The sequence below is a fragment of the Streptomyces sp. NPDC050164 genome, assembly GCF_044459945.1.
Classification (GTDB): domain Bacteria; phylum Actinomycetota; class Actinomycetes; order Streptomycetales; family Streptomycetaceae; genus Streptomyces; species Streptomyces coeruleorubidus_A.
This window is the reverse complement of the sequence record NZ_JBITJK010000035.1, coordinates 1-111860: the sequence shown is the minus strand read 5'-3', so window position 1 is coordinate 111860 and position 111860 is coordinate 1. Positions and strand designations below refer to the sequence as shown.

Annotated in this window: 100 protein-coding genes, 1 tRNA gene and 4 pseudogenes; 67 read left to right on the top strand and 38 right to left on the bottom strand. The window is 69.9% G+C overall.

The genetic code is table 11. The features are described from left to right. Positions 1-246, top strand: a 246-nt coding sequence (locus tag ACIBNA_RS34490; RefSeq protein ID WP_399169110.1) for a DedA family protein, incomplete at its 5' end; no start/stop codon positions are given. Between the two features lie 1296 nt (positions 247-1542). Here the strand turns inward: ACIBNA_RS34490 and ACIBNA_RS34485 are convergent. Next, the gene (locus tag ACIBNA_RS34485) at positions 1543-2922 is read right to left on the bottom strand and encodes a hypothetical protein (protein ID WP_399169109.1); all 1380 of its coding nucleotides are present in this window, start codon (positions 2920-2922) and stop codon (positions 1543-1545) included. Positions 2923-3203: 281 nt separating this feature from the next. Here ACIBNA_RS34485 and ACIBNA_RS34480 point away from each other — a divergent pair, with 281 nt between their 5' ends. Both ACIBNA_RS34480 and ACIBNA_RS34475 read left to right on the top strand, forming a co-directional pair. Beyond that, positions 3204-3848, top strand: a complete 645-nt coding sequence (locus ACIBNA_RS34480; RefSeq protein ID WP_399169108.1) for a hypothetical protein — start codon at positions 3204-3206, stop codon at positions 3846-3848. A gap of 12 nt (positions 3849-3860) precedes the next feature. Further along, entirely contained in the window at positions 3861-5015 is a 1155-nt protein-coding gene (locus tag ACIBNA_RS34475) for an SseB family protein (protein WP_399169107.1), read from the top strand. A 200-nt stretch (positions 5016-5215) separates the two neighbouring features. Here the strand turns inward: ACIBNA_RS34475 and ACIBNA_RS34470 are convergent. The 4 genes and pseudogenes from ACIBNA_RS34470 to ACIBNA_RS34455 all read right to left on the bottom strand — a co-directional run. Continuing rightward, positions 5216-5350, bottom strand: a pseudogene (locus ACIBNA_RS34470) (phosphopyruvate hydratase); the annotation flags it as partial. 104 nt (positions 5351-5454) lie between these two features. Next, a pseudogene (locus tag ACIBNA_RS34465) lies at positions 5455-8415 on the bottom strand (glycosyl hydrolase 115 family protein); the annotation flags it as partial. Positions 8416-8775: 360 nt separating this feature from the next. Next, positions 8776-8978: pseudogene (locus ACIBNA_RS34460) on the bottom strand (hypothetical protein). Between the two features lie 202 nt (positions 8979-9180). After that, a complete protein-coding gene (locus tag ACIBNA_RS34455) occupies positions 9181-10257 on the bottom strand; it encodes a cytochrome P450 (protein WP_399169106.1) in 1077 nt (358 codons plus the stop codon). A 78-nt stretch (positions 10258-10335) separates the two neighbouring features. On the opposite strand from ACIBNA_RS34455, the pseudogene ACIBNA_RS34450 reads away from it, so the two are divergent. Next, a pseudogene (locus tag ACIBNA_RS34450) lies at positions 10336-10738 on the top strand (four-helix bundle copper-binding protein). Positions 10739-11062: 324 nt separating this feature from the next. On the opposite strand, the gene ACIBNA_RS34445 reads toward ACIBNA_RS34450, so the two are convergent. Beyond that, on the bottom strand, positions 11063-12217 hold the full coding sequence (locus ACIBNA_RS34445; protein WP_399169105.1) for a N(5)-(carboxyethyl)ornithine synthase: 1155 nt from the start codon (positions 12215-12217) through the stop codon (positions 11063-11065). Positions 12218-12730: 513 nt separating this feature from the next. On the opposite strand from ACIBNA_RS34445, the gene ACIBNA_RS34440 reads away from it, so the two are divergent. Next, a complete protein-coding gene (locus ACIBNA_RS34440) occupies positions 12731-12934 on the top strand; it encodes a cold-shock protein (protein ID WP_010040284.1) in 204 nt (67 codons plus the stop codon). Positions 12935-13591: 657 nt separating this feature from the next. Here ACIBNA_RS34440 and ACIBNA_RS34435 read toward each other — a convergent pair. Then, positions 13592-13663 (bottom strand) — tRNA-Arg (locus ACIBNA_RS34435). Between the two features lie 163 nt (positions 13664-13826). On the opposite strand from ACIBNA_RS34435, the gene ACIBNA_RS34430 reads away from it, so the two are divergent. The 26 genes from ACIBNA_RS34430 (at position 13827) to ACIBNA_RS34305 (ending at position 41841) form a co-directional block, all read left to right on the top strand. Then, a complete protein-coding gene (locus ACIBNA_RS34430; RefSeq protein WP_399169104.1) occupies positions 13827-14315 on the top strand; it encodes a response regulator in 489 nt (162 codons plus the stop codon). A gap of 139 nt (positions 14316-14454) precedes the next feature. After that, on the top strand, positions 14455-15597 hold the full coding sequence (nrtL, locus tag ACIBNA_RS34425; protein ID WP_399169103.1) for an ArgS-related anticodon-binding protein NrtL: 1143 nt from the start codon (positions 14455-14457) through the stop codon (positions 15595-15597). A 13-nt stretch (positions 15598-15610) separates the two neighbouring features. Continuing rightward, positions 15611-17002, top strand: a complete 1392-nt coding sequence (gene lysA, locus ACIBNA_RS34420; protein ID WP_399169102.1) for a diaminopimelate decarboxylase — start codon at positions 15611-15613, stop codon at positions 17000-17002. A gap of 182 nt (positions 17003-17184) precedes the next feature. After that, positions 17185-18477, top strand: a complete 1293-nt coding sequence (locus tag ACIBNA_RS34415; protein WP_399169101.1) for a homoserine dehydrogenase — start codon at positions 17185-17187, stop codon at positions 18475-18477. A 6-nt stretch (positions 18478-18483) separates the two neighbouring features. Beyond that, on the top strand, positions 18484-19542 hold the full coding sequence (gene thrC / locus ACIBNA_RS34410) for a threonine synthase (protein WP_399169100.1): 1059 nt from the start codon (positions 18484-18486) through the stop codon (positions 19540-19542). Between the two features lie 294 nt (positions 19543-19836). Next, entirely contained in the window at positions 19837-20766 is a 930-nt protein-coding gene (thrB, locus tag ACIBNA_RS34405; RefSeq protein WP_399169099.1) for a homoserine kinase, read from the top strand. A 403-nt stretch (positions 20767-21169) separates the two neighbouring features. Continuing rightward, complete coding sequence (gene rho / locus ACIBNA_RS34400; RefSeq protein WP_399169098.1) at positions 21170-23191, top strand: transcription termination factor Rho; 2022 nt, start codon at positions 21170-21172, stop codon at positions 23189-23191. A gap of 131 nt (positions 23192-23322) precedes the next feature. Beyond that, entirely contained in the window at positions 23323-25116 is a 1794-nt protein-coding gene (locus ACIBNA_RS34395; protein WP_399169111.1) for a trypsin-like serine protease, read from the top strand. A gap of 209 nt (positions 25117-25325) precedes the next feature. Further along, entirely contained in the window at positions 25326-26462 is a 1137-nt protein-coding gene (locus tag ACIBNA_RS34390) for an LCP family protein (RefSeq protein ID WP_399169097.1), read from the top strand. A gap of 211 nt (positions 26463-26673) precedes the next feature. Further along, complete coding sequence (gene rpmE / locus ACIBNA_RS34385; protein ID WP_333933958.1) at positions 26674-26895, top strand: 50S ribosomal protein L31; 222 nt, start codon at positions 26674-26676, stop codon at positions 26893-26895. A 106-nt stretch (positions 26896-27001) separates the two neighbouring features. Further along, complete coding sequence (gene prfA / locus ACIBNA_RS34380) at positions 27002-28078, top strand: peptide chain release factor 1 (protein ID WP_399169096.1); 1077 nt, start codon at positions 27002-27004, stop codon at positions 28076-28078. An 88-nt stretch (positions 28079-28166) separates the two neighbouring features. Further along, a complete protein-coding gene (prmC, locus tag ACIBNA_RS34375) occupies positions 28167-29006 on the top strand; it encodes a peptide chain release factor N(5)-glutamine methyltransferase (protein ID WP_338783158.1) in 840 nt (279 codons plus the stop codon). 61 nt (positions 29007-29067) lie between these two features. Next, positions 29068-29715 carry an L-threonylcarbamoyladenylate synthase gene (locus tag ACIBNA_RS34370; protein WP_020272587.1) on the top strand — a complete coding sequence of 216 codons (648 nt, stop codon included), beginning with the start codon at positions 29068-29070 and terminating at the stop codon, positions 29713-29715. Next, on the top strand, positions 29712-30392 hold the full coding sequence (locus ACIBNA_RS34365; RefSeq protein ID WP_274819608.1) for a protein-tyrosine-phosphatase: 681 nt from the start codon (positions 29712-29714) through the stop codon (positions 30390-30392). Before ACIBNA_RS34370 ends, ACIBNA_RS34365 begins: the two co-directional genes overlap by 4 nt. 71 nt (positions 30393-30463) lie before the next feature. Beyond that, the gene (glyA, locus tag ACIBNA_RS34360; RefSeq protein ID WP_399169095.1) at positions 30464-31702 is read left to right on the top strand and encodes a serine hydroxymethyltransferase; all 1239 of its coding nucleotides are present in this window, start codon (positions 30464-30466) and stop codon (positions 31700-31702) included. A gap of 129 nt (positions 31703-31831) precedes the next feature. Further along, positions 31832-33175 (top strand): undecaprenyl/decaprenyl-phosphate alpha-N-acetylglucosaminyl 1-phosphate transferase, encoded by a 1344-nt coding sequence (locus ACIBNA_RS34355; RefSeq protein WP_399169094.1) that lies wholly within the window; start codon positions 31832-31834, stop codon positions 33173-33175. Positions 33176-33472: 297 nt separating this feature from the next. Then, a complete protein-coding gene (locus tag ACIBNA_RS34350; RefSeq protein ID WP_399169093.1) occupies positions 33473-33910 on the top strand; it encodes a hypothetical protein in 438 nt (145 codons plus the stop codon). 273 nt (positions 33911-34183) lie between these two features. Then, the gene (gene atpB, locus ACIBNA_RS34345; protein ID WP_274822174.1) at positions 34184-34954 is read left to right on the top strand and encodes a F0F1 ATP synthase subunit A; all 771 of its coding nucleotides are present in this window, start codon (positions 34184-34186) and stop codon (positions 34952-34954) included. 77 nt (positions 34955-35031) lie between these two features. Then, complete coding sequence (gene atpE / locus ACIBNA_RS34340) at positions 35032-35265, top strand: ATP synthase F0 subunit C (RefSeq protein WP_143636214.1); 234 nt, start codon at positions 35032-35034, stop codon at positions 35263-35265. A gap of 41 nt (positions 35266-35306) precedes the next feature. Further along, complete coding sequence (locus ACIBNA_RS34335; RefSeq protein WP_274819616.1) at positions 35307-35855, top strand: F0F1 ATP synthase subunit B; 549 nt, start codon at positions 35307-35309, stop codon at positions 35853-35855. Then, a complete protein-coding gene (locus ACIBNA_RS34330) occupies positions 35852-36667 on the top strand; it encodes a F0F1 ATP synthase subunit delta (protein ID WP_399169091.1) in 816 nt (271 codons plus the stop codon). Before ACIBNA_RS34335 ends, ACIBNA_RS34330 begins: the two co-directional genes overlap by 4 nt. Positions 36668-36791: 124 nt before the next feature. Then, the gene (gene atpA, locus ACIBNA_RS34325) at positions 36792-38381 is read left to right on the top strand and encodes a F0F1 ATP synthase subunit alpha (protein ID WP_399169090.1); all 1590 of its coding nucleotides are present in this window, start codon (positions 36792-36794) and stop codon (positions 38379-38381) included. 21 nt (positions 38382-38402) lie between these two features. After that, positions 38403-39320 carry a F0F1 ATP synthase subunit gamma gene (locus ACIBNA_RS34320; RefSeq protein WP_399169089.1) on the top strand — a complete coding sequence of 306 codons (918 nt, stop codon included), beginning with the start codon at positions 38403-38405 and terminating at the stop codon, positions 39318-39320. Further along, positions 39321-40757: a F0F1 ATP synthase subunit beta gene (gene atpD / locus ACIBNA_RS34315; protein ID WP_399169087.1), complete on the top strand. Its 1437-nt coding sequence runs from the start codon at positions 39321-39323 to the stop codon at positions 40755-40757. Between the two features lie 129 nt (positions 40758-40886). Further along, positions 40887-41264, top strand: a complete 378-nt coding sequence (locus ACIBNA_RS34310; protein WP_031117493.1) for a F0F1 ATP synthase subunit epsilon — start codon at positions 40887-40889, stop codon at positions 41262-41264. Positions 41265-41394: 130 nt separating this feature from the next. Further along, the gene (locus ACIBNA_RS34305; protein ID WP_399169086.1) at positions 41395-41841 is read left to right on the top strand and encodes a DUF2550 domain-containing protein; all 447 of its coding nucleotides are present in this window, start codon (positions 41395-41397) and stop codon (positions 41839-41841) included. Positions 41842-41913: 72 nt separating this feature from the next. Here ACIBNA_RS34305 and ACIBNA_RS34300 read toward each other — a convergent pair whose 3' ends face one another. The 3 genes from ACIBNA_RS34300 to ACIBNA_RS34290 form a co-directional block, all read right to left on the bottom strand. Continuing rightward, positions 41914-43737: a glycosyl hydrolase family 18 protein gene (locus ACIBNA_RS34300; RefSeq protein WP_399169085.1), complete on the bottom strand. Its 1824-nt coding sequence runs from the start codon at positions 43735-43737 to the stop codon at positions 41914-41916. Between the two features lie 133 nt (positions 43738-43870). Then, positions 43871-44512 (bottom strand): response regulator, encoded by a 642-nt coding sequence (locus tag ACIBNA_RS34295; RefSeq protein WP_399169084.1) that lies wholly within the window; start codon positions 44510-44512, stop codon positions 43871-43873. After that, entirely contained in the window at positions 44509-45702 is a 1194-nt protein-coding gene (locus ACIBNA_RS34290) for a sensor histidine kinase (protein WP_399169083.1), read from the bottom strand. Before ACIBNA_RS34290 ends, ACIBNA_RS34295 begins: the two co-directional genes overlap by 4 nt. A 152-nt stretch (positions 45703-45854) precedes the next feature. On the opposite strand from ACIBNA_RS34290, the gene ACIBNA_RS34285 reads away from it, so the two are divergent. Next, entirely contained in the window at positions 45855-46433 is a 579-nt protein-coding gene (locus ACIBNA_RS34285) for a hypothetical protein (RefSeq protein WP_399169082.1), read from the top strand. After that, positions 46430-46618, top strand: a complete 189-nt coding sequence (locus tag ACIBNA_RS34280) for a DUF5708 family protein (protein ID WP_399169081.1) — start codon at positions 46430-46432, stop codon at positions 46616-46618. Before ACIBNA_RS34285 ends, ACIBNA_RS34280 begins: the two co-directional genes overlap by 4 nt. 68 nt (positions 46619-46686) lie before the next feature. Here ACIBNA_RS34280 and ACIBNA_RS34275 read toward each other — a convergent pair whose 3' ends face one another. Genes ACIBNA_RS34275 through ACIBNA_RS34265 form a run of 3 tightly spaced genes read right to left on the bottom strand, consistent with a single transcriptional unit; the run spans position 46687 to position 48831 of the window. After that, positions 46687-47259, bottom strand: a complete 573-nt coding sequence (locus ACIBNA_RS34275; protein ID WP_399169080.1) for a cob(I)yrinic acid a,c-diamide adenosyltransferase — start codon at positions 47257-47259, stop codon at positions 46687-46689. A gap of 13 nt (positions 47260-47272) precedes the next feature. Further along, on the bottom strand, positions 47273-48022 hold the full coding sequence (locus tag ACIBNA_RS34270) for an ABC transporter permease (RefSeq protein WP_399169079.1): 750 nt from the start codon (positions 48020-48022) through the stop codon (positions 47273-47275). A 26-nt stretch (positions 48023-48048) separates the two neighbouring features. Continuing rightward, positions 48049-48831 (bottom strand): ABC transporter ATP-binding protein, encoded by a 783-nt coding sequence (locus ACIBNA_RS34265; RefSeq protein WP_399169078.1) that lies wholly within the window; start codon positions 48829-48831, stop codon positions 48049-48051. A gap of 80 nt (positions 48832-48911) precedes the next feature. Here ACIBNA_RS34265 and ACIBNA_RS34260 point away from each other — a divergent pair, with 80 nt between their 5' ends. The 4 genes from ACIBNA_RS34260 (at position 48912) to ACIBNA_RS34245 (ending at position 53745) form a co-directional block, all read left to right on the top strand. After that, on the top strand, positions 48912-49553 hold the full coding sequence (locus ACIBNA_RS34260; RefSeq protein ID WP_399169077.1) for a TetR/AcrR family transcriptional regulator: 642 nt from the start codon (positions 48912-48914) through the stop codon (positions 49551-49553). A gap of 126 nt (positions 49554-49679) precedes the next feature. Further along, entirely contained in the window at positions 49680-50528 is an 849-nt protein-coding gene (locus tag ACIBNA_RS34255) for a 3-hydroxyacyl-CoA dehydrogenase family protein (protein WP_399169076.1), read from the top strand. A 150-nt stretch (positions 50529-50678) separates the two neighbouring features. Beyond that, complete coding sequence (locus ACIBNA_RS34250; RefSeq protein WP_003993003.1) at positions 50679-51002, top strand: STAS domain-containing protein; 324 nt, start codon at positions 50679-50681, stop codon at positions 51000-51002. A gap of 268 nt (positions 51003-51270) precedes the next feature. Continuing rightward, positions 51271-53745 (top strand): ATP-binding protein, encoded by a 2475-nt coding sequence (locus tag ACIBNA_RS34245; RefSeq protein ID WP_399169075.1) that lies wholly within the window; start codon positions 51271-51273, stop codon positions 53743-53745. A gap of 69 nt (positions 53746-53814) precedes the next feature. Here ACIBNA_RS34245 and nucS read toward each other — a convergent pair whose 3' ends face one another. Further along, positions 53815-54486 carry an endonuclease NucS gene (gene nucS / locus ACIBNA_RS34240; protein WP_399169074.1) on the bottom strand — a complete coding sequence of 224 codons (672 nt, stop codon included), beginning with the start codon at positions 54484-54486 and terminating at the stop codon, positions 53815-53817. 256 nt (positions 54487-54742) lie between these two features. On the opposite strand from nucS, the gene ACIBNA_RS34235 reads away from it, so the two are divergent. Continuing rightward, positions 54743-55135: an SCO5389 family protein gene (locus tag ACIBNA_RS34235; protein WP_142159417.1), complete on the top strand. Its 393-nt coding sequence runs from the start codon at positions 54743-54745 to the stop codon at positions 55133-55135. A gap of 84 nt (positions 55136-55219) precedes the next feature. Here ACIBNA_RS34235 and ACIBNA_RS34230 read toward each other — a convergent pair whose 3' ends face one another. After that, a complete protein-coding gene (locus ACIBNA_RS34230; RefSeq protein ID WP_399169073.1) occupies positions 55220-56248 on the bottom strand; it encodes an LLM class flavin-dependent oxidoreductase in 1029 nt (342 codons plus the stop codon). 275 nt (positions 56249-56523) lie between these two features. Between ACIBNA_RS34230 and ACIBNA_RS34225 the strand changes: the two genes are divergently transcribed. Then, complete coding sequence (locus tag ACIBNA_RS34225; protein ID WP_274819651.1) at positions 56524-56856, top strand: ATP/GTP-binding protein; 333 nt, start codon at positions 56524-56526, stop codon at positions 56854-56856. A gap of 6 nt (positions 56857-56862) precedes the next feature. On the opposite strand, the gene ACIBNA_RS34220 is transcribed toward ACIBNA_RS34225, so the two are convergent. From ACIBNA_RS34220 to mce, 7 genes are all read right to left on the bottom strand, one after another. Further along, positions 56863-57732: an ABC transporter permease subunit gene (locus ACIBNA_RS34220; RefSeq protein WP_399169072.1), complete on the bottom strand. Its 870-nt coding sequence runs from the start codon at positions 57730-57732 to the stop codon at positions 56863-56865. Beyond that, the gene (locus ACIBNA_RS34215; protein ID WP_399169071.1) at positions 57729-59138 is read right to left on the bottom strand and encodes an ABC transporter ATP-binding protein; all 1410 of its coding nucleotides are present in this window, start codon (positions 59136-59138) and stop codon (positions 57729-57731) included. The genes ACIBNA_RS34220 and ACIBNA_RS34215 overlap by 4 nt, the downstream gene beginning before the upstream one ends. A gap of 133 nt (positions 59139-59271) precedes the next feature. Further along, a complete protein-coding gene (locus ACIBNA_RS34210; protein ID WP_399169070.1) occupies positions 59272-60042 on the bottom strand; it encodes an ABC transporter permease in 771 nt (256 codons plus the stop codon). A gap of 2 nt (positions 60043-60044) precedes the next feature. After that, positions 60045-61004 (bottom strand): ABC transporter ATP-binding protein, encoded by a 960-nt coding sequence (locus ACIBNA_RS34205; RefSeq protein WP_399169069.1) that lies wholly within the window; start codon positions 61002-61004, stop codon positions 60045-60047. Between the two features lie 85 nt (positions 61005-61089). Beyond that, positions 61090-62025, bottom strand: a complete 936-nt coding sequence (locus ACIBNA_RS34200; protein ID WP_399169068.1) for a cellulose-binding protein — start codon at positions 62023-62025, stop codon at positions 61090-61092. Between the two features lie 182 nt (positions 62026-62207). Further along, positions 62208-66155 (bottom strand): polarized growth protein Scy, encoded by a 3948-nt coding sequence (gene scy, locus ACIBNA_RS34195; RefSeq protein ID WP_399169066.1) that lies wholly within the window; start codon positions 66153-66155, stop codon positions 62208-62210. Positions 66156-66388: 233 nt separating this feature from the next. Further along, positions 66389-66829: a methylmalonyl-CoA epimerase gene (gene mce / locus ACIBNA_RS34190; protein WP_399169065.1), complete on the bottom strand. Its 441-nt coding sequence runs from the start codon at positions 66827-66829 to the stop codon at positions 66389-66391. A 148-nt stretch (positions 66830-66977) separates the two neighbouring features. On the opposite strand from mce, the gene ACIBNA_RS34185 reads away from it, so the two are divergent. After that, the gene (locus ACIBNA_RS34185) at positions 66978-68201 is read left to right on the top strand and encodes an acetyl-CoA C-acetyltransferase (RefSeq protein WP_399169064.1); all 1224 of its coding nucleotides are present in this window, start codon (positions 66978-66980) and stop codon (positions 68199-68201) included. Between the two features lie 41 nt (positions 68202-68242). Beyond that, the gene (meaB, locus tag ACIBNA_RS34180; RefSeq protein ID WP_399169063.1) at positions 68243-69199 is read left to right on the top strand and encodes a methylmalonyl Co-A mutase-associated GTPase MeaB; all 957 of its coding nucleotides are present in this window, start codon (positions 68243-68245) and stop codon (positions 69197-69199) included. A 410-nt stretch (positions 69200-69609) separates the two neighbouring features. Here the strand turns inward: meaB and ACIBNA_RS34175 are convergent, their stop codons facing one another. Further along, complete coding sequence (locus ACIBNA_RS34175; protein ID WP_399169062.1) at positions 69610-70266, bottom strand: PepSY domain-containing protein; 657 nt, start codon at positions 70264-70266, stop codon at positions 69610-69612. Positions 70267-70382: 116 nt separating this feature from the next. Here ACIBNA_RS34175 and ACIBNA_RS34170 point away from each other — a divergent pair, with 116 nt between their 5' ends. Next, positions 70383-71051 (top strand): response regulator transcription factor, encoded by a 669-nt coding sequence (locus ACIBNA_RS34170; protein ID WP_399169061.1) that lies wholly within the window; start codon positions 70383-70385, stop codon positions 71049-71051. Next, positions 71048-72460: an ATP-binding protein gene (locus ACIBNA_RS34165; RefSeq protein WP_399169060.1), complete on the top strand. Its 1413-nt coding sequence runs from the start codon at positions 71048-71050 to the stop codon at positions 72458-72460. The genes ACIBNA_RS34170 and ACIBNA_RS34165 overlap by 4 nt, the downstream gene beginning before the upstream one ends. A 46-nt stretch (positions 72461-72506) precedes the next feature. Here ACIBNA_RS34165 and ACIBNA_RS34160 read toward each other — a convergent pair whose 3' ends face one another. The 4 genes from ACIBNA_RS34160 to ACIBNA_RS34145 all read right to left on the bottom strand — a co-directional run bounded on the left by ACIBNA_RS34160 (position 72507) and on the right by ACIBNA_RS34145 (position 75181). After that, positions 72507-72983: a MarR family winged helix-turn-helix transcriptional regulator gene (locus ACIBNA_RS34160; protein ID WP_274819672.1), complete on the bottom strand. Its 477-nt coding sequence runs from the start codon at positions 72981-72983 to the stop codon at positions 72507-72509. 116 nt (positions 72984-73099) lie between these two features. Beyond that, positions 73100-73900 (bottom strand): AIM24 family protein, encoded by an 801-nt coding sequence (locus ACIBNA_RS34155; protein ID WP_399169059.1) that lies wholly within the window; start codon positions 73898-73900, stop codon positions 73100-73102. Beyond that, positions 73897-74547 (bottom strand): AIM24 family protein, encoded by a 651-nt coding sequence (locus ACIBNA_RS34150; protein WP_399169058.1) that lies wholly within the window; start codon positions 74545-74547, stop codon positions 73897-73899. Before ACIBNA_RS34150 ends, ACIBNA_RS34155 begins: the two co-directional genes overlap by 4 nt. Before the next feature lies 1 nt (position 74548). Then, a complete protein-coding gene (locus ACIBNA_RS34145; RefSeq protein WP_010048561.1) occupies positions 74549-75181 on the bottom strand; it encodes an AIM24 family protein in 633 nt (210 codons plus the stop codon). A 185-nt stretch (positions 75182-75366) separates the two neighbouring features. On the opposite strand from ACIBNA_RS34145, the gene ACIBNA_RS34140 reads away from it, so the two are divergent. The 9 genes from ACIBNA_RS34140 (at position 75367) to ACIBNA_RS34100 (ending at position 81544) form a co-directional block, all read left to right on the top strand. Continuing rightward, positions 75367-75711, top strand: coding sequence for a DUF3817 domain-containing protein (locus ACIBNA_RS34140; RefSeq protein WP_399169057.1), 345 nt, complete (start codon positions 75367-75369; stop codon positions 75709-75711). Next, a complete protein-coding gene (locus ACIBNA_RS34135; RefSeq protein WP_399169056.1) occupies positions 75708-76001 on the top strand; it encodes an MTH1187 family thiamine-binding protein in 294 nt (97 codons plus the stop codon). The genes ACIBNA_RS34140 and ACIBNA_RS34135 overlap by 4 nt, the downstream gene beginning before the upstream one ends. A gap of 230 nt (positions 76002-76231) precedes the next feature. Next, positions 76232-77350: a SchA/CurD-like domain-containing protein gene (locus ACIBNA_RS34130; RefSeq protein WP_399169055.1), complete on the top strand. Its 1119-nt coding sequence runs from the start codon at positions 76232-76234 to the stop codon at positions 77348-77350. Positions 77351-77426: 76 nt separating this feature from the next. Further along, complete coding sequence (locus ACIBNA_RS34125; RefSeq protein ID WP_399169054.1) at positions 77427-77891, top strand: cupin domain-containing protein; 465 nt, start codon at positions 77427-77429, stop codon at positions 77889-77891. After that, positions 77888-79156, top strand: a complete 1269-nt coding sequence (locus ACIBNA_RS34120) for a beta-ketoacyl-[acyl-carrier-protein] synthase family protein (RefSeq protein WP_399169053.1) — start codon at positions 77888-77890, stop codon at positions 79154-79156. Before ACIBNA_RS34125 ends, ACIBNA_RS34120 begins: the two co-directional genes overlap by 4 nt. Further along, positions 79153-80403, top strand: a complete 1251-nt coding sequence (locus tag ACIBNA_RS34115; RefSeq protein ID WP_399169052.1) for a ketosynthase chain-length factor — start codon at positions 79153-79155, stop codon at positions 80401-80403. Before ACIBNA_RS34120 ends, ACIBNA_RS34115 begins: the two co-directional genes overlap by 4 nt. A gap of 34 nt (positions 80404-80437) precedes the next feature. Next, a complete protein-coding gene (locus ACIBNA_RS34110) occupies positions 80438-80695 on the top strand; it encodes an acyl carrier protein (RefSeq protein WP_274819686.1) in 258 nt (85 codons plus the stop codon). A 1-nt stretch (position 80696) separates the two neighbouring features. After that, positions 80697-81176, top strand: a complete 480-nt coding sequence (locus ACIBNA_RS34105) for an SRPBCC family protein (protein ID WP_399169051.1) — start codon at positions 80697-80699, stop codon at positions 81174-81176. A gap of 26 nt (positions 81177-81202) precedes the next feature. Continuing rightward, the gene (locus ACIBNA_RS34100) at positions 81203-81544 is read left to right on the top strand and encodes a TcmI family type II polyketide cyclase (protein WP_059418079.1); all 342 of its coding nucleotides are present in this window, start codon (positions 81203-81205) and stop codon (positions 81542-81544) included. A gap of 64 nt (positions 81545-81608) precedes the next feature. On the opposite strand, the gene ACIBNA_RS34095 is transcribed toward ACIBNA_RS34100, so the two are convergent. After that, entirely contained in the window at positions 81609-82592 is a 984-nt protein-coding gene (locus tag ACIBNA_RS34095; protein WP_399169050.1) for an amidohydrolase family protein, read from the bottom strand. 38 nt (positions 82593-82630) lie between these two features. Beyond that, positions 82631-84274, bottom strand: coding sequence for an FAD-dependent oxidoreductase (locus ACIBNA_RS34090; protein WP_399169049.1), 1644 nt, complete (start codon positions 84272-84274; stop codon positions 82631-82633). Positions 84275-84506: 232 nt separating this feature from the next. On the opposite strand from ACIBNA_RS34090, the gene ACIBNA_RS34085 reads away from it, so the two are divergent. From ACIBNA_RS34085 to ACIBNA_RS34065, 5 genes are all read left to right on the top strand, one after another. Continuing rightward, the gene (locus ACIBNA_RS34085) at positions 84507-85766 is read left to right on the top strand and encodes a cytochrome P450 (RefSeq protein WP_399169048.1); all 1260 of its coding nucleotides are present in this window, start codon (positions 84507-84509) and stop codon (positions 85764-85766) included. Continuing rightward, positions 85763-86104 (top strand): antibiotic biosynthesis monooxygenase family protein, encoded by a 342-nt coding sequence (locus tag ACIBNA_RS34080; protein WP_399169047.1) that lies wholly within the window; start codon positions 85763-85765, stop codon positions 86102-86104. Before ACIBNA_RS34085 ends, ACIBNA_RS34080 begins: the two co-directional genes overlap by 4 nt. 32 nt (positions 86105-86136) lie before the next feature. Continuing rightward, a complete protein-coding gene (locus tag ACIBNA_RS34075; RefSeq protein WP_392037038.1) occupies positions 86137-86646 on the top strand; it encodes a MarR family winged helix-turn-helix transcriptional regulator in 510 nt (169 codons plus the stop codon). 43 nt (positions 86647-86689) lie between these two features. Next, positions 86690-87028 carry a DUF3817 domain-containing protein gene (locus ACIBNA_RS34070; RefSeq protein WP_399169046.1) on the top strand — a complete coding sequence of 113 codons (339 nt, stop codon included), beginning with the start codon at positions 86690-86692 and terminating at the stop codon, positions 87026-87028. A gap of 76 nt (positions 87029-87104) precedes the next feature. Then, positions 87105-88805: a methylmalonyl-CoA mutase gene (locus ACIBNA_RS34065; RefSeq protein WP_399169045.1), complete on the top strand. Its 1701-nt coding sequence runs from the start codon at positions 87105-87107 to the stop codon at positions 88803-88805. A gap of 53 nt (positions 88806-88858) precedes the next feature. Here the strand turns inward: ACIBNA_RS34065 and ACIBNA_RS34060 are convergent, their stop codons facing one another. Beyond that, positions 88859-89494 (bottom strand): TetR/AcrR family transcriptional regulator, encoded by a 636-nt coding sequence (locus ACIBNA_RS34060; RefSeq protein WP_399169044.1) that lies wholly within the window; start codon positions 89492-89494, stop codon positions 88859-88861. A 255-nt stretch (positions 89495-89749) separates the two neighbouring features. On the opposite strand from ACIBNA_RS34060, the gene ACIBNA_RS34055 reads away from it, so the two are divergent. The 4 genes from ACIBNA_RS34055 (at position 89750) to ACIBNA_RS34040 (ending at position 94057) form a co-directional block, all read left to right on the top strand. Next, entirely contained in the window at positions 89750-90724 is a 975-nt protein-coding gene (locus ACIBNA_RS34055; RefSeq protein ID WP_399169043.1) for a tetratricopeptide repeat protein, read from the top strand. 622 nt (positions 90725-91346) lie between these two features. After that, complete coding sequence (locus ACIBNA_RS34050) at positions 91347-91982, top strand: DUF6230 family protein (protein WP_399169042.1); 636 nt, start codon at positions 91347-91349, stop codon at positions 91980-91982. 190 nt (positions 91983-92172) lie between these two features. Continuing rightward, entirely contained in the window at positions 92173-92757 is a 585-nt protein-coding gene (locus tag ACIBNA_RS34045; RefSeq protein ID WP_399169041.1) for a DUF6114 domain-containing protein, read from the top strand. A 91-nt stretch (positions 92758-92848) separates the two neighbouring features. After that, entirely contained in the window at positions 92849-94057 is a 1209-nt protein-coding gene (locus ACIBNA_RS34040; protein WP_399169040.1) for a hypothetical protein, read from the top strand. 275 nt (positions 94058-94332) lie between these two features. Here ACIBNA_RS34040 and ACIBNA_RS34035 read toward each other — a convergent pair whose 3' ends face one another. The 5 genes from ACIBNA_RS34035 to pta form a co-directional block, all read right to left on the bottom strand. Beyond that, positions 94333-94659, bottom strand: coding sequence for a hypothetical protein (locus tag ACIBNA_RS34035; RefSeq protein ID WP_399169039.1), 327 nt, complete (start codon positions 94657-94659; stop codon positions 94333-94335). A gap of 13 nt (positions 94660-94672) precedes the next feature. Continuing rightward, positions 94673-98494, bottom strand: a complete 3822-nt coding sequence (locus tag ACIBNA_RS34030) for a hypothetical protein (RefSeq protein WP_399169038.1) — start codon at positions 98492-98494, stop codon at positions 94673-94675. A gap of 274 nt (positions 98495-98768) precedes the next feature. Next, on the bottom strand, positions 98769-100196 hold the full coding sequence (gene pyk, locus ACIBNA_RS34025) for a pyruvate kinase (protein WP_399169037.1): 1428 nt from the start codon (positions 100194-100196) through the stop codon (positions 98769-98771). A gap of 74 nt (positions 100197-100270) precedes the next feature. After that, positions 100271-101485 (bottom strand): acetate kinase, encoded by a 1215-nt coding sequence (locus ACIBNA_RS34020; RefSeq protein WP_399169036.1) that lies wholly within the window; start codon positions 101483-101485, stop codon positions 100271-100273. Beyond that, positions 101482-103584, bottom strand: a complete 2103-nt coding sequence (gene pta, locus ACIBNA_RS34015) for a phosphate acetyltransferase (protein WP_399169035.1) — start codon at positions 103582-103584, stop codon at positions 101482-101484. The genes ACIBNA_RS34020 and pta overlap by 4 nt, the downstream gene beginning before the upstream one ends. Positions 103585-103804: 220 nt before the next feature. Between pta and ACIBNA_RS34010 the strand changes: the two genes are divergently transcribed. Continuing rightward, the gene (locus ACIBNA_RS34010; RefSeq protein WP_399169034.1) at positions 103805-104830 is read left to right on the top strand and encodes an ATP-dependent 6-phosphofructokinase; all 1026 of its coding nucleotides are present in this window, start codon (positions 103805-103807) and stop codon (positions 104828-104830) included. Here the strand turns inward: ACIBNA_RS34010 and ACIBNA_RS34005 are convergent. Further along, positions 104827-105573 carry a helix-turn-helix domain-containing protein gene (locus ACIBNA_RS34005; protein ID WP_399169033.1) on the bottom strand — a complete coding sequence of 249 codons (747 nt, stop codon included), beginning with the start codon at positions 105571-105573 and terminating at the stop codon, positions 104827-104829. The genes ACIBNA_RS34010 and ACIBNA_RS34005 overlap by 4 nt on opposite strands. A gap of 177 nt (positions 105574-105750) precedes the next feature. Here ACIBNA_RS34005 and ACIBNA_RS34000 point away from each other — a divergent pair, with 177 nt between their 5' ends. The 5 genes from ACIBNA_RS34000 (at position 105751) to ACIBNA_RS33980 (ending at position 109547) form a co-directional block, all read left to right on the top strand. Further along, complete coding sequence (locus ACIBNA_RS34000; RefSeq protein WP_399169032.1) at positions 105751-106200, top strand: PPOX class F420-dependent oxidoreductase; 450 nt, start codon at positions 105751-105753, stop codon at positions 106198-106200. 292 nt (positions 106201-106492) lie between these two features. Continuing rightward, entirely contained in the window at positions 106493-106969 is a 477-nt protein-coding gene (locus tag ACIBNA_RS33995) for a hypothetical protein (protein ID WP_399169031.1), read from the top strand. A gap of 142 nt (positions 106970-107111) precedes the next feature. Next, positions 107112-107618: a metal transporter gene (locus ACIBNA_RS33990; RefSeq protein WP_399169030.1), complete on the top strand. Its 507-nt coding sequence runs from the start codon at positions 107112-107114 to the stop codon at positions 107616-107618. Positions 107619-107751: 133 nt separating this feature from the next. Then, complete coding sequence (locus tag ACIBNA_RS33985; protein WP_399169029.1) at positions 107752-108882, top strand: histidine kinase; 1131 nt, start codon at positions 107752-107754, stop codon at positions 108880-108882. Then, positions 108879-109547 carry a response regulator gene (locus ACIBNA_RS33980; protein ID WP_399169028.1) on the top strand — a complete coding sequence of 223 codons (669 nt, stop codon included), beginning with the start codon at positions 108879-108881 and terminating at the stop codon, positions 109545-109547. Before ACIBNA_RS33985 ends, ACIBNA_RS33980 begins: the two co-directional genes overlap by 4 nt. 124 nt (positions 109548-109671) lie before the next feature. Here the strand turns inward: ACIBNA_RS33980 and ACIBNA_RS33975 are convergent, their stop codons facing one another. Both ACIBNA_RS33975 and ACIBNA_RS33970 read right to left on the bottom strand, forming a co-directional pair. Then, a complete protein-coding gene (locus ACIBNA_RS33975; protein ID WP_399169027.1) occupies positions 109672-110697 on the bottom strand; it encodes an ABC transporter permease subunit in 1026 nt (341 codons plus the stop codon). Further along, positions 110694-111647 (bottom strand): ABC transporter ATP-binding protein, encoded by a 954-nt coding sequence (locus ACIBNA_RS33970; RefSeq protein WP_399169026.1) that lies wholly within the window; start codon positions 111645-111647, stop codon positions 110694-110696. Before ACIBNA_RS33970 ends, ACIBNA_RS33975 begins: the two co-directional genes overlap by 4 nt. Between the last annotated feature and the right edge of the window lie 213 nt (positions 111648-111860).

Sequence of the window (111860 nt, the reverse complement as noted above, 5' to 3'; positions counted from 1 at the left end):
CGCCAAGCCAACGGCATCATCGCCGGGCTGGCCGAGATGCCATGGCGCCGCTTCCTCGCCTTCAACGCCCTCGGCGCCGCGCTGTGGGTCGGCGCGTGGGTCAGCCTCGGCGACCTCGCCGGACAGCACCTGAACACCCTCTACCCCGCCATCCAGCGCTACGAGTTGTACCTGCTCGCCGCCGCAGTCGTGCTCGTCGGTGCATTCCTCGCCCGCCGCCTTCCTCGCAACAAGGGCAGCCGTTGACGAATGGCCGCCTTGCTGCCCCTCCGTAGCCCACAGAAGCGGTACCGAAACGGTGACGACTCACCAGACCGCTTATGTTTCCGTGTGGCGTCAGCAACATTCAAGCAGGTCAGAGGCGGTTCTCGGTAGGAAGGCCACGTTTCTCTCCAGATCCGTGCCAGGGTCGGAAGTTTGTCGTCAGTATGGCTACCGAGTGCCTCGCGAAATGGCTTTGACCTGCGGAAATCCGTCAACCGAGGGGGCTGGCCAGGTTGTTCGCGGCGCTACGGGGCCGAAAACAGCAACGGTCAATGGACCGTGTGCGTTTTGGCATGCACGCAAAAACTCCCGACCTGTATTTCTGCAGGTCAGGAGATTTTTCCGGAGTGCCCCCGGCAGGATTCGAACCTGCGCACACGGCTCCGGAGGTCAGATTTTCAGACGTTTTACCAGGTCAGTGGCCTGTCTGACGCCCTGTCAGGGCCGCCGTCCCGCGTATATCCCGCGAAAATGAAATTTCCTGTTTGACCTTCTCGCTCCGATTGATTCGCCGTGGTGGTCGGCTTGCGTCGGGTGATGGAGATCACGAATCCCTTGTCAGGGTAGAAGGTGTACTCTGCCCGCTTCAATCGAACAGGGAGGCGGCCGGAGGCGCGCGGTCGGCCGAGTGCGCCGGGTGTGCGCGTGGCTCAGGGAAGAGCTCTTCCGCATGACACCCGCTCTGATCCAGGGTGGCTGGCGGGCATGCGTCACGGCCTCCCCATAGATAGCCGGGGAGGTGTCCGCGAACCGGTGGCGGTCCCCGGCTTGTGATCGAGACGGACAGAAGCAACGGGCGAGCCGCCGTCCATCCTGAGTCGCGAGGTCCGCGCCGCAGGCCCTCTCCTTGATGACGGGAGTAGCGCACGGCCGGAGGGCAGGTCCTGAGGCCCCGTGGGTGAACGCTGGAGTCCCGCGCCGGACTGTCCTGCCTGCAATCGCGCAAAACCGGAAGGTGAGAACCGGCTCGGGCGGGCCGGCGCGTATCGAGGCAGACGTGCAGACCGCGCGTGAGGATGCTGGCCCGGAACGTCGGCAGGAAGACGCCGCCGCACCTCGTCGTGAAGGCAGACGGCTGCCGTATGAAGTTGTGAGCTGGTTTTGGGATGCAGCCTTTCGTCGGGGCGGACAGGGCGTGGCGGTGGTTCTCCAATGATGCGGACGATCGCCGGTTTGGCTAACCGGCGATCCCGCGCTATGTTGCGCTGCTCAAAGCGGTCCACGCGACCGAGAACGATCTCTGAATCCCTGTGCTGGGCCGGGTGGCGACGGGAAGTGTCAGAGCGGGCGCCTTCTGCGGATGGGCAGAATGCTCAAGGCCATGACGGTGCCGTCGGCGTGGAACGAGATCGGGCCGTTCCAATTCCCGACTTCACGGGTGTTGTGCAAGGTGGAGCGAAGCTCGTAGGCGGCTTGTCGGTACTCCTCCACGCGGCCGTCTTTGATCAGCTTGTACAGGTCCGAAGCCACGCCGGAGAATGCCTCGATACGTACGGTCTCCATGCGGAAGACGTGGTCCGTGCCGACGAATTTCGTGTCGCCGACTTCGATGTCTGCGTCGTGGAAGCTGGATGTGGCGGCGAACGTGGGCACGTCGTAATGTTCTTGTCCTTGGCGTGCGGTGAGGTACCGGGCCGTGGTTTTCCCTCCGCCGGCGAATGCGGTCAGGCCGGCGGCCCCGGTACGGGCCAGGAGTTGGCCGAACCAGGTGAGGTCGTCCTCTCCCACCTGGAAGCCGTCGACAGTGCGAGCCCGTTTCCCTTCGCGGGCCGGTATGCGAATGGCGTTGGGGTAGGGGATACCGGGGTTGTCCTTGATCTCCTCGTCGGCGTTTCCCGGGCCGTCCGGTGTACGGAGAGGCAGGAGAGCTTCGCCGGGGGACTGCAGGGCGTTGACCACGATCCCGCTCTGGCCCATGAGTTCGGTGGACAGCATCAGGCACGGGGTTGTGTTCCACGGGCCGATCTGCATGCCCTCGGTCAGTTCGGCGCCCTTGACCAGTTGCCGGATGGTGGTGCTGCGGGTTCGGCCAGTCCGTTTGCTCGGCTTCTGGTGGTTTCCGCGGCAGGCCACGAACGTGACTTTCGACGGCTCGCCGGGCTTCCATGCCTCGATGAGGTAGTCGGGGCGGGGCCGTGAGGTCTTGTTCCGCTGTGAGACGCTCAGGGGCCACCCGGCTCGCAGGATCGTGCTCGTGTCCACGACGGAGACGATGTGGTCCGGGTAGCACTGTTGCACGATGTGTTCTGCTGCGGCGAGTCCGAAGCCGACGGCCAGCTCCCGAGCCTGCATGGCCTTGTACCAGTACTCGGGTGTGCGGCCCTTGTCGGTGAGATCCATGGAACCGGCGCGATTGCCGTACAGCGCCTCGCAGAACTTCAGGCTCAGCCAGTGTTCCGCGAGCCCGCGGCCCATTCCCTGGCCGGCCAGCACAAAGCCTCGCGCCAAGGCGTGCAGCACCTGCCACGGCGTCAGCTCGATGGACCGGCCGCACTCAGCCCGCGTAACGGGGCGCAGTTCGGGTTTCCTGCGCACCGGTTCCTGGCCCTTTTCCTGGCGTTTCTTGTTGAGGGCCGCTGCCGCGGAGTCGACGTGGGCGGCCAGTTCTGTCGTCGAGTGGACGTGAACGCTCATTGAGCGGCCGAGTGCGTTCAGCATCTGTCGCGCGGTTCTCGCCATACATTCCCCCACAGTGTCCGCGTGCCCTGGCCGGCCGAGAACGGTAGTTCGGCGCATTGGGGTGCATACAAGTGCGCAGGGTGAGCCATGGCGCAGAACCGGCCACACCGGGACCAGGTGATGAGCGGCGCCGGAAGCCGTGCCGAAGGTCCGACAGTCCGCACTCGTCAACCGGGCGCCTCCCGAATGCCCTCGTGTTGGGGGATGTTCGAATGGATCAGCCGGGCAGCCATGCCCCCGCCGATCAAAAGGAGGCGGGCATGGACTCAAACGAACATCACGACGGTGCCGCACCGCACCCGGAACGGCCGACGGATCAATCCCCGACGCAACCACATGATGACGGACGGCAGGGCCGCGACAGCGCGGTGGCGGATCCGGCGGGCGAGTTCGGTGCAGAGCTGGTCCGGGCCATCCGCGCGGGCCCGGCCCAGGGGAACAGCTCTTCCCATGAGCCCCGGGGTCCGTCTCAGCTGAGCTGGTACGAGTTCGCGACCGAGTACGCGCAAGCGCACTGGCCCGGCAGGGCGGCCAAGACCCGGGACGAGGTCAGCGAGGCGCTGACCGCTGTCACTGTGGCGATGCTCTGGGACGTGCCGGGCCGTCCGAAGGGGGAGGTCCTGCGCCGTGCCCTGCGGCACTGGGCTTTTGTCCTGCCCGGGGCGGGGCAGGAGGCGATGGGGGCGGCGGATCGGCTGGTTTTGCAGTGGGTGGCGAAGGCGTCCCGGCCGCTGGTCGACCTGCACGATCCGGTCCTGGCGCGGGACGTGCTGGAGTCGCTGCGCCGCAAGCTCGACGGTAGTGAGGCGGCGGTGGAGACGATGCGCCGTAAGCGCAAGGTGCTGGTGCACGCGCTCCACTACGCCGTGGAGCGCGGTGAGTTGGGCAGTCATCCGCTGGAGTAGGTCCGGTGGCGGGTGCCCGAGCCGGCCGTCGCGGTGGATCCGCGGGTGGTGGCCAACCCGTACCAGGCGCGGGATCTGCTCAGCGCCGTCTCCTATGTGGGTGGCTACCGGCGGGCCCGCGGCCGGCGGCTGGTCGGGTTCTTTGCCGGTATGTACTACGCGGGTCTGCGTCCGGAGGAGGCGGTCGCGGCGGCGCTGCCGGACTGCCGCCTGCCCCGAACCGGCTGGGGGCGGTTGATCGTGCACCGCACCCGTCCGCAGGCGGGCAGACGGTGGACCGACACCGGCGAGTACCACGACGACCGCGGGCTGAAGAACCGCCCCCCGGGCGACATCAGGGTGGTGCCGCTCCCTCCCTACTTGGTGGCCCTGTGGCGCGAGCACGTCGCCACTTTCGGGACCGCCGACGACGGTCGGCTTTTCTTCAGCGAGAGCGGCCGCGTCGTCGCCTACACCACCTACGACCGCGTCTGGCACGAAGCCCGCGACCTGGCCCTGCCGCCCGCCCTCACGAGCACTCCGCTTGCGAAGCGGCCGTACGATCTGCGGCACTCGGCGCTGTCCACGTGGCTGTGCGCTAGTGCGGACCCCGCTGAGGTCGCCCAGCGGGCTGGGAACAGCGTCGAGGTCCTGCTGGGCCGGTACGCGAAGTGTCTGTATGACCGGCAGTCGATCAACAACCAGCGCATCGAAGGGCTGGCATGCCTTCACGGGCCGTGGGCACGCGAGAGCCGCTCAATGGCCGAGACGGGCCCGTCCCGCGTGGCAGGTCCCCTGACACAATGGGGGCGCACCATGCCCGACATCCCTGATCGCCCGACTCTCGGGCAGGTGCAGGAGGCGCTGAGGGTGCTGACGGACGACTCCGCGGGTGCGGAGCCGTTGCAGTCGGCCGTGGACGTGCTGGCCGAGGCGCCGGTCCTCGTACCGGTGGTCGATCCCGAGGACCACGCGCAGCCGGACCGGGACCCGTGGTCGCTGGTCCTGCCGGTGCTCGAACAGGCCGACGGCGCTCAGGTGGTACCGGTGTTCGCCTCGGAGGAGCGGTTGGGTGCGGCGCTGCCGAACTCCTGTCCTAGCGGCTGGCGCCGTTGGGTCGGCTCGCCGCCGACTGGCCCGACAGCGAGCTGCAGCTGGCCATCGACGCCGGCCACCCCGACGCGCTGACCCTGACCGCCGAGGGAGTCCGCATCCGGCTCGCCCGTCCCTGACGCTCACCCAACGCGGCCGCAGTCCAGCGGTGGCAGCACGACCAAGGGGGGTGCGCCGCCCGTCCATGGAACCAGCATGCGCGGGAGCCAGCCAGTACCCCAGCTCGATGGGTGGGCGCGGCGCTCATCATGGTGGTCTGTGCCCGGATGTCCTGCCTATGCGCTGGAGGAGAGGCCGGAGACGAGCGTGGGGTCCGACTCGGCGATCTCGATCAGCCGGTTGTACTCGGCGACGCGTTCGCCGCGGGCCGGTGCGCCGGACGTGAGCTGGCCGCCGCCGGTGCCGACGGCAGTGCGCGATGGCGGTACTTCAAGACCTCGTCCGGAAGCGGCGCCACCGCGGCCTTCTGCACAGCTTCACCCCGTGCGATGTTGTTGGGGCTCTCCGCCGGGCCGACGAGGCCGTCGCCGACGGCACCGCTGTCGGTTTCGATGACGATCCGGTCGAAGAGGATGGCCGCGTCCGACCGGTAGACCACGAGGTCGTGCCAGCCCGGCGCCGGGACGTCGATCGTGAACGTCAGGGGCTCGATCCCCCGCATGACGTTGTCGCCCCAGGCATTGCCGCAGCTCGTCTGTGCGCAGCCCCGGAGGTTGGCCGAGGCCGGGACCTGGTCGTCGACCCCGATCGCGGTCCGTGAGCTCCGGATCGTGCCGTCGTCCTCTCTTCCCTCGTTCAGGGTCGGCACTCGGTAGAAGGTTCCGGTGAACCGACCGCTCGACGTGAAGTGCACCCGGTACTTCAGGTGCGCGGTGGTCGTGAAGTCCGCGTCGACCCTCGGCGCGGTCTCCGGGAACGCCTTCATGGCGTCACCGCGCTGAGCCATGCCCTCGACCGGGCGCCACCTCGCCCCGTCGGCGCCGGCCACGTTCTCGGCGAAGTGCTCGGCCTCGACAGCGACGTAGCCGTTCGCCTCGATGTGCCCGGGCGTACAGCGCTTGGACGGGGACGGCCGACACCCTTCAGGCCGGCCGCGGAAGCCCACGGTGGCCCTTTCCGCGTCCACCGTGAACGTCGCGACCGGATCGCCGGTCTTCTCGCCGTCGCCGGCGTTGTAGACCCGGATCGTCCCCGTCGCGCTCGCATCGAGCCGCGCGAAATCGACCGTCACGGTGATACGTTGCTCGGAAGCGGTCCTGCCCGAAACCTTCGAGAGGGTGATCCACGGAGCGTCCGCCTCGGCGACCCACTCCTCGGCGACGTCGTTCTTGGAGAACACGTCGAAGAAACGCTCGTCCTCCGGTGACGCCGAGTTGAACCGCAGCGTGCCGCTGCCCGGCACCTTCTGGCCCTCCGCGTTGGCGCCCACCCCGTCGGACGGTGACGCGACGGTGGCGTACCGGTCGTCGGTGAGCATCACCACGCCCTCGTTGACGCCGCCGTAGTAGGTGATCGGATGGCTGTGACCGATCGCCTCCTTCCACTTGCCGCCGCTGAGCGTGTCCCAGTGGGCTTCGTCGGACCGGATGCGGTCGCGCGCGTTCTTCGACAGCAGCGCGTAGATCCTCGCGCTGCCGTAGCGGCCCTGCTCGGCGTACAGCTGGTTCTTCCAGTAGTAACCGATCTGCTCGGCCATGTTCCGGTACGAGCGAACCCGGTGGACGACCTGCTGGTAGAACGCGGATCGGTGGCGTTTGTGCAGTTTGTCCGAGACGCCTTCGACCCGGTCCACCAGTTCGTTCGCCTCGTTGATGTAGCGCTGGAGCTCGTCCCCGTCCGACGTCGCGCTGAAGGGGAACGAGCGACTGCCGGGGAAGCCCGCCGAGTGGACGCCGGAGGGGTTCTGCGTGCCCCAGAACTCGGCACGTTTGGTGCTTTCGAGCGTCGAGAACCTGTCGAGCGCGTCGGCGACCACGGCCGCCCTGCGCCCGGTGAGCCCGAAGTCCCGCTTCACCTGTTCGACGAGGAACTTGCTCTCGATGTTCGTGTCGTCATACCCGTCGACGTCCCAGGCGAGCTTCGCGAACAGCTCGGTCTTCATCTCGCCGGGCTTGATATCGCCGACATTGAGGATCCAGTACCGTCCCGCGTCGGTGTTCCACGCTCGGTGGAGCTGCTCGACCATGAGCGACATCGGCATCGAGTTGAGCCAGAGGTAGCTCTTCGGGCTGCCCCAGTAAGAGCTGTGGTAGTAGATCCCGTTACCGCCCGATCTGGCCGCTTCGGACTGCGTCGGCACCTGGCGCAGGTAGCCCTGGTTGTCCTCCGCCCACATCAGCGTCACGTCTTCGGGGATGTAGGCCTTCAACCCGTTGTTGTAGAGATCGGCCATCTCCTTGTACGGGATGAACACCTGCGGCACTGCGTCAACGCTGCCGTAGACCTCCTCGATCAGTTTGCGCTGTTCGGTGATGGCGTCGCCGACCATCTCCACCCTGTCGGCGAATCCGTACGGATTGCCGGGGGTGAACGCGGGCGCGCCGTCGTGCACGCCGCGCATGCCCAGCGCGAGGATGCTCTCGAAGTCGGCGTTGGCGACCAGGCGCTCGCGCCAGTACGCGATGATCGCGGGCTTGTTGATCGAGTAGTCGAAGGCCGACCGGTAATCCGAGCCCTTGATGTCGAGCGCCTCCTTGTTGCGCTCGTAGAACGGTCGCCACTCCTCGACGTTGCTGCGCAGCATCAGCTCGGCGTGCGAGGACGACATGACCACGCCGTACGCGGCCGCCTCGCGCGCGTTGACCGGCGTGCCGGCGTCGAACATCCCCGTGTCGGTGGCCGCGTTGAACGACGTCGTGCCCTCGTGCATCGCGGGCCACAGCGTGTTCAGCCTGAGGCGGAGCATCATCTCGTAGACGTGTCTGTAGTAGTTGACCTCGGGCGTCCCCCTGTCGGTGGGGAACTTTTCCTTCGCCCAGTCGATGGTGCGTTCCTCGTCGTTGATGAAGATTCCCCGGTACTTCACGTCGGGGCCGTCGTCGACCTGCGGGGAGCCGTCGACGACGATGCGGTCCCGCTGCCTGACCGGGACGTCGCTGTACCAGTACCACGGGGACACGCCGATGTCCTCGGAGACCGAGTAGATACCGTAGATCGTCCCGCGGGCGTCGCTTCCCGCGATCACGAGAGCGCGGTCGACCCCGGCGACGGGGTCGTCCACCTTCTTGATCGCGTACCCCTCCCACTCCCCGGTGATCCGGGCGGCCTCGTCGAACTTGCCGGCGCCGATGATCCCGTCGATCAGTTCGCTCTGACCGATCACGCCGACGATGATCGCGGTCTTCACGCCGTCCGCCTCGGTCAGCAGAGCGGGGACCTTGCTCTGGTCGGCGTTCGCCAGGCGTGCCTTCTTGGCCGCCTCGTCGTCGACGAAGCGCCGCTGCACCTCGCCGGCGTCGATCGCGCCGGTCACCATCGCGACGTCCTGGCGCAGATCCTGAACCGCGCGGTGCACCTGTCTGTAGTCGCGATCGTCGTGATCCCCGCCGTAGGACGGGTCGATCAGGACGGGAGTGGTGGCGGCACCGTCGTAGATGGTGAAGTCGGTCTCGGCTGCTTGCGCCGGGATCGGCCCTACGGCCGCCAGCAGGGCGGCGAGCAAAGCGCCGGCCGTCAGAGCCGCGAGGAAACTCTTCCTCGCAAGTCCAGCCATGTTTGGCATGTGCCTGACACCTCTCGCGTAAGTGATGCCCAGAGTCTGAAGCTTGGTGCCCTGTCCGCCCGTTCATGCCAACCGCGTGACCGCGATCATGTCTACGCAGCCCCAGTGCTCACGTCAAGAGATGGCGCAGCCTTCCTCTCCTCCCGGGGCGGGGATGAAGGTGTCCTCGGTCTCGCCGGAGCGGTGGGAGACCATCTGGGTGTAGCCGGCCTCGCGGCAGATGCGCATGCGTCCAGGGTCTCGGTGACGGTGCCGATCTGGTTGACCTTGATCAGGGCAACATTTGTCGGCGGTTTCCGGCAGCACTTAGCGATCACTCGGGTCGGAAATGTCGATGAGAAGTGACAACACCGGAGGCCGCAACTGATCCATGCCGTGTGCCTGAGTGAGTTGATCTAGACCCGGACTTGAAGGGCCGGATGGCGGTGGGGAGCTGGCAGTGAAGGGGCGTTGCTCAAACTCACAGACGTCACGCTGCAAGGCGCCGAGCACACGTCGTTCTTCTCGACCTTGATCTGCCTACCAGGTGACCGGGAGTTCATGGACGCCGTAGACCGGCATGGCCGGCCGCAGTGGCACTTCCTCGGGCGCGACAGTGAGACGTAGTGCCGGGAAGCGGCGAAGCAGTGCGGGGAGGGCGATGCGCATTTCGGCGCGGGCCAGTCGCTGCCCGAGGCACTGGTGGAGGCCGTGACCGAACGCGAGGTGTCCGGCAGCGGGGCGGGTGAGGTCAAGCGCGTCCGGGTCGGCGAAATGGTCAGCGTCCCGGTTCGCCGCGGAAAGTGCGACGGTGACGGACTCGCCGGCCTTGATCAGGCAGCCGTGGAGCTCGATGTCCTCGAGCGCGACGTGGCCCACGTGGTGGATGATCGTGAGGTAACGCAGCAGCTCCTCGACCACCGCAGGGGCGTCTTCCTCCTTGTCGCGGACCTCGGCTAACTGTGCGGGGTTGGCCAGCAGAGCGAAAGTGGCCAGTGCAAGCATGTTCGTCGTTGTCTCATGCCCGGCGATCAGGAGCAGGAGCGCCAGTCCGGCTCTCTCGTCCGCAGTAAGTCCCTCGTGCGCAGCGAGCCCGCTGAGCACATCTTCCTCTGGCCAGGAACGCTTGTGGCGCAGCAGGTCCCGTAGATATGCCATGAGCTCCCTGGCCGCCTCTTGCCGGTGTCCCGCTGTGAGGTCGATGTTCAAGAGCGTGGCGGCGTTCCGCTGGAAGCCCTCCCTGTCGGAGTAGGGCACCCCGAGCAGTTCGCCGATCACTTGTGACGGGATCGGCAGCGCGAATGCCTTGAACAAGTCGGCCGGGCCCCCGGCGAGCTCCATCGCGTTCAACTGGTCATTGACGATCGCTTCGATCTCCGGTTCGAGGAGCTTCATCCGGCGCACCGTGAAGTCACCGGTGAGCAACCGCCGATAGTGGTCGTGCTCGGGCGGGTCCATGCGGAGGAAGAATCCCGGCGGCACGGGCGTCCTTGCCGGCTGGGCAACCGCTGAGCGCATGTGGTCCGGGCGGACGCTGAATCGGGGATCTGCCAAGATCGCCCGCGCTGCGGCGAAGCCGGTCACCAACCACCCCTGACCACCGTCGACGTAGGTCATCCGATGGATTGGGCCGAGCCCCTGTCGGCCGCGCAGTTCCTCGGGCGGGTCGCGAAGGGGTTCTGGCGGGCCGTGGGCATGACCATTGCCGGGGACGTGCTGTCCATCGGCCGCTCCTCGGTCGGTACGGACCTCCCGATAAACAGAAAGTGCATCGAGGAATGCATCGCCTGCGCCCAGGCGTGTACGGCATGCGCCGACGCCTGCCTGTCCGAGGGCATGGTCGGAGATCTCACCAAATGCATCCGCACCGACATGGACTGCGCCGACATCTGCAACGCCACGGCGTCCGTCCTGTCCGGCCACACCGGCTACGACGCCAACATCACCCGCGCGATCCTCACGGCGTGCGCCACCGCATGCACAGCCTGCGCCGACGAATGCTCCGCACACGCCGACATGCACGAGCACTGCCGCCTGTGCCGAAGCCCGCCGCTCGTGCGAGCAGGCGTGCAACGACCTCCTCCAGGCGCTCGGCTGACCTCATCAGACGGGCTCACGCCCCTGTACCGATGCCCGACGCTCGTCCCAGGAAATCGGCCGCCGTGGAGGTGAGGCCCTGCAGAGTAGTTCTTGGTGCTCAGTCGGGTTCCGGTTCTGCCAGCAGTGAGCCGAAGACGGATCCGCGTGCCCAGCGCTTCGGCGCGGGCTGGACCGATGTCGGCGCCGGTGTAGTCGGCATTCGGTTCGGCCCACCTGCCCGCGTTGTGGCGGCTGGTGAAAAAATCGCCCGCCGTGCGGGGCGGCGCCGCACGGTGGCTCGGGACGGCGGTCGGAGGACGACTGAACGCCGGGTGCCCCGCCGTTACGGCCGCGACGCCGTCCGGGTCTCCTCGTGGGCGTGCGGGTACTTTGCGGTGCGGTGCTGGAAGGCGAGCACCTTGGGGTTTTGGACGACGCCACGGCGGATCTCGATGGCGCGCCGGATCGTGTCGTCGGTGTCCCAGCCGTCGGGGCCTTGAAGCACGACCTCCAGATACGGCAGGAGGGCCTCGCTGTTCTCCCAGGTCGCGGAGTTCCACAGGTAGGAGGGGCTGTGGTCCACCGCGTAGTACCTGACGTGGTCGCCGACGGTGAACATCGGGTCGGTGAAGGTGGTGGGCCGGGCCCAGTCGAAGCCCATGCCCTCGTCGCAGGAGACGTCGATGACCAGGGTGCCGGGGGCCAGCTTGGGCAGGTCCTCGTCTATCAGGAACATCAGCGGCGCGTCGGTGTCCTGCAGCACGCAGTTGACGATGATGTCGTGCCCGGCGAGGAACTCGGCCAGCGGCAGCGGGCCGTTTTCGGTGAGGGCGACACTGCGTCGCGGGTCGAGGGTGTCGTCGGCTTCGTCGTGGTCGAAGTGGACGATCCGCGCGGAGTGGATGGGGGAGCTGACGGCGGTGACGCCACGCGCGGTGAGCACGTCGACGTCGTGCACGCCCAGGGCGCTGAGCGCGGTCACCGCGCCGCGGGCGGTCGCGCCGAAGCCGATGACGACGGCGCGCTGCCGCCGCCCGTAGTCGCCTGTCACGCCGGTCAGTTGCATGGCGTGCAGGACCGAGGAGTACCCGGCCAGCTCGTTGTTCTTGTGGAAGACGTGCAAGTTGAAGGCGCCGCTGCGGGTCCAGTGGTTCATCGCTTCGAAGGCGATCAAAGTCAGCCGCCGGTCGATGGCGGTCTGGGTGAGCCTCTCGTCCTGGACACAGTGCGGCCAGCCCCACAAGACCTGACCCTCGCGCAGTTCCGCCAGGTCTTCGTGGAGCGGTTTGGCCAGCAGGATGACATCGCAGTCGGCGATGAGTTCCTCGCGCGTGCGAAAGCCCGCGACGAGCGGGGCGAGCCGGCTGTCCGGGACGCCGAAATGCTCTCCGTAGTTTTCCTGGAGATAGATGCGCTTGCGGAGTGCGGCGTCGATGCGGTCGAAATGAGCGGGGTGAACGGGCAGACGATGCTCGTTTTCCTTGCGGGTCTGCGACATGATTCCGAGCGTGAGCTGCTGCAAAATGCCCCTTTGGTTACTCCCTGTTTAGCACACCGGGGCAATCCGGCAGCCGGTCGCGACGGGCGGGGCCAGGGGCGGGTTGCTCTGGGCTGCCACGGCGCAGGCGCCTGTCGGGGTCGATTCCGCAAGCTGGCCCGGCTTCCCGTACGGCAGGTTCGGTGCCCGGCATCGCGTGTGCCGGGCACGCTGTCACCTGTGCGGATGCCGTTGGGGCCCTGCTGGTACCCCTCACAGCGCGGACTCCCACGTCGTCGTGGATCCGGCCGCATCCTTCGCGAGGCGACATGCGGGACGCCGGCCCTGGCGCGTTTTCGCTAGCGGCCGCCGTCAGGCCGATATAGCGTTGTGATCAGCAGTCGTGGTTCCGAAGTCCCGTTCGCCCGTGATCGCCATCACGGGCGTTCTTGCGTTTCAGCGCCTCTCCGGACCAGGGCGATCACCTCCCGGGCGCGCAGGGTGCGGGCCCGGTTTCCCTCGAAGGAGACGGTCATGGCCAAGGGCACTGTCAAGTGGTTCAACAGCGAGAAGGGCTTCGGCTTCATCGAGCAGGAGGGCGGCGGCCCCGACGTCTTCGCCCACTACTCCAACATCGCCGCCCAGGGTTACCGCGAGCTGCAGGAGGGCCAGAAGGTCGAGTTCGACGTCACCCAGGGCCAGAAGGGCCCGCAGGCGGAGAACATTCGCCCAGCCTGATCGCGCCGTCCTGATGATGCCCGGCGTCCCGACTGCGGAACGCCGGGCATCAGCCGAGGCTCACCCACAGGCTGTGAATGATGCGCGGATTGCGCGCAAGTAGCGTGGTGTGCCCCGTCGCCGAGACCACGCGCCCCCCCGGCCGCGGCCGACGAAGCCGCCCGCCTCACCCAGCGTCCCTGCGCACCGCCGAACTGGCCGTCGGGCGCCCCCGCTCTCAGGCTGAGCGCGCCGAGCGAAAACGAATACCGCTTCTCGGGCATACGGATATTTGAGGCCACCATGGTCCTGAGTGTCATGCGGTCGCGGAGTCGGCAGATTCATGCCTCCGGGCGTAAAGAGCAACGACCCACCAGACCGCTTACGTTTCTGTGTGGCGTCAGCCACATTCAGGCAGGTCAGAAGCGGTTTCTCGGCGCGGAGACCACGTTTCTCTCCAGATCCGTGCCGGGGTCGGAAGTTTGTCCTCAGTATGGCGGCCGAGCGCCTCGCGAAGTGGCCTTGACCTGCGGAAATCCGTCAACCGAGAGGGCTGGCCGGGTTATTCGCGGCGCTATGGGGCCGAAAAGGAGCAACGGTCAAAAGACCGTGTACGTTTTGGCGTGTACGCAAAAACTCCCGACCTGTATTTCTGCAGGTCAGGAGCCTTTTCCGGAGTGCCCCCGGCAGGATTCGAACCTGCGCACACGGCTCCGGAGGCCGTTGCTCTATCCCCTGAGCTACGGGGGCGTGTCGGTCGCGTTGCTCGCGGCGACGGGTAGAACACTACCAGCTCCCACGGGGTGGTCATGAACGGGTTTCCGCTGTCAGGGACGGGGTTGCGGGTCGCCCGGTCGGGGTGGAAGTGGGGAAAACCCGGACGCGGTGGCCGGGGTCGACCTACTCTCGAGTTGTGCCAGGCGCGTCGGGCCGGGTGCTTGTTGTGGACGACAACAAGGTCATCCGGCAGTTGATCAGGGTCAACCTCGAGCTGGAGGGGCTGGAGGTCGTGACCGCGGCCGATGGTGCCGAGTGTCTTGATGTCGTTCATCAGGTGCGGCCCGATGTCGTGACCCTCGACGTCGTCATGCCCCGGCTGGACGGGGTCCGGACCGCCGCTCGCCTGCGAGCCGATCCGCGTACCCGTGACGTGCCCCTCGCCATCATCAGTGCCTGTACCCAGTACGAGGTCGAGGCCGGGCTCGAAGTGGGCGTCGACGCCTTCCTCGCCAAACCGTTCCAGCCCGCTGAACTCGTCGGGATGGTGCGGCAGTTGATCGAGCGGGAGCGGAGTGGGGGGAGGCCCGGGAGCGGTGGTGGTGCCGGTGGCGGTGGTGCGCCCGCTTACGGGTCCGTCCTCGGCGCGGGGGAGGCCGAGCGGGCCGGGAGTGCCGGCGGTTGATCCATCAGCCGCGTGTGGATTGCCGGTCCATGGCTGCGTACGGCAGCTGCGTACGGCTCAGCCCCCCCGCGTCCACATCCCGGACCCTCCTCGAAACCGGCTCGCATACCCACCCCCCTCCTCCCATACGCTTGTCCCCGTGACCCCCGTCGAGCTCTCCCGCACCGTGCTGCACGCCGTGCGTCGCGCTGTCGACGAGGGTGAGCTCAGCGTGACCGTGCCGAAGCGGGCCGTGGTCACTGCGCCGGGGCCCGGCGGCTGTGGCGACTACGCCACCAACATCGCCCTCCAGCTGGCCGGCGCGGCAGGGCAGCCGCCGCGGCGCGTGGCCGAGATCCTGAGGTCGCGTCTCGCCGGTGAGACCTCCATCGCCGATGTCGTCGTCACCGGACCCGGATTTCTCAACTTCAGCCTGGCACGCAATGCCTCCGCACTCCTCGTCGAGGAGGTCCTGCGACGTGGGCGGCGGTACGGCCACGCCGAGGGGTTCAGCGGGACCGTCGTGCAGCTCCGGTGCCCCGCGGAGGTCCGTGCCGTCGTCGTCACGGACGCCCTGGCCCGCGTGCTGCGCAGCCAGGGCGACTTCGTCCGCGTCACGTGCGACGGCCGGCCCGCGCCGGAGTGGGAGACCGTCCTCGGTGCGGACGGCTGCCATGCCGGTAGTCACTCCGGCAGCCGTTCCGGTAGTCATTCCGGCAGCCGTTCCGGGAGTCATTCCGGCGGCCGCTCCGGCAGCCATCCCGGTAGCCACTCCGCAGGCCCCCGCACCCTCCCCGACCTCGACGTCACCGTCCGCCCCGTCCCCGCCCCCGCCGACCCCCTGCCCCTCGGCCGCGACGCCGCCCGCTGGGCCCTGCTGTACCCGGCCGCCCACGACCGGCCCCGGATCCCCGGTGATCATCTGGTCCAGCGGGAGGCCAACCCTCTCTTCCGCGTCCGGTACGCCCACGCCCGCACCCGGGCACTCCTGCGCAACGCCGCCGACCTGGGCTTCCACCCCGAGCCCGGCCCCGTGAGCGACGCCGAGGCGCTGCTCGCCGCACTCGGCGACCACCCCCGCGTCCTCACCACTGCCGCCGCCCACCGCAGTCCCGACCGCCTGGCCCGGCACCTCGTCGCCGTCGCCGACGCCGCGCTGCCCCTGCTCCCCGCCGTGCTGCCCCTCGGCGACGAGAAACCCTCGGCCGCCCACCGTGCCCGGCTCGCCCTCGCCGAAGCCGCCGGGGCGGTGCTGGCCGGCGGCCTGTCCCTGCTCGGCATCGACGCACCCGACCACCTCTGAAAGAGCACGCAGAATGAGCCGTTCCGCACACCCCGCCGGGCCCCGTCACGCCGACGTCCTCCCCGAGGGCCACTACTCGGCGCCGCCCGCCGACCTCAACGTCCTGGACCCCAAGATCTGGGCGCAGACCGTGACGCGTGACGAGCACGGTGTCGCCACCGTCGGGGGGATCTCCGTCACGCGGCTCGCCGAGGAGTTCGGCACCCCGGCCTACATCCTCGACGAGGCCGACTTCCGGGCCCGCGCGCGTGCGTGGCGCACCGCGTTCGGGACCGGCGCCGACGTCTACTACGCCGGCAAGGCGTTCCTCTCCCGTGCCGTCGTGCGCTGGCTGCACGAGGAAGGGCTGAACGTCGACGTCTGCTCCGGCGGCGAGCTGGCCACCGCCCTCTCCGCCGGCATGCCCGCCGACCGCATCGCCTTCCACGGCAACAACAAGTCCGTCGACGAGATCACCAGGGCCGTCGAGGCCGGTGTGGGGCACATCGTGCTCGACTCCTTCCAGGAGATCGTCCGGGTCGCCCACATCGCGCAGAGCCTCGGGAAGCGGCAGAAGGTCCTGATCCGGATCACCGTCGGCGTCGAGGCCCACACCCACGAGTTCATCGCCACGGCCCACGAGGACCAGAAGTTCGGCATCCCGCTGGCCGGCGGACAGGCCGCCGAGGCCGTACGCCGTGCACTTCAGCTCGACGGGCTCGAACTCGTCGGCCTCCACAGTCACATCGGTTCGCAGATCTTCGACATGTCCGGGTTCGAGGTCGCCGCCCACCGGGTCGTCTCGCTGCTCAAGGACGTCCGCGACGAGCACGGCGTCGAGCTGCCGGAGATCGACCTCGGCGGCGGGCTCGGGATCGCGTACACCAGTGACGACGACCCGCGTGAGCCGCACGAGATCGCCAAGGCGCTCAGCGAGATCGTCAGCCGTGAGTGCGAGGCCGCCAGGCTGCGCACGCCGCGCATCTCCGTCGAGCCGGGGCGCGCCATCGTCGGCCCGACCGCCTTCACGCTCTACGAGGTCGGCACCGTCAAGCCCCTCGACGGGCTGCGGACGTACGTCTCCGTCGACGGCGGCATGTCGGACAACATCCGCACCGCGCTGTACGACGCCGAGTACAGCGTCGCGCTGGTCTCCCGCACCTCCGACGCCGAGCCGATGCTCGCCCGGGTCGTCGGCAAGCACTGCGAGAGCGGGGACATCGTGGTCAAGGACGCGTTCCTGCCGGCCGATGTGGCACCGGGTGACCTCATCGCCGTACCGGCCACGGGCGCCTACTGTCGGTCCATGGCCAGCAACTACAACCACGTGCTGCGGCCGCCCGTCGTCAGCGTGCAGGGCGGCGAGGCCCGGGTGATCGTCCGCCGTGAGACGGAGGAGGACCTGCTGCGTCTCGACGTCGGCTGAGCGAGAAGCGGAAGGCCGAGAAGTGGAAGGCCGGGAAGCCGAACGCCGCGGGGCGGAAGATCTCCTGTCTGCCGCCCCGGGAAAATGAAATAGATGTCTCACGATCCGGACCGGGGGCAGAAACTCCCGTCCGGTGAGTGAGACTGGTTCCACCGTAGACGGTAATGAGGAAACGAGGTCGGATGATGCGTACGCGTCCGCTGAAGGTGGCGCTGCTGGGCTGTGGAGTGGTCGGCTCAGAGGTGGCGCGCATCATGACGACGCACGCCGACGACCTCACGGCCCGGATCGGGGCGCCCGTGGAGCTGGCGGGCGTGGCCGTGCGGCGGCCCGACAGGGTCAGGGAAGGCATCGACCAGGCCCTCGTCACCACCGACGCCACCGCTCTCGTCAAACGCGGCGACATTGATGTCGTCGTGGAGGTGATCGGCGGGATCGAGCCCGCGCGGACCCTCATCACCACCGCCTTCGAACACGGCGCTTCCGTCGTCTCGGCCAACAAGGCGCTGCTCGCCCAGGACGGGGCGGCCCTGCACGCCGTCGCCGAGGAGCACGACAAGGACCTCTACTACGAGGCCGCCGTCGCTGGTGCCATCCCGCTGATCCGGCCGCTGCGCGAGTCCCTCGCCGGCGACAAGATCAACCGGGTGATGGGCATCGTCAACGGCACGACCAACTTCATCCTCGACAAGATGGACTCGACCGGGGCCGGCTACCAGGAGGCCCTCGACGAGGCCACCGCCCTGGGGTACGCCGAAGCCGACCCGACCGCCGACGTCGAGGGCTTCGACGCCGCCGCCAAGGCCGCCATCCTCGCCGGTATCGCCTTCCACACGCGCGTGCGCCTCGACGACGTCTACCGCGAGGGCATGACCGAGGTCACCGCAGCCGACTTCGCCTCCGCCAAGGAGATGGGCTGCACCATCAAGCTGCTCGCCATCTGCGAGCGGGCCGAGGACGGGGCGTCCGCCACCGCGCGCGTGCATCCCGCGATGATCCCGCTGAGCCACCCGCTGGCCTCCGTGCGCGGCGCCTACAACGCTGTGTTCGTCGAGTCCGACGCCGCCGGGCAGCTCATGTTCTACGGCCCCGGAGCGGGCGGTTCCCCTACGGCCTCGGCCGTCCTCGGCGACCTCGTCGCCGTCTGCCGCAACCGGCTCAACGGAGCGACCGGACCGGGCGAGTCCGCCTACGCGGCCCTGCCGGTGTCGCCGATGGGCGACGTGGTCACGCGCTACCACATCAGCCTGGACGTGGCCGACAAACCGGGTGTTCTCGCCCAGGTCGCGACCGTTTTCGCCGAGCACGGTGTCTCGATCGATACGGTTCGCCAGCAGGGGAAGGACGGCGAGGCGTCCCTCGTCGTCGTCACCCATCGTGCGTCCGACGCCGCCCTCACCGGGACCGTCGAGGCGTTGCGCAAGCTCGACACCGTGCGTGGTGTCGCCAGCATCATGCGGGTTGAAGGAGAGTAACCAGCAATGACCCACCAGTGGCGCGGAATCATCGAGGAGTACCGGGACCGGCTGCCGGTATCCGACACCACGCCGGTCGTGACGCTCCGTGAGGGCGGCACGCCGCTCGTGCCCGCGCAGGTGCTCTCCGAGCGCACGGGCTGCGAGGTCCACCTCAAGGTGGAGGGAGCGAACCCGACCGGTTCCTTCAAGGACCGCGGTATGACCATGGCCATCACCAGGGCCAAGGAGGAGGGTGCCAAGGCCGTCATCTGCGCCTCCACCGGCAACACGTCGGCCTCCGCCGCCGCGTACGCCGTGCGGGCCGGGATGGTCTGTGCCGTGCTCGTGCCGCAGGGCAAGATCGCGCTCGGCAAGATGGGCCAGGCCCTCGTGCACGGCGCGAAGATCCTCCAGGTCGACGGCAACTTCGACGACTGCCTCACGCTCGCGCGCGGCCTGAGCGACAACTACCCCGTGGCGCTGGTCAATTCGGTCAACCCGGTACGTATCGAGGGCCAGAAGACGGCCTCGTTCGAGATCGTGGACATGCTCGGCGACGCGCCCGACATCCACGTCCTGCCGGTGGGCAATGCGGGCAACATCACGGCCTATTGGAAGGGCTACAAGGAGTACGCCGCCGACGGGGTGGCCACCCGGACCCCCCGGATGTGGGGCTTCCAGGCCTCCGGCAGTGCCCCGATCGTGCGTGGCGAGATCGTCAAGGACCCGTCGACCATCGCCACCGCCATCCGCATCGGCAACCCGGCCTCGTGGCAGTACGCGCTCGCCGCGCGGGACGAGTCGGGCGGCTTCATCGACGAGGTGACGGACCGTGAGATCCTGCGCGCCTACCGGCTGTTGGCCTCGCAGGAGGGTGTCTTCGTCGAGCCGGCGTCCGCCGCGTCCGTCGCGGGTCTGCTGAAGGCCGCCGAGCAGGGCAAGGTCGACCCGGGGCAGCGGATCGTGTGCACCGTCACGGGCAACGGGCTGAAGGACCCCGACTGGGCCGTCGCCGGTGCCCCGCAGCCGGTCACCGTCCCCGTCGACTCGGCGGCCGCGGCGGAGCGCCTCGGACTGGTCTGACGTGCGCCGACGCGCCGAGCGCCGGTGTAACGCCCGACACGTTCCGGCGTAAGGCGGCGCTCGCCCGGGGAGGTTCCCTACGGGGGGTGCACAGGGGGCTTACGACACGCATCGTGCGCCTCCTGTGCGCCCTATGTCGCCACAGAACCTTCCTTCGATAGGCTGTACTGAACCCGCCCGCCGCATATGCCGCGGAGCCGCGCCGTCTCCGCGGCCCCCAGGGTTCTCGTACACCATCGAATGTCCATCCCACGTCATTCGACAATCACGCAGCTCAAGGAGAGTCATCGAGCGATGGCCGGTCCAGCGTTCCGCGCCGCCGCCGTCCGGGTGCGCGTCCCCGCCACCAGCGCCAACCTCGGCCCGGGCTTCGACGCCCTCGGCCTCGCGCTGGGGTTGTACGACGACGTGGTCGTCCGGGTGGCCGACTCCGGGCTGCACATCGACATCGCGGGTGAGGGCAGCGAGACGCTCCCGCGCGACGAGCAGCACCTTCTCGTACGTTCCCTGCGCACCGCCTTCGATCTGCTGGGCGGACAGCCGCGCGGCCTGGAAATCGTCTGCGCCAACCGCATTCCGCACGGCCGGGGCCTGGGCTCCTCATCGGCCGCCATCTGCGCCGGCATCGTCGCCGCGCGTGCCGTGACCATAGGCGCCGAGGCCAAGCTCGACGACACCGTGCTGCTGGAACTCGCCACCGAGATCGAGGGCCACCCCGACAACGTCGCCGCGTGCCTGCTGGGCGGCTTCACGCTGTCCTGGATGGAAGGCGGCGCGGCCCGGGCGATCAGGTTGGAACCCGCCGATTCCATCGTTCCGGTGGTTTTCGTGCCCGGAAAGCCGGTACTCACCGAAACCGCGCGCGGCCTGCTCCCGCGCTCCGTGCCGCACGTCGACGCCGTCACCAACGCGGGCCGGGCCGCCCTGCTCGTCGAGGCCATGACGCGACGCCCCGAGCTGCTGCTGCCGGCCACCGAGGACCGCCTGCACCAGGAGTACCGCGCCCCGGCGATGCCCGAGAGCGCGGCTCTGGTGGAGCGGCTGCGGGCCGAGGGCGTCCCCGCGGTCATCTCCGGCGCCGGCCCCACGGTCATGGCGCTGGCCGACCCGGGCACCGCCGACAAGGTCGAGGCCCTGGCGGGCGCCGACTGGGCGGCGAACCGGCTGAGCCTCGATCCGCAGGGCGCGAGCGTGCTGCCGCTCGCGACCTCCGGTGACATTTAACAAGCGCACGGTTGCCGGATTTCGAGAGGGGGAATGTTTGTTGGATCCGGTAGTGTTAATCTCAAGTCTGCACCCGACCCCACCATGGCGAGGTGCCTCGTGTCCCCGTCCGGGACAGACATTCTTCCGGGAGCCCCCAAAGCCGCACTGTGTTCCGTACGTCGGACCGTACGTCGTACACGGACACTGAGCGGGGCGCAGGGCACGCTCCGGAACCGGTGCGACCACGCCGCGTGACACTGACACTGGGTGCCGCGGCATACGGAAGCGCCATCACCAGATTCCTCCGCCGCTGAGGCGGACCACCGCCCCGGCACGGTTCACACCACACGGACCGAAGCCGGACAGCACAACCGGTCGCCGAGCCAGACAGGCCGACGTCCGCTCCAGGGAAGGACCCTTCGTGAGCGACACCACCGATCTGATGGGCGCACGTGTCGAGGAGACCGCTGCCGCGCCCGCCACGGACGCCTCCGCGCCTGCCACCGGTGCCGGCTCCCGGCGGCGCCGCGGTACCGGCCTCGAGGGCATGGTGCTGGCCGAGCTGCAACAGGTCGCATCCGGCCTCGGCATCAGGGGCACCGCGCGTATGCGCAAGAGCCAGCTGATCGAGGTCATCAAGGAGGCGCAGGCGTCCGGCGGCGCCGCTCCGGCCGCGAAGGCCGAGGCCCCCGCCGAGACCAAGCCGAAGCGCCGCGCCACCTCCCGGACCCGTACGGGGGACAACGCCGAGAAGGCGGAGAAGAAGGCGGACGCGAAGCAGGCCTCCGAGGCCCCCGCCGAGAAGGCCGACAAGGCCGAGAAGGCCGTGGCCCAGCAGCAGATCGAGATCCCCGGCCAGCCTGCCAGCGACGACGCGCCCTCCGAGCGCCGCCGTCGCCGGGCCACCGCCGACGCCGGCTCCCCGGCTGCCGCTGCCGAGACCGTTGCCGCCGAGGCGAAGAACGAGTCCAAGGGCGAGCCGCAGGCGCAGCAGCAGTCCCAGAACGACGCCAAGTCCGACGCCGGCGACGGCGGCGAGGGCCGTCGTCGCGACCGCCGTGACCGCGGCCGGGACCGGGACCGGGACCGTGACCGTGACCGTCGTGGCAACAAGGGCGACGACCAGCAGGGCGGCCAGCGCGGCCAGCAGAACCAGCAGCAGGGCGGCGGCCGTCAGGACCGTGACCGTCAGCAGGACGACGACGACTTCGAGGGCGGTCGGCGTGGGCGTCGCGGGCGTTACCGCGACCGCCGTGGCCGTCGCGGCCGTGACGAGGTCAGCGAGCCGCAGATCGCCGAGGACGACGTCCTGATCCCCGTCGCGGGCATCCTGGACATCCTCGACAACTACGCCTTCATCCGCACGTCCGGCTACCTGCCCGGCCCGAACGACGTGTACGTCTCCCTCGCCCAGGTCCGCAAGAACGGCCTGCGCAAGGGCGACCACATCACCGGTGCCGTCCGCCAGCCGAAGGAAGGCGAGCGCCGCGAGAAGTTCAACGCGCTGGTCCGCCTGGACTCCGTCAACGGCATGGCGCCCGAACACGGCCGTGGCCGCCCGGAGTTCAACAAGCTCACGCCGCTGTACCCGCAGGACCGGCTCCGCCTGGAGACCGACCCGGGCGTGCTGACCACCCGCATCATCGACCTCGTGTCGCCGATCGGTAAGGGCCAGCGCGGTCTGATCGTGGCCCCGCCGAAGACCGGCAAGACCATGATCATGCAGGCGATCGCCAACGCGATCACGCACAACAACCCCGAGTGCCACCTGATGGTCGTCCTCGTCGACGAGCGTCCGGAAGAGGTCACCGACATGCAGCGGTCGGTCAAGGGCGAGGTCATCTCCTCGACCTTCGACCGCCCGGCCGAGGACCACACGACGGTCGCGGAGCTCGCCATCGAGCGTGCGAAGCGGCTGGTCGAGCTCGGTCACGACGTGGTCGTCCTGCTGGACTCCATCACGCGTCTGGGCCGTGCGTACAACCTCGCCGCCCCGGCCTCCGGCCGCATCCTGTCCGGTGGTGTCGACTCGACGGCGCTGTACCCGCCGAAGCGCTTCTTCGGTGCGGCCCGCAACATCGAGGACGGCGGCTCGCTGACCATCCTCGCCACCGCCCTGGTGGACACCGGGTCCCGCATGGACGAGGTCATCTTCGAGGAGTTCAAGGGCACGGGTAACGCCGAGCTCAAGCTCGACCGGAAGCTCGCCGACAAGCGCATCTTCCCGGCGGTGGACGTCGACGCGTCCGGCACCCGTAAGGAAGAGATCCTGCTCGCCAACGACGAGCTCGCCATCGTCTGGAAGCTGCGCCGGGTGCTGCACGCCCTCGACCAGCAGCAGGCGGTCGAGCTGCTTCTCGACAAGATGAAGCAGACGAAGTCGAACGCCGAGTTCCTGATGCAGATCCAGAAGACGACGCCGACGCCCGGCAACGGCGACTGAGACAGGCACGGCGCACAGGGCCGCCCCCGTTCACATGCGACGGGAGCGGCCCTTTGTGGTGTTCATGTGCATGTAGGATCACGCTCTCTTCGAACTTGTGATCCCGAGGGGGGACATTCGTGGGTAGAACCATGCCCGGGGGCGGTCGGCACAGACGCCGGATACGTATCGCCGTTCCCGTCGCCGCGGCCGGTGTCGCCGCCGCCGTGGCCGCCGCGCTGCTGACGACGTCCGCCGGTGCGGCCACCGCACTGCCGCAGCCGACAATCAAGCCCGCCACCAGCTCACCGTCGCTCGCCGAGCTGGAGAAGCGCGTCGCCGGCGCCATGGCCGGTGACGACGTCGCCGGGAAGACGAACAAGGCCTCGCTCAGCGCGAGCACGAACACGAGCCCTTCCACCGTCGACCCGAAGGTCATCGGCGGCAACGAGACCACCATCACCTCGGCCCCGTGGATGGCGCAGCTCCACTACTACGACGGCCGGGGCACCTCGGGCACGAGCGACGACATCGGCTTCTTCTGCGGCGGCGCCGTGGTCGCACCGACGAAGATCCTCACCGCCGCGCACTGCGTCAAGGGCTACAACTGGAACGCCAACGGCGCCATCGTCACCGGCACCTCCCAGCTGCCCTCGGCCGACGGCAGCGACCTGCACGGCGGCACCGTCACCGGCGTCTGGCGGCAGTGGAACCACCCGTCGTACAACGCGACGACCATCGACAACGACATCGCGGTGCTCACCCTGCCCGTCCCGGTCAAGGCCACCCCGATCCGTATGACGACGTCCGGCGACACCACGTCGTACAAGGCGGGCACCAGCGCCAAGGTCTACGGCTGGGGCCGCACCAGCTCCACCAGCGACGCCATCTCCGAGACGCTGAAGACGGCCACGCTGCCCGTCCAGTCCGACACCACCTGCGCCGGCTACTACGGCGGGGACTTCGTCAAGGGGCACATGGTCTGCGCGGGCGAGCCCGCCACCGGCAGCGACGCCGGCACCGTCTCCGCCTGCAACGGCGACTCCGGCGGCCCGCTGGTCGTGAACAACCGGATCGTCGGTGTCGTGTCCTGGGGCGTGACGGACTGCGTCGCCAAGAGCGCCTACAGCGTCTTCAGCAAGGTCAGCTCGTACGTCGGCGCGACCTACCCGAGGGTCGACGACACCAACATCAGCGGCGACCACAAGGCCGACCTGTGGGTGCGCAACGCCTCAACCAAGACCGGCTACTCCAAGGACTCCAAGGGCACGTCCTTCGCCGCCCGCGAGTCCTGGGGCAACTGGAACGGCTTCAACGTCGTCCTCCAGACGGACCTCGACCGGGACGGCTACCAGGACCTGGTCTACCGGCGCAGCAGCGACGGCGACCTCTTCTGGACCCACTACGTGATCTCCAGCGGCACCTGGTCCACCAAGCAGCTCGCCGACAACTGGAAGACCCGCACCCGCATCATCACCCCCGGTGACGTCACCGGCGACTACCTGCCCGACCTGCTCTCGGTCGACTCCGCGGGCGTGATGTGGATCTACCCGGGCAAGGGCAACGGCACCTTCGCGCCCCGCGTGAAGGTCGGCTCCGGCTGGAACCAGTACAACTCCGTGCGCGGCCACGGCGACTTCACCGGGGACGGCAAGACCGACCTGATCGCCCGCAGCTCATCGGGCAGCTACGTGTACCTCTACAAGGGCACCGGCCAGGCCGGCTCGGGCGCCTTCTCGGCCCGGGTCAAGGTGCGCACCTGGAGCGGCTACAACGCCTTCGACGCGACCGGCGACATCACCGGCGACGGCAAGGCCGACTTCCTGGCCCGCACCCCGGGCGGCACGCTCTACCTGTACCCGGGCACCGGCAAGGCGACCAGCGAGATCTTTGCCACAAGGGTGTCCGTCGGTACCGATTTCAAGCAGTACGACATCTTCGGCTGAAACCGCAGGTGAGCGAGGTACCCCTCGCTGTGACGAACACACACTGTGCCCACCGCCGCACGCGGTGGGCACAGTCCGTTGTGCAACCCTTTCCCGAGTTTCTCCGTCTGACCAGGCGGAGGGACGATGGTGCCAGGAGCAGGTCCCCGACCGTTCACGCCTGGTACTGACCGCAGGGGGTAACCGACCGTAGACGAGCTGAGGAGCACATGTCTGCCGAGAGCACGCCGGGTCCGGGCATACCGGACGATACCGGCGCCACCGGGCCGCGCCACCGCGCCAAGGGCCGACGCCGCAAGCCCGGCAAGCGTCACAGGGGCCTGATGGCGACGGCCTGGACCGCCGCGGGCATCGTCGTCCTGGGCGGCGCGGGGGCGGGTTACCTGTACTTCAAGCTCAACGGCAACCTGAAGAGCGTCGACATCGACCAGGCCCTCGGCACGGACCGCCCCAAGAAGGCCGACAACGGCTCGGAGAACATCCTCGTCCTCGGCTCCGACACCCGCGCCGGCGGCAACAAGAAGCTCGGCGGCGGCACCGACGACGGCAGCGCCCGCTCCGACACGGCGATGATCGTGCACGTCTACAAGGGCCACAAGAAGGCCAGCGTGGTCTCCATCCCGCGTGACACCCTCATCGACCGGCCCGCGTGCACGGACACCAAGGGCGACGAGCACCCCGCCGCGAACGGCGTGATGTTCAACTCCGCGTACTCCACCGGCGGGGCCGCCTGCGCCGTGAAGACCGTCGAGTCGATCACCGACCTGCGCATGGACCACTACCTGGAGGTCGACTTCGCCGGCTTCCAGAAGCTCATCGACGACCTCGGCGGCGTCGAGGTCACCACGACCAAGAGCATCGACGACCCCGACAGCCACCTGAAGCTGAGGGCCGGCACCCACAGACTCGACGGCGAGCAGGCCCTCGGCCTGGTCCGCACCCGCCACGGCGTCGGCGACGGCTCCGACCTGGGCCGCATCCAGCTCCAGCAGGCCTTCATCAAGGCCCTGGTCAACCAGGTCAAGGACGTCGGCGTCTTCACCGACCCCAAGAAGCTGCTCGACCTCGCGGAGACCGCGACCAAGACGGTGACGGCCGACTCCGACCTCGGCTCGGTCAGCAAGCTCGCGTCCTTCGCGGGCAGCCTCAAGAGCATCACCCCGTCCAACATGCACATGGTCACGATGCCGGTGGCCTACGACCCGGCAGACCCCAACCGCGTCCTCCTCCAGAAGAAGAAGGCCGACCAGATCTGGAAGGCCCTGGAGAACGACAAGCCGATCCCGAAGAGCGCGACGAAGGGCACGGCAACGGGCGAAGCCAAGGGCGTCGTGAGCGGCTCCTGAGGGCAGCGCCCAAGGGGCGCGGGGCTGTATCGATGTGCGGCTCCGCCGCGTGGGCGCGCCAAGCCCCCACCGGGCCCGCAGGGAACAAACAACGGCGACCCCCGGTTTTGGGAGAAGGCACCAGTCCTGGCAGACTGGTACGTCGGCCCCGGTTCACGCTCCCGCAGCCCGCGGCAGCGACCCGGCGCCCTCCCGAAACCTAGGAGACACCTTGAAGCGCGACATCCACCCCGCGTACGTCGAGACGCAGGTCAGCTGCACCTGCGGCGCGTCGTTCACCACCCGCAGCACCATCGAGTCCGGCACGATCCGCGCCGATGTCTGCTCCGAGTGCCACCCGTTCTACACGGGCAAGCAGAAGATCCTCGACACCGGTGGCCGCGTGGCCCGCTTCGAGGCCCGCTTCGGCAAGGCCGCCGGCTCCAAGAAGTAGCGAGCCCCATTTCGCCGGTCCGCGGCGCGCCCCCTCACCGGGCGCTCCGGGACCGGCGTTTTTGGTCGCCCGCCCCTTCACCCCCGCCAGTACACAGGAGCCCAAGATGTTCGAGGCCGTCGAGGAACTCGTCGCCGAGCACGCCGACCTGGAGAAGAAGCTCGCCGACCCGTCGGTCCACTCCGACCAGGCAAACGCGCGCAAGCTGAACAAGCGTTACGCCGAGCTCACCCCGATCGTCGCCACGTACCGCTCCTGGACGCAGACGGGCGACGACATCGAGACCGCGCGCGAATTCGCCGCCGACGACCCCGACTTCGTGGCCGAGGTCAAGGAGCTGGAGCAGCGGCGCGAGGAGCTGACCGAGAAGCTGCGCCTTCTCCTCGTCCCGCGCGATCCCAGCGACGACAAGGACGTCATCCTGGAGATCAAGGCGGGCGCGGGCGGCGACGAGTCGGCCCTGTTCGCCGGCGACCTGCTGCGCATGTACCTGCGGTACGCCGAGCGCGTCGGCTGGAAGACCGAGATCATCGACGCCACCGAGTCCGAGCTGGGCGGCTACAAGGACGTCCAGGTGGCCGTGAAGACCAAGGGTGGCCAGGGTGCGACGGAGCCGGGACAGGGCGTGTGGGCCCGTCTGAAGTACGAGGGCGGCGTGCACCGCGTGCAGCGCGTCCCCGCCACCGAGTCCCAGGGCCGTATCCACACCTCCGCCGCCGGTGTCCTCGTCACTCCCGAGGCCGAGGAGGTCGACGTCGAGATCAATCCGAACGACCTCCGCATCGACGTCTACCGCTCCTCCGGGCCGGGCGGACAGTCCGTCAACACCACCGACTCCGCCGTGCGCATCACGCACATCCCGACCGGAGTCGTCGCCTCCTGCCAGAACGAGAAGAGCCAGTTGCAGAACAAGGAGCAGGCACTGCGTATCCTGCGCTCCAGGCTGCTCGCCATGGCACAGGAGGAGGCGGAGAGGGAGGCCGCCGACGCCCGCCGCAGCCAGGTCCGCACCGTCGACCGCTCCGAGAAGATCCGCACGTACAACTTCCCGGAGAACCGCATCTCGGACCACCGCGTCGGCTTCAAGGCGTACAACCTGGACCAGGTGCTGGACGGCGACCTCGCCGCGGTGATCCAGGCCTGCGTCGACGCGGACTCGGCGGCGAAGCTCGCGGCCGCGTAGGACCCACAGGAGTATCCACAGGAGTACCGAGTACCGGAGGACTTGCGTGCAGCAGTCATTTGGGGGGCGACCCCCAAGCCCCCGCAGCGTGCTGCTCGCGGAGGTGGCCCAGGCCACCCAGCGGCTCGCCGACGCCGGCGTGCCCTCGCCGCGCACCGACGCGGAGGAGCTCGCCGCGTTCGTGCACGGCGTCAAGCGCGGCGAGCTGCACTCCGTCAAGGACTCCGACTTCGACGCCCGCTACTGGGAGGTCATCGCCCGCCGCGAGGCCCGCGAGCCGCTCCAGCACATCACCGGGCGGGCCTACTTCCGGTACCTGGAACTCCAGGTCGGCCCCGGGGTGTTCGTACCGCGGCCCGAGACGGAGTCCGTGGTCGGCTGGGCCATAGACGCCGTACGGGCCATGGACGTCGTCGAGCCGTGCATCGTCGACCTGTGCACCGGCTCCGGCGCCATCGCGCTCGCCCTCGCCCAGGAGGTGCCGCGCTCGCGTGTGTACGCCGTGGAGCTGTCCGAGGACGCCCTCAGGTGGACCCGCAAGAACGTGGAGGGGTCCAGGGTCGAACTGCGTCAGGGAGACGCCCTGACGGCCTTCCCGGACCTCGACGGCCAGGTCGACCTCGTCATCTCCAACCCGCCGTACATCCCGCTCACCGAGTGGGAGTACGTCGCCCCCGAGGCGCGGGACTACGACCCCGGCCTGGCCCTGTTCTCCGGCGAGGACGGCCTCGATCTCATCCGCGGCCTGGAACGCACGGCGCACCGGCTGCTGCGCCCCGGCGGCGTCGTGGTCGTGGAGCACGCCGACACCCAGGGCGGCCAGGTGCCGTGGATCTTCGCCGAGGACCGCGGCTGGACCGACGCAGCCGACCATCCGGACCTGAACAACCGCCCGCGTTTCGCCACGGCCCGCAAGGCACTGCCGTGAGCGCACCACAGTCTTCGCAGACTTCGTCCCAGCAGCACGTGTACGAGGAGGCCAGCTAAAGATGGCACGGCGATACGACACCAACGACGCGACCGACCGTGTGACCGGTCTGCGTGAGGCAGCGTCCGCCGTCCGCCGTGGCGAGCTCGTGGTGCTGCCGACGGACACGGTGTACGGCATCGGCGCCGACGCGTTCTCCTCGGAGGCGGTCGCCGACCTGCTCGAGGCCAAGGGCCGGGGCCGCAACATGCCCACCCCCGTGCTCATCGGCTCACCGAACACGCTGCACGGGCTCGTCACGGACTTCTCGGAGCTGGCCTGGGAGCTGGTCGACGCCTTCTGGCCGGGCGCGCTGACGCTCGTCGCCAAGCACCAGCCGTCCCTCCAGTGGGACCTGGGCGACACCCGGGGCACGGTCGCCGTGCGCATGCCGCTGCACCCGGTCGCCATCGAGCTGCTGACGGAGGTCGGCCCGATGGCCGTCTCCTCCGCCAACCTGACCGGCCACCCGGCGCCGGAGGACTGCGACGCCGCGCAGGAGATGCTCGGCGACTCCGTCTCCGTCTACCTGGACGGCGGCCCGACGCCCGGCAACGTCCCGTCGTCGATCGTCGACGTGACGCGTGAGGTGCCGCTGCTGCTGCGCGCCGGCGCGCTCTCCGCGGAAGAGCTGCGAAAGGTCGTACCCGACCTCGAGGTGGCGAATTGACGGCCCCTGGAGCGGGGCGTGGCATAGGCAACGGGGAAAGCGCGGCGGAGATCACGACGACCTTCGTGGGACTTCCGCGCGACAGCTTCCGCATCCTCCACGTCAGCACCGGCAACGTATGCCGCTCGCCCATCACCGAGCGGCTGACCCGCCATTTCGTGCGGGAGCGGCTCGGGATCCTGGGCGGCGGGCTGATCGTGGAGAGCGCGGGCACCTGGGGTCACGAGGGCGCCCCCATGGAGGCCAACGCGGAGACCGTGCTGGCCGACTTCGGCGCGGACGCCTCCGGCTTCGTCGGCCGCGAGCTCCTCGACGAGCACGTGATCCGCGCCGACCTGGTGCTGACCGCAACCCGGGACCACCGGGCGCAGGTCATCTCCATGGGGCACTCGGCGGGCCTGCGGACCTTCACGCTCAAGGAGTTCACCCGCCTGGTGAAGGCCATCGACCCGGCGACCCTGCCGCCCCTGGAGGAGGGCGTGGTCACCCGCGCGCGTGCGCTGGTGCGTGCCGCGGCGGCTCTACGCGGGTGGCTGCTGGCCCCGAACGCCGAGGCGGACGAGGTGTACGACCCGTACGGGGCGCCCCTGACGTTCTTCCGGTCCATCGGGGACGAGATACACCAGGCACTCGATCCGGTCGTCACGGCCCTGACGGGCGTCCCCGCAAAGACGTAACGACCGAGCGCCCGAGGGGCCCCGGGCCTACATTGGACGTACGTCACCGTCGACGCCGCCCGGAGCCCATCATGACGGTCACCCCTGCCATCGAGGCAGACCTCCTGCGCCGCCAGGACCCCGAACTCGCCGACATCCTGCTCGGCGAGCGGGAGCGGCAGGCGACCACGCTCCAGCTGATCGCCGCCGAGAACTTCAGCTCGCCGGCCGTCCTGGCCGCCCTCGGCTCGCCGCTCGCGAACAAGTACGCCGAGGGCTACCCGGGAGCGCGCCACCACGGCGGCTGCGAGATCGTCGACGTCGCCGAACGCGTCGCCGTGGACCGGGCCAGGGCGCTGTTCGGTGCCGAGCACGCCAACGTGCAGTCCCACTCCGGCTCTTCGGCCGTCCTGGCCGCCTACGCCGCCCTGCTGCGCCCCGGCGACACCGTCCTCGCCCTCGGCCTGCCCTACGGCGGCCATCTCACGCACGGCTCGCCGGCCAACTTCTCCGGCCGCTGGTTCGACTTCGTCGGATACGGCGTGGAGGCCGAGTCCGGACTGATCGACCACGACCAGGTGCGCACCCTGGCCCGCACGCGCCGGCCGAAGGCGATCGTGTGCGGCTCGATCGCCTACCCCCGGCACATCGACTACGCGTTCTTCCGCGAGGTCGCCGACGAGGTGGGCGCCTACCTCGTCGCGGACGCCGCGCATCCCATCGGGCTCGTCGCCGGGGGAGCGGCGCCGAACCCGGTGCCGTGCGCGGACATCGTCTGTGCGACGACCCACAAGGTGCTGCGGGGTCCGCGCGGCGGCATGATCCTGTGCCGAGCGGAGCTGGCCGAGCGGGTCGACCGGGCCGTGTTCCCTTTCACACAGGGCGGCGCGCAGATGCACACCATCGCCGCCAAGGCGGTCGCGTTCGGGGAGGCGGCAACACCGGCGTTCGCCGTGTACGCCCATCAGGTGGTCGCCAATGCGAGGGTTCTCGCGGCCCGGCTGGCCGCCGAGGGCCTGGTCGTCACCACGGGCGGCACGGACACCCATCTGATCACCGCCGACCCGGCACCGCTCGGCGTCGACGGCCGCACCGCCCGGGGCCGTCTCGCCGCGGCCGGCCTGGTCATGGACTGCTGCGCGCTGCCGCACGGCGACGCCCGGGGGCTCAGGCTGGGCACGGCCGCCGTCACCACGCAGGGCATGGGCGAGGCGGAGATGGCGCGGATCGCCGAGCTGCTCGCGGGGGTGCTCAGGGGCGTGACCGAGACCGTGAGGGCCCGTGAAGAAGTGCGGGAGCTGGCCGGTGGATTTCCGCCGTATCCGGCTTGAGTCGGGGTAAGCGCACCAGGGTGCACAGCTACTCGTGCAACCATCGTCGCTACCCGGAAGTCCCCACTCGTATGCGCGCATCGCTAGGGTGTGGGGCTGTGATGGCCAGCGAGACCTGTGGGGAAGCCCGTGCGTGAATACCTGCTGACGCTCTGCATCACGGCCGCGGTGACGTATCTGCTGACAGGGCCGGTACGGAAGTTCGCGATCGTGGCCGGAGCGATGCCGGAGATCCGGGCACGTGACGTGCACCGGGAACCCACTCCGCGGCTCGGCGGGATCGCGATGTTCTTCGGCCTGTGCGCGGGCCTGCTGGTCGCCGACCACCTGACCAACCTCAGTCAGGTCTTCGAGACGTCGAACGAACCCCGGGCGCTGCTGTCCGGGGCGGCGGTGATCTGGCTGATCGGTGTGCTGGACGACAAGTTCGAGATCGACGCCCTGATCAAGCTGGGCGGCCAGATGATCGCCGCGGGCGTGATGGTCGTACAGGGTCTGACGATCCTGTGGCTGCCGATCCCGGGCATCGGCTCGGTCGCGCTCACCCAGTGGCAGGGCACCCTGCTGACGGTGGCGCTGGTGGTCATCACCATCAACGCGGTCAACTTCGTCGACGGCCTGGACGGCCTCGCGGCCGGCATGGTCTGCATCGCGGCCACCGCGTTCTTCCTGTACGCCTACCGGATCTGGTACTCCTACGGCATCGAGGCCGCCGCCCCCGCCACTCTCTTCTCGGCGATCCTGATGGGCATGTGCCTGGGCTTCCTGCCGCACAACATGCACCCGGCGCGGATCTTCATGGGCGACTCCGGCTCCATGCTGATCGGCCTGGTCCTGGCCGCCGGCGCGATCTCCGTCACCGGCCAGGTCGACCCGGACGCGCTCAACCTGTACGTCGGGTCGGAGAAGGAGGCCGTGCACCAGACGGTCCCCGTCTACATCCCGCTGCTGCTGCCGCTGACGATCATCGCGGTGCCGGCCGCCGACCTGATCCTGGCGATCGTGCGCCGCACCTGGCGCGGCCAGTCGCCGTTCGCGGCCGACCGCGGCCACCTGCACCACCGCCTGCTGGAGATCGGCCACTCGCACAGCCGGGCCGTGCTGATCATGTACTTCTGGTCGGCGCTGATCGCCTTCGGGGCGCTGGCCTACTCGGTCAACTCGGCGTCCATGTGGATCGTGCTCGGCATCGTGTTCCTCAGCGCGATCGGCCTGGCCCTGCTCCTGCTGCCGCGCTTCACGCCGCGCGCCCCGCGCTGGATGGAGCAGTTCGTGCCGCCGCGCTACCGGCGCCGCGGGGTCCCGGCCCTGGCACCCGAGGCCTCGACGCCGGCGTCCGCCGCCGAGCAGCCGGCCTCGGTCGCGCGTGAGAACCACGCCCCGGTCGTGTCCGGGGTCTCAGGAGTCAACGGGGCCACCGCCGTTGGTGCCCGTTCGCGGCTGGCGGACCGGCGTAAGGCCGGGACAAGGTAAGAATCTGACTAGAGCATTGCCAAGTCGTGGGGTTGCGATGGGGGAGCGAAGCGTCCCAATACCAGACAAGTCGGCAGTGTTCTCGCTCAGACGCGCATGTTCACTCTCATGTGTGACGGTGCGCACACCTTCAGGTAAAGACTGCATCAAATAGTTTGTGATACGGTTCACGAGAACCCCCGGATAGAGCCGAAGGGCCGTAGTGCGACGGCCCATTGGTGTGAGGTCTCCACTCAGCCCGGGACTACGCTCGTCCATGACGACACCCCTGCCCCCTGCGAAAGCGGAGTTGCCGCCATGCCGTCCAATGACGCCCGGATTCTGGCCCAGGCCGCCGTGCCCACGGCTGCCGTCGGTGCTGTTGCCGCCGTCATCAGTGGTGTGGTTGCCGGCGGCAAGGGAGCGATCGGGGCGGTCGTCGCGACGCTCGTGGTGATCCTGTTCATGGGGATCGGTCTCTACGTCCTGCGGCGCACTGCCAAATCGCTTCCGCACCTTTTCCAGGCGATGGGCCTGATGCTCTACGCGGCGCAGATCCTTCTGCTGTTCGTCTTTGTCGCGGCGTTCAAGAACACGACGCTGTTCGACCCCAAAGCCTTCGCTATCACGCTCGTCGTCGGCACCCTCGCATGGATCGCCGCGCAGACGCGTGCCCACATGAAGGCCAAGATCCTTTACGTCGAGCCCGATTCGACGACGGGCGGGAAGCCCGAAAAGTCGGGGCACTCGTCGTGAGGGGTAGGCCCGGGATAAAGAGGCAAGAGATCTCCTGCTATCGTCCGGTGCCAACTGCGGCATCGCGGGCGCGGGCATCCGAGCTGACGCCTGCTCCCTCGCGAGGCGAGATGCCCCCCAGCCGCCCCCACATCCGTAACACCAGTCCCGTGCCGAACCGCGGCTCTGTGCCGCGCCGACACAACGAGGTTGCCGTACCCATGCGTCACGCCGAAGGAGCCCGCGGTGAGTGCTGACCAGACCCAGCTCGCCTTTGACTGGAGCTGTCGGATCATGTCCGACAACGGGTGTGGTTTTCCGGCTCCGGGCCTGCACTCGTTCCTCTTCAAGCCGATCGCCACGGTTGGAGGGTTCGAGTTCAACAAGGTGATGCTGCTCGCGGTCATCACCACCCTGCTTGTCGTCACCTTCTTCACGCTCGCCTTCGGCAAGGCGAAGGTGGTGCCGGGCAAGCTCCAGATGATCGGCGAGGCAGGCTACGACTTCGTCCGCCGCGGCATCGTCTACGAGACCCTCGGTAAGAAGGAGGGCGAGAAGTACGTCCCCCTGATGGTCTCGCTGTTCTTCTTCATCTGGATCATGAACATCTGGTCCGTGATCCCACTGGCCCAGTTCCCGGTGTCGTCGATCATCGCCTACCCGATGGTGCTGGCCGCCATCGTCTACGTGGTGTGGGTCTCGCTGACCTTCAAGCGGCACGGTTTCGTCGGCTTCTTCAAGAACGTCACCGGCTACGACAAGGAACTCGGCCCGGTTCTCCCGCTCGTGATGGTCATCGAGTTCTTCTCGAACCTGCTCGTTCGACCCTTCACGCACGCGGTCCGACTCTTCGCCAACATGTTCGCCGGCCACCTGATGCTGGTGATGTTCACCGTCGCCTCGTGGTACCTGCTGAACAGCTGGCTGATCCCGGCCGCCGGTGTCTCCTTCGTCATGACGATGGTCATGATCCTCTTCGAGCTCTTCGTGCAGGCCGTCCAGGCGTACGTCTTCGTCCTGCTTGCCTGCTCGTACATCCAGGGCGCTCTCGCCAAGCACCACTGAGCCGCTCCGCCCCACAAGCCCCAAGAACGTCCGGTGGCCAACCCCCGCCGGTCCATGAAAGAGAAGGAAGAATCAGCATGGCTGCCCTTGAGACCCTCGCCGCCGTCGAAGGCAACATCGGTTCCATCGGCTACGGCCTCGCCGCCATCGGCCCCGGCGTCGGCGTCGGCATCATCTTCGGCAACGGCACCCAGGCCCTGGCCCGCCAGCCCGAGGCGGCCGGTCTGATCCGTGCCAACCAGATCCTCGGCTTCGCCTTCTGTGAGGCGCTCGCCCTCATCGGCATCGTCATGCCGTTCGTCTACAACTGACGAACGCTGACGAGCCGAACCTTTCGACGAAAGGCACTGATGTGATCGCCAACCTGGTGCAGCTGGCGGCCGAGGAAGAGCAGAACCCGCTCATTCCTCCGGGCCCCGAGCTGCTCGTCGGCACCATCGCCTTCGCCATCGTGTTCTTCTTCTTCTGGAAGAAGCTGCTTCCGAACATCAACAAGGTTCTGGAGGAGCGCCGCGCGGCGATCGAAGGCGGTATCGAAGAGGCCGAGACCATGAAGGTCGAGGCCCAGAGCGTCCTTGAGCAGTACAAGGCACAGCTCGCCGAGGCCCGGCACGAGGCCGCGCGTCTGCGCCAGGAGGCGCAGGAGCAGGGTGCCGCCCTCATCGCCGAGATGCGGGCCGAGGGCCAGCGGCAGCGCGAGGAGATCGTCGCCGCCGGTCACGCCCAGATCGAGGCCGACCGCAAGGCCGCCTCGTCCGCGCTCCGCCAGGACGTCGGCAAGCTCGCCACCGACCTGGCCGGCAAGCTCGTCGGCGAGTCCCTCGAGGACCACGCCCGCCAGAGCCGCGTGATCGACCGGTTCCTCGACGACCTCGAGGAGAAGGCCGAGGCCGGCCGATGAACGGAGCGAGCCGCGAGGCCCTGGCAGCCGCACGCGAGCGTCTCGACGCGCTGACGGACTCCACGTCCGTGGACGCCGGCTCGCTCGCCGACGAGCTGGCCGCCGTCACCGCGCTGCTCGACCGCGAGGTGTCGCTGCGTCGGGTCCTCACCGACCCGGCGCAGGCCGGTGAAGCCAAGGCCGAACTGGCCCAGCGCCTGCTCGGCACCCAGGTCAGCGGCCCGGCCGCCGACCTGGTCGCCGGAATGGTGCGCTCCCGCTGGTCGCAGTCGCGCGACCTGGTGGACGCACTGGAGACGCTGGCCGACACCGCCGACCTCACCGCCGCGCAGAAGGCGGGCAAGCTCGACGACGTCGAGGACGAGCTGTTCCGCTTCGGGCGGATCGTCTCCGGCAGCACCGAGCTGCGCGCCGCGCTGACCGACCGCAAGGCCACCACCTCGGCCAAGAGCGCGCTGCTGCGCAGCCTGCTCGGCGGCCGGGCGCAGGCGGCCACCGAGCGTCTGGTGACGCGCCTTGTGACCGCGCCGCGGGGACGTAGCCTGGAGTCGGGACTGGAGTCCCTGTCCAAGCTCGCCGCCGAGCGCCGGGACCGCATGGTCGCCACCGTCACCTCGGCGGTACCGCTGAGCGACGCGCAGAAGCAGCGCCTGGGCGCCGCCCTCGCGAAGCTCTACGGCCGCAAGATGCACCTCAACCTGGACGTGGACCCCGAGGTCCTCGGCGGGATCCGGGTGCAGGTCGGCGACGAGGTCATCAACGGCTCCCTCGCGGACCGCATCGAGGACGCCAGCCGCCGGCTCACGAGCTGAGCAGCAACTCAATAGGCAGTACGTACTTACGACGGCCCTGGTTGGGCCGTGCAGAAGAATCCTGGGGGTCGCCCCCAGACCCCCTAAGAAACTTCGGGCCCAACAAGGAGAGCAGGGAACCCAGATGGCGGAGCTCACGATCCGGCCGGAGGAGATCCGGGACGCGCTGGAGAACTTCGTCCAGGCGTACAAGCCGGACGCGGCCTCGCGCGAGGAGGTCGGTACGGTCACCTTTGCCGGCGACGGCATCGCGAAGGTCGAGGGCCTGCCCTCGACCATGGCCAACGAGCTGCTGAAGTTCGAGGACGGCACCCTCGGCCTCGCCCTCAACCTCGAGGAGCGCGAGATCGGCTGCGTCGTCCTCGGCGAGTTCAGCGGCATCGAGGAGGGGCAGCCGGTCAGCCGTACCGGCGAGGTCCTGTCCGTCGCGGTCGGCGAGGGCTACCTCGGCCGCGTGGTGGACCCCCTCGGCAACCCGATCGACGGCCTCGGCGAGATCGAGACCGACAGCCGTCGCGCCCTGGAGCTGCAGGCTCCGGGCGTCATGGTCCGTAAGTCGGTGCACGAGCCGATGGAGACGGGCTACAAGGCCGTCGACACCATGACCCCGATCGGCCGTGGCCAGCGTCAGCTGATCATCGGCGACCGCCAGACCGGCAAGACCGCCCTGGCCGTCGACACGATCATCAACCAGCGCGACAACTGGCGCACCGGCGACCCGGACAAGCAGGTCCGCTGCATCTACGTCGCCATCGGCCAGAAGGGCTCCACCATCGCCGGCGTGCGCGGCGCTCTGGAGGAGGCCGGCGCGCTGGAGTACACGACCATCGTCGCCGCCCCGGCGTCCGACCCGGCCGGCTTCAAGTACCTGGCGCCGTACACCGGTTCGGCCATCGGCCAGCACTGGATGTACCAGGGCAAGCACGTCCTGATCATCTTCGACGACCTGTCGAAGCAGGCCGACGCCTACCGCGCCGTGTCGCTGCTGCTGCGCCGCCCGCCGGGCCGTGAGGCCTACCCGGGTGACGTCTTCTACCTGCACTCCCGGCTGCTGGAGCGCTGCGCCAAGCTCTCCGACGAGATGGGCGCCGGCTCGATGACCGGTCTGCCGATCGTCGAGACCAAGGCCAACGACGTCTCGGCGTTCATCCCGACCAACGTCATCTCCATCACCGACGGCCAGTGCTTCCTGGAGTCGGACCTGTTCAACGCCGGTCAGCGCCCCGCGCTGAACGTCGGTATCTCGGTCTCCCGAGTCGGTGGCTCCGCCCAGCACAAGGCGATCCGCCAGGTCTCCGGCCGTCTGCGTGTGGACCTCGCCCAGTTCCGTGAGCTGGAGGCGTTCGCCGCCTTCGGTTCCGACCTGGACGCCGCGTCCAAGGCGCAGCTGGAGCGCGGTCAGCGCATGGTCGAGCTGCTGAAGCAGCCGCAGTACCAGCCGATGGCCACCGAGGACCAGGTCGTCTCCATCTGGGCCGGCACCACCGGCAAGATGGACGAGGTTCCGGTCGCCGACATCCGCCGCTTCGAGAAGGAGCTGCTGGAGTACCTGCACCGCAAGGAGCAGGGGCTGCTGACCTCCATCCGCGAGGGCGGGAAGATGTCGGACGACACCCTCCAGGCCATGGCCGACGCCATCGCGGAGTTCAAGAAGCAGTTCGAGACCTCCGACGGCAAGCTGCTCGGCGAGGACGCCCCGGCTGCCGGCAAGTGACGTAAGGAAGGGACCTGACTCATGGGAGCCCAGCTCCGGGTCTACAAGCGTCGCATCCGATCCGTCACCGCGACCAAGAAGATCACGAAGGCGATGGAGATGATCGCCGCCTCGCGCGTCGTCAAGGCGCAGCGCAAGGTGGCGGCGTCCACGCCGTACGCGACCGAGCTCACCCGGGCGGTCGCGGCGGTCGCCACCGGATCGAACACCAAGCACCCGCTGACGACGGAGCCGGAGAACCCGACCCGTGCCGCGGTCCTGCTCCTCACGAGCGACCGCGGTCTGGCCGGCGCCTTCAACTCCAACGCCATCAAGGCCGCGGAGAGGCTCACCGCGCGTCTGGAGGGTGAGGGCAAGGAGGTCGTCAGCTACATCGTCGGCCGCCGTGGTGTCGCCCACTACAACTTCCGCGAGCGCAAGATCGCGGAGTCGTTCACGGGCTTCACCGACGACCCGTCGTACGCGGACGCCAAGAAGGTCGCGGCCCCGCTGATCGAGGCCATCGAGACGGAGACGGCCGAGGGCGGCGTGGACGAGCTCCACATCGTCTACACCGAGTTCGTGTCGATGATGACGCAGACGGCCATCGAGGCCCGGCTGCTGCCGCTCAGCCTCGAAGAGGTCGAGAAGGAGGCCAAGCCCAAGGGCGAGATCCTCCCGCTGTTCGACTTCGAGCCCTCGGCGGAGGACGTCCTGGACGCCCTGCTGCCGCGCTATGTGGAGAGCCGGATCTACAACGCGCTGCTCCAGTCGGCCGCCTCCAAGCACGCCGCCACGCGGCGCGCGATGAAGTCGGCCACCGACAACGCCGGAGAGCTCATCGAGACGCTCACCCGGCTTGCCAACCAGGCCCGCCAGGCCGAAATCACCCAGGAAATCAGCGAGATCGTCGGTGGCGCCAGTGCCCTGGCCGACGCGACCGCGGGGAGTGACCGATAAATGACCACCACTGTTGAGACCGCGACGGCTACGGGCCGCGTCGCCCGGGTCATCGGCCCGGTCGTCGACGTGGAGTTCCCCGTCGACGCGATGCCTGAGATCTACAACGCCCTGCACGTCGAGGTCGCCGACCCGGCGCTCGCGGGCGAGAAGAAGACGCTGACCCTGGAGGTCGCCCAGCACCTGGGTGACGGCCTGGTCCGCGCGATCTCCATGCAGCCCACCGACGGCCTGGTCCGCCAGGCTCCCGTAGTCGACACCGGCGTGGGCATCAGCGTCCCGGTCGGCGAGTTCACCAAGGGCAAGGTGTTCAACACCCTCGGTGAGGTGCTGAACAGCGACGAGGCCTACGAGGGCGAGCGCTGGTCCATCCACCGCAAGGCCCCCGCGTTCGACCAGCTCGAGTCGAAGACCGAGATGTTCGAGACGGGCCTGAAGGTCGTCGACCTTCTCACCCCGTACGTCAAGGGCGGCAAGATCGGTCTGTTCGGTGGTGCCGGTGTCGGCAAGACCGTGCTGATCCAGGAAATGATCATGCGTGTCGCCAACCTCCACGAGGGCGTGTCCGTCTTCGCGGGCGTCGGTGAGCGCACCCGTGAGGGCAACGACCTCATCGCGGAGATGGAAGAGTCCGGCGTTCTGGACAAGACCGCCCTGGTCTTCGGGCAGATGGACGAGCCCCCGGGCACCCGTCTGCGCGTGGCCCTGGCCGGCCTGACGATGGCGGAGTACTTCCGTGACGTCCAGAAGCAGGACGTGCTGTTCTTCATCGACAACATCTTCCGCTTCACCCAGGCCGGTTCCGAGGTGTCGACCCTGCTCGGCCGTATGCCCTCCGCGGTGGGCTACCAGCCGAACCTGGCCGACGAGATGGGCGTCCTCCAGGAGCGCATCACCTCGACCCGTGGTCACTCGATCACCTCGATGCAGGCGATCTACGTCCCCGCGGACGACCTGACCGACCCGGCCCCGGCCACCACCTTCGCCCACCTCGACGCGACGACGGTGCTCTCCCGTCCGATCTCCGAGAAGGGCATCTACCCGGCCGTGGACCCGCTGGACTCCACGTCCCGGATCCTCGACCCGCGGTACATCTCGGCGGACCACTACAACGCCGCGATGCGCGTGAAGAGCATCCTGCAGAAGTACAAGGACCTGCAGGACATCATCGCGATCCTCGGTATCGACGAGCTCGGCGAGGAGGACAAGCTCGTCGTCCACCGTGCCCGTCGCGTGGAGCGCTTCCTGTCCCAGAACACCCACGCCGCCAAGCAGTTCACCGGCGTGGACGGTTCGGACGTGCCGCTGGACGAGTCGATCGCCGCGTTCAACGCGATCTGCGACGGCGAGTACGACCACTTCCCGGAGCAGGCGTTCTTCATGTGCGGTGGTCTCGAGGACCTGAAGAAGAACGCGCAGGAGCTGGGCGTCTCCTGAGCCTCGCGCTCGATGTGAGCTCGTGCTCACGGCGGAGGGGGCGGGCGCGTCCCGCCCCCTCTGTCACGCCTACTAGACTTGTAACCAACACCCGGCACTCCCGCCGGGTGGTGACCCGAGGAGCCACCCTTGGCTGCTGAGCTGCACGTCGCGCTGGTCGCGGCCGACCGTGAGGTCTGGTCCGGCCAGGCCACCCTGGTCGTCGCGCGCACCACGTCCGGCGACATCGGCGTCATGCCCGGTCACCAGCCGCTGCTCGGTGTGCTGGAGTCGGGCCCGGTGACCATCCGTACGAGTGATGGCGGGACGGTCGTCGCCGCGGTCCACGGCGGTTTCATCTCGTTCGCGGACGACAAGCTCTCGCTGCTCGCCGAGGTCGCGGAGCTGTCGGACGAGATCGATGTCCAGCGCGCGGAGCAGGAGCTGGAGCGTGCGAAGGCGGAGGACGACGCGGAGGCCCGGCGCCGCGCGGACGTCCGTCTGCGTGCGGCCACGGCGGCGCGCTGACCCCGCCCGTCGTGTGATGACGTCACTCAGCCGCGGCTGGGTACCGGAGAGATCCGGACCCAGTCGCGGCTGAGGCGGATGTGGGTGTTTTTTACGTTCCGTTACCTAGGAGACGAGGAGGTCGGTGTCGATGGTCCTCGCTCTGACTGTGTGCGGAATTGTCGTGGCTCTCGTCGTGGTGGGACTGTTCGTCTTCGGTCTTCGCCGCCGGCTCATCCAGCGCTCGGGCGGCACCTTCGACGCCAGCCTGCGCTGGGACGCCCCGGAGCAGGGCGACACCAACGGCAAGGGCTGGGCGTACGGGGTGGCCCGGTATAACGGCGACCGCGTCGAGTGGTTCCGTGTCTTCTCGTACTCGCCGCGCCCGCGCCGGATCCTGGAGCGTTCCGCGATCGAGGTGGTCGGCCGCCGGGTCCCGGAGGGCGAGGAGGAGCTGGCGCTGCTCTCCGACCATGTGATCCTCGTCTGTCTGCACCGGGGTACCCGGCTGGAGCTGGCCATGAGCGAGGACGCGCTGACCGGTTTCCTCGCGTGGCTCGAGGCGGCCCCGCCCGGACAGCGAGTGAATGTGGCGTAGCCGCATTCACTCGCTGGGTGGGGGTCCCCCGGACGAAGTCTGGGGAGCGTCAATGTCGCCTAGGTTCGTCTGTCAGTCGAGCCCGTTGACGATGGCCGTCACCAGCTCACCGTTGCCGGTGTCGCCGCTGAACTCCCAGAAGAAGGCGCCGCCCAGCCCCTGGTTCTTGGCCCAGGTCATCTTCCCGGCGATCGTCGAGGGAGTGTCGTACGACCACCAGTTGCTGCCGCAGTGCGCGTACGCCGTGCCCGCGATCGTGCCGGTGGCCGGGCAGGAGTTCTTGAGGACCTTGTAGTCCTCGATGCCGGCCTCGTACGTACCGGGTGCCGCGCCGGTCGCCGTGCCGCCGGGGGCGGACTGGGTGACGCCGGTCCAGCCGCGGCCGTAGAAGCCGATGCCGAGCAGGAGCTTGGCGGACGGGACGCCCTTCGCCTTCAGCTTGGCGATCGCGTCGGCCGAGTTGAAGCCCGCCTGCGGGATGCCGGGGTACGAGGTGAGCGGGGAGTGCGGGGCGGTCGGGCCGTCCTTGTCGAAGGCGCCGAAGTAGTCGTAGGTCATCACGTTGTACCAGTCGAGATACTGCGCGGCACCGCCGTAGTCGGCCGCGTCGATCTTGCCGCCGGCGGAGGCGTCGGCCGTGATCGCGGCGGTGACCAGGTAGTCCTTGCCGAATTCGGCGCGCAGTGCCTGGGAGAGGTTCCTGAACGCCGCCGGGCCCGAGGTGTCACACGTCAGACCGCAGGCGTTCGGATACTCCCAGTCGATGTCGATGCCGTCGAAGACGTCGGCCCAGCGCGGGTCCTCCACGACGGCCTTGCAGGACTTGGCGAAGGCGGCCGCGTTCTGCGCTGCCTGGCCGAAGCCGCCGGAGTAGGTCCAGCCGCCGAACGAGTACAGCACCTTGATGTGCGGGTACTTGGCTTTGAGCTGACGGAGCTGGTTGAAGTTGCCGCGCAGCGGCTGGTCCCAGGTGTCGGCGGTGCCGCTGACGGACTGGTCGGCGGTGTAGGCCTTGTCGTAGGCGGCGTAGGTGTCGTCGACCGTGCACTGGCCGTTCTTGACGTTGCCGAAGGCGTAGTTGATGTGCGTGATCTTCGACGCCGAGCCCGAGGTCACCAGGTTCTTGACGTGGTAGTTGCGGCCGTAGACGCCCCACTCGGTGAAGTAGCCGAGCTTGATCTTGTCGCCGGTGGGCGGGGGTTCCTGCGAGCCGCCGGTGGTGCGCACCCTCACCGCGCCGCTGACCGGGCCGGTCTGGTCGGCGGTGTCGCGGGCCTGGACGGTGTAGGAGTAGTCGGTGCCGGCGGTCAGGCCGGTGTCCGTGTACGAGGTGGTCGTCACCGTGGCGACCTTCGTACCGTCGCGCAGGACGTCGTAGTTCTTGACGCCCTTGTCGTCGGTGGCGGCGGACCAGGTCAGCTTCACCGAGGTGTCGGTGATGCCGGATGCGGTGGGGGTGCCGGGTGGGGAGGGCGGGGCGTCGCCGGGGACGCTGCCGCCGTCGCAGCCGGCGCCGTTGAGCTTGCAGTTCGCGGGGGAGCCGGAGCCGGTGCCGTTGAAGCCGAAGGAGACGGAGGCGCCGGGGGCGAGGGTGCCGTTCCAGGACTTGTTCTTCGCGGTCCAGTGAGTGCCGGAGGAGGTGACGTCGGCGTCCCAGGCGGAGGTGACGGACGTGCCGGAGGGGAAGTCCCACTCGACGGTCCAGGAGCTGAGGGTCGTGGTCCCGGTGTTCTTCACCGTCCACTTGCCTTCGAAGCCGGAGCCCCAGTCCTGCGTCTTGGTGTAGCTCGCGGTGGCGGATGTCGCGGCCTGGGCCGGGCTCGCGAGGCCGACGAGACCGGCCAGCGGGAGCAACAGGGTCGCGAACCCTGCCGCGGCTCTGTGTCTGAAGCGCATGCTGCGCCTCCTTGATGGAGTTGTGGGGGCGTGACTGAGCCTCACGCCCACTCATGGTGCGGTGAGAATAGGAAGGTCTGGACCACCGGTCAATAGGTCTGGACCACCGCGACCGTAGTGATCTGCGGCCGGGTCAGATCCCCAACTCCTGTGCCAGGACGGCCGCTTGCACCCGGCTGCGTAGCTCCAGCTTTCCCAGCAGGCGGCTGACATGGGTCTTCACCGTCGCCTCGGCCATGTCGAGCCGCTCGGCGATGCCCGCGTTGGACAGGCCCTCGCCGAGGCAGGACAGCACCTCGCGCTCGCGCCGCGTCAGCCGGTCGAGGACGGCCGGGTCGGCCGCGGGCTCCCGTGCCGGCTTCGCCGCGAACTCCGCGATCAGCCGCCGGGTGACGGCCGGGGCGATCAGCCCCTCCCCGCGCGCGACCGTGCGTACGGCCTCCAGCAGCTCCTTCGCCTCGGTGTTCTTGAGCAGGAAGCCGGATGCGCCGGCCCGCAGTGCCCCGAAGACGTACTCGTCGAGGTCGAAGGTGGTCAGCACCAGCACGTCGGCGAGCCGTTCCGTAACGACCTGCCGGGTCGCCGACACCCCGTCCAGGCGCGGCATCTGAATGTCCATCAGTACCAGGTCCGGTCGCAGCTCGCGGGCCAGCGCCACCGCCTGCTCGCCGTCCGCCGCCTCGCCGACCACCTCGATGTCGGGCGCGCTGCGCAGGATGAGGACCAGGCCTGCGCGGACGGCGGACTGGTCCTCGGCGACCAGGACGCGGATCATGCGGTGTCTCCTTCGACGGTGTCGTGCACGGGGAGGGTGGCGCGTACGGCCCAGACCTTGCCGCCGGGCGAGTCCTCGGGGCCGGCTTCGAAGGTGCCGTCCAGCAGGGCGGTGCGCTCGCGCATGCCGATGAGCCCGGCGCCGGAGCCGGGGGCGCTGGGCTGGTCCCGGTCCCCGTACGGGCTGGTCACCGCGACGGTCAGCGCACCGTCCTGCCGGGCGAGGGCGACGGTGACCCGGCCGGGGCCGGCGTGCTTGAGGGCGTTGGTGAGGGACTCCTGCACGATGCGGTAGGCGGCGAGTTCGACGGGAGCGGGGACCGTCCCGTGGGCGGCGTCGAGCGTGATGTCGAGGCCGTTGGTGCGCGCGTTCTCGACCAGGGCGGCGAGCCCGTCGAGCGTGGGGGCGGCGACCGGCTCGACGTCACCGCTCGAGTCACGGAGGATCCCGATGAGCCGCCGCATCTCCGCGAGCCCCGCCACGCTGTTCTCGCGGATGACGGTCAGGGCCTCCTGGGAGGTCTTCGGGTCCTGGAGGGAGAGCGCGGCGGTGGAGTGGATGGCGATCGCGGACAGGTGGTTGGCGACCATGTCGTGCAGCTCGCGGGCCATCCGGGCGCGCTCGGCGGTGACTGCCTGGGTACGGTCCATCTCCGCGAGCAGCGCGGTCTGCTCGGCACGCAGCCGGGCCGCCTCCGCGGCCTCGCGGTGATTGCGGACGATGAGGCCGGTGGAGGCGGGGCCGAAGGTGACGAGGCCGGTGATCACGCCGATCAGCAGCGCCTCGGGCTCGCGCCACAGCGCGAACGGCACCACGGTCCCGGCCAGCGAGAGCAGCCCGGTGATCCGCGGGATGCGGTGGGCCGAGGCGGGCGGGCCGTACAGGACGGCCGCGTACATGAGGTCGGTGTACATCAGGATCGTGACCAGGTTGCCCTGGGTGACGGTGTCCAGGAGGAGCGCGGCCGTGCCGGTCAGCAGGGCCGTGCGCGGGGCGGTCCGGCGCAGCAGCTCGCAGCCGGCCATGACGAGCAGCGGCGGCAGGACCGGCCAGCGGCCCGGCAGGAGCACGTACGCCTCGGTGTGCGGACGGGTGGCCAGACCGACGCCCCAGAGCAGCAGCCCGCCGAGCAGGCCGCCGAGCGCGACGTAGACGTCGAAACGGCGTGGGCGGGGGAGTCGTACGGCCATGACACCATCCAACACGGCCGTCGCGCCGGGTGCGTGGACCCCGCGGAGGGTCCCCGGCTGCATCTTTCGATGTACCGCGGGTTCGTCAGTCGCGACGACGATTCCGGCCGCTGCGCACGGGAGCCTGAAGAGGTGACCGAGAGGAGCGCATCGTGATCGTCGCCTTGATCGCCGCCTGTGAGATCGGCTTCTGGGTGCTGCTGGCGGCCGGACTGGCCTTCCGCTACCTGCTGCGCATGCCGCGTACGGGGCTGGCACTGCTGCTGTGCGAGCCGATGCTGGAGGTCGTCCTGCTGGTCGCCACCGCGCTGGACCTGAAGAACGGCGCCGAACCGAACTGGACGCACGGGCTGGCCGCGCTGTACATCGGCTACACCGTGGGGCACGGTCACCGCACGGTGAAGTGGCTCGACGGCCACGCCGCCCACCGGTTCGGCGGGGCGCCGCCGCCGGTCAGGCCCCCGCGCTACGGCATGGCCCGGGCGCGCCACGAGGGCAGGGTCTGGACGGGCACGCTGATCGGCGCCGTCGTCGCGACCGCGCTGCTCCAACTGGCCATCTGGTACGTGGACGATCCGAGCCGGGTCACGTCCCTGGAGAGCTGGCGCTACGTGGCCTGGCGCACGGCCGGCATCCACGGCCTGATCGCGCTGAGCTACTGGATCTGGCCGCGGAAGGCTCCGGCGGGTGAGTCGGAGGTCGCGCTGGAGAAGGAGGGGGCGCACCGATGAGCAAGGCCCGCGGGAACCTGGTGGAAGGGATCGTCACCTTCGTGATCGGCCTCGGGTTGTGGCTGTTCACCGGCGGCGTGGAGGTCCCCGTCGTCACCCTCACGAAGGTCGGCATCGTGATGATGTGCGTCGGCGGAGTGCTGGTCGCCGCCGGGCTGTGGCAGGGCGCGCGGCGCCGGGGCTGAGCGCCGCCTGCCGAGTGCGGGTGCGTCGGGGCCGGTCGCGCAGTTGTCCGCCCCTCGGGGGTGCGGCTTCAGCGCTCCCCGCCCGGCACCCACAGCACGTCTCCGACCTCCTTGTTCGCCGTCCTTGCGAGGATGAACAGGAGGTCGGAGAGGCGGTTGAGGTAGGTGGCCGTCAGCGGGTTCATGACCTCGCCGTGGACCTCCAGGGCCGCCCACGTCGAGCGTTCCGCTCGGCGGACCACTGTGCAGGCCTGGTGGAGGAGAGCCGCGCCGGGGGTGCCGCCCGGGAGGATGAAGGAGCGGAGCTTCTCCAGCCGTTCGTTGAAGCGGTCGCAGTCCGCCTCCAGCTTGTCGATGTAGAACTGCTCCACCCGCAGGGGCGGGAACTCGGGGTTCTCCACCACCGGCGTCGACAGGTCCGCGCCCACGTCGAACAGGTCGTTCTGCACGCGGGTGAGGACCTTGACGATCTCCTCGTCCAGGCCGCCCAGCGCGATGGCCGTGCCGATCACCGCGTTCGCCTCGTTGGCGTCGGCGTACGCCGCGATCCGCAGGTCGGTCTTGGCGACCCGGCTCATGTCGCCGAGGGCGGTGGTGCCCTGGTCGCCGGTCCTGGTGTAGATGCGCGTCAGATTGACCATGTGGCCAGCGTAGTTACGCTCCGGCCGTTCGGAACACGCGTGTGCCCACTGTCACGGACAGGGCCGTGAAGCCGACGGCCACCAGGACGCCGTACAGCATGTGTGCCGTGGCGTAGGAGCCGACGTAGGCGTCCCGGACGGCGTCGACCAGATAGCGGAACGGCATGAGGTGCGACAGCACGTCCAGCCAGGCCGGGCCCAGGGTCATCGGGAGCATCAGCCCGGACAGCAGCATCGACGGCATGGTCAGCGCGTTGATCGCCGGGCCGAAGCTCTGCGGGGTGTCCAGCTTCATGGCCAGCGCGTACGACAGCGCGGCCAGCGAGAGGCTGAGCAGCGCGACGAACGCGAAGCCGATCAGGACGCCGGGCAGCGGTGCCCGCAGGCCCATCACCACCGCCGCCAGCACCAGAAGTACGGCCTGGAAGACGAACACCGTGGCGTCCCTGAGCACCCGGCCGAGCAGCAGGGCCAGTCGGCTGACGGGGGTGACGCGCATGCGCTCGACCACCCCCTGGCCCTTCTCGAGGATGATCGCGAAGCCCGCGAACGACGCCCCGAACAGGCCGAGTTGCAGCAGCAGGCCGGGGACGAGCACCTGCCAGGAGCTGCCCCGCTCGCCGAGCGGCAGGTCCGTCAGCAGGGGGCCGAAGAACAGCAGGTACAGCAGCGGCATCAGCACCCCGAAGAGCAGTGCGAAGCGCGAGCGGAGGGACTGGCGCAGGTAGCGCCCGTAGACGAGCGCGGTGTCGTGCAACAGCATCGTGGATCCTCTGCGTCCTGTGCGTCTCATACGGCGACGGGGGCCTGGTCGGCCGGCGCGGCGCTGCGGCCGGTGATGGCGAGGAACGTGTCCTGGAGCGAGGCGTCGAGCGAGCCGCCGTACCGCAGTTTCAGCGCGCTCGGGGTGCCCTCGGCGACGACCACGCCGTGGTCGACGACGACCAGCCGGTCGGAGAGGGCGTCGGCCTCGTCCAGGTAGTGCGTGGTCAGGAAGACGGTCGTGCCGTGCTCGTCGCGCAGCCGGCGCACCAGGTCCCACAGGTCGGCCCGGCTGCCCGGGTCGAGACCGGTCGTCGGCTCGTCCAGGAACAGCACCTCCGGGCGGTGGGTCAGCGCCATCGCGATGTCCAGGCGGCGCCGCTGTCCGCCGGAGAGCGCCGCGCACTTGCGGTCGAGCAACTCGGTGAGGCCCAGGTCGCGGGCCAGTTCCTCGGCGCGTTCGGCGGCCTGCGCCTTCGTCAGCCGGTACAGACGCCCCTGGGTGACGAGCTCCTCCCGCACGCTGATCTGCGGGTCGACCCCGCCGGACTGCGCCACGTAGCCGCAGGCCCGCCGCACCCCGGCCGGGTCGGTCGCCAGGTCGCGGCCCGCGACGGTGGCGGCGCCGCCGGTCGGTTCCAGCAGGGTCGTCAGCATCCGCAGGGTGGTCGTCTTGCCGGCCCCGTTCGGGCCGAGGAAGCCGAGGATCTCGCCCTCGCGGACGGTCAGGTCGATGCCGCGCACGGCGTCCACGGGGCCGCGCTTGGTCCGGAAGGTACGGGCCAGGCCGGCCGTACTGATGATTGCCATGCTCCACAGAAAAACAGAGTCTCTTAAATTTTGCAATGACCCCAAGTTTTGAGAGACACCAGGGAAGCTAGGATTCGGACATGGCTGAGGGGCTCAGGGAGCGGAAGAAGCGCGAGACCAGGCAGCGCATCTCGGACATCGCCACCGGACTGTTCCTGGAGCACGGGTTCGTGACCGTGACGATCGCGGACGTGGCGGAGGCGGCCGACGTCTCCGTCAACACCGTCTACAACTACTTCCCGGCCAAGGAGGACCTCTTCTTCGACCGCTCCCAGGGGGTCGTCGACCGGCTCTCCCGCTGGGTGCGCGGCCGGGACGCGGGGGAGTCGGCCGCCCGGGCGGTGCTCCGCGAGCTGCGCGCCGAGATCGAGGCCGTCTCGCCCCGGATGGGCCTCATCGAGGGCTATGACCGTTTCATGCGCTGCATCGACGAGGCGCCACCGCTGCGCTCCCGGCTGTGGCGCATTCAGCAGGAGCTCCAGGACAACCTGGAGGCGACCCTCCGCGAGGAGACGGGTGCCGAGGGCGGCGACCCGCTGCCGAGGCTGATCGCCGGTCAGATCTGCTGGGTCCACGGCACCGTCTTCGTCGCGATCGGCCGCGAGATGACCAAGGGGCGCAATCCGGACGAAGTGTCACGGGAGATGCTCGTCCTCCTCGACGACATCGAGGAGCTGTTGAGCGAGAAGGTGCTCAACTACGCCGTCCGGGGCGCGGGATGACCCCTGCCGGTGTGATGTCCGTCATGTGAGACGTGACGCGCATTACTTACTGGTCACACAGGCCCTCACGAGCGCTAGTGTCCGCCCGAGAGGCAGACATAAACAGCGCGTCAGGGGAGTCGCACAGTGGCACGGAAGCTCGCCGTCATCGGAGCCGGCCTCATGGGATCCGGCATCGCCCAGGTCTCCGCACAGGCGGGCTGGGACGTGGTCCTGCGCGACGTCACCGACGAGGCGCTGAAGCGGGGCACCGACGGCATCAAGGCCTCGTACGACAAGTTCGTCGCCAAGGGCAAGCTGGAGGCCCACGACGCCGACGCCGCCCTCGCCCGGATCACCGCGACCACCGACCTGGACGCCGCGGCAGACGCGGACGTCGTCGTCGAGGCCGTGTTCGAGAAGCTCGAGATCAAGCACGAGATCTTCCGCGCGCTCGACAAGCTGGTGAAGGACGAGGCGATCCTCGCCTCCAACACCTCCGCCATCCCGATCACCAAGATCGCCGCCGCGACGGAGCGCCCCGAGCGCGTCGTCGGCACGCACTTCTTCTCGCCGGTGCCGATGATGCAGCTGTGCGAACTGGTCCGCGGCTACAAGACCAGCGACGAAACCCTCGCCGCCGCCCGGGAGTTCGCCGAGTCGGTCGGCAAGACCTGCATCGTCGTCAACCGCGACGTCGCCGGCTTCGTGACGACCCGTCTCATCTGCGCCCTGGTCGTCGAGGCCGCGAAGCTGCACGAGTCGGGCGTCGCGAGCGCCGAGGACATCGACCTGGCCTGCAAGCTGGGCTTCGGCCACGCCATGGGCCCGCTGGCGACGGCGGACCTGACGGGCGTCGACATCCTGCTGCACGCCACGAGCAACATCTACACCGAGTCCCAGGACGAGAAGTTCGCGGCTCCCGAGTCGATGCGCCGGATGGTTGACGCCGGTGACATCGGACGCAAGAGCGGGCAGGGCTTCTACAAGCACTGAAACCGCACATGCCCCGGAGCCCATCACACCCTGGGGTGAATTCGGTATCGGTTCGCTTACAAGAAGCAACCTCTGCCCCCCTCGCACAGTCAGAGGTTGCATCACCGGCATCAGAACGCGGAGCACGAGACGCACGCACGGGGAGCGCATATGCACATCAGGGGCGACCACGCCGAGCTGGTCGTCGGGGGCCGCCTCGACGTCCGCAGCGCGGCGGACGCCCGTACGGTCCTGCACTCGGCCGTCGACGACGGAGTCGGCGACCTGGTACTGGACCTGTCCGAACTGGACTCCTGGGACGCCACCGGACTCGGTGTGATCATGGGGGCTCACCGACGGGCCGGCCGCTGCGGCCGGCGCCTGGTCCTGCGCGGCGTGCCGCCGCAGATGCAGCGCCTGCTGGTGGCCACCCGCCTGCACCGGATCCTGGCGATCGAGGGGGGCATCGGGGTGGAGACTCTGCCTCGCGTGTGACGCATTGTGCGGGTGTGAACCGGGAGACCGGGGAGACCCGGACGGACGTCGTCGAATCGTGCGACGCGCACAATCCTCACGAGACCGTGACGTCTCGGACGACGCGGTACCCCGGACTGTCGTAGATACTGTGCGAAGGTTTAGGGTTCGGCTGCCCGCTGACTTGAAACCCTTCCAGCGGGCCCGGACCAGAAGCGACAGCGCGGTGTGCAGCAAGGCCGGGAGGGGCTTTTCAGGGCACACACACGCTTTTGGGGGGCTTTGACCTATGGACCCGAACACCCGGGGACCCGAGGAGTACGGCCACGACGGCGACAGTCAGTCGCCGCGCCAGCGCCCGCCCAGGGAATCCCTCACACCGGACTTCAGCCAGCACGCGCCCGCGCTCGCCCGCACGGTGCAGCTGGTCTCCGGCGACTTCCTGCTGACCGTCAACCCCGTCGACGGCAGCGAGATAGAAGTGTGCCCGCCCGCCGAACGGCCCGCCGGACCGTCGAAGCTCAGCACCACGGAGCGCGCCGAGGCCGAGCGCGCGGCCCGGCCGCCCGTCCCGCCCGGCCCCGCGCAACCCAGCCTGCCGCTGCTGGCCCGCCAGGACGAACGCGAGCGACTGGTGCGCCTGCTCGCCCGTGGCCGCTCGGTCCGCCTCACCGGCCCCGCCGGCTGCGGCCGCACCCGCCTCCTCGACCTCGTCTGCGAGGACTGCTCCGACCTCGCCCCCGACGGCGTCGTCCGCCTGAACGGCCTCGGCCGCACCTCCGGCGACCTGCTGTACGACCTCTTCTACGCGGTGTACAACGCCCCCCTGCACCGCCCGGACCGGGACGAACTGCTCGGTTACGTCCGTGAGATCGCCGCGGTCGTCGTCCTCGACGACCTCGAGTTCGGCGGTGCCGGGCTCGACGAGCTGCTGGAGGCGACCCCCGAGTGCGCCCTCCTGCTCGGCGCCACCCCGGACGTGCCGGCGCCCTCCGCCGACGCCGCCGTCGAGGAGGTCTTCCTCGGCGGCCTGGAGCGCGCGGCCGGGCTCGACCTGCTGGAACACGCCGTCGGCCGGCCCCTCACCGAGGAGGAGTCCAACTGGGCGGGTGACCTCTGGTTCGAGTCCGAGGGCCTGCCACTGCGCTTCGTCCAGGCCGGTGCCCTGCTGCGGCAGCGCGACCGGCTGCGCGCCGTCGACGAGTTCGGCGTCTTCGAGGACGCGCCCCCGGCCGACGTCTGCGAGGCCGCCGACGGCGACGACGTACCGCTGCCCTCGCTCGGCGAGGCCGCCGCCCCCGCGCCGCTGCTCGCCTCCCGGCTGAGCGCCTCCGCCCGCGCCACCCTGCGGTTCGCCGTCGCGCTCGGCGGCGAGGTGCCGCACCAGGCGCATCTGCCCGCCCTGGTCGGCGACACCCACGCGGACGCCGCGCTCGGCGAACTGGCCGCCTGCGGCCTGGTCTCCCCGGTCGGCTCCCGCTACCGGCTCGCCGCGGGTGTCCTGACCCAGCTGGAGGCCGCCGGATACGCCGACGAGGCAGAGGCGGGCGCCCGCAGCGCCGCCCAGCACTACTCCTGGTGGGCCGGGCACCCCTCGGTCACCCCGGAGCGCGTGTGCGCCGAGGCCGATGCCCTCCTCGCCGCCCTGGCCCTGCTCGGGCCGCTCACCAGCCCGCCCGCCGAGGGCGAGGAGAGCCCGGCCGTGCACCTGGCGCGCACCGCCGCCCCCGCGTTCGCCGCCGGACTGCACTGGAGCGCCTGGGAACGCGTCCTGCGCACCGGCGCCGAGGCCGCCCGGCTCGCCGGGGACGTCGCCGAAGAGGCCTACTTCCACCACGAGCTCGGCATCCTCGCCCTGTGCGGCGGACAGCTCGACCGGGCCCGCGCCGAACTGGAGGCCTCCATCGGCCTGCGCGGCGCCCTCTCCGACAAGCGCGGCACCGTCGCCGGCCGCCGTGCCCTCGCCCTGGTAGCCGACCGCTCGGGCACCCCGATCGGGCTCGGGCCGACCGCGGGCGAGGAGGTGCCCGACGCCCGGTACGAGGAGTCGGCTTCCCCGGCCGGTGGTGTTCCGGCGGCCTTCCCGACCCTCCAGCAGCCTGCCTCGCCGACCCTGGTCACCCGCCACAGCTCGCCCGCGCCCTCGCGCAAGGCCCAGGGCGGCCTCAGGGGCCTGGCCCGGCGCAACCTCGTGGCCGCCGGCGCCGGTGCCCTGCTCGTCGCCGTGCTCGGCACGGTGGTGACCCTCGGCGCCACGTCCGACAAGGAGACGAACCCGCCGTCCGACCAGGTCGGCGTCAACCCCTCGGCCAGCCAGGGCGTCGACGACGGCAGCCTGGGCGCCGACCGGCCGGCGAACGACGGCGACGGCGACACGGGCGCGGCGACGAGCCGCCCGACCGACCCGGGCCCGGACGGCACGCCGGGCACCTCGGACGATCCGACCCCGACGGGAGATCCCAGCGGTTCCGCTGACCCCAGCGACCCCGGGGCGACGTCGAAGCCGCCCACCACCTCGAAGCCGCCGGCCACGTCCAAGCCGCCGACGACGTCCAAGCCCCCCACGACGTCGAAGCCGCCGACGACGTCCCAGCCGCCGACCTCACAGCCGCCCACGTCCCAGCCGCCGACCTCGCAACCGCCGACATCCCAGCCGCCGACCTCGCAGCCGTCCACCTCCGACTCGGCCAGCGGCCCGGCGCCGAGCGCTCCCACGAGCACCACCGCGAGCGCGCCGGAAAGCAGCCCGGACCCGGTGATCTGACAGCCGTGCACGCAGCAGGGCCGGGTCCGTTCCTCGGACCCGGCCCTCTTCGTCGTGTATTGCAGTGGGTCAGAACAGCCGCAGCTTGTCGTCCTCGATGCCCCGCAGCGCGTCGTAGTCGAGGACCTGGCAGCCGATGCCGCGGTCGGTCGCGAGGACCCGGGCCTGGGGCTTGATCTCCTGCGCGGCGAAGATGCCGCGGACCGGGGCGAGATGGGGATCGCGGTTCAGCAGCTCCAGATAACGCGTCAGCTGCTCCACGCCGTCGATCTCACCGCGCCGCTTGATCTCCACCGCGACGGTCTTGCCGTCGGCGTCCCGGCACAGGATGTCGACCGGACCGATGGCCGTCGGGTACTCGCGGCGGATGAGGGTGTAGCCGTCGCCGAGTGTTTCGATGCGGTCGGCGAGCAGCTCCTGGAGGTGCGCTTCCACGCCGTCCTTGATCAGGCCGGGATCGACGCCCAGTTCGTGCGAGGAGTCGTGGAGGACTTCCTCCATCGTGATGATGAGCTTCTCGCCCGCCTTGTTGACGACGGTCCAGACGCCCTCATCCTCGCCGGCGCCCTCCTTCAGCGTGCAGGGCGGCGACATCCAGTTCAGGGGCTTGTAGGCCCGGTCGTCGGCGTGGATCGAGACGCTGCCGTCCGCCTTCACCAGGATCAGGCGCGGGGCCGAGGGAAGGTGGGCGGTGAGCCGCCCGGCGTAGTCCACGGAGCAGCGGGCAATGACGAGACGCATGGTCGGCAACGCTACTCGACAGGCACCTGTCGACGCGATTCGCCCTGGAAAACACGTGTTCGGTATTGGCCGATTGTGTGCAGGGTGTGCTCATTGGGAGTGCCTCATCTGCGCATTCTCCTGGTGCCGTCACCGTCGGTTGCTTACGGTATGAACGGGAGGTCGCGATGTGTGTACGCAGCGTGTCCGGTATCGCGAACTCCCTTATCTGTCCGGCAACCCCTGCCCGCCGGGCGGGGGTGCGAGAGGAGAACTCATGTCGCTCGACGTCTCACCGGCCCTACTCGAACAGGCCGAGCGAGGCGAGGTCGACGAAGCGGAATTCGTCGACTGCGTCCGGACCTCCCTGCCCTATGCGTGGGAGATGATCAGCTCCCTGGTGGTCCAGCTGAAGGTGGACGGCGGTGCGTTCGCCGACAACCAGACGCCTCCGCCGGACGAGCAGGCACGCGGTCAGTTGCTGCGTGCGCTTGCGAGTGACGCGATACGCGGCGCGCTGCAACGGCACTTCGGTGTGCGACTGGCCTTCCAGAACTGCCACCGGGTGGCGGTGTTCCCGCTTGACTCCTCGGTCGACGAGAAGCTGGGCCGCTTCACCTCGGTCCGCAGCCAGGTGCTCAACCAGTCACCCGAGTTCCGGGACTGCTGACGCGGCGCCGCTTGCTTGCCGCTCCGTACGGGGGAGGTGCAGTTTCTGTACCGGAGCGGCAAGCCCCAGGAGCCCACCGCGCTTTCAGGCGAGTTGGGGGAGCACCTCGGCCCCCAGCCGCCGTACGTTCTCCTCCGTCGCCGCCAGGTCCCCGGAGCCCTCCACGAGCAGGGCGAAGCGGGAGATGCCGGTCCGCTCGCTGGTCGCCGCCAGCCGGTCGGCGCACAGCGCTGGTGTGCCCACCGGGTGCAGTCCGCAGAGCAGTTCGGTGTACGCCAGCGGGTCGCGCATCCGGCGTGTGCGCCCGTCGACCGTGACATGCGCCTCCAGGCCCTGCTTCAACCAGCCCGGCATCGCCTTCATCAGCGTCTCCGCCGCGTCGACCCGCTTGTCCGCGATCTGGCAGACGCCCGCCGACACATGGGACGCGCCCTGGATCTCCTCAGCCGGCCGGCCGCACGCCCGCGCGTGCCGCCGCCACAGGGCGACCATCTCGGCCTTCTCCTCGTCCCCGATGTGCATCCCGAGCAGCATCGACAGACCGCGCTCGGCCGCCAGCCGCACGCTCGCCGGCGACGTGCAGGCGACGACGAGCTCGGGCCCCTCGGCCTCGGTCAGGGCCTCCGACGGCCGGGGAACCACCGGGACTTCACGGAAGCGGAAGCGCTCCCCGTCGGCCGCCACCGACGCGTCGCGCAGCCAGCGCACCAGTACGTCCAGGGACTCCGGGAACCCTTTCTCGTACGCCTCCAGACCCGCACCGAACACCTCCAGGTCGACCCACGGGCCGCCGCGCCCGACGCCGAGCGTGAAACGGCCGTCGCTCGTGTGGTGCAGCAGCGCCGCCTGTTCGCCCAGGGCCACGGGGTGGGTGGTGGGCAGGACGCTGACCGCCGTACCGACCCGGATACGGCGGGTGCGGCCGAGCAGGAAAGCGGCCAGGGTGACCGCCGACGGGCACGTGCCGTACGGCACGAAGTGGTGTTCGGCCAGCCAGACCGTGTCGAGCCCGGCCTCCTCGGCGACCTCGGCCGAGCGGACCGCGCGGTGCAGCGCCTCTCCCTCGCCCTGACCGGGGAACTGGGCCGCCAACACGAAACTTCCAACGCGCATTGCTTTCCTGCTTCCTTGGCTCCGACACGGGAGCTCCCCCACAGGGCATAACCGTCTGACACGTGCCGAGGACACGGCCGGTCGAGGCATTTTGCGGATTGTCTGCAGAATGGGGCGTTCCGCGCGGAGCCCGGGAAGACTCCCACGGGGAGAGCTCGGCGGACCCCGCCGCGCCCGGCGAGGGACTTGTGGCGATCGGTGGCGTACGCGTACCCCGGTCCGCGCCGCGTAGGCTGGACGCGCCCCGTGTCCTGTATAGCCCCGAGAGGTGTCCCGTGTCCCCGCGTCGCAACCGACCCAAGGGCGCTGTTTCGTCCGGCCGGAGCGCCGAGGACGACCGCCCCGGCCGCTACGGCGGCTGGCAGTCGTCGGAGAACTGGCAGGGCGAGAACTGGAGCGTGCGGCACGTGGCCGGCGCGAGCGCGCAGGGCAAGTCGTACCGCTGCCCCGGCTGCGACCAGATGATCCCGGACGGAGTGCCGCACGTGGTGGCCTGGTCCGAGCACACGGGCGTCGACGACCGCCGGCACTGGCACAAGGCCTGCTGGAACGCGCGGGACCGCCGCACCCCGGGGGTGCGGCGGTCCCGTAACGCGCCCAGATTCTGACGGACCTCAGACGTCCCGCTTCTCCAGCAGCGCGAAGGCGGCGGCGAACGCGACGGCCGTCGCGCCGAGGATGATCCACAGCGGGTCCCAGCCGGACGGGCCGGACTGGCTGAGGGAGTTGGAGTAGAAGACGCTCAGCTGGTTCGGGATCGAGTACTCGAACAGCGCGTCGCGGATGTCCTGCAGCGACTCCGAGAACATGAACAGCGCGATCACCAGCGGGGCGAGCACGGCGCCGATCATGATGGTGATGGCGCCCGCCGAGTGCCGGATGATCGATCCGATGGCGAGCGAGAGCAGGCCCAGCAGCGCGACGTACGCCGCGATGCCGACCGTGCCCCTCAGCCACTCCCCGGTGGACGGGTCCTTGGCGCCCTGGCCCTCCAGCATCGCCACGTGCAGGAAGGCGACGAGGGTCGCCGACACCAGCGTCACCACGAACGCGACCAGGAAGAACACGATGCCCTTCGCCGCCAGCACCCGGCCCCGGCTCGGGCACGCGACCATCGTGGTGCGGACCATGCCCGTGCCGTACTCGGAGGCCGTGGTCAGCACGCCCAGCGTGATGATGCACATGCTGCCGAGCAACAGCCCGAAGAAGCCCAGCCCGAGCGGGCTCTCGCCGGACAGGGCCGGGTCGGAGTTCGCCACCACCACGCCGGTCAGCGTGCCGATGCCGACGACGAGCAGGACGAACACGCCGAGCGTCCACATCGTGGAGCGTACCGACCTGATCTTCGTCCACTCGGAGGCGATGGCATGCCCGAGGTGCGTCCGCACGACCGGGATCGGCGAGGTGTAGCCGGGGTACGAAGAACCGGGCGCCGCCTCCCAGGTGGGTGCGGCCGGCGGCATCTGGGGCTGGGGGCTGCTCATCGGGGGTCCTCGGGCTTGGTCAGGTCGGAGGTCGGGACGGGCGCGGGCGCGACGGGCGCCTGAGGGACCGGCCGGGCAGCCGGCTGCGCGGCTGCCGGCGGCGCACCCGCGCCCGCTTGGGCGACGGGCGCCGCCGGGCCGGCCTGCGGTGCCCGGCTTGCGGGCTGCGCGGGCGCGGCGCTCGCCTGCGCAGCCGGCGCGGCGGGCGCTGCCGGGGGCTGGGGTGCTGCCCGGCCCGCGTGCTGCGCGGGCGTCTGCGGCGTCTGACCTGCCGGCTGGGCGTACGGGTTGGGCGTTCCCGGGGCCCCGGGTGGGCCGTACGGGCCGGCCGGTGCCTGGCCCGGCGCGCCCTGCGGCGGCATCGAGAAGGGCTGCCCGCCCTGCTGGGGCGGCGGCGGGGCGTACCAGTCGGGCTGGCCCTGCCCGGGCACCGGCACCGGGGGCTGCGCCCCGGGCGGCAGCGGCTGCTGGAGCCCTTCCTTCTGGTCGATGGTCGAGCGGTAGTCGACCGCGCCCTGCGTCATCCGCATGTACGCCTCCTCCAGCGAGGCCTGGTGCGGCGACAGCTCCCACAGCCGTACGTCGTGGTCGTGCGCGATGTCGCTGATGCGGGGGAGCGGCAGCCCGGTCACGCGCAGCGCGCCGTCCTGCTCGGGCAGCACGTGCCCGCCCGACTCGGTGAGCGCGGCCGACAGCTTCTCACGCTGCTGCGGCTCGGTGTCGGGCGTCCGGACGCGCGCGAAGTCCGCGGAGTTCGCGGAGATGAAGTCCGTGACACTCATGTCGGCGAGCAGCTGCCCGCGCCCGATGACGATGAGGTGGTCGGCGGTCAGCGCCATCTCGCTCATCAGATGGGAGGAGACGAAGACCGTACGGCCCTCCGCGGCGAGTGCCTTCATCAGGTTGCGCACCCAGAGGATGCCCTCGGGGTCGAGGCCGTTGACCGGCTCGTCGAACAGCAGCACCTGCGGGTCGCCGAGCAGCGCGGCGGCGATGCCGAGCCGCTGCCCCATGCCCAGGGAGAAGCCCTTGGACCGCTTCTTGGCCACGTCCTGGAGGCCGACGACCCCGAGCACCTCGTCCACCCGCTTGGCCGGGATGCCCGACAGCTGGGCCAGGCACAGCAGGTGATTGCGGGCGGCCCGGCCGCCGTGCACGGCCTTGGCGTCCAGCAGGGCACCGACCTGGCGGGGGGCGTTGGGCAGCTTGCGGTACGGATAGCCGCCGATCGTCACATGCCCGGCCGTCGGGTTGTCCAGGCCGAGGATCATCCGCATCGTCGTCGACTTGCCCGAGCCGTTCGGCCCGAGGAAGCCGGTGACCGCTCCCGGCCGCACCTGAAAGGAAAGGTTGTACACAGCGGTCTTGTCGCCGTAGCGCTTCGTCAGGCCGACTGCTTCGATCATGCTCCGCACCCATCGCAAGGTTCAGGACAGCGGGGCACACGCCCCCCGTAAGGGTTAGGAGGATATCGAGGCGCTGACGGTTCCGCCCAAAAGAAAGTAAAGGGTTGAGCACGACGCGCCCCGACAGCCCCTCCTAGGCGTCGCGCTTCTTGAGCAGCACATACCCGCCGACCAGTGCCGCGAGCACCCACAACCCCATGATCCCGAGGCCGCCCCACGGCCCGTACGGGGTGTCGTCGTCGATGGGCGTGACCACCTGCATGATCTTGCTGCCGGCCTGGTCGGGCAGAAACCGGCCGACCTTCTTCGTCGCGTCGACATTGCCCAGGACGCTGGAGATCAGGAAGAAGAAAGGCATCAGGATGCCCAGCGACAGCATCGGCGAGCGCAGCATCGCGGCGACGCCCATGGAGAACATCGCGATCAGCGCCATGTAGAGGCCGCCGCCGAACACCGCCCGCAGCACCCCCGGGTCGCCGATCTCCGCCCGGTGCTCACCCAGCATCGCCTGCCCCAGGAAGAAGGCGGCGAAGCTGGTGACGAGCCCGACCAGGAGGGCGAGCGCACTGGCGACCGCGATCTTGCTGAACAGGAAGGAGCCGCGCTGCGGCACGGCGGCCAGCGAGGTGCGGATCATGCCGGTGCTGTACTCGTTCGACACCACCAGCACACCGAACACGATCATCGCGAGCTGCCCGAGACTCATCCCCGCGAAGCTGATGAACGTCGGGTCGAACTCCGCCCGCCCCTGCGCACCCATGGAGTCGAACTCGTTCTTGGACAGGGCCGAGATCAGCATGCCGAGGGCGACCGTCACGACCACCACCAGCGAGAGGGTCCACACCGTGGACGCCACCGACCGGATCTTCGTCCACTCCGACCGTACGACCTGCGTCGTCGCCATGCTCAGCCCCTCTTCCAGCCGTCGCCCCGCTGCTGCCCTGAAGGCTCGGGACCCGTCTCGCTGTGTGCGTGGTACTCCACCGACTCCGCGGTCAGCCGCATGAACGCCTCCTCCAGCGAGGCCTGTTGCGGGCTCAGCTCGTGCAGCGTGATCCCGTGCTGCGCCGCCAGCTCGCCGACGTGCTCGGCCTTGCCGCCGTCCACCTCCAGCACCCCGTCACCGCTTTCGACCGCCACGGTCCCGGCCTGGTGCAGCACGTCGAGCAGCCGCTCCCGCTGCGGGCTGCGGACCCGGACGTAGGACCGTGAGTTGCGCGCGATGAAGTCGGCCATGGAGGTGTCCGCGAGCAGCCGCCCCTGCCCGATGACGACGAGGTGGTCGGCGGTCAGCGCCATCTCGCTCATCAGATGGGAGGAGACGAAGACGGTCCGGCCCTGCGCCGCCAGGGACTTCATCAGGGTGCGGATCCAGTGGATGCCCTCGGGGTCGAGCCCGTTGACCGGCTCGTCGAACATCAGGATCCGGGGATCGCCGAGCAGCGCGGCCGCGATGCCGAGCCGCTGCCCCATGCCCATGGAGAAGCCCTTGGTCTTCTTCTTCGCGACGGCCGTCAGCCCGACCGTGTCCAGCACCTCCCGCACCCGGCCGCGCGGAATGCCGTTGCTCTGCGCGAGGCACAGCAGGTGGTTGTAGGCGGTGCGCCCGCCGTGCCAGGCCTTGGCCTCCAGCAGGGCGCCGATGTACGTCAGCGGGTCCTTGAGCTGCTGGTAGTGCTTGCCGTCGATCCGGACGTCGCCGGCGGTCGGGTGGTCCAGACCAAGGATCATCCGCATGGTCGTGGACTTGCCCGCGCCGTTGGGCCCGAGAAAGCCGGTGACGATGCCTGGTCTGACGGTGAACGACAGGTTGTTGACCGCCACCTTCTCGCCGTAACGCTTGGTCAGCCCCTCGAGCTCAATCATGCCGCCACGCTAGAACGGGACAAAGCCCTCTGCCACCCAGGCGGCAGAGGGCTTTGCGGAGATTCAGGCTCCGTATGCCCCGGTGTTACCGGGACTGCTGGGCCGGGACCCCGCGGGAGACCGGCTCGTCCTCGGCCGGCGTACCGGCGGCGGCCACCGCGGCGCCCGTGAGCGTGGCGAGCATCTCGCGGACGTTCGTCAGCTGGGCGTTGATGGAGTCGCGGCGGTTGGTGAGGGCCGCGAGCTCGCGCTCGGATTCCGAACGGATGCGGTCGGCCTTGGCGTTGGCGTCGGCCACGATGTCCTCGGCCTGGCGCTGGGCCGTCTCCACCGTCTGGCGGGCGCGGCGCTCGGCGTCCGTGCGCAGCTTCTCCGCCTCCAGGCGGAGCTGCTCGGCGCGGTGCTCGATCTCGGCGAGACGCTTCTCGGCCTTGGCCTGACGGGAGGCCAGATCGCGCTCGGACTGCTCGCGGCGCTTGGCGAGGTTCGTCTCGAAGTCCGCGGCGGCCTGCGCGGCCTTGGCGCGGGTCTCCTCGAAGAGGGCGTCCGCCTCCTCGCGCTTGGACTGCGCGTCCTTCTGCGCCTCGGAACGCAGCTGGGCGGCGTCGCTCTTGGCCTTCTCGACGATCCGCAGGCCCTCGTCCTCGGCCTTGGCCTTGCGCTCCGCCGAGTACGACTCGGCGTCGTTGCGCACCTGCTGGGCCGCCGACTCGGCGAGTTCGCGGTGCTGCTCGGCCGCGCGCCGGGCCTCCTCGCGCAGGTCCTTCGCCTCTTCCTCGGCGAGGCGGAGGATCTTCTCCACGCGCGCGCCGAGACCCGCGTACGACGGCTCGGCGTCGCTGATCTGGGCCTGGGCGTTCTGCGTCTCGAGGTGGAGCTCCTCGATGCGCTTTTCCAGAGCGGTGATGCGGGCGAGAGCGCTGTCACGGTCGGAGACGAGCTTGGAGATACGTTCGTCCACCTGAGCGCGGTCGTACCCACGCCGCACAAGCTCGAAGCCGTAGGGGGAAGTGTCGCTCATGGGGTTCCTGTCGAATGAGACCGGTGAGGTGATAGGTGGAATCCTAGGGGCCGAAACGGTGTGTCATCGAGCGGATGCGCGTTTGGTCTGCAAAATGAGACCCCTTTTGGGTGGCTGACCGCAGGACTGCTTGCAAAGACTCGGTCAAAGGCCCCAGCACACACCGGTTTCGCCCCGGTTCGCTAGCTTTCCGAGGACTTGCCACCCGAACGGGGTGCGCCGACTGTTGCGCCTGCCTTGACTCCGTTGTCCTTGGCCGGGGACGGGGCCTCGAAGGATTCCAACGCCTCCAGGACGTCCTGGACACGGGAGATCTCGGCGTTGATGTCCTCGCGGCGGCGGACCAGGACCTCAAGCTCGCGCTTGCCCTCCTCGACCGTGCGCTTGGCCTCGCGGATCGCCTCGGCCTTGAGCTCCTCGGCCTCCCGGACCAGCGTGGCCTTCTTCTGCTCGGCCTCCTTGAGCAGCCCCTCGGCCTTCTTCACCGCGGCGATACGGACCTTGCCCGCCTCGGAGTTGGCCTCCGAGACGATTTCCTTGGCCTGCGCCTGCGCCTTCGCGAGCTGCTCCTCGGCGGCCTTGACGAGCGCGTCACAGCGGTCACCCGCCGACTTCATCGCCTCCGCCGACTCCCGGCGGGCCCGCTCGTGCAGCTCCTCGATCTCCGTCGTGATGCGGTCGCGCAGCTCCTCGGCACGCTCCCTGATCTGCGTGGCGTCCCGGCGCGCGCCGACCAGCAGCTCGTCCGCGTCCGTACGGGCCTTCTCCACCAGCGAGTTGCCCTCGACCGTCGCCTCGGAAACGAGCCGGTCGGCCTCCTTGCGGGCCGCGCCCACCATCGTGTCGGCCTGCGACTCGGCCTCCGCGGTGGTCTTGTGCGCCTGCTGCTGCGCCTCGGTGAGCAGCTTGTCGGCCTCGGCCGTGGTCTCGGAGATGAGCTTGTCGACCTGCTCGGCCGCCTCGGAGCGCCGCTTGTTGGCGTCCTTGCGGGCCTCGTCCAGCGCGCGGTCGGCCTCCTCGCGCGCGGAGTTGACGAGCCGCTCCGCCTCCGCCTCCGCGTCAGCCTTGACGCGATCGGCCTCGCTGCGGACCCGCTCGGCATGCTGCTGCGCCGAGCCGACCGTCTCCGCGGCCTCGGCCCGCAGCCGCTCCGCCTCGGCGGTGGCCTCCCCGACCAGCTGGTCGGCCTTGGCGACCGACTCGGCCCGCACCCGCTCGGCCTCCGTGGCCGCCTCGGAACGCAGGCGCTCGGCCTCGGAGATGGCCTCCGTACGGACCCGCTCGGCCTCGGCGACCGTCTCCATCCGCAGCCGGTCGGTCTCCTGGACCGTCTCGGTCGTGAGCCGCTCCGCCTCGCCCCGCGCCTCGGTGATGAGGGTGTCCGCCTGCGTCGCCGCGTCCGAGCGGATGCGGTTGGCGTCCTCGCGGGCGTCCGCCCGGGTGCGCGAGGCGCTCTGCTCGGCCTCCGCGATGGTGTCCGACGCCTCCGTGCGCACCCGCTGGGCGTGCTCGGCGACGTCCGCGCGGATCCGCTCCGCCTCCGCGATCGCCTCGGACATCGTCCGCTCGGCGAGCGCCTTGGCGGCCTCGGACTCCTCGTGGGCCTCGCGCCGCAGCCGGCCGGCGTCCTCGCTCGCCCGCTCCCGTTCGGCGTAGGCGTCGGCGCGGACCCGGTCCGCCTCCTCCTGCGCCTCGCGCCGCGTACGGTCCGCCGCGTGCTCGGCGGCACTGCGCAGCCCGGCGATCTCCTCCTGGGCCTGCTCGTGCAGCCCCGCGACGGAGTCGCGGACCTGCTGCGCGTGCTGCTCGGCCGCCGACACCATCTCCGTGGCACGCCGGTCGGCCTCCTCGACCAGCCGTACGGCCTCGGTCTGCGCCTCCTCCACGCGCTTGCGCGCGGAAGCCAGCAGCTCCTCGCTCTGCTCGCGGGCCCGCTCGCGCTCCTGGTCGGCCTCCTGCCGGGCACTGCCGAGGACTTCCTCGGCCTCCCGGCGGCGCCGGTTGGCCTCCTCCTGGGCGGCGGCCAGCGTCTCGGACGCCTCCACGGCCAGCCGCTCGGCGGCGGCCTGCGCCTCCGCGCGCACCCGGTCGGCGCTCTCCTGCGCCTCCGCCTTCAGCCGCTCGGCCTCGTTCGCGGCCTCCGACCGCAGCCGTACGGCGACGGCCTCGCCCTCGGCACGCGCGGCCGACGCGTCGGACGCGGCCTCGTCGCGCAGCCGCTCGGCCTCCGCCTCCGCCTGCTGCTGGAGCGTACGGATCCGCTCCGCGGCCTCGGCACGCAGCCGCTCGTTCTCCTCGGCGGCCTCGCGACGGATCCGCGCGGCCTCCTCACGGGCGTCGGACAGCGCCTGCTCGGCGGCCGTCAGCCGCTCCTCCGCCTCCGTCTGGAGCCGCGTCAGCTCCTGGGCGGCCTCCGCGCGGCGGGCCTCCATGGCCCGCTCGGTCTCCTCGTGCAGCTCCCGCGCCGCACGCTCGGCGTCCGCCTTGAGGGCCTCGGCCTGCTCGACGACCTCCTCGCGGTGCCGCTCGGCCTCCTGCCGGGTGCGCTGGAGGGTCTCCTCGGCCTGCCGGCGCAGGGTCGTCGCCCGCTCGATGGCCTCCGTGCGGACCCTCTCGCTGTCCGTCTGGGCCGTCGTGCGCAGCTCGTCCGCGTCCGCCTTGGCCTTGGAGAGCAGCTCCTCGGCGGACCTCGCCGCCTCCTCGATCTGCGCCACGGCCTCCTTGCGGGCCTCGGCGCGGATCTTCTCGCCCTCGTCGACCGCGTCGGCCCGGAGCTGTTCGGCCTCGCCGCGCAGGCGGCGGGCCTCCTCCTGGAGCTCGACCGTCTTGGCGCGGTACTCCTTGGTGTCGTCCTTCGCCGCGCCCTTGAGCTCCTCGGCGATGTCATGCGCCTCGGCGCGCAGCCGGTCCGCCTCGGCCTCGGCCTCCCCGCGGATCCGCTCGGCCTCCTCGGCCGCGGCCTTGGTGGTCTTCTTGGCGTCCTCCGACGCCTTGTTGAGGACCTCCTCGGCGGTCTTGGCCGCCTTGGACAGCTGGGTCGCCGTCTCCTCGGCCGTGAGCGTGCGGGCCTTCTCGGAGGCCTCCGCGACGATCTTCTCCGCCTCGGCGCGGGCGTCTGCGACGAGCTGCTCTGCCTCGGACTTGGTGTTCTCGGCCTCCTTGGTGGCCTCCTCGACCAGCCGGGCGACCTGCTCCTTGGCGGTGCGCGTACGCGTCTCGTTCGCGGACTCCGCGCCCGCCAGGGCCTTGGCGGCGGCCTCCTTGGCCTCCGCGACCAGCTTCTCCGACTCGGCCTGCGCCTTGCGCAGTGCCTCCTCGGCCTCTGTCATCCGCTGCTCGGCGGCCTTGCTCAGCTCCTGGGCCTGGCGGCGCGCGGACTCCGACTCACTGGCCGTGGACGTCCGCAGCTGCTCGGCGTGGTCGGTGGCCTCCTGGGCCTGGGTGGAGGCGGCGTTGAGCAGCCGCTCGGCGTCGGTGCGGGCACGCCGCAGGATCTGCTCGGCCTCGGTCCGGGCCTCCTCGGCGGCGCTCGTCAGCCGCTGCCGGGCCTCGGTCGCCAGCCGCTCGGCCTCCGCACGGGCGCTGGCCAGGGCCTGCTCGGCCTCGGTGCGGGACTCGTCCAGCAGCCGGCGGGCCTGCTGCTCGGTGCGGGCCCGCAGCTGCTCCGCCCACGCCACGTTCTCGTTGACGTGCGACTCGACCGTCTGGCGGCGCTCGGCCAGCTCCTGGTCGAGCTGCTGGCGCCGGGTCACCGCCTCCTGGTGCAGCTCCGCCTGGAGCCGGGCCGCCTGCTCGGCGTGCTCCTGGAGGATCCGCTGGGTCTGGGACCGGGCCTCGCTCAGCTCGCGCTCGGCGTCCGCGCGGATCTGGTCGGCCTGCATCTGCGCGTTGCGCAGCAACTGCTCGGCCTGCCAGCCGAGGTCGCCCCCGTCGAAGGAGGGCCGGGACATGATGGTGCGCCGCGCCTCGTGCAGCTTGGCGCGCAGCACCTCGACCTGGTAGCCGAGGTCCTCGGCGTGCTGGATCGCCTTTTCCCGCTCGGTCTTCAGCCGCTTCATCTCGGCTTCGAACCGAGAGAGGTGGTCGACGTCAGCCGCCGGCTCTCGCTCCTGGCTCTCGTAGCCCCGCACTGCGCGGTCCCATCCGTCCCCTGGTCGCAACTCTCTCCAAACGAGCTCCGTCCATCCGCCGAACGGGGCCCCCGGGGAATGGTGTCAGATCATCGGCGGAGCATGGGCTGCTGCCCCGACGCTCGTCCCCCGAAACCCGGACCCCGGTGGTCCTGCCGTCGCACGGCGGGACCTCGGTCACCCTGGACTGAGCGGCGACCGCACCCAACCCTACCGGCCCCTATGTACGAGGGTCAGTGCTCAGGTGACTCAACGGGCGCCGAAGTGACCAGTTCTGTCAGTACGCCGTGGCAGTCCTTGGGGTGCAGGAAGGTGATCCGTGACCCCATGGAACCGCGTCGGGGCTCTTCGTAGAGCACGCGAATGCCCTTGTCCTTGATGTCCGCCGCGTCGGCGTCCACGTCCGCCGTACCGAAGGCGATGTGGTGGACGCCCTCGCCGTTCTTCGCGAGCCACTTCGCGACGGTGGAGTCCTCGCGGACCGGCTCCAGGAGCTGGAGGTACGAGGCGCCGCCGTCGGACGTATCGTTGATCTTGAGCATGGCCTCGCGCACGCCCTGCTCCTCGTTGACCTCGGAGTGGAACACCTCGAAGCCGTAGGTGGCACGGTAGAACTCGACGGTCTTGTCGAGGTCGAAACAGGCGATTCCGATGTGGTCGATTCGCGTCAGCATGGATTCAGTGCAGCGCTCCGAAGGTGGTTACGCAACGTGCGCGCGATCACACCGACAGCCCGATGACGGGGTGGAGTACCGGTCAGTACATTCGAAGTAAACCCTCGTTCACTCCTCGGCTGTGCAGCCGGTAAGGGGATCGCAGCTCATGTCTTCTGGAACGTCTGGAACGTCCGGGGCCAACGGCTCCACGTCTGTGATCGTCGCGGGCGCCCGTACCCCGATGGGGCGGTTGCTCGGTTCGCTGAAGTCCTTCTCCGGAGCCGACCTCGGCGGCTTCGCGATCAAGGCCGCCCTCGACCGTGCGGGGATCGGCGGCGATCAGGTGCAGTACGTGATCATGGGGCAGGTGCTCCAGGCCGGGGCGGGGCAGATCCCGGCGCGCCAGGCCGCGGTCAAGGCGGGCATCCCGATGAACGTGCCGGCGCTGACCATCAACAAGGTGTGTCTGTCCGGTCTGGACGCCATCGCGCTGGCGGACCAGTTGATCCGTGCGGGTGAGTTCGACGTGGTCGTCGCCGGCGGTCAGGAGTCCATGACCAACGCCCCGCATCTGCTGCCCAAGTCCCGCGAGGGCTTCAAGTACGGCGCCGTCCAGATGCTCGACGCCATGGCCCACGACGGGCTGACCGACTCCTTCGAAGGCGTCGCCATGGGCGAGTCGACGGAGAGGCACAACACGCGCCTGGACATCGGGCGGGCCGAGCAGGACGAGATCGCCGCGCTGTCCCACCAGCGGGCCGCCGCCGCGCAGAAGAACGGCCTGTTCGAGGCCGAGATCACGCCGGTGGAGATCCCGCAGCGCAAGGGCGACCCGGTGCTGTTCAGCAAGGACGAGGGGATCCGGGGCGACACGACCGCGCAGTCCCTCGGGAAGCTGCGTCCCGCCTTCGCCAAGGACGGCACGATCACGGCCGGTTCGTCGTCGCAGATCTCCGACGGTGCGGCCGCCGTCGTGGTGATGAGCAAGGCCAAGGCGCAGGAGCTCGGCCTGGACTGGATCGCCGAGATCGGGGCGCACGGGAACGTGGCCGGGCCGGACAACTCGCTCCAGTCCCAGCCGTCCAACGCGATCCAGCACGCGTTGAAGAAGGAGGGGCTGAGCGTCGAGGATCTCGACCTCATCGAGATCAACGAGGCGTTCGCGGCGGTTGCCGTGCAGTCGATGAAGGACCTCGGGGTGTCCACCGAAAAGGTGAATGTCAACGGCGGTGCCATTGCCCTGGGTCACCCGATCGGGATGTCCGGTGCGCGGCTCGTCCTGCACCTCGCGCTGGAGCTGAAGCGGCGCGGTGGTGGCGTGGGCGCGGCCGCGCTGTGCGGTGGCGGTGGCCAGGGTGACGCGCTGATCGTGCGGGTACCGAAGGCCTGAGCACCGGGTTTTTGGACCTCCCTCGTCTGAACGGAGCTGTGATGCAGGACGTCTCCATGCTGGTCGCTCAGGCCAGGGAGGGCCGGCCGCGGGCCGTGGCCCGGCTGATCTCCCTGGTGGAGGGGGCGTCCCCGCAGCTCAGGGAGGTCATGGCGGCGCTCGCGCCGTTGGCGGGCAACGCGTACGTGGTCGGGCTGACCGGGTCGCCGGGGGTCGGCAAGTCCACGTCCACGTCGGCGCTGGTGACCGCGTACCGCAAGCAGGACAAGCGGGTCGGCGTGCTGGCCGTCGACCCGTCGTCCCCGTTCTCCGGCGGTGCGCTGCTCGGGGACCGGGTGCGGATGTCGGAGCACGCGTCCGACCCGGGCGTGTACATCCGTTCGATGGCGACGCGCGGGCATCTGGGCGGGCTCGCGTGGGCCGCGCCTCAGGCCATCCGGGTGCTGGACGCGGCGGGGTGTGACGTGATCCTCGTCGAGACGGTGGGTGTGGGGCAGTCCGAGGTGGAGATCGCCTCGCAGGCGGACACGTCCGTCGTGCTGCTCGCGCCGGGGATGGGCGACGGGATCCAGGCGGCCAAGGCCGGGATCCTGGAGATCGGTGACGTGTACGTCGTGAACAAGGCCGACCGGGACGGGGCGGACGCGACGGCTCGCGAGCTGAACCACATGCTGGGGCTGGGGGAGGCCCGGGGCCCCGGGGACTGGCGGCCGCCGATCGTGAAGACCGTCGCCGCACGGGGGGAGGGCATGGACGAGGTCGTCGAGGCCCTGGAGAAGCATCGGGCCTGGATGGAGGAGCGGGGGGTGCTCGCGGAGCGGCGTATGGCCCGTGCGGCGCGGGAGGTCGAGACGATCGCGGTGACGGCGCTGCGGGAGCGGATCGGGGACCTGCACGGGGACCGGCGCCTTGGCGCGCTGGCGGAGCGGATCGTGGCGGGTGAGCTGGATCCGTACCGTGCGGCTGACGAGCTCGTCGCGGGGTTGACGGAGGGCTGAGCGGCGCGGTGCCTGCGGCGGCCTGCGCGGGTGTGGTGGCGGTGCGCGTAGCGCCTGCTCGCCGGTGGTGGGGCGGGGCCGGGCCGGGGGGTGTCCGTCCTCGGAACGGCGCGATGGGCTTGCGAACCAACTAACTCCCCGTTGACGCGCCAACCGCTGCGGGCGGCCCCCCGATATGTCCCCTTCCGTGCGTGCGCGAGTGCGGACCGCCTGGCTGCGGCAATCGCGCCGCCAAGGGCGGCACGGGTGGGCGATGGGGGTACCCCTGCTCGAGCGAAGCCGAGAGCTTGGGGGGAGGCACCCCGTTCCGCCGGGTTGCGGCCCCACCCGGCCCCGGCGACAACGCCGAGCAGCTCGCCGCCCCGGCGTCAGCAGCGACGCCGGGGCGGCGGGAAAGTGCCTGGACCTGATCAGTCCTGGTCGTCCGCGTCCTCCTGGTCGTCCGAGTGGTCCGCCGTGACCTTGCCCGTGCCGAGGTCTATCTTCCAGTCCTGCTCGGCGCCGCCGGACTTGCGCGTCTCGGCCTCCCAGGACTTGTTCTTGCCGTCCTCGTCCAGGTCCACGGACGTCACCGTGCCCTTGCCGGCGGCAGCCTTCGCCGCCTCCTCGGCCGTCACGGAAGACCCCTTCAGCGCCGCCCGCACCTGCGCCGTGTCGTCCTCGTCGTCGGTCTCCGAGCCGAGGACCTTGCCGTTGGACGGGTCGATACGGACGCTGTGCAGGCTGTTGTCGCCGGAAAGGACGTCGACCTTCCAGATCACCTTGTCGCTGTCGTCCTCGTCGTCCAGCTCGGCGGACACGGCCGTGCCGGGCGTGTGCTTCAGCGCGGAGGCGATGGCCTCGGACGCCGTCACATCGGCGGAAGCCGCCCGCGCGGCGTCGTCGTCGCGGTCGTCCTGCGCGTCCGCGCCGTCCTGGTCGTCGCGGCCGTCATCCTCCGACAGCCGGGTGTTCGCCGCCTGCCGCGCCGAGCCCTGATCGTCTCCCGTGGTCGCGAGAGCCGTGGCCGTACCGCCTCCGATCAGAGCGGCAGCGGTCACAGCGGCGATCACGATGTTGCGCTTCATGCGGATTCCTCCCGAGTCATTTCGTTTTCGACGTGTTCCAATCTGACCGACCGACGCTGAGAGGAACCTGAAGACCCCTGAAGGGATCTTCAGCTTGGTTTTGCCACTCTTTACCCATGCGCCTGTTGATCGTGGAGGACGAGAAGCGGCTGGCCCTGTCGCTCGCCAGGGGCCTGACGGCCGAGGGGTACGCCGTGGACGTCGTCCACGACGGACGGGAGGGGCTGCACCAGGCCTCGGAGGGCACGTACGACCTGGTGATCCTCGACATCATGCTGCCCGGCCTCAACGGCTACCGGGTCTGTGCCGCCCTGCGCGCCGCCGGGCACGAGGTGCCGATCCTGATGCTCACCGCCAAGGACGGCGAGTACGACGAGGCCGAGGGGCTCGACACCGGTGCGGACGACTATCTGACCAAGCCCTTCTCGTACGTCGTGCTCGTCGCCCGGATCAAGGCGCTGCTGCGGCGGCGCGGGGTGGGTGCCGGGACCTCGGCCGTGCACGTACACGGGGATCTGAAGGTGGACACCGCGGCTCGGCGGGTGTTTCTGGGGGAGGACGAGGTCGCCCTGACGGCCAAGGAGTTCTCCGTGCTGGAGCACCTCGTGCTGCGGGCCGGGGAGGTCGTGTCCAAGTCCGACATCCTCGAACACGTGTGGGACTTCGCGTACGACGGTGATCCCAACATCGTCGAGGTCTACGTCAGCACCCTGCGGCGGAAGCTGCGGGCGGGGCTGATCCGGACCGTGCGCGGCGCCGGGTACCGGCTGGAGACGTCGCCATGAGGCGGCTGTTCGGGTCCGTCCGGGCGCGGGCCACGCTGGGAGCCACGCTCGTGGTCGCGGTGGCGCTCGTCGCCGCAGGGGCCGCCGTCCTGCTGTCTTTGAAGTCCAACCTGACGGGCGAGGCCGGCACCCGGGCGGAGCGCTCCGCCCGGGCGGTCGCCTCCGAGCTCGCCGCGGGTACGCCGTACGGCAAGCTGTCCGGGCTGGACGGCGACGACGGGCCGGTCCAGGTCCTCGCCGAGAAGAAGCGGCTGGTGGCGGCCAGCGAGGATCTGGAGAAGATCAGCGGTACCGACTCCGACCGGGTGAAGCCGCAGTCGCCGACGGCGCCTCGCGAGGGCGATGATGACGACGACTCCGACGACCACGAAGAGGTCCTCGAACCCGGGGAGATCGCCGGGGAGAGCACCTTCAGCAACGGGTCCGCGACGATCGACGGCGACACGGCGGACTACCGGTTCGCCGCCGTCGAGGTCGAGACCCACGACCGGGGGCGTCTGAAGGTCTACGCCGGTGCCCCGCTGGCCGCCGAGCACGGGGCCACGCAGACCGCGCTGACGGTGATGCTGATCGGGTTCCCGCTGCTGCTCGGCGTCGTCGCGGGGGTGACCTGGCTGGTCACCCGGCGGGCGCTGCGGCCGGTGGAGGGCATCCGCAGCGAGATGGCCGCGATCACCGCCTCCCAGGACCTCGCGCGCCGTGTCCCGGAGCCGCAGACGCACGACGAGGTCGCCCGGCTCGCCCGCACGACGAACGAGACGCTCGCGGCCCTGGAGACGTCCGTGGAGCGGCAGCGGCGCTTCGTCGCCGACGCCTCCCACGAGCTGCGGAGCCCGATCGCCTCGCTGCGCACGCAGTTGGAGGTGGCCGCCGCGCATCCCGAGCTGCTGGACCTCGACGGGGCCGTGGAGGACACCGTACGGCTCCAGCGGCTCGCCGCCGACCTGCTGCTGCTCGCCCGGCTGGACGCGGGGGAGCGGCCCAGCGACGCGAAGGTCGACCTCGCCGGGCTGGCCCGGGAGGAGGCCGAGGGGCGGACGGGTGTGACGGTGGACGCGGAGCAGGTGAACGTGGCCGGATCGCGCGGGCAGTTGGGGCGGGTGCTGGCCAATCTGCTCGACAACGCCCAGCGGCATGCCCGGTCGGTCGTCACCGTGAGCGTGCGACGGGAGGGTGAGCTGGCCGTGGTCGGAGTGGCGGACGACGGGGACGGCGTGCCCGAGGCTGACCGGGAGCGGATCTTCGAGCGGTTCGTACGGCTGGACGCCGCCCGCAGCCGCGACGACGGCGGGGCCGGGCTGGGACTGGCCATCGCCCGGGACGTCGCCGTACGGCACGGCGGCACGCTCGCGGCCGGACAAGGGCACGCAGGCGGAGCCCTGTTCGAACTCCGCCTGCCGCTCGCCTAGGGCCTGTCGTCACCGGGGCCGCACGGCCCCCGGTGCGCCGTCCGCGTCACGGGCGTCCGCGCTGGCCGCGCAGGTGCTCCGCGATGGGCTTGAGGGCCTTGTCGAGCTCCGTCATGGCCTCGGGGGCCAGCAGGTCGATGAAGTGCCTCCGCACGGACGCCACATGATGCGGCGCGACCTTCTGCATCGTCGCCATACCGTGCTCGGTGAGGACCGCGTAGAGCCCCCGGCGGTCGGACTCGCAGTTCTCCCGCCGGACCAGGTTCGCGTTCTCCATGCGCGTGATCTGGTGCGACAGGCGGCTCTTGGACTGGAGGGTGGCGGAGGCGAGGTCGCTCATCCGCATCCGCTGGTCCTCCGACTCGGAGAGATTCACCAGGATCTCGTAGTCGTTCATTGTCAGGCCGAACGGCTGCAGGTCCTTTTCGAGCTGGTACGTCAACAGCCTGTTGACCTCCAGGTGGGTGCGCCAGGCGCACTGCTCCGCATCGGTCAGCCAGCGGGTGGCCGTCTCGGTCTCCATGAATGAAGTCTACCTAAAAGGTTGAAAGGCGAACTAGTGAGGGTTTTCGTGTGACGGAGCGCACCCGCCGAACATTGGTGCGCAGACGTTCGATGTCACACTCCGCAGACTACCGCTCACAGCCCGAAGCGACGCTGGAGGTCCCCCAGCTGTCCGGGAAGACGCGGTACGCCGGACTGTCCGGGCTGAGTCCCGGGAGCCCCGCCGCCGGGCACGCCGGCCTGGTGCGGAACGGCCCCCGTGGCCTGCTCGGCCATGAGGGTCTCGGACGACTGGAGCAGGACCGTGCCGGCACCGACGAACTCGAACTGGTGCTCCTCCCCGGAGGCCCCGCCGAGGCCCGTCAGTGCACGTAGACCGCCCATTACGCCGGTCATGTACCCGTGGTCGTAGTGGTGGCAGGGCGAGGGGCAGTCGGCCCATCCGACCAGGGCCTGGGGGTCGACCCGGATGGGGGGTTCCATGAACACCACCGGGCCGTTCGACGCGGCCACGAACTTTCCGGTTCCGATGAGGGTCAGAAAACCCGGCACGATTGATTGCTTCAGTGACAGAGTTGGCTGAAAAGCGAGGAGGTTGCCCGAGCGAATGGTCAGGTTGCCGTTCTCGAGGTCGTACGAGTTGACGTCGAAGGCCCGGTCGGCGAGGAGCATCTTGCCCGAGCCCTCCGCCACGACCCAGTCGCTCGCGTGCAGTGGCGAATGGAAGGACGTACGGACGAGACGGTCCAGCCGGCCGTGTCCGACGCCGTTGAAGTCGATCGAGCCGTAGTAGGCGATCATCTTCCCCTTCTGGAGGAACCACTGACTCCCCTTGAGCTCCACGCAGAAGGTGTACGGATTGACGTTGTCGTCGGGCGGCAGCGTCGCCGGGTCGAAGACCGCGGGGCCGGCGCCCGGGGTTCCGTAGGTGCTCACAGCTTCTCCTCCGACGCCTGGACGTACACCGCACCGCTGCCGCTGAGCTCCAGCTGGAACGCCTCGCCCGAGCCGCGGCCCACCATGTCCCGCCAGCCCAGGGCGGTGGACAGCTTGTTGCGTACGTCGCCGTGGTGGGCGACGTAGGCCTGCGGGTCGACGTGCACCGGCCGCTGGGGCGTGATGGGGATCTCGATCACCCCGCCATGGGCCATGACGGCGACGGCCCCGCGTCCCTTGAGCGTGGTCGTGAACAACCCCTGGCCGCTGACCTGCCCCCGGACCATGCCCATGACGCCGCCCTGCGAGCCCAGGAACATCGTGCCCTGCTGGAGTGTGCCCTCGAAGGCGAGGAGGCGGTCCGCCTCGACGTACAGCGTGTCGCCGGACAGCTGGATCACCTGGACGTGATGCCCACCGTGCCCGAAGAGGACCGTGCCGCTGCCCTCGACGGTCATCAGGGGCGTGTCCTCGTCGGCTACCCGGCGGCCGATCATGGACATCAGCCCGCCCTGGCCGCCGGCCGTGTTGGGCGTGAAGGACACCTCGCCCTTGTAGGCGAGCATCGCGCCGCGCTGGCTGAACAGCTTCTGCCCCGGCGCGAGAGTCGCCTCGACCACCTTCGCGTTGATCTCCCGGAAGGCCATGTCACACGTCTCCCGCGATCGTGTTCCGCTCGCTCGGCTGCACGTACACCAGCCCGTCCCCCTCGAACCGCATCTGGAAGGCCTCGCCGCCGCCCTCCCCGAGCAGCGTGCGGAACGTCACACCGGACTGGAAGGACTGCCGCAGGTTCCCCTGGTGGGCGACGTAGGCGCCCGGGTCCACGGTCAGCGGATACTGCGGACTCACCCGCAGTACCACCGCCGGGCCGTCCGACATGATCGCCGCCTGGCCGTGGCCCTCGACGGTCGTCGTGAACAGTCCGTTGCCCTGTGAGGCCCCGCGCAGGCCGGTGAACTCCGTCCCCGTGCGCAGCCCGCCGTCGGTAGCGAGCAGGTTGCTCGACTCCACGTAGAGCTTGTCTCCCTGGAGACCGACCAGGTTGATCTCGGAGGCGCGGTCCGCGAACCAGCAGGTCCCCCGCCCCTTCACCTCCATCAAGGTCATCTGCTCGCCGGTCAGCCGCCGGGTCACCATGCCTCGTATGCCCTCGCCGCCGCCGCTGAGCTTCTTGAAGGCCATCTCGCCGTCGTACGCGACCATCGAGCCGTTCTTCGCCTTCACGGCGTCTCCGGTCATGTCGACGGCGAGCACCTTGCTGCTCTGAAGTCGGAACATCGCCACGTACGCGAAGGTAGCCGCAGGCCGGGTGCCACGGACAGGGCCTGTGGGTGGAGAACGACCCTGACCGCACCCCTAGGGGGTGTGGCCCCGAGGCGGTTTGCCACAATGGGCGGGACGCTTGTGCGTGCGTTCACAAAGCGTCAGGCCCCAGCAAGACCGTCTCCCACCGAAGGTGACCCGTGGACCTCAAGACCGCCACCGCCATCCGCCGCCTCCGCCTGGTCTCGGCCCCCGAGGCGATCTCCTTCCTCCTCCTGCTGGTCTGCTCGGTGCTGAAGCGGACCACGGACTTCAATGCCGTGCCGGTGATGGGCATGGTGCACGGTGTCCTGTTCATCCTGTACGTGATCTTCTGGGCCGACGCGTGGAACCGGACGAAGTGGTCGGTGAAGACCGCCGCCGTGTACTTCGTGCTCTCGGTGCTGCCTGCCGGTGGGTTCTTCGCGGAGCGCAAGCTGCGGCGTGAGGCCGAGGACGCGGTCATCGCGTCCCGGGCGCGCCAGGAAGGGGCGGTGAAGGCGTGATCGTCGCCTTTTCCGTGACGCCCTTGGGGGTCGGGGAGGACGTGGGGGAGTACGTCGCCGATGCCGTACGCGTGGTGCGCGAGTCGGGCCTGCCCAACCGGACCGACGCGATGTTCACCTCGATCGAAGGCGAGTGGGACGAGGTGATGGACGTCGTCAAGCGCGCCGTCGCCGCGGTCGAGCAGCGGGCTCCGCGTGTGTCCCTGGTCCTCAAGGCGGACATCCGTCCCGGAGTTACGGACGGGCTCACCTCCAAGACGGAGACGGTGGAGCGGCACCTCGCCGAGTAGCCCGCATGGACCACAGCCCCGGCTCGTGACGAGCCGGGGCTTTGCTGTGCCCATGGCGAGGCCCGGTCCGCGCCGGAGCGGCACGACCCGTGCACCGGGCAGTTCCCTCTGATGACCCGTGCGGCTCGCGCAGTCCGACGCACCGACCCACGATGAGGGCTCAGGGCCGACCGCCGTCCCCCTGCCGGACACGGCGGCCGCCGTCTGCTCAGCGAAGGAAGGGCCTGCCGGTGAACACTTCGACGTATACGTCCCAGTCGGCGTTCGACGGCTCCAGGCTGCGCGTCATCCTGCTCGTCGATCTCCACGAAGGCGCCCAGCAACGGTTCCTCGACGCGTACGAGCACATGCGCAACCGGGTCGCGTCGGTTCCCGGTCACCTCGGTGACCAGCTGTGCCAGTCCGTGGAGAACCCGTCCCAGTGGCTCATCACAAGCGAATGGGAGACTGCGCCGCCGTATCTCGCCTGGGTGAACAGTGAGGAGCACCTCGAGACCGTCAGGCCCATGCAGGACTGCGTCCGGGACATCCGGTCGATGCGTTACAGCGTCATCCGTGAGACCGGGCGTGCACTCCCGCCCACCGCCGGGACCGCTGACGAGGTCCAGGCGCCGGTGCGGGTGGGCGACGGAGTGACGCGCCATGCGCTGACGTTCACCGTCAAGCCCGGCTCCGAGTCGAAGGTCGCGGACATCCTCGCCGGATACGCGCCGCCCCAGGCCCGCGCCGACGACTCCACCCGACTGCGCCGCACGACGCTGTTCATGCACGGCAACCGGGTCGTACGCACCGTCGAGGTGGAGGGCGATCTGCAGACGGCGCTGCGCCACGTCTCGCGTCAGCCGGAGGTACGGGCCGTCGAGGAAGCCCTCAATCCGCACCTGGAACAGAGCAGGGATCTGACCGACCCCGCGTCGGCACGGGCCTTCTTCATCCGCGCGGCCATGCCGGCCGTACACCATGTGGCGCGTGGCGGCCCCGACCCGGCCGGTCTGCGGCGTCACGCGCTGTACTACCCGGCCCGCCAGGGCTGCGGGATGGCGCTGGCACAGTTGCTCTCCCAGCAGGACGAGACCGCCGCGGCCGACCCCGCCGGCCCCGTGCACCGCAGCACCGTCTTCCACCGGGACGACCTGGTCGTCCGGCTCATCGACACGCGGGACCCCGAGACCGATCCGGTCAGGGCGCTCGGACTGCACGGCACGAGGAAGGCCGCCGTGCTGGCCCGCCTGCTCGACGGCGCCGCACTCGGCGTCGAGGGGCCGCTCTCCGACGACCGGGACGCCACCCGCCTCCTGGCGCACACCGACATGACGCTGATCACCGATCGCAGGGCTGCCCAGTCCTGACAGTCCACGGACGACACCCGCCCATGGACGACACCGCCCCTGGACAACACCCCACAGACCGATCTGGAGACGGACCATGCACAAGACGCGCCCGCGCATCGTGGACCTCAGCGAGACCGAGCCCAACCGCAAGCGCGGTGGCGACCTGCGCACTCTGCTCACGCCCCTCACGGTGGGTTCCACGAGCGGGTTCATGGGCCTGGCCATCATGCAGCCAGGTGAACGCATCAGCGAGCACTACCACCCGTACTCGGAGGAGTTCGTCTACGTCGTCCAGGGCGAGCTGGAAGTCGACCTGGACGACGTGCCCCACCCGATCCGCGCCGACCAGGGCCTCATGATCCCCATCGGCATGCGCCACCGCTTCCGCAACATCGGTGACGCCGAAGCCCGGATGGTCTTCCATCTGGGTCCGCTGGCTCCGAAGCCGAGCATGGGCCACGTCGACACGGAGGCCGTGGAGGGGAACACGAGCGGTGAAACGTACCCGGCCGTGCAGGGGGACGGCGCGCAGCCCGAGCGACGCGGGGTGCCCTCGTGACCCGGCGGGTGGCGGTCACCGGCATCGGTGTCGTCGCCCCGGGCGGCATCGGGGTGCCGGCCTTCTGGGACCTCCTCTCCGGCGGCCGTACCGCGACGCGCGGCATCACACTGTTCGATCCCGAGGGGCTGCGGTCACGTATCGCGGCCGAGTGCGACTTCGACCCGCTCGCGCACGGGCTCGATCCCGACCTGGTCGAACGCACCGACAGGTACATACAGTTCGCCCTCGTCGCCGCGGCGGAGGCGGTGGCCGACTGCGGCATCGACTTCGGCGCCGAGGACCCGTGGCGCGTAGCCGTCTCGCTCGGCAGCGCCGTGGGCGGCACGACCCGCCTGGAGCACGACTACGTCCTGGTCAGCGAGCGAGGGCAGCGCTGGGACGTCGACCACCGCGCCGCCGGCCCGCAGCTGCACCGGGCCTTCTCGCCCAGCACCCTGGCGTCCGACGTCGCCGAGTACTTCGGCGCCCAGGGGCCGGTGCAGACCGTGTCGACCGGCTGCACCTCCGGACTCGACGCGGTGGGCTACGGCTTCCACACGATCGAGGACGGCCGCGCCGACATCTGCATCGCCGGAGCGTCCGACTCCCCGATCTCCCCGATCACCATGGCCTGCTTCGACGCCATCAGGGCGACATCGCCGAACAACGACGACCCGGCGCACGCCTCCCGGCCCTTCGACGCCCACCGCGACGGATTCGTCATGGGAGAGGGCTCCGCCGTGCTAGTCCTGGAGGAGCTCGAACACGCCCGTGCCCGCGGCGCGCACGTCTACTGCGAGATCCGCGGCTACGCCACCTTCGGCAACGCGTACCACATGACCGGACTGACCAGCGAGGGCCTGGAGATGGCCAGGGCCATCGACACCGCGCTCGGACAGGCCCGGCTGGATCCCTCACTCATCGACTACCTCAACGCGCACGGCTCGGGCACCCGCCAGAACGACCGTCACGAGACCGCCGCGGTCAAGCGGTCCCTGGGCGCCCACGCCTATGACACGCCCATGAGTTCGATCAAGTCCATGGTGGGCCACTCGCTCGGCGCGATCGGCGCGATCGAGGTCGTCGCCTGCGTGCTGGCCCTGGCCCACCAGGTGGTCCCGCCGACGGCGAACTACGAGACCCCGGACCCCGAGTGCGACCTGGACTACGTACCGCGCACCGCACGTCCGCGCAAGCTCGCCAACGTGCTGTCCGTGGGCAGCGGCTTCGGCGGGTTCCAGTCCGCAGTGCTTCTGACAGGGCCGGCCGGGAGGAAACGATGAGCGCTCATCCGAACCGCCGCACCGCCATCACCGGGATCGGAGTGGTCGCGCCCAACGGTCTGCAAACCGAGACCTACTGGAAGTCCGTCAAGGAGGGCCTGTCCGTACTCGACCGGATCACCCGGGAGGGATGCGGGCATCTTCCGCTCCGCGTCGCCGGCGAGGTCCGGGGATTCGACCCCACGGCACTCATCGAGGAGACCTTCCTCGTCCAGACCGACCGCTTCAGCCACTTCGCGATGGCCGCCGCCAGCGCGGCCCTGAAGGACGCGGGACTGAGCGACGCAGTCACCGACTCCCCGTACTCCGTCGGTGTGGTCACCGCCGCCGGATCCGGTGGCGGTGAGTTCGGCCAGCGGGAGCTGCAGAAGCTGTGGGGACAGGGGTCCCGATTCGTCGGTCCCTACCAGTCCATCGCGTGGTTCTACGCGGCCAGCACGGGCCAGATATCGATCCGCAGCGGCTTCAAGGGCCCCTGCGGCGTGGTCGCGAGCGACGAGGCCGGCGGCCTGGACGCCGTCGCGCACGCCGCCCGTACCGTGGGGCGGGGGACCGACGTGGTGGTGGCCGGGGCGGCCGAAGCGCCGCTCGCTCCGTACTCGATGGTCTGCCAGCTCGGATACCCGGAACTCAGCACGGTCGAGGACCCGGCGCGGGCCTATCGCCCCTTCACCTCCGCGGCCTGCGGCTTCGTGCCGGCCGAGGGCGGTGCCGTGCTGATCGTCGAGGACCTGGACCGCGCACGCCGGCGCGGTGCGGACGTCCGCGCCACCGTGGCGGGCCATGCGGCCACGTTCACCGGCGCCTCGCGCTGGGACCGCTCACGGGAGGGACTCGCCCACGCCATCCGTGGTGCCCTCGACGAGGCCGGCTGCGCACCGGAGGAGATCGACGTTGTCTTCGCCGACGCGATGGGTGTCCCGGAGGCGGACCGCGCCGAGGCCCTCGCCCTCGCCGACGCCCTTGGCCCGCACGGCACCCGCGTGCCCGTCACGGCCCCCAAGACCGGTATCGGGCGGTCCTACTGCGGGGCACCCCTGCTGGACGTCGTGGCCGCGGTGATGGCCATGGAAGAAGGGCGGATCCCGCCAACGCCCAACGTCTTCGACATCTGCCACGACATCGACCTGGTGACGTCGACGGCGCGCCCGGCCGAGCTGAGCACGGCCCTGGTCCTCAGCCGTGGACTCATGGGCTCCAACGCGGCGCTGGTACTGCGCCGCGAGCCGGGACCAGCCGCCCGGTGAAGCCCACCGCACCCGTACGACAAGGAGAACGCGCATGAACAGTGAAGTGACCCTCGAAGAGCTGGCCGCACTGATGAAGAAGGCCGCCGGTGTCACCGTCGACCCGCACGACCTCGAAGCCCGGGTCGACACACCCTTCGCCGAGTTCGGGCTGGACTCACTCGGCCTCCTCGGCATCGTGGGCGAGCTGGAGAACCGGCACGCCCGGGCGCTGCCCACCGACGCGGAGAAGTGCAAGACGCCCCGCGACTTCCTCGACCTCGTCAACAGCACGCTCATGACAGGAGCCTGAGATGGCAGGGCACACCGAGAACGAGATCACCATCGCCGCACCCCTCGACCTCGTCTGGGACATGACCAACGACGTCGAGAGATGGCCGCAGCTGTTCAGCGAGTACGCGGCCGCCGAGGTGCTGTCCCGGCAGGGCGACACGGTCACCTTCCGCCTGACCATGCACCCCGACGAGAACGGCAAGGTGTGGAGCTGGGTGTCGGAACGGACCACCGACCGCGACACGCTCACCGTCACGGCACGCCGGGTCGAACCCGGCCCGTTCGAGTACATGAACATCCGGTGGGAGTACGAGGAGACCCCCGACGGCACCCGGATGCACTGGACCCAGGACTTCGCCATGAGGCCGGACGCGCCGGTCGACGACGCCGGGATGACGGACATCATCAACCGCAACTCGCCCGTCCAGATGGCCCTCATCCGCGACCGCATCGAGCAGGTCGCCCACGAGCGGCGGACCTCCCCCGTCACGCCCGCCTGAACGGCGCCGCCGCGTAAGGAGACCCCATGCATCACGCCCTGATCGTCGCCCGGATGGCCCCGCATTCGGCTCCGGACATCGCCGAGGTCTTCGCGGCCTCCGACCGCGGCGACCTGCCCCGCCTCGTCGGGGTGACCCAGCGTTCCCTCTTCCAGTTCGGCGATGTGTACATGCACTTCATCGAGGCCGAGCAGGACCCGGGCCCCGCCATCGCGCGCGTGGCCGGGCATCCCGAGTTCCGCGACATCAGCAGCAAGCTCGAGGCGTACGTCAGCCCGTACGACCCGCAGACCTGGCGCGGTCCGAAGGACGCGATGGCGCAGTGCTTCTACCACTGGGAGAGAGACACGGCCCCGGCCACCCGGTGACACCGACGAGAGAAGGCCGCCGCCCGTCAGGGCGGCGGCCTTCTCTCGTGCGTGCGGCCAGGAGCTAGGAGGAGCGGGCCAGTACCGGCAGCAGACGTAGGGCGTTCTCCCGGTTGATGCCCCTGAGCTGCTCCGGGGAGAGGAAGGGATCGCCGTCCAGCGCCGGTACCGCGATGTCGGCGACGACCTGTGCGGGGGTGGGCGGCCAGTCCGTGCCGAAAAGGACCCGGCTGGGATCCACGGTGGCCAGCAGTGTGGGCGTGGCGGAGTCAGACATGGGGCCCGCCGTGTCGAAGTAGAACCGGTGCAGGTAGTCACGGACCCTGCCCGGCTCGATCGCGGGGGTGAGGTGCCCGCCGAAGAGTTCGAGCCGAGTGGCCATGTACGGCAGGAAGCCTCCTCCGTGGGGAAGGACGAAGCTGAGATTCGGATAGCGGTCCAGGGTGCCGTTCCGGATCAGGTTGATGGCCGCGCGTGTGGTGTCCATGAGGAAGTCGCACACGAAGGGCGGCATCCCCGGCAGTCCGGGACTGCCGTCCTTTCCGGCCGGCACTTCCATGGGGTGCGTGCTGACGACGGCGGACCGGTCGTTCAGCTCCTGCAGGAGGCGGTCGTGGGTGGCGTCACCGAGGTAGACACCGTCCATGCTCGTTCTCGTGCTCACCCCGACGGCCCCGAGCTCGTCGAGTCCGTAGCGCAGGCTCCACTGCGAGAGTTCCAGGTCGTCCAGGAACACAGGAGTGAAGAAGGCGAAGCGCGCGGGATGGTCCTCGACGACATCGGCCGCCGCCCGCAGGGCGATCCGCGCGCTCTCCTGGCGCTCCGCGCGCTCGCGGAACCGTCCGAGCATCGCGACGGTCATGACGGCGGTGCTGATGCCCGTCTTGTCCATGACCCCCAGAGCCGCGTCCAGGTCCCAGCGTGTCCACCAGGGCAGCCTTTCGCGGTTGATGACACCGCGTTCTTCCGCCCAGTCCAGCCAGGCCGACGCGGTGAAATGGTGGTGGACGTCCACTCGGCCCGCGACGGGGCCGTCTTCGTATGGCATCGGCATGTCCTCGGCGTGGTCGTTTCGGTGGGTGGTGCTCAGCCGCGGCAGAGCACGGTCTGCAGCACGTCCGTCAGCACACGATCGGCAGACGGCAGGTGGGTGTGCGCACGCCATGCGACGAAACCGTCCGGGCGTACGAGGACGGCACCGTCGTCGGCGGTGCCGTGCAGCGCCGCCCAGTCGGCATCCGGCTCGGGAACAAGGTCGTGATCAGGGCCGTCTCCCACGAGATACACCTCGACCGGAACGCCCAGGTGCTCGCGGGCCCGCTCCGCCGCGCGGCGCCACTCGTGGCCTTCGGCCCCGGCGAGCACGACGAAGGAACGCTCGTACAGATCGAGAGTGGAGATCCTGGCGCCTCCTGCCCTGACCCACATATGGGGGGCGCGGCTCCCCGGCTCTCCGCCGATCCGGAAGGCTTCCGGGACGACCGGCCGCTGAGGGGAGGCGCCCACCACAGCGTTCGACGCGTACCGGTAGCAGAGCGCGATCGTCATGAGATCCGCCGCGTCGTTGTTGCGTCCCGCTGCCGCACTGAATGCGGGGTGCTGCTCCTCGGCCGCCTGCTGGGAGGCCCGCGCGCTGGTAGTGACAGCGACAGGCCGTCGTTCGCACTCGTAGGTGTCGAGAAGCGGCAGGCCGGCCCAGCCGCGGAGTACCGCGGCGAGTTTCCAGGCGAGGTTGTGGGCGTCCTGGATCCCGGTGTTGGAGCCGAACGCCCCGTTGGGCGGCATTTCATGAGCCGCGTCACCGGCCAGAAAGACCCGGCCCTGCCCGTAGCTGTCCGCGACTCGCTTGGAAGCGTGCCAGGGCGCCTTTCCTGTGATCTCGACATCAATGTCCGGAACACCGACGGCCGCGCGAATATGTGCCGCGCAGCGCTCGTCTCCGAAGTCCTTCAGGGATTCGCCCTGATCAGCGGACCAAGGAATATGGATGACCCACTGTTCCTCGTTGTCCACGGGCAGCAGGGCGCCTTCCCCCTGTGGATCGGTGGTGTAGCAGACGATGAAGCGCTTCGGTCCGACGTATTCCTTGAGGGTCTTGCTCCGGAACGTGACGCTGACATTGTGGAACAGGGCACCGGGTCCTGACTGGCCGATTCCCAGACGTTTGCGAACGGGGCTTCTCGGGCCATCGGCGGCCACCAGGAAATCGGCTTTCACGGTATAGGTCTCACCGGTGTCCAGGCGCATGATCTGCGCCTGGACTCCCTCGTCGTCCTGTGTGAAGGAAAGCAGTTCCGTACCGAAGCGGATGTCTCCGCCCTGGCGGGCGCGGTTCAGCAGGACCGGCTCCAGATCGTTCTGGCTGCACAGGCACCAGTTCGAGGAGCTGATCCGGGAGACATCCATACCTGCGGCGATGTCCTTGACGATCCAGCGGCGCTGGTCCCCGACGAGGGTGTCCACCTGGAGAACGCCGTCGTTTCCGGCGAGCGCGGAGGCCGCCTCCCGCACGCTCTGCTCGAGTTCGGCGGTCCGGAAGATCTCCATGGTGCGCACGTTGTTCCCGCGGCCACGTGGGTGCGTCGATGTCTCGGCATGCCGCTCCACGAGCATGTGCTCGATTCCGAGACGCCCCAGGAACACGGAGGTGGAAAGACCCACCAGGGATCCGCCCACGATGAGAACTGGCACAGATTCCACTACACGTCCGCTCACTGGTTTCCTCGTCATCCGGCGACTGCCCAGCCCGGGAACGGTGGACTGGCCCGTCCATGATGTTTACCAAGCAGGACTTACGCGCGCGATCCGGGGCGCCCCGGGGTGCGCCGACCGGGTAACCGGAGGAATTTCTGCACACATCCTGCGGCGCTCGAACTCATATGGCCCAGCAGCGTTTGCGGCACAGTGCCGGCCGGGAAATCGTGTGACCGACCGACGGAACTCTCGACCCCCGGGACCAGCCATGACGCAAGCGTTCGCATCCGAGGAAATGTCGTCCGAAGAGGCCGCTGCCGCGGCCTCGGCCTGCAGTCGGGAGTTTCGCGCCAACCCGCATCCCGTTTACGCCGCGCTCAGGGCGACAGCACCCGTGTGCCCGCTGACGCCCCCTCACGGGGTCGACACGTATCTCATCACCCGGTACGACGACGCCCGTGCCGCCTTGGCCGATCCTCGGCTGAGCAAGGACATGTACGGCGCCATCGACGCCTATCACCGGATCTTCGGCGACTCGTCGATCGCCCTGGACGACAACATGCTCTTCTCGGACCCTCCGAAGCACACCAGGCTCCGCAGGATCGTCGGCACCACGTTCACCCCCAAAAGGGTGGAATCGCTGCGTCCGAAGGTCCAGAAGATCACCGACGACCTGCTGGACCGCTGCACCGCATCGGAGCCCGTGAACCTCCTGAAGGAGTTCTGCTTCCCGCTGCCGCTGCACGTGATCTGTGAGCTCCTCGGCGTGCCGGAGAACGAACGCAAGCAGGCCCAGGAATGGTCCGCCACCGTCGCTCAGACCGGCTTCGGGCCGGAGGCGCGCAAGGCGCTGGAAATCGCCGAGGGAAACCTGCGCGACTATCTGGTGGACCTGATCGCGCGAAAGCGCAAGGAGCCGGACGGAGCACTGCTCAGCGCACTGGTCACGGCACAGGACGAGGACGGCGCGCTCACCGACCACGAACTCGTCTCCACCGCGTGGGTGCTGCTTTTCGCGGGCCACAAGTCGACCGCGTACCAGATCGGCAACGCCGTCTACCACCTGCTCAGCCAGCCGGAGCAGAAGCGCCTGGCGTTCCGGGACCCGGGGGCGACGGCCGCAGCCGTCGAAGAGATCTTCCGGTTCGAGACCTCGGTGGAGAACTCGACGTTCCGCTACGCGACGGAAGACATCAAGATGCGCGACACACTCATCCCCAAGGGTGCGCTCGTGCAGATTTCGCTCACGGCGGCCAACCGGGACCCGGAGATGTTCCCCGACCCGGACCGCATGGACGTGGAGCGCCCGAACGTCCAGGCGACGCACCTCGCATTCGGCCTCGGCCCGCACTACTGCATCGGCGCGCCTCTGGCACGTCTGGAGATGCAGATCGCCCTCGCCACGCTCTTCGGGCGCCACCCCGGCATGGCCCTGGTCGGGGAGCCGGAGAACGTGCGCTGGCTGACCGTGCCGTTCCCCGCCTTCCGGGGGCTCGCGGAGCTCCCCGTCATTCTCGACCCGTCGTGACTCAGGAGGCGCCGGCGCGGGTGCGAGTGGTTCGCCTGCTGCGCGTCCGGGAGGGAAGCGAAGCGGATTTCGTGGACGCCTACCAAGGTGTACGTGACGGCGCCATGCGGTTTCCCGGACATCTGCGCGAACAGCTCTGCCGCTGCGTCGACGATCCCGGTCGATGGCTGCTCACCAGTGAGTGGGAGAGCCTCGAAGCCGTCAAACGGTGGCGCACCGACCCCGATCACACCACTCTGGTCAGGCCGATGAACGCGTGTCTGCATGACGACCGGTGGACCGGGGTCTTCGAGATCATGCCCGAGGGCCCTGGTGACCGAAGGCCGAGACAGGGCTGACCACCATGTGACCGGCCGGTAAGGTCGGGTACGTGCCCAAGCCGCTCAGTCTCTCCTTCGATCCGATCGCGCGCGCCGACGAACGCTGGAAGCAACGCTGGGGAAACGTGCCGTCCATGGCCGCGATCACCTCGATCATGCGCGCCCAGCAGATCCTGCTCGCCGAGGTCGACGCGGTGGTCAAGCCGTACGGGCTGACGTTCGCGCGCTACGAGGCGCTGGTGCTGCTCACCTTCTCCAAGTCCGGCGAACTGCCGATGTCCAAGATCGGCGAGCGGCTCATGGTGCATCCCACCTCCGTGACGAACACCGTGGACCGGCTCGTGAAGTCGGGTCTCGTGGCCAAGCGGCCCAATCCCAACGACGGGCGCGGCACCCTCGCCAGCATCACCGACAAGGGCCGCGAGGTGGTCGAGGCGGCCACCCGCGACCTGATGGCGATGGACTTCGGGCTCGGGGTGTACGACGCGGAGGAGTGCGCCGAGATCTTCGCGATGCTGCGGCCGCTGCGGATCGCCGCGGGGGACTTCGAGGAGGGGTGACCCGGGCCAAGATCTCCCGGAACGGGTCGTTACGCTCGACGGCATGAAAAAGAGCGTGCTGACCCGCTATCGCGTGATGGCCTACGTCACCGGCGTACTGCTGGTCCTGCTGACCCTCGGCATGATCGGCAAGTACGTGCTCGACCTGAACGGCGCGGCCGACTTCACGCGCGTCGTCAGCATCGCGCACGGCTGGCTGTACGTCGTGTACCTGGTCTTCGCCTTCGACCTGGGCTCCAAGGCGAAGTGGCGGGTGGGCAAGCAGCTGTGGGTGCTGCTCGCCGGGACCATTCCGACGGCCGCGTTCTTCGTGGAGCGCAGGATCAGCCACGAGCTCGCCGCCAGGGTCGCGGAGGACTCGCCCGCGACCGCCAAGGCGTAACCGAGACCGCCGTACGGACGAACGTACGGCGGTCTGCCATCGACATTTACTTGGACGCCCTAGTAAATTCGAAGGTATGGACGCTGACGCCATGGAGGAAGGCCGCCGTCGCTGGCAGGCCCGGTACGACGCCGCGCGCAAGCGCGACGCCGACTTCACTACGCTCTCCGGCGATCCCGTGGAGCCGGTGTACGGACCCCGGCCCGGTGACAGGTACGAGGGGTTCGAGCGGATCGGCTGGCCAGGGGAGTACCCCTTCACCCGCGGCCTGTACGCGACCGGCTACCGAGGGCGTACGTGGACCATCCGGCAGTTCGCCGGGTTCGGCAACGCCGAGCAGACCAACGAGCGCTACAAGATGATCCTCCGCAACGGCGGCGGCGGGCTCTCGGTCGCCTTCGACATGCCGACGCTCATGGGCCGCGACTCCGACGACTCGCGCTCGCTGGGGGAGGTCGGGCACTGCGGGGTCGCGATCGACTCGGCGGCCGACATGGAGGTCCTGTTCAAGGACATCCCGCTGGGTGACGTGACGACGTCCATGACCATCAGCGGACCGGCCGTGCCCGTCTTCTGCATGTACCTGGTCGCCGCCGAACGGCAGGGCGTCGACCCGTCCGTCCTGAACGGCACGCTCCAGACGGACATCTTCAAGGAGTACATCGCCCAGAAGGAGTGGCTCTTCCAGCCTGAGCCGCATCTGCGGCTCATCGGTGACCTGATGGAGCACTGCGCGGCCGGCATCCCCGCGTACAAGCCGCTGTCCGTCTCCGGCTACCACATCCGCGAGGCCGGGTCGACGGCCGCGCAGGAGCTGGCGTACACGCTCGCGGACGGCTTCGGGTACGTGGAACTGGGGCTCTCGCGCGGGCTGGACGTCGACGTCTTCGCCCCCGGTCTGTCCTTCTTCTTCGACGCGCACGTCGACTTCTTCGAGGAGATCGCGAAGTTCCGGGCAGCCCGGCGGATCTGGGCCCGCTGGATGCGGGACGTGTACGGGGCGACGTCGGAGAAGGCGCAGTGGCTGCGCTTCCACACCCAGACGGCGGGCGTCTCCCTCACGGCGCAGCAGCCGTACAACAACGTCGTACGGACGGCCGTGGAGGCGCTCGCGGCCGTGCTCGGCGGGACGAACTCGCTGCACACCAACGCCCTCGACGAGACCCTCGCGCTGCCGAGCGAGCAGGCGGCGGAGATCGCGCTGCGCACGCAGCAGGTGCTGATGGAGGAGACCGGGGTCGCCAACGTGGCCGATCCGCTGGGCGGTTCCTGGTACGTCGAGCAGCTGACGGACCGGATCGAGGCCGATGCCGAGAGGATCTTCGAGCAGATAAGGGAGCGGGGGCTGCGGGCGCATCCCGACGGGCAGCACCCGATCGGGCCGATCACCTCCGGGATCCTGCAGGGCATCGAGGACGGCTGGTTCACCGGGGAGATCGCCGAGTCGGCGTTCCGGTACCAGCAGGCGCTGGAGAAGGGCGACAAGAAGGTCGTCGGGGTGAACGTCCACACCGGGTCGGTGACCGGGGATCTGGAGATCCTGCGGGTCAGCCACGAGGTGGAGCGGGAGCAGGTGCGGGTGCTCGCGGAGCGGAAGGCCGGGCGTGACGACGCGCGGGTCCGTGTGGCGCTCGACGGCATGATCGCCGCGGCGCGGTCGGACGCGAACATGATCGAGCCGATGCTTCAGGCGGTACGGGCCGAGGCGACGCTCGGCGAGATCTGCGGGGTGCTGAGGGACGAGTGGGGGGTGTACACCGAGCCCGCGGGCTTCTGAGTACCTCCTTGCGTCCGCCGGCGGGGTTCAGCGCCTGCGCGGACGGGCACGGCTCAGCCGGCGGCCGTGTGCGCGGCTTCCGGCGCCAGTCCCCGGAGCAGCACCAGGGTGAAGCCGCGTACCCACTCCTCGTCCACCGGCTCTCCGCTCACCAGCGTGCGGTGGACCACCGCCCCCGCCACCATGTCGAAGATCAGGTCTGCTGTGCGGGAGGCTGTGACGGGGTCCGGTTCGGGTGGGAGTTCGCCTCGTGCCTGGGCTCGGGATCTGCCTTCCAGGACAAGGCGTTTTTGGCGGTCGACCACCGACTCGCGGATGCGTTCGCGCAGGGCGTCGTCGCGGGTGGCCTCCGCGACCACCGCCATCAGGCCGCTTCTCGCCTCCGGGCGGTCCAGGATCCTGGCGAACTGGAGGACGACGCCCTCGATGTCGGCGGCCAGTGAGCCGCTGTCCGGGAGCGCCAGTTCGTCGAAGAGTTCCGCGACCGCGTCGACGACCAGTTCGTTCTTGCCGGCCCAGCGGCGGTACAGCGTCGTCTTCGCAACCCCGGCGCGGGTCGCGACGTCTCCCAGGGTGAGCTTGGACCAGCCCAGTTCGACCAGCGCCGCCCGCGTCGCGGCCAGGATCGCGGCGTCCGCCGTGGCGCTGCGCGGGCGCCCGGTGCGGCTGGCTGGGCTGCGGCTGTGCATGTCCTGACCATAAACCGGCGGTTCCTGCGCGGCCGTGAGGGAGATCACCGGGGGGTGGTGGTCCAGTGCGGCGACGTGGCATTACGCTACGTCTCGTAGCGAAAGCCCGTGGGGACGTACACGGGCTTCGGCGACATGGCGTGGGTGGGGACCCGGCGCCGAAGGGCGCCCGACCGGCCCGGCTTCGGGCAACCGACCGGCCCCGCTTTTCCACCGGTTTTCACACGCGCGCGCAGTACGGGGGAGGATAGGCGCATGCAGCCACGGAACATGTCCATGAGCGGAGTCGTCGACCTCGCCGCGGTGAAGGCGGCCCAGGAGGCCAAGGCGAAGGCGGAGCAGGCGCGTGCGCAAGCCGCCCGGGAGGGCGGTGCGGGGGCGATCTCCCCGGCCGATCTCGTCATCGACGTCGACGAGGCGGGGTTCGAGAGGGACGTCCTCCAGCGGTCCGCCGAGGTCCCCGTCGTCATCGACTTCTGGGCCGAGTGGTGTCAGCCCTGCAAGCAGCTGAGCCCGGTCCTGGAGCGGCTGGCCGTCGAGTACAACGGCCGTTTCCTGCTTGCCAAGATCGACGTCGACGCCAACCAGATGCTGATGCAGCAGTTCGGCATCCAGGGAATCCCCGCGGTGTTCGCGGTCGTCGCGGGGCAGGCACTGCCGCTCTTCCAGGGGGCCGCGGGCGAGGCGCAGATCCGGCAGACCCTGGACCAGCTGGTGCAGGTCGCCGAGCAGCGCTTCGGCCTGACCGGCCTCGTCGTCGACGCCGAAGCCGAGCCGGGCGGTGCCCAGCCGGCTCCCGAGCGGCCGGCCGGTCCGTACGACGCGCTCCTCGAAGCCGCCGTGCAGGCGCTGGACTCGGGTGACCTGAGCGGTGCCGTCCAGGCCTACAAGAACGTGCTGAGCGAGGACCCGGGCAACGAGGAGGCCAAACTGGGCCTCGCCCAGGCCGAGTTGCTCCAGCGCGTGCAGGGCGTCGACCCGCAGCAGGTGCGCAGGGAGGCGGCCGAGAAGCCGGCCGACGTGCAGGCGCAGATCGCCGCCGCCGACCTGGATCTGGTGGGCGGCCATGTGGAGGACGCCTTCGGCCGCCTCATCGAGACCGTGGGGCGTACGGTGGGTGACGACCGGGACACCGTACGGATGCGGCTGCTGGAGCTGTTCGAGGTGGTCGGACCCGAGGATCCGCGTGTGATCGCGGCCCGTAGGGCCCTGGCCCGGGCCCTGTTCTGACCAGTCGTTAAACACGCGGGCCTGTGGCGCCCACGTGAAAGATTTGCTGACAGAGCGTCACAGCGGCCGCACTTTGCCAAAACTTGGTAATCGCGGCCGCTGTTACTGCGAGTAAGTCGTGAGCGTTGATCTGTCGGTTTCTGTCCAGCCATCAACGGCTTTGTACCGCCGTCCGGCAACACCCTGTGTCGTCGTCCGAGACCACGGGGTCGTTGTTCGGTTATCCCGCCGTTACTAGTCAGTAACGAACCCCCTTGTGCGGGCGGCCAGAATGGACCACGATCGGCCACGCTCGGTCCATTCCCGTACCCCGGCAGCCGGTTGGGTCGCGGGACGTCCTGGGTCCCCACCGAGCAGAGCCGGCGGCAGTGGCGCCGGCTCTTGGACAGGGGGGTCTTCGCCCACTGGGCGAAGCCTGTCCAGCAGGGTTGTGCGTGATGCGTGTCAGGCGCGACCAGTGGTTGTCGCTCGGGGGTGATCGCCGGTGATTCGGGCGCGAGTTGCGCCGCCGAGTGCAGGCGCTCTCCTTCCCGAGGACGTAGCACTTCTCCCATCCCTGCCCGGCTGAGCCGCGATTCGGGGCGAGCCAGGACAGGAGATGTACGTCCGAGAAGGAGGAAATATGGAGTCCCAGGTGCGTGGCGGGACCAGATGGAAGCGGTTCGCTGTGGTGATGGTGCCCAGCGTCACCGCCGCGGCATGTGTGGGTGTCGGACTCGCGCAGGGGGCGCTGGCCGCTTCGTTCAGCGTGTCCGGTCAGCAGTTCAAGGTGTCGGCGGCTCATCTCGAAGGTACGGGCTTCGCCCAGTACGGCGGGATAGACAACGTCTACGAGACGACTGAGGGCAAGAGCCAGAAGAAGGTCCCGGTCGCGATCTCGTCGTTCAAGAACGCGAAGATCACCGACATGTGCCAGTCGGTCGTGACACCGATCCCCGGCATAGGCAAGATCTACCTCCGTCTCGAGGCGGGGAAGAGCAAGCCGGTCACGGCGGAGAACCTCTACATCGACGTCGCCCAGCTCGACGCCGATGCGAAGTTCGAGGACATCGACATCGGCGTCGCGGTCAGGGACCAGAACCGCGGCCCCGACGTGAAGCCGGGCGAAAACGTGCTGCCGGGTGGCTTTGCCCAGCAGGCCAGAAAGGCGACGCTCACCGGCGTCGAGCAGACCGCGTGGGCGACCACGGCCGGCACGTTCACGCTCAACGGCCTGTCGATGAAGCTCGGCACCAGCGAGAAGATGGAGTGCTTCTGACGGCCTCCGTGCCACGGGTACCGCGGGGCGGCTGAGCCGTCCCGAAGGGGCGGGGAAGCCACGGTTTCCCCGCCCCGCGGGCCCGGCCCGGCCGTCCGCCGGGCACCTTCACAGACCCACACCTTCCGGCTACTGAACGCCTACTTCCGAGCCGGTACGTACCTCCACCGGACCGAGGGAGCTGTTTTCCATGAGTGCCGAGACTCCGGTCCAGAGCGCCGGGACCTTCACCCGGCTGCGTCGGCGATTCCGTGACTGGCGGGGCACCCGGCCGTTCTGGGCAGGCCTGTTGACCATCCTCGGCGGGGTGCCGATCGCCTACTTCCCCTACGCCACCCTCAAGCTGGGCACCATGTCGCTCACCATGGCGACCACCGCGGGTGCCGGCTCCCTCATCATCGGGGTCCTGCTGATCACGTTGGGCCTGACCATGTGGTTCCAGCAGGCGACGCGGGTCTTCGCCGGTGTCGCGTCGATCATCCTCGCCCTGGTGTCGCTGGTGGTCTCCAACATCGGGGGCTTCATCATCGGCTTCCTGCTGGCGATGCTCGGCGGCGCGCTCGCCGTCTCCTGGGCGCCCGGCAAGGCGGAGGGCGCCGAGGGGGGACGGCACAAGTCCGGTCGCGGACCGGACGGAGAGGGCGCCGTGGAACCCACGCCCCAGGGCGCCGGCGATGAGCCGGGCCCGCCGCACACCCCGTACGAGACCGGCGACGGCGGTCCGGCGGACGGCGTCCGGTCCGAGGCCCGTAACGGGGGGTACCGTGTCGGCTGACGCCCGCGCCCAGTTTCCCGGGACCCAGGCCCGGCCGAGAACGGGGCCTCGTCACGCGGCTCCCAAGAAGCCGCTGTTCACCCGGTTCCAGATGCCGGCCGGCAAGGCGATAGCCATGGCGGCGATGCCCACCGCGGTGCTCATGGGCATGGGGTTCACCCCGACGCTCGCCCTCGCCGACGACCAGCCGCCGACGTCGAACAGCCTGAAGGCCGACGAGTACAAGGACTGCGTGGCGGCGCTGGAGGGCGGCAAGGGCAAGGACGGCGCCTCCCCCTCGCCCTCGGCGAGCGGCGGCGAGGACGACGGCAAGAAGGACGAGAACACGTCCGAGCCGACTCCCTCGGCGTCCGCGGGCGGTTCGGACGCGGACAAGGACCCTGCGGACTCGTCCGGTTCGTCGGATTCAGGTTCCGACGACACGGGCGGAAAGTCCGAGCCCACGCCGACCCCTTCGCCCTCCTCGGGCACCTCGGGCCAGGACGACGCGGCAACGCCGAGCCCGTCGCCGTCCCAGAGCGGCGGCAACGTGCTGGAGGACATCGGCGACGCGATCGGCGGCATCTTCAACGGCGGCAAGTCCACCGCGAGCCCGAGCCCCACGCCGTCCGCGTCGGCCTCGCCGTCCGGGGACACGGCCAAGCCGGAGGACACGAGCAAGGACGACGCGTCCGACACCGTCAAGGAGACCACCGACAAGGTCACCGACACGGCGAAGGACACCGTGAAGGACACGGCCGGTACGGCGTCGAAGGCGGCCGAGGACGCGGCCGGGAAAGCCACCGCCTCCCCCAGCCCGTCCGCGAGCCCCTCCGTGGACCCCGAGGACTGCCCGGCCGCCACGGACGCCGAGGGCGGCGTCGACAACCAGATCCTCGTGCCCGACGACCCCTGGTACCTGGAGGCCAGCTCGCTGACCCTGAAGGGTGCCGACTACCAGGGCATCGTGCAGGTGCGGACGGCGAGCGGCGCCACGAAGAAGGTCCTGAAGTACGTCATCAACGACGGCACCGACATCGGGGACCTGCACCAGCTCGTCAAGGACAAGCAGTCCGGCAAGACCCACCACGTCCAGGCGGCGAAGGGCTCGACGTCGACGATCACCGACGGCAAGACGGTGATGTACACGGAGAAGATCTCGGGCAACCTGCTCGGGCTGATCCCGGTCACGTTCGACCCGGAGCACCCGCCGCCCCTGAACATCCCGTGGATCTATTTCACCAACGCGAAGGTCACCCAGGCCGGACAGTTCGGAGGCACGCTGACCGTGCCGGGGCTGCACCAGTACGTGACCGACTGACGCCGCCTCCGAGGCCTCTCCGGAGCCGCAACAGACTGTGCCCCGCCGGGTGTCGACCCGGCGGGGCACAGACGCATTTTCTGCCGGTGTTGCCATGCCGCCGCACGCCGCTCCGGCCGACGCGCCGGTCTCGTCCGGCGTGCCGGGCTTCGGCGCCCCGCCACGACCGGCGCCAGGGCCCGTCGGGGCTCGGGTGCCCGGTAAGCGGCCGGATGCGCCGGGGCCCCAGCGGGAGGTGGTGCCTTCCGCCGGGGCCCGGTGGGCGGTACCCGAGGTCAGTCGTCCTCCTCGTCGTGGAAGCTCGGTAGCACGTCTGTGTCCATGCCGAACTTGGCGAAGAGGTCGACCAAGGCTCTGGTCATGGCATCCAGTCCGCCCTCACGGACGATCATGAGGTCGGGGATGTGGACGTACAGACCGCCGGCGTACTCGCCGGTGGTGGAGCAGCGGGCCATCACCTCGACGATCTTCCGGGGAGTCATGAGGGTGGCGGTCCAAGACTTGCCCCCGGGAGCGCGGATGATCGCGTCGATGTCCTCGACGGTGTCGGCGTCATCCTCCAGAGCGAGTATGTACGTGATGGAGAAGTCGGCCGTCTCCACGACAACCAGAGGATTATGAGCCATAAATCTTCATCAACTCCGCGATGACCTTCGACTCGTACTTCTTGTCGGACTTTCCGACGATCTCCCAGCCGCCGTCGACCTGACGGAAGAACAGACGTGCGCCCTCGTGGCCCCGAAGGTACCGGATGCCGCCCGACAGCCCGGAGGAGCCTTTCCCCGGCTGGTCGTTGCCGTCCATGAGCTTGTTGATCAGAGCGTTCATCTCACGCTGGACGGCCTGGTTCTTGGTGGACTCCTCGGCGAGCTTGGCGAGCCTGCTGTTCTTGCCGAGCGCCGAGGTCACGCAGATCTTCGGCTTCCCGGCGGAAGCGGCAGCGGGGGCCTTGCCGGCCTGCGCGACGGCGAGTGCACCGACCTTCGTGGAGGCACCGTGGAACGCGGCCCGCTGGGCGGCGGCGCCTTCAGCGATCGGAACGAGGCACGCTACGGCGCTCTGGCCCTTCTTGACCCGGTCCAGGACCGTACGGAACCGGTCCAGGGTGTCCTTGGCCTTGTCCAGGCCCTCCCAGAAGGAGTGGATGCCGCTGCTGACCCGGTAGATCGCCTTGGCGACCGCCGGAATCTTGGTGACGGCCGCGCCGACGAGGATGACGTTGACCAGCGTCCACAGGCAGCTCTCGACGTCGCGCTTGGTGAAGCACTTCTTGGCGTCGTTGTAGCCCAGCTCGTCGAGGAGGATCTGGCCGCCGTTGGCGACCACCCAGTCGATGACGTCCATGGCTAGGAGCTGCTTGGCCTCGCGGAACTCGTCCACGCAGGACTGGCCGCAGTGGGCGAGGAGCAGGGCCTCCTCGTCCTGGGTGAGGTCCGGCCCCGTGTCGGGCTTGGGGCCCTCCATCGCGGCCTCGCGGGCTTCCTCCTGTCGCTTGAGGAACTCCGCCTCGGCGCGGTCGGCCGCTGCGTCGGCCGCCTTCGCGTCCTCGTTGGCGTTGGCCGCGGACTTCTCCGCGGCGTCGGCGTCCTTCTCGGACTGGGTGGCCGCCGAGTCCGAGGCGCCGGCGTCGCGAGTGGCGGCGTCGGCGGAGGCGCGGGCGTTCGCGGCGCTCTTCTCGGCCTCGGTGGCCTCGTTGTTCGCCGCGGCGGCCTCGCTCGAGGCGTCACGGGCGGCGCTGTCGGCGTGGAACCAGTCCGTGCCCGCTTGTGCGACGTACTCGCTGGTCCTGGCGTCGGCCTTCTTCGCCGCCTCGGCGGCCTTGGCCGCCTCCGCCGCCGAAGCCTGGGCGGCGGCCATGGACTTGAGCGCGGCTGCCGCGTCCGCTGCCGCTGCCGCTGCCGCCTGCGCGGCGAGCTTGGCGTCGCCAACTGCCTTGTCGGCCAGCGCCTTGGCGTCGGCGGCGGCCTTGGCCGCCTCCTTGGCCTTGGCCGCGGCCGCGGCGGCCTGCCGCTCCGCGATCGGCTTGGAGGTCTGGCCGACGAGCACCGCGAACGCGGCCGCACTGTCGGTTTCCTTGTACGGAGTTCCGATGGCAATGGCCTCGTTGGCGGGCTTGATGACCTCGGCGGCCGAGTCGCGAGCTGCGGAAGCCGCCTGACCGGCCGCGTACGCGTGTCCGGCGGTCACGGCCGCCCAGGCCCTGGCCTTGACGGCCTCGGCGCGGGCCGCTTCGGCCTCCTGGCTCGCCTTGAGGGAGGCGGCCTGGGCCTTCTTGGCCTCCTGCTCGGCCTTGGCGGCGTTTGCCGACGCGGCCTCGGAGGCGTCGATGGCCTCGGCGGCCGCGGCGTGCGCGGTCGCGCCGGCGGCGGCGGCCGTCTGGTAGGCCGACCACGCCTTGTCGGCGGCCGCGCGGGAGCGCTGCGCCGCGGCATCGGCACGGGTGGCTGCCGCACGGGCGTTCTGCGCCGCGGTGCTCGCCTCGCCGGCGGCGGCGTTCGCCCGTGTGGCCGCGGCGGCCGCGTCGTTGGCGGCGGCTCGGGCGGCGGTGGCGGCCTCCCGGGTCTCGCCCGCGGCGCTTGTGCCGACGGCCGCGGCGGCGGCCGACTCCAGGGCGGCGGCTCGGGCGGCGGTGGCCTTCTTGTTGCGCTCCGCCTCCTCGGCCTTCTCACGCGCCGTGGCGGCCTTGCCTTCTGCAAGTAGCGCCACGGCAAGCTGCTCGTCGGCCGTCTTGGCCGCGCCCTCCGCACGGGTGCGGGCGTGCCCGGCCGTATCGCGCTCGTTGGCCGCGCGCTGCTCGGCCGCCTGCGCCTTGGCACGTTCGTCGGCCGCGGTCTGGCGCTCCTTCGCAGCGAGGGCCTTTTCCTGCTCGGCCTTGGCGCGCTGCTCCTTGGCGGTCGCCGCCGCGACGCGGGCCGTCTCCTGTGCCCGTTCGGCGGTGGCCTGCGCGTTCTTCGCCTTCGTGGCGTTGGCGGCGGCATCCTTGGCCAGTGCGTCCGCGGACACCCGGGCCGCCTTCGCCTGGGCGGCCGCCTCCTGTGCGGCGATCCGCCGGAACTCGGTGTTGACGGCGTGCGCCTGGGTCCGGGAGAGCGCGAACAGCGCCTTGCTGTCGGCCACCGTCGCCTTGGCGGCGTTCACCGCGGTCTGGGTGGCCTTCGCCGCCGCCTGGGCCGCGGCGTACGAGGCCTTGGCGACCTGCACCGACTGCTGCGCGTACAGCAGTCCGCGGCCGCGCGGCGTCTTGGCGGCGTCGGCGATGGCGTACGCGTCGTTCTGCGCGGTGCCGGCCTGTTCCGAGGCCGTCTTGGCGGAGGCCACCGCCTTGTTGGCCAGGGACAGTTGCTCGGCGGCCCGCTTCTGGGCGTTGGCCAGGTCGGTCTTGGCCTGGGTGAAGACCGCGGGCTTGGGCCGGTGGAGGTGGTCCTTGGGCTGCCCGGCCCAGTACTTCTGCCAGAGCAGGATCTGCTCGGCCAGCCACGCCTGCCCGATGGACTCGATCATCGCCTCGGTGGCCTTGCGGGCCTCAGCCGAAGCGGTCGCCTCGGCGGACATGATGCTGGCCCGCGGCTTGGCCTGAGCGGCGTACTCCTTCTCCCACTCCTGATGGGCGGTCAGGACTACCGGGTTGAGGATCCGCTGGACGTCGACGGGGTTGAAGCTGTCGCAGCCGCCCCAGGCGACCTTGAGGGCCTCGACCTCCATGCGGTACTCGGCGGAGCCCTCCTCCAGCGGCTTGGTGACGAATCCGCCGTGGCGCAGGAAGGAGGCGACGTCGCTGGCGGTGGTGTGGTTGTAGGGGCCGCGGACATCGGTGTCCCCGAACATCAAGTCGGCCGCGTAGTCGTTCCTGACGTCTTGCCCTTTGACCCCGGCGGCGATCTTCTTGGCGTGGTCGACCGAGGCCTTGGTGGGGATGCTGCGGCCGTCCTGTCCGAACATGCCGTACAGGTCCCGCTGCGGACCGAGGGTGAAAGCGACGACTTCCTTGTCGAACTCGGGAGCGTGGTACTCGGTGCCCGAGCTCCAGCCCGTCTGTGCATAGATCTTGTTGGCCGTCTCCCAGCGCTCCTTGTGCTTATGGGACTGGCTCAGGTAATCGATGACACCGTCTTCGTCCTTGGCGAGGGCGTCGGCGAGTGTGCCGAGGCCAAACCAATGCCCTTCCAGTGCGGCGGCAATGTCTGTGTCGGTGCCGTTGAGGGCCTTGGCGGCCGCGGCCTTGAGCGCGGGGCCGCCGATGTGCAGGGCCATGCCGGCCATGCACCGGTCCATCCGGGCGTCCAGCCCGAGGCTGATCCGGAACTTGCCGTCGTCCGGGTCCTCGGCCGGCGGATCGTCGGCCCGGGCAGGTGCCGCGTACACCAGTCCCGTCAGTACGGCGGAGGCCGCCACCAGTGCGGTACTGGCTAACCCCCTTGAGCGCAGGGCTCTTCGCATGTCGTCGCCTGTCTGCTGGTCGAATGGTGAGGCCAGGAAGAGAGCAGGCGGACATGGCTGCGCGGCAGCCGTGGTGGGTCGTTGACGGGTGACACTCGTCGAAAGAGATGTGTGCGCTGGTCAGGCGCACTCCCCCCGCACTCTCTCCCCGAGAGCCTCACAAGATTTTCACAGAGGGTCGATTTCTGGTAGGGGCTTGGCCGGTGGCGTACGCCACTGAGGGCGCCCCCTGTCACAGGGGACGCCCTCAGTCGCGTACCAAGGCCTTCGCGGGTCAGCCCTTGGCGCCGCCCAGGTGGTGGACGCGCACCATGTTGGTGGTGCCGGGGACGCCGGGGGGCGAGCCGGCCGTGATGACCACGATGTCGCCCTCGTTGAAGCGGTTCAGCTTCACCATCTCCTGGTCCACCAGGTCGACCATCTCGTCCGTGCTGTTCACGAACGGCACGACGTGCGGCTCCACGCCCCAGCTGAGGGCGAGCTGGTTGCGGGTGGACTCGTCCGTGGTGAACGCGATGATCGGCTGGACCGCGCGGTAGCGGCACAGCCGGCGGGCGGTGTCGCCGGACTGGGTGAAGGCCACCAGGCCCCGGCCGCCGAGGAAGTCGGCGATCTCGCACGCGGCGCGGGCCACCGAACCGCCCTGCGTGCGCGGCTTCTTGCCCGGGACCAGCGGCTGCAGGCCCTTGGACATCAGCTCCTGCTCGGCCGCGGTGACGATCTTCGACATCGTCTTCACGGTCTCGATCGGGTAGGCGCCCACGCTCGACTCGGCGGACAGCATGACCGCGTCGGCCCCGTCCAGGATCGCGTTGGCCACGTCGGAGGCCTCGGCGCGGGTCGGGCGGGAGTTGGTGATCATCGACTCCATCATCTGGGTCGCCACGATCACCGGCTTGGCGTTGCGCCGGCACAGCTCGATCAGGCGCTTCTGCACCATGGGGACCTTCTCGAGCGGGTACTCGACGGCGAGGTCACCGCGGGCGACCATCACGCCGTCGAACGCCATGACGACGTCCTCCATGTTCTGCACCGCCTGCGGCTTCTCCACCTTGGCGATGACCGGGACGCGGCGGCCCTCCTCGTCCATGATGCGGTGTACGTCCGCGACGTCCTTGGCGTCCCGTACGAACGACAGCGCGACCAGGTCGCAGCCCATGCGGAGCGCGAAGCGGAGGTCCTCGATGTCCTTCTCGGACAGGGCCGGTACGTTGACGGCCGCGCCGGGCAGGTTGATGCCCTTGTGGTCGGAGATGACGCCGCCCTCGATGACGATCGTCTTCACCCGGTGGCCCTCGACCTCGGTGACCTTCAGCTCGACGTTGCCGTCGTTGATGAGGACCTGGTCGCCCTTGGTCACGTCGCCGGGCAGGCCCTTGTAGGTCGTCCCGCAGATCGTCTTGTCGCCCGGGACGTCCTCGGTGGTGATGGTGAACTCGTCACCGCGGACCAGCTCCACGGGACCCTCGGCGAAGGTCTCCAGGCGGATCTTGGGGCCCTGGAGGTCGGCGAGGACCCCGATGGCCCGGCCGGTCTCCTTGGCGGCGGCACGGACCCGGTCGTACCGGCCCTGGTGCTCGGCGTGCGTGCCGTGGCTGAAGTTGAAGCGGGCCACGTTCATGCCGGCCTCGATCAGCGCGACAAGCTGCTCGTGGGAGTCGACCGCGGGGCCGAGAGTACAGACGATTTTCGAACGGCGCATGGGGGCGATCCTATCGGTTTGTTTCGCAACGGAATATTCCGTCTGGCGGAAAATACAAAAGGGCGGGATGCCGCTCAGGTGTGATTCCCTGAACCAATTACCAGCGCGTAGGTCTGTGTCGCGATCTCCAATTCCTCGTCAGTAGGCACCACCGCCACCGCGACCCGGGCACCCTCGGGCGAGATCAGCCGCGCCTCGTCGCCGCGTACGGCGTTGCGCTCGCCGTCCACCGCCAGGCCCAGCCCCTCCAGGCCCGCCAGGGCGGCCTCCCGCACGGGCGCCGCGTTCTCTCCGACGCCGGCGGTGAAGGCCACCGCGTCCACCCGTCCGAGTACGGCGTAATAGGCGCCGATGTACTTCTTCAGGCGGTGAATGTAGATGTCGAACGCCAGCGCCGCCTGCTCGTCGCCCTCGTCGACGCGGCGGCGGATCTCCCTCATGTCGTTGTCGCCGCACAGTCCGATCAGACCGCTCTTCTTGTTGAGAAGAGTGTCGATCTCGTCGGCGGACATTCCACCAACACGCATCAAATGGAAGATGACGGCCGGGTCCATGTCTCCCGAGCGCGTACCCATCACGAGCCCCTCCAAAGGCGTCAGGCCCATGGAGGTGTCCACGCAACGACCGCCCCGTACGGCCGAGGCGGACGCCCCGTTGCCCAGGTGCAGCACGATCATGTTCGTCTCGGCGGGGTCCTTGCCGAGCAGCTCGGCGGTGGCCCGGGAGACGTAGGCGTGGGAGGTGCCGTGGAAGCCGTAGCGCCGGATGCGGTGCGCGTCGGCCGTCTCGACGTCGATCGCGTAGCGGGCGGCCGACTCCGGCATCGTGGTGTGGAAGGCCGTGTCGAAGACCGCGACCTGCGGCAGGTCGGGCCGCAGCGCCCGGGCCGTGCGGATCCCGGTGAGGTTGGCCGGGTTGTGCAGCGGGGCCACCGGGATGAGCCGCTCGATCTCGGCGAGGACGGCGTCGTCGATCACGGTCGGCTCGGTGAAGGACCTGCCCCCGTGCACCACCCGGTGCCCGATCGCGGCCAGCTCGGGCGAGTCCAGGCCGAGGCCGTCCTTGGCGAGCTCCTCGGCGACGGCCTTCAGGGCGGCGTCGTGGTCGGCGATCGCGCCGCCGCGCTCCCGGCTCCCGCCGCCGGCCGGGGTGTGCTTCAGGCGGGAGGTCTGCTCGCCGATGCGCTCGACCAGACCCATCGCCAGTCGGCTGTTGCCGCGCATGTCGAGCAGCTGGTACTTCACCGACGAGGAGCCGGAGTTGAGGACGAGGACGCGGGTGGGGCTCACGGGGCGGTTGCCTTCTCACTCGGGGACGGGGCGGGGGACTGGGCCTGGATCGCCGTGATGGCGACCGTGTTGACGATGTCCTGGACCAGGGCGCCCCGGGACAGGTCGTTGACCGGCTTGCGCAGACCCTGGAGCACCGGGCCGACGGCGATCGCGCCGGCCGAGCGCTGCACGGCCTTGTAGGTGTTGTTGCCGGTGTTCAGGTCGGGGAAGATCAGCACGCTCGCCTGCCCGGCGACCTCGGAGCCGGGCAGCTTGGTCGCCGCGACCGACGGCTCCACGGCGGCGTCGTACTGGATCGGGCCCTCGATCCTCAGGTCGGGTCGGCGCGAGCGGACGAGCTCGGTGGCCTCGCGGACCTTGTCGACGTCGGCGCCGGAGCCGGACGTACCCGTGGAGTACGACAGCATCGCGATCCGCGGCTCCACGCCGAACCGCCCGGCCGTGCTCGCCGACTGGATGGCGATGTCGGCGAGCTGCTCGGCGTTCGGGTCGGGGTTGACCGCGCAGTCGCCGTAGACGAGGACCTTGTCGGCCAGGCACATGAAGAACACCGACGAGACGATGTCGGCGTCCGGCTTGGTCTTGATGATCTCGAAGGCCGGGCGGATGGTCGCGGCCGTGGAGTGCACCGAGCCCGACACCATGCCGTCGGCGAGGCCCTCCTGCACCATCAGCGTGCCGAAGTAGTTCACGTCCGAGACGACGTCGTACGCCAGCTCCACGGTGACGCCGCGGTGGGCGCGCAGGGCCGCGTACTTCTCGGCGAAGGCGTCGCGCAGGTCGGAGGTGGCCGGGTCGATCAGCTGGGACTCGCCGAGGTCGATGCCGAGGTCGGCGGCCTTCTTGCGGATCTGGTCGACGGGGCCGAGCAGGGTCAGCTCGCACACGCCCCGGCGCAGCAGCACCTCGGCGGCGTGCAGCACGCGCTCCTCGGTGCCCTCGGGCAGCACCACGCGGCGCAGGTCGGAGCGGGCCTGCTCCAGCAGCTTGTGCTCGAACATCATCGGCGTGACGCGGTCGCTGCTCGGGGCGGAGACGCGGAGGGCGAGGTCCGCGGTGTCGGCGTACCGCTCGAACAGGCCGAGCGCCCGCTCCGCCTTGCGCGGGGTGGCCGCGTTGAGTTTGCCCTCCAGGGAGAACAGCTGCTCGGCGGTGGGGAAGCTGGTGCCGGCCACCGACAGCACCGGGGTGCCGGGCGCGAGCCGGTCGGCGAGCGTGAGGATGTCGGTGCCGGGCACCTCGTCCAGGGTGAGCAGCACGCCCGCTATCGGCGGGGTGCCGGCGCTGTGCGCGGCGAGCGCGCCGACGACCAGGTCGGCCCGGTCGCCCGGGGTGACGACGAGGCAGCCCGGGGTCAGGGCGCCCAGGAAGTTCGGCAGCATCGCGCCGCCGAAGACGAAGCCGAGCACGTCCCGGGCCAGCCCCGAGTCGTCGCCCAGCACCACCTTGGCGCCGAGGGTGTGGCCGATCTGCGAGACCGTCGGGGCGGACAGCGCGGGCTCGTCGGGCAGGACGTAACAGGGCACGGGGAGCCGGGAGTCGAGCTGGCCGGCGATCTCGTCGCGGTCCTCGCGGGCCACCCGGTTGGTGACCATGGCCAGGACGTCACAGCCCAGCGTGTCGTAGGCCCGGTAGGCGTTGCGCGTCTCGGCGAGCACCGACTCGACGGTCTGCTTGCGGCCGCCCACGACCGGGATCACGGACGCGCCGAACTCGTTCGCCAGCCGGGCGTTGAGCGACAGCTCGTCCGGGAGCTGGGTTCCGGCGTAGTCGGTGCCGAGGACCAGGACCACGTCGAAGTCGCGGGCGACCAGGTGGAAGCGGTCGACGAGCGTGGACACCAGCTCGTCCGTGCCGGCCTCGGCCTGGAGGGCGGACGCCTCGTGGTAGTCCATGCCGTAGACGGTCGCCGGGTCCTGGGCGAGCCGGTAGCGGGCGCGCAACAGCTCGAAGAGGCGGTCGGGCCCGTCATGGACGAGGGGACGGAAGACGCCCACCCGGTCGACCTGCCGGGTGAGGAGCTCCATGACCCCCAGTTCGACGACCTGGCGGCCGTCGCCGCGGTCGATGCCGGTCACGTACACGCTGCGGGTCACGCGCGCTCTCCGTTTCGTCTCGAGTGGGGGTACACGTCAAGCCAATGGCTATCCAGCCAGGGGCACAAAAATCGCCCACCGAGGTGAGCAGAACCCTCTTGACAATACCTCCGCCGATAGATAAGGCGCCCGTCAGTCCGGGGTGCGGCACCGGGCTGTGGAGCGTGAAACAATCGGCAGAGGCTCACCGGTATCCACAGCGAGCAGGAGACACAGCACGATGCGTATCGGAGTTCTCACCGCAGGCGGCGACTGCCCCGGCCTGAACGCCGTGATCCGGTCGGTCGTGCACCGGGCGGTCGACAACTACGGCGACGAGGTCATCGGCTTCGAGGACGGTTACGCGGGCCTGCTGGACGGCCGCTACCGGGCCCTCGACCTGAACGCGGTCAGCGGCATCCTCGCCCGCGGCGGCACGATCCTGGGCTCGTCCCGGCTGGAGCGCGACCGGCTCCGCGAGGCCTGCGAGAACGCCTCCGACATGATCCACGAGTTCGGCATCGACGCGCTGATCCCGATCGGCGGCGAGGGCACGCTGACGGCGGCCCGCATGCTGTCCGACGCGGGTCTGCCGGTGGTCGGCGTCCCGAAGACGATCGACAACGACATCTCCTCCACGGACCGCACCTTCGGTTTCGACACGGCGGTCGGCGTCGCCACCGAGGCGATGGACCGTCTGAAGACCACCGCCGAGTCCCACCAGCGGGTGATGGTGGTGGAGGTCATGGGGCGCCACGCCGGCTGGATCGCGCTGGAGTCCGGCATGGCGGCCGGCGCGCACGGGATCTGTCTGCCGGAGCGTCCGTTCGACCCGGCCGATCTCGTGAAGATGGTCGAGGAGCGCTTCTCCCGCGGCAAGAAGTTCGCGGTCGTCTGTGTCGCCGAGGGCGCCCACCCCGCCGACGGATCCATGGACTACGGCAAGGGCGCCATAGACAAGTTCGGCCACGAGCGCTTCCAGGGCATCGGTACGGCACTCGCCCACGAGCTGGAACGACGGCTCGGCAAGGAGGCCAAGCCGGTCATTCTCGGCCACGTCCAGCGCGGCGGCTCGCCGACCGCGTACGACCGGGTGCTCGCCACGCGGTTCGGCTGGCACGCGGTGGAGGCCGCGCACCAGGGGGAGTTCGGCAGGATGACCGCGCTGCGCGGGACGGACATCGTGATGGTGCCGCTCGCGGAGGCCGTGACCGAGCTGAAGACCGTGCCCAAGGACCGGATGGACGAGGCCGAGTCGGTCTTCTAGGCCGGGCTCTCCTGGATCCTCGTCCAGAAGTGGTCGACGATCCGGTCGAGGAAGTCGCGGGCGGCGTCGCCGGCGTCACTGCTGCCGCCGCCCCAGCTCAGGGTGGCGACCATGTGCCCCTGGTAGTCCTGGTGCAGACCCTGGAGGGCGCCCTCCAGGAACTGCCGGTCCAGGGGCACGACCTTGGCCACCGGGCGTACGTAGGCCTGCCAGCGGGTGGTGACGGCGTTGCGCAGCAGTTCGCCGAGCTTGGCGTCGCGGCCCGTGACGGTGACGAAGTCGGGCAGGCCGAGGCCGAGCAGATCGGCGAGGGCGGCGGACTGACGGTCGGTGCCGCGCCAGGTGTCGGTCTCCTCCATCCGTAGATAGGCGTGGAGTTCGTGCCCCACGGCACGGGCCACGTCCTCGGGGGCGAAGCCGCGGGCGATGCGGTGCTCCCGCAGGGTGCGGGGTCTGCCGATGAGCTCGCCGGGCGAGCACCACAGCACCCCGGCGAGCGCGGTGAGTTCGGAGCCGGAAGGGGACGCGGCCCCGCGTTCCCAGGCCATGACGTGCTCCGGGGTGATGTGGGGGCGCCCGTAGGAGACGCGCATGCCGTGGGCGACGTGCTCGGGTGTCATGCCGAGGGCTGCGCGCAGGCGGCGGGCGGCGGGGGCGTTGAAGGGCGGGGGCGTCGGGGTGGCGGGCAGGGGGTGGGGGGTGGGCTGGCTCGGGCGGGCTGAAGGTCGGCGCACGGGCCACAAGCTAGGGGTGCGGGGCTGCGGTGACTACGGTCTGTTCGGCCAGGATCACGGATTGTAGGAAGCTACGGATGCCGGCGGGTTCGACCGGGGCCGAAGATCGTCTGTCGGCCGGGGCGGGGGTGCGGCGAGGATGACGCCGGGCCTGGTGAACGCGGGCCCGGAAAGGTGGTCGGTCAGGTGAACGGCAAGCTCAACGAGCATATTCGCGAGCGTCTTCTCGCGACGAACTTCTGGCACCTCGCGACGGTGGGTGCGGACGGAGCGCCCCAGGTGTCGCCCATGTGGGCGGACATCGAAGGGGAGTACGTCATGGTCAACACCTCCATCGGGCGGGTGAAGGAGGAGAATCTGCGGCGCAATCCGTACGTTTCGCTGTCCCACCACGACCCCGGGAACCCCTACGACCGGGCGGAGATCCGGGGGAAGGTCGTCCGGTTCGTGGAGGGCGAGGAGGCCGAGCGGGCGATGGACCGGCTCGCGCGGAAGTACCTCGGGGAGGACCGGTATCCGTGGCTGCTGCCCGGGGAGCGCCGGGTGATGCTGCTGATCGAGCCGACACGGGTACGGAGGCTGGAGGGTGTGGAGCCGTTCCGGGCCGGGGTCCTGCCGGACGGGGCGGCCGGCTGAGGCGGGGCATGCGCGGCTCGACGGGGGCCGCGCCGGTCTCCCAAGTGCCGTCGACGTGCCGGCGGTTGCCAGGTGGCACCGGGCCCTGCTCGGTCACGGCACCCTCCCCTCAACCAAGTGCACGCCCTTCACCGTCGACAGCGTCTTTATGCCCGCGTACAGCCCTGCCCAGGGGCGCGATGGCAGCGGCCGGTGCGGCACGCCGCTGGACCGGCGTCCGCAGGCGGGGAGTTCGCCATCCGCCGCCCCTTTCGAGCCGGAGCCTCGCTTGGCCGGCGTCGTCCGGGTTTCAGTGACACGGACACAAGAGCTGCCCGGCCTGCCGGCCGCCCAGTCAGTAGTTCGGCGCCAGGTCGGTCTCGACGGGGCGAACGCGCTGATCCTGGCCGAGCTGGGCTTCATCGCGGAGCTGCGCGGCGACGCGCGGGGTGCGCTGGCCCGCCACGAGGAGGGCTACGAAACGGCCCTCACCACCGGCGACCCCCGGGCACTCGCCCTCGCCCTGGAGGGCCTCGCCGCCGCCCACGCCCTCGCGGACCGTCCGGGGACCGCGGCGCTTCTCCTCGGCGCGCCTCCGCCGCCCGCGCCGCCACGGGTGCGCCGCTCCCGGCCGCGCAACGCCCGGACGTCGACCGCACCACCGCCGCGGCGACGGCCGCGCTGGGGGCGGCGGGGTTCGTGGACGCCTTCGCGAAGGGAGAGTCGCTGTCGCCCGAGGCAGCGTATGCGCAGGCGCGGGCGTCGCGGACCCTGGCGGGACACCCCCTAGGAGAGCCGGGAGTGCCAGAACTGGCCCAAAGCGTGGCTCCACCGACGCTCTTCCGTACTTTCGGCCGGTACGCGATGCGCTTGGGCTTTCTAGCCTGAGCCGCATGAATACAGGGGTTCGGCCGGCAAGGTCGGCTGGCAGGGTGTTCAACATCGGGGTCGGCGTCGTGTTCGCCCTGGGGATCGTCTTCACGACGTTCATGCTCATGGACAGTTGGGGCGGCGGGTCCTGGGTGTTCGGCTCCGCCGTCTCGACCATCGTGGGCGGCCTGGCGTTGATGCGCGAGCGGCAGAAGGTACTGACCGCGGTCGCGGGCCTGGCCGTGACGGCCGTTGCCGTCGCGGTGTCCCTGATCGCCGGGGAGGAGCTGCCGCAGGAGCCCGCGCCCATCACGGCGCCGGCCCTGTCGGTGCTCGTTGGCTCCGCGATCAGGACGCTGCCGACGGGACCGGCCGCCGGGATCGCCGTGGGCGGCGTCGTGGTGACCGGGGTCACCTGGTTCGACGGATGGAGCGGCGTGACGAACCTGGCCACGATGGGGATGGCCGCCGCCCTCGTGATGGGGCCGGCGTTGCGCGGCCTCGACCGCAACCAGCGCGCCAACGCCCCGGCACCGCAGGGGTCCTGGGTTGACCCGCCGCGGTCGTAGCGTGGCCCAAGACCCAGCGGATGCGGCAGGCGCCGCCCAGCCTGAGGCAAGGACCTCGGAGCCGTCCGGCACTCCGCCCGCGGCCCCGCCGAACGGCGCGGATCGCGGGCGAGGATTCAGTAATCTGATCAACGTGATTCCGCAGCGATGGGTCGGGGCCGTCTCCGCCGTCGGGCTCGGTGTCGCGTTTCTCGCGGCGATCGCCATGCAGTCCTTCGCCCTCGCGCAGACCTGGGGGGCCGCGTCCTGGGCCCCCGGCGCCGCCACCGCCGTGGTGGTGTGCGCCCTCGCGCTGATGCGCCATCGGGAGCGGACCTGGACGGCGGCCGGGGGCCTCGTCGTCACCGCGCTGGCGGTCCTCGTCCCGCTGCTGCCGGGCACCCGGTTTCCCGCCGGGCTCGGACCCGCCGTCGCCCTGGGCCTGGCCGTGCTCACCGGATCCGCGGTCAGGGCGTTGCCGATGGTGCGGGCCGGGGCCATCGCGGGCGCCGGGCTGCTGGTGATCGCCGTTCAGTTCGCCGTCCGGCCGCCGTCGGCGGTTCCGGCCATCGCCGCAGCGGCCTGGCTGGCCGCCGTCGGGGTCGGGCTGGCGCTGCGCATGTTCGACGGCCGGGCGAAAGCCGCCGCCGAAGAGGTGCGCCGGGCTGAACGGCTGGAACTCGCCCGGGAATTGCACGACATCGTGGCCCACCACATCACAGGGATGGTGATCCAGGCGCAGGCCGCCCATATCGTCGTGCGGCGGGCCCCGGAGAAGGTGTCGGACTCGCTGACCGAGATCGAGAGCGCCGGGTCCGAGGCCATGACCGCGATGCGCCGTGTCGTCGGGCTGCTGCGCGACACCGACGATGCGGCGCCCGTCTCGCCCGGGCCGGAGGGGCTGAGCACGCTGGTCGAGCGCTTCAGCCGCCAGGGCCCGCAGGTCCGTCTGAGCGTGCCCGACGACGACACGGAGTGGCCGCCGGAGGTGACCAGTACCGTGTACCGCATCGTCCAGGAGGCGCTGACGAACGTCCTGCGGCACGCGCGGCACGCCCGCTCCGTCGACGTCACCGTCGGCCGTGACGCCGAGGCCGTCACCGTCGAGGTCGCCGACGACGCCCCGCCGCACTCCCCCCGGTCTCAGCACCGCGGGGGGTACGGTCTGATCGGTATGCGCGAACGTGTCGAGACGCTCGGCGGCTCGCTGTTCGCCGGTCCCCGGCCCGGGGCCGGCTGGTCCGTGCGGGCGATCCTGCCCGTCCCCACCAGGGAGCCCGGATGACCATCAAGGTCCTGCTCGCCGACGACCAGGCGATGATCCGCCGCGGCCTGCGACTGATCCTGGAGGACCAGCCCGACATCGCCGTCATCGGGGAGGCCGAGGACGGCGCCGAGGCGATCGCGATGGCCAGGCGGCTACGGCCGGACGTGTGCCTGGTGGACATCAGGATGCCCAAGCTCGACGGCATCGACGTCACGCGCGCCCTGGCCGGCCCTGGGGTGAGCGATCCGATACGGGTCATCGTGGTCACCACCTTCGACCTCGACGAGTACGTGTACGGGGCACTGCGTGGCGGCGCGGCGGGATTTGTCCTCAAGGACGCCGGACCCGCCCTGCTCATCGAGGCAGTCCGCGCCGCCTGCAACGGCGAGGCGCTGGTCTCGCCGTCGGTCACCCTCCGGCTGCTGAAGCACCTGAACGAGACCCAGACGGTGCCCCGCGGCCGCGCTGGGCAGTCGCCACCGCTGTCCGGGCGCGCGCTCGAGGTCGTGCGGGCCATCGCACGCGGCCGCACCAACCAGGAGATCGCCGCGGAGCTGTTCATCTCCCTGAGCACGGTCAAGAGTCACCTGTCAGGGATCCAAACCAAGCTCGGGCTGCGCAACAGGACCGAGATCGCCGTCTGGGCCTGGGAGAACCGCATCGTCGAGAGCACCTCCGAGTAAACCGTTCACTCCCTCACGACAGACGTCTTCCTCGCCGCCCGCGGGGCTCTGCCATGTCGGGAGAGAAAAGGGTGCCGCCGGGAAAGTCCCGGTGGCACCCCGAACGCGCCGGTTGAGACGCAGGTCAGCTCACCCTGCGTCGGATCCGCCAAAGGCCGAACGTGGTGAGGATCCCGCTGAGTGTCAGGTAGATCGCGGTCTCCAGCCATTGGAACGCCCAATAGCGGCTGCGGGGGTGATAGCGGACGTCGATATGGAGGTCGTACTCGGCGAGGCACACCGCCGCGTCGCCGAACGTGCCGCCCGCGCCGGTCCTGGGCGGGGAATCGATGCAGTCGTTGAACCTGGTCCCGTCGAGGGCCTTGCCGTTCGCGGTGCGCAGCGGGCTCGTCTCGGCGATCCAGGCGTCGGGCGCGCCCGGGATCTTCACCCCGTTGATGACGGAGCCACCGCTGATGCTGCCCAAACTCTGCGCCTCGTTGATGGACTGGGCTGTCATGGGCAACGTGGCCCTCTCCGCCGGCATGAGGCTGGGTCGCACCACGTTGGGGAAGAAGAACTGGAAGGCGAGGAAGACGACGAGCGTCACGGCCATCGCGGGCAGGGTCCGGCGGAGCAGGAGCCCGACGACGGTGCCGAAGGTGAAGGCCAGCGCGGCGTAGCCGATCGGGGCGATGTTGCGCGCGCCGAACTCGAAGGTGCTGAACTCGCTCTTGACGACCTCGTCGAACGGGTGGGCCGCCCAGGTGAGCAGGGCGGCGGACGCGCCCGTGAGGAACATGGCGGCCAGGCCGACGAACAGGACCTTGGCGAGGAGCCAGCGCGGGCGGGTGATGCTCTGGTTCCACACCAGCCGGTGGGTGCCGCTCTCGAGCTCCCGGGCGATCAGCGGCGCGCCCCAGAACGTGCCGATGACGGCGGGGAGCAGGCCGAGCCCGGCCGCGATCAACAGCAGCGTGTTCTTGTAGGCGCTGAGGAACTGGCTCCTTGCCCGGGCACAGTCGGCAACGCCCTGGCAATGGGCTCGGTAGACGTCGTAGCCGTCGCGGATGTCCGCGCCGAGGTACACCGAATACGCGGCAAAAACGGCCAGCGCGCCGGTGCCGACCAGCGCCTGGACGCGGAACTGCCGCCAGTTCAGCCACATCATCGCGAGGCCCCCCAGGCTGCGGCCTCGATCCGGGCGGCGGGCACCGCGGCCGCCCGGGTCATGTAACCGAGGACGAGTTCTTCGAGCGGGACGGGCTCGACCGGGTACGGCAGCGACGCGGGCGAGGCGTCGGTGCGGACGACCGCGCTGCTGTGCTTGCCGCTGTGCTCCATCGAGATCACCTCGACCCCGGCGGGCAACCGGTCGAACTCGCCGCGAGGTGCGACGAGTCGAGCGTGCCCGGCCAGCAGATCCCGGGTATCGCCGGCCACCTGCACCCGCGAGTCGCACAGCACGATGAGGTAGTCGCAGACCTGCTCGATGTCCCCGAGCAGGTGCGAGGACAGCACGGCGCTGGCGCCGAGCTCGCGCACGAACTCCATCAGGTTCTGCAGGAACCCCTTGCGGGCCAGCGGGTCCAGTGCCGCCGCCGGCTCGTCGAAGATCAGCAGCTCGGGCCGCTTGGCCGCCGCGACGGTCAGCGCCAGCTGCGCGCGCTGGCCACCCGAGAGCTGCCCCGCCTTCTGCTCGGGGTTCAGCCCGACATGGCGGATGCGCCGCTCGGCCAGGGCGGGGTCCCACGCCGGATTCATCTTCGCGCCGAGCTCCATGTGCTCGGCCACGGTGAACGAGCTGTACACCGGAGTGCTCTGCGCGACGAACCCCACCCGGGCCAGATGTGACGCGTTCGCCGCCGGACGTGACCCCAGCACGGTCAACGAGCCGGACGTCGGCTCGATCAGTCCGCAGGCCAGATGCAGCAGAGTCGATTTGCCGGCCCCGTTCGGGCCGACCAAACCGATGACACGGCCGGAGGGGACAGTGAGGTTCACGTCGCTGAGGGCCGGCTTGCCGCGGCGACCGTATTTCTTCGTCAAGCCCTCGGCATGAAATGCCGGAGGGAAGTCTGCATTTGGCATGCCCTTATCGTGGAATTCCACGTCCTTCACAGCATCAGCTCAAAGCATGGTTCCCGTTGTCGGCGACCGTACTTTTGGCCGGGCCTGCCCGCGGCCCTGTGCCGGCAACACCGAACACACGACAGGGCCTAGCTGTGCTGTCCCGGGGCGTTGGTGACGGGCGACACGCCTTGAGTGGTCCTTGAACGGGGTGAGGGCCCCTGGTTTCGGTGTGGATTGCGACACCTACGACCGGCATCCAGG

What these genes read in the sequence shown, in the direction of transcription:
- ACIBNA_RS34220 (WP_399169072.1), bottom strand. Translation starts at nt 57,732, where the DNA reads ATGAGCAGCCCCCAGCCCCAGATGCCGCCGGCCGCACCCACCTGGGAG.
- ACIBNA_RS34010 (WP_399169034.1), top strand. Translation starts at nt 103,805, where the DNA reads ATGCGTATCGGAGTTCTCACCGCAGGCGGCGACTGCCCCGGCCTGAAC.
- ACIBNA_RS34040 (WP_399169040.1), top strand. Translation starts at nt 92,849, where the DNA reads ATGCCGGCCGGCAAGGCGATAGCCATGGCGGCGATGCCCACCGCGGTG.
- ACIBNA_RS34230 (WP_399169073.1), bottom strand. Translation starts at nt 56,248, where the DNA reads ATGCGCGTTGGAAGTTTCGTGTTGGCGGCCCAGTTCCCCGGTCAGGGC.
- ACIBNA_RS34245 (WP_399169075.1), top strand. Translation starts at nt 51,271, where the DNA reads ATGGACCCGAACACCCGGGGACCCGAGGAGTACGGCCACGACGGCGAC.
- prfA (WP_399169096.1), top strand. Translation starts at nt 27,002, where the DNA reads ATGTTCGAGGCCGTCGAGGAACTCGTCGCCGAGCACGCCGACCTGGAG.
- ACIBNA_RS34095 (WP_399169050.1), bottom strand. Translation starts at nt 82,592, where the DNA reads ATGCCATACGAAGACGGCCCCGTCGCGGGCCGAGTGGACGTCCACCAC.
- ACIBNA_RS34185 (WP_399169064.1), top strand. Translation starts at nt 66,978, where the DNA reads ATGTCTTCTGGAACGTCTGGAACGTCCGGGGCCAACGGCTCCACGTCT.
- ACIBNA_RS34105 (WP_399169051.1), top strand. Translation starts at nt 80,697, where the DNA reads ATGGCAGGGCACACCGAGAACGAGATCACCATCGCCGCACCCCTCGAC.
- ACIBNA_RS34320 (WP_399169089.1), top strand. Translation starts at nt 38,403, where the DNA reads ATGGGAGCCCAGCTCCGGGTCTACAAGCGTCGCATCCGATCCGTCACC.
- ACIBNA_RS34050 (WP_399169042.1), top strand. Translation starts at nt 91,347, where the DNA reads ATGGAGTCCCAGGTGCGTGGCGGGACCAGATGGAAGCGGTTCGCTGTG.
- ACIBNA_RS34150 (WP_399169058.1), bottom strand. Translation starts at nt 74,547, where the DNA reads ATGGCCTTCCGGGAGATCAACGCGAAGGTGGTCGAGGCGACTCTCGCG.
- ACIBNA_RS34440 (WP_010040284.1), top strand. Translation starts at nt 12,731, where the DNA reads ATGGCCAAGGGCACTGTCAAGTGGTTCAACAGCGAGAAGGGCTTCGGC.
- pyk (WP_399169037.1), bottom strand. Translation starts at nt 100,196, where the DNA reads ATGCGCCGTTCGAAAATCGTCTGTACTCTCGGCCCCGCGGTCGACTCC.
- mce (WP_399169065.1), bottom strand. Translation starts at nt 66,829, where the DNA reads ATGCTGACGCGAATCGACCACATCGGAATCGCCTGTTTCGACCTCGAC.
- ACIBNA_RS34085 (WP_399169048.1), top strand. Translation starts at nt 84,507, where the DNA reads ATGACGCAAGCGTTCGCATCCGAGGAAATGTCGTCCGAAGAGGCCGCT.
- ACIBNA_RS34350 (WP_399169093.1), top strand. Translation starts at nt 33,473, where the DNA reads ATGCCGTCCAATGACGCCCGGATTCTGGCCCAGGCCGCCGTGCCCACG.
- atpE (WP_143636214.1), top strand. Translation starts at nt 35,032, where the DNA reads ATGGCTGCCCTTGAGACCCTCGCCGCCGTCGAAGGCAACATCGGTTCC.
- ACIBNA_RS34445 (WP_399169105.1), bottom strand. Translation starts at nt 12,217, where the DNA reads ATGTCGCAGACCCGCAAGGAAAACGAGCATCGTCTGCCCGTTCACCCC.
- ACIBNA_RS34200 (WP_399169068.1), bottom strand. Translation starts at nt 62,025, where the DNA reads ATGAGCGACACTTCCCCCTACGGCTTCGAGCTTGTGCGGCGTGGGTAC.
- ACIBNA_RS34370 (WP_020272587.1), top strand. Translation starts at nt 29,068, where the DNA reads ATGGCACGGCGATACGACACCAACGACGCGACCGACCGTGTGACCGGT.
- thrC (WP_399169100.1), top strand. Translation starts at nt 18,484, where the DNA reads ATGACCCACCAGTGGCGCGGAATCATCGAGGAGTACCGGGACCGGCTG.
- ACIBNA_RS34290 (WP_399169083.1), bottom strand. Translation starts at nt 45,702, where the DNA reads ATGGCCGTACGACTCCCCCGCCCACGCCGTTTCGACGTCTACGTCGCG.
- ACIBNA_RS34115 (WP_399169052.1), top strand. Translation starts at nt 79,153, where the DNA reads ATGAGCGCTCATCCGAACCGCCGCACCGCCATCACCGGGATCGGAGTG.
- ACIBNA_RS34270 (WP_399169079.1), bottom strand. Translation starts at nt 48,022, where the DNA reads ATGCTGTTGCACGACACCGCGCTCGTCTACGGGCGCTACCTGCGCCAG.
- ACIBNA_RS34110 (WP_274819686.1), top strand. Translation starts at nt 80,438, where the DNA reads ATGAACAGTGAAGTGACCCTCGAAGAGCTGGCCGCACTGATGAAGAAG.
- ACIBNA_RS34165 (WP_399169060.1), top strand. Translation starts at nt 71,048, where the DNA reads ATGAGGCGGCTGTTCGGGTCCGTCCGGGCGCGGGCCACGCTGGGAGCC.
- ACIBNA_RS34415 (WP_399169101.1), top strand. Translation starts at nt 17,185, where the DNA reads ATGATGCGTACGCGTCCGCTGAAGGTGGCGCTGCTGGGCTGTGGAGTG.
- nucS (WP_399169074.1), bottom strand. Translation starts at nt 54,486, where the DNA reads ATGCGTCTCGTCATTGCCCGCTGCTCCGTGGACTACGCCGGGCGGCTC.
- ACIBNA_RS34260 (WP_399169077.1), top strand. Translation starts at nt 48,912, where the DNA reads ATGGCTGAGGGGCTCAGGGAGCGGAAGAAGCGCGAGACCAGGCAGCGC.
- ACIBNA_RS34305 (WP_399169086.1), top strand. Translation starts at nt 41,395, where the DNA reads ATGGTCCTCGCTCTGACTGTGTGCGGAATTGTCGTGGCTCTCGTCGTG.
- ACIBNA_RS34160 (WP_274819672.1), bottom strand. Translation starts at nt 72,983, where the DNA reads ATGGAGACCGAGACGGCCACCCGCTGGCTGACCGATGCGGAGCAGTGC.
- atpA (WP_399169090.1), top strand. Translation starts at nt 36,792, where the DNA reads ATGGCGGAGCTCACGATCCGGCCGGAGGAGATCCGGGACGCGCTGGAG.
- ACIBNA_RS34170 (WP_399169061.1), top strand. Translation starts at nt 70,383, where the DNA reads ATGCGCCTGTTGATCGTGGAGGACGAGAAGCGGCTGGCCCTGTCGCTC.
- ACIBNA_RS34065 (WP_399169045.1), top strand. Translation starts at nt 87,105, where the DNA reads ATGGACGCTGACGCCATGGAGGAAGGCCGCCGTCGCTGGCAGGCCCGG.
- ACIBNA_RS34175 (WP_399169062.1), bottom strand. Translation starts at nt 70,266, where the DNA reads ATGAAGCGCAACATCGTGATCGCCGCTGTGACCGCTGCCGCTCTGATC.
- ACIBNA_RS34235 (WP_142159417.1), top strand. Translation starts at nt 54,743, where the DNA reads ATGTCGCTCGACGTCTCACCGGCCCTACTCGAACAGGCCGAGCGAGGC.
- ACIBNA_RS34060 (WP_399169044.1), bottom strand. Translation starts at nt 89,494, where the DNA reads ATGCACAGCCGCAGCCCAGCCAGCCGCACCGGGCGCCCGCGCAGCGCC.
- ACIBNA_RS34210 (WP_399169070.1), bottom strand. Translation starts at nt 60,042, where the DNA reads ATGGCGACGACGCAGGTCGTACGGTCGGAGTGGACGAAGATCCGGTCG.
- ACIBNA_RS33975 (WP_399169027.1), bottom strand. Translation starts at nt 110,697, where the DNA reads ATGATGTGGCTGAACTGGCGGCAGTTCCGCGTCCAGGCGCTGGTCGGC.
- ACIBNA_RS34295 (WP_399169084.1), bottom strand. Translation starts at nt 44,512, where the DNA reads ATGATCCGCGTCCTGGTCGCCGAGGACCAGTCCGCCGTCCGCGCAGGC.
- thrB (WP_399169099.1), top strand. Translation starts at nt 19,837, where the DNA reads ATGGCCGGTCCAGCGTTCCGCGCCGCCGCCGTCCGGGTGCGCGTCCCC.
- ACIBNA_RS34455 (WP_399169106.1), bottom strand. Translation starts at nt 10,257, where the DNA reads ATGACCTACGTCGACGGTGGTCAGGGGTGGTTGGTGACCGGCTTCGCC.
- ACIBNA_RS34145 (WP_010048561.1), bottom strand. Translation starts at nt 75,181, where the DNA reads ATGTTCCGACTTCAGAGCAGCAAGGTGCTCGCCGTCGACATGACCGGA.
- ACIBNA_RS34125 (WP_399169054.1), top strand. Translation starts at nt 77,427, where the DNA reads ATGCACAAGACGCGCCCGCGCATCGTGGACCTCAGCGAGACCGAGCCC.
- ACIBNA_RS34030 (WP_399169038.1), bottom strand. Translation starts at nt 98,494, where the DNA reads ATGCGAAGAGCCCTGCGCTCAAGGGGGTTAGCCAGTACCGCACTGGTG.
- ACIBNA_RS34215 (WP_399169071.1), bottom strand. Translation starts at nt 59,138, where the DNA reads ATGATCGAAGCAGTCGGCCTGACGAAGCGCTACGGCGACAAGACCGCT.
- ACIBNA_RS33980 (WP_399169028.1), top strand. Translation starts at nt 108,879, where the DNA reads ATGACCATCAAGGTCCTGCTCGCCGACGACCAGGCGATGATCCGCCGC.
- ACIBNA_RS34300 (WP_399169085.1), bottom strand. Translation starts at nt 43,737, where the DNA reads ATGCGCTTCAGACACAGAGCCGCGGCAGGGTTCGCGACCCTGTTGCTC.
- ACIBNA_RS34265 (WP_399169078.1), bottom strand. Translation starts at nt 48,831, where the DNA reads ATGGCAATCATCAGTACGGCCGGCCTGGCCCGTACCTTCCGGACCAAG.
- ACIBNA_RS34205 (WP_399169069.1), bottom strand. Translation starts at nt 61,004, where the DNA reads ATGATTGAGCTCGAGGGGCTGACCAAGCGTTACGGCGAGAAGGTGGCG.
- ACIBNA_RS34330 (WP_399169091.1), top strand. Translation starts at nt 35,852, where the DNA reads ATGAACGGAGCGAGCCGCGAGGCCCTGGCAGCCGCACGCGAGCGTCTC.
- ACIBNA_RS34045 (WP_399169041.1), top strand. Translation starts at nt 92,173, where the DNA reads ATGAGTGCCGAGACTCCGGTCCAGAGCGCCGGGACCTTCACCCGGCTG.
- glyA (WP_399169095.1), top strand. Translation starts at nt 30,464, where the DNA reads ATGACGGTCACCCCTGCCATCGAGGCAGACCTCCTGCGCCGCCAGGAC.
- ACIBNA_RS34250 (WP_003993003.1), top strand. Translation starts at nt 50,679, where the DNA reads ATGCACATCAGGGGCGACCACGCCGAGCTGGTCGTCGGGGGCCGCCTC.
- ACIBNA_RS34055 (WP_399169043.1), top strand. Translation starts at nt 89,750, where the DNA reads ATGCAGCCACGGAACATGTCCATGAGCGGAGTCGTCGACCTCGCCGCG.
- meaB (WP_399169063.1), top strand. Translation starts at nt 68,243, where the DNA reads ATGCAGGACGTCTCCATGCTGGTCGCTCAGGCCAGGGAGGGCCGGCCG.
- atpD (WP_399169087.1), top strand. Translation starts at nt 39,321, where the DNA reads ATGACCACCACTGTTGAGACCGCGACGGCTACGGGCCGCGTCGCCCGG.
- atpB (WP_274822174.1), top strand. Translation starts at nt 34,184, where the DNA reads ATGTCCGACAACGGGTGTGGTTTTCCGGCTCCGGGCCTGCACTCGTTC.
- lysA (WP_399169102.1), top strand. Translation starts at nt 15,611, where the DNA reads ATGAGCCGTTCCGCACACCCCGCCGGGCCCCGTCACGCCGACGTCCTC.
- ACIBNA_RS34395 (WP_399169111.1), top strand. Translation starts at nt 23,323, where the DNA reads ATGCCCGGGGGCGGTCGGCACAGACGCCGGATACGTATCGCCGTTCCC.
- ACIBNA_RS34275 (WP_399169080.1), bottom strand. Translation starts at nt 47,259, where the DNA reads ATGGTCAATCTGACGCGCATCTACACCAGGACCGGCGACCAGGGCACC.
- ACIBNA_RS34100 (WP_059418079.1), top strand. Translation starts at nt 81,203, where the DNA reads ATGCATCACGCCCTGATCGTCGCCCGGATGGCCCCGCATTCGGCTCCG.
- ACIBNA_RS34390 (WP_399169097.1), top strand. Translation starts at nt 25,326, where the DNA reads ATGTCTGCCGAGAGCACGCCGGGTCCGGGCATACCGGACGATACCGGC.
- ACIBNA_RS34480 (WP_399169108.1), top strand. Translation starts at nt 3,204, where the DNA reads ATGGACTCAAACGAACATCACGACGGTGCCGCACCGCACCCGGAACGG.
- ACIBNA_RS34280 (WP_399169081.1), top strand. Translation starts at nt 46,430, where the DNA reads ATGAGCAAGGCCCGCGGGAACCTGGTGGAAGGGATCGTCACCTTCGTG.
- ACIBNA_RS34485 (WP_399169109.1), bottom strand. Translation starts at nt 2,922, where the DNA reads ATGCTGAACGCACTCGGCCGCTCAATGAGCGTTCACGTCCACTCGACG.
- ACIBNA_RS34070 (WP_399169046.1), top strand. Translation starts at nt 86,690, where the DNA reads ATGAAAAAGAGCGTGCTGACCCGCTATCGCGTGATGGCCTACGTCACC.
- ACIBNA_RS34090 (WP_399169049.1), bottom strand. Translation starts at nt 84,274, where the DNA reads ATGACGAGGAAACCAGTGAGCGGACGTGTAGTGGAATCTGTGCCAGTT.